We start from the raw sequence: 112,908 nt of genomic DNA, 5'->3' as shown, positions 1-112,908 counted from the left end.
CCGCCCGCCGCGCTCACACGTCACCCCCGGTCTCGCCGCGCAGCCGCTCGGCCAGCGCCATCACGACGGCGGTGATCGTGGCGAGCAGCACCGACGCGGCCAGCGCCGTGCCCAGGTTGTCGGCACCCGGCCGGCCGATCAGCCGGTAGATCAGCACGGGCAGGGTCGGGCTCTCGGGTCGGACCAGGAACGTCGTCGCCCCGAACTCGCCGAGGCTGACCGCGAACGCCAGCCCCACCGCGAGCCCGAGCGAGCGGGCCGCGACCGGCCAGTCGACGTGCCGCAGCACGCGGCCGGGCGAGGCCCCGAGCACGGCGGCGGCCTCGTGCAGCCGGGTGTCGATCGCGCGCAGCACGGGCAGCACGGTACGCACCACGAGCGGCACCGCGACCACGGCCTGCGCGATCGGTAGCAGCAGCGGCCAGGTCCGCAGGTCGACGTCGAGGCCGAACGGCCGGTCCAGGGTGACGAGCATGCCGAAGCCCACCGTCACCGCGGAGACCCCGAGCGGGAGCATGATCACCGCGTCGAGCGCACCGACCGCACGTCGCCGACCCCGCGACCTGGGTCGCCGGGACGCGACGAGGGCCACCAGCCCGGCGACCACGACCGCGATCAGCGTCGCGTCGACGGCGACCCGGACGGACATCGCTGCGGCCTCCCAGCCGCTCGCGCCGAGCCCGAACCCCTCGTGGCCGAGCGCGACGTAGTTCCCCGGCCCCCAGCCGTCCCTGGTGTGCAGCGACCGGAGCACGAGGGTCACCATCGGCAGCCCGAGCAGCACCACGCCGACCACCGCGGTCACCGCGACCGCCCACCGGTCCGAGGTCCGTGCGTCGGCGCCGCGCAGCGCGAGCGGGCGACCGCCGTCCGGCACCCGGGTGAGCGCCTGCTCGCGCCGCCGCCTGGCCCGGCCCGCGACCGCGAGCGCGAGGGTGACCACGACGAGCTGTACGACGGACAGCACCGCGGCCGCCCGCAGGTCGAGGAACTGCGTGGTCTGGATCCAGATCTCGGTCTCGACCGTCCCGTAGCCGACCCCGCCGAGCACCAGGACCACGCCGAACGCGGTCGCGCAGAACAGGAACACGATCGAGGCCGCCGACGCGATGCCCGGTGCGAGCGCGGGCAGGGTCACCGACCAGAACGCCCGCACCGGCGAGGCACCCAACGCCCGGGCGGCCTGCTCGGCGCGCGGGTCCAGCCCGGACCAGAACGCCCCGACGGTGCGCACCACGACGGTGTAGTTGAAGAACACCAGCGCCATGACGACGCCCGCGAACGTGCCGTCCCAGCCCAGGAACCCCAGCGGCCCGGAGTCGGCCAGCACCGACCGGAAGGCGACGCCGACCACCACGGTCGGCAGCACGAACGGCACCGCGACGAGCGCGCGCACCAGGCCGCGCCCGCGGAACCGGGTCCGGTACAGCAGGTGCGCGCCGGGCACGCCGAGCAGCACCGCCACGGTGGTGCCGACCACGCCCTGCGCGACCGTCAGGCCGATGATCCGCCAGGTCCGGGGCCGGGTCATCACGTCCGCGAACGCGGACAGGTCGAGGGCACCGTCCGTGACGAACCCTCGTGCCACGAGCCCCGCGACGGGCAGGGCGAAGAACAGCGTGAGGAACGCCAGCGGCACGGCCGCGGCCAGCAGCCACAGCGCCACCCGGCCGGGACGCACCCGTCCGGGCAGGCGTGCGGCGAGGCCGGGCCATGCGGCGGCGCTCATCGCGATGTCCTCCTCGAACCCGGCGTCGGGTCAGCCGACCACGAGGGCGGTCCAGTCCTGGATCCAGGTGTCCCGCATCTCGGCGACCCGGGCCGGGTCGACGGTGAAGGGCGCGGTCGCCAGCGGCGCGAACTGCGCCCACGAGTCGGGCAGTGCGACGCCGGAGTCCACGGGGTAGACGTACATGCTCTCCGGGATCGCGGCCTGCACCTCGGGCGAGAGCAGCCAGTCGACGACCTCCTGCGCGCCCTCGGGGTTGGCCGCACCGGCGATCACGCCGGCGTACTCGACCTGGCGGAAGCAGGTGTCCAGCAGCGCTGCGGTCGGCGCGGTGTCGGAGCCCTCGGGCACCTCGTACGGCGGGGAGGACGCGTAGGAGACGACGAGCGGGCGCTCGCCCTCGGACGACGGGCCGGAGAAGTCCACGTAGTACGCGTCCGACCAGGACGCAGCGACGCTCACGCCGTTGTCCACGAGGGACTGCCAGTACGCCTGCCAGCCGTCCTCACCCTTGGCGCCGATCGTCGCGAGCAGCCACGCGAGGCCGGGCGACGACGACGCCGGGTTCTCCACGGTGAGCAGGTCGGCGTACGCCGGGTCGGCCAGGTCGTCGAGGGTCTGCGGCACTGCCAGGCCGTGGTCGTCGAACCAGGTGAGGTCGGCGTTGACGCACACGTCGCCGACGTCGATCGGGGTCAGCGACCCCTGGTCGTCCACCAGGTACTGGTCGGCCCCGGCCGGCAGCTCCGGGCTGTACGGCGTGAGCACGCCCGCGTCGATCGCGCGGCTCGCGAAGGTGTTGTCGATGCCGAACACGACGTCGCCGATCGGGTCGTCCTTGGTCAGCACGAGCTGGTTGACCAGGGTCCCGGCGTCGCCGGGGGCGCGCTGCTCGAGCGTGAGCCCGGTGTCGGCCTCGAACTGTGCGATCAGGTCGTCGGGCAGGGCGAACGAGTCGTGGGTGACGAGCACCACGGTGCCCGAGGCGCTCCCGCTCGCGGCGCCGTCGGCGCCGGTGTCACCCGCGGTGAGCGAGCAGCCGGCGAGCGCGACGGCTGCCGCGGCTGCGACGGCGAGCGCACCGGCGCGGCGCACCCGGCGGCGCACCGCGGGGCGTGCAGTGGATCGTTCGATGGACATGCGTGTCTCCTCCTCGTCTGCGAAGAGGGGGGCGTCGTGGCACCGCGCCCGCGCGCGACGTCACGACGCCTGAGATTCCCGACTCCCTACGCCGGTATCACCCGGATCAGGTTCGAGGGTCTGCGGTCACCCGCACTCTCAGCGTCTTGGTGCCCGGCTCGCCGGACGACGCTCCCCTGTCGTTCGCCGTCAGCCTACTAGCCTCGGAGATGCCGCAGCTGCGTCGCTGCGCTGACAGATCGGGGAGCATCAGATGGCACGGCGGGCTCAGCTGTTCGTCGCAACCCACGCCGGGGCGCTGGCCAGGGCCGACGCCCTCGACGAGAACCAGCCCCCGCAGTCGGACACACCGCACGTCGAGCTGCCGGACATCGATGCCCTGGACCTCGAGCTGCTCGGCGAGGAGGCGGCCCGCGCGGTGCGCTGGGGCCGTGGTGACCTCGAGCCGCACGAGGTCGACCTCGATCACGAGCTGCTGTTCCAGCTCCCCCCGTTCCTGGTGGAGGTCCTGGGCGAGCTGGGCCGGGTCGACGACCCCGACCTGCCGGGCGAGGTCGCGTCCCGCTGGGCCACCTCGTCCGAGCGCGACCCCCGGGCGGACGACCCGCTGCCGATGGTGCTGAAGATCGTGGGCGTGGTCACCGCGGCGGAGCAGGTCGGCCGGGGCGTGTGGCTGTGGGTCTCGCCCGAGTGAGCGGGCACTGATCAACCCTGCTGCGGGACCCGCGCGGCTTGGCTAGCGTGGAGCCGCACGGACGGACCGACCGAGGAGGACCCGTGGCGGACGAGCAGACCGAGTCGAAGATCGCCAAGATCGTCGGGCTGGTGGCTGCGGCCGCCGCGGCGTGGCTGGCCGGCAAGCTCATCGACCAGCTGTGGACCAAGGCCCTCGGCCACACGCCGCCCAAGGCGGACGCCGATGACGACGACATCCGGTTCGCCGAGATCGCTGCCGCGGCCGCCATCTCCGGCGCGCTGGTCGGCCTGTTCCGCGCGTCGGCGACGCGCGGTGCCAAGCGCCTGATGCGCTGATCGCCGCCACCGTCACTCCTCGCGGCGCCGAGTCTCACTGCTCGCCGCGCCCCCCTCGCGGCGACGCTCCGCCTGCTCGATCGTCCCGGTCGAGCGTTCTGCCTCGCGCGCCTCTGACCCCCGCGCCGCGTCCGGCAGCGACTCGTGCTCGTCGGCCGCGGCCGCGAGGTCGTCGGTGAGCTCGTCCACGACGAGGCTGCCCGGCTCGACCTTGCCGGTGCGGTAGCCGGCCCGGGTCACCATGTGCGCGGCGACCGGCGCGGTGACCATCTGGAACAGCGCGACCAGCACGAGCATCCAGCCCGCCGGCCCGTCGCGCAGGCGCAGCCCGAGCCCGAGCAGCATCAGCAGCAGGCCGAGCACCTGCGGCTTCGTGGCCGCGTGCGACCGGGCCAGGAGGTCGGGGAACCGCAGCAGCCCGAGCCCGGCGGCGAACGCCAGCACCGATCCCGCGATCAGGCAGATCGCGGCGAGCACGTCGAGCACCGTCGTCATCGCCCGGCCTCCTCGTCGTCGCCGAGGTCGACCCGTCGGATCTCCGCCTCGTCACCGCCGCCGTGGTGCTCGTCGTCGACCGCGCGCAGCTCCTGCTCCTCGTCGGCGAGGCGCTCGGTCTCGAGCTCGGCGACCTCCTCGGGGCTCAGCACCCGGCCCTCGCCCTCGGGCTCGACGGCGGCGAACCGCGCGATCGCCACCGACCCGACGAACCCGACCAGCGACAGCGCGACGAGCACCGGCACCGTGTCGGTCCGGCCGGTCCACGCGGCGTGCACGGCGACCGCGCCGACCACGACCGCGGTCAGCGTGTCCAGCCCAATCGTGCGGTCCAGCATCGACGGCCCGCGCTCGATCCGGACCAGCGTCATCACCGCCGCCGCGGTGAGCAGCAGCCCGCAGAGCACCACGACGGCGGTCATCGGCGTCCCTCCCGGTCGAGCCCGGCCTCGGCCAGCTCCTCGTCCGACGCGAGCGCCCGCAGCACGCGCTCCTCGATGCCCAGCACGTCGGCGTGCGCGACGGCCAGGTCGGCGTCGGCCACGTCGAGCAGGTGCACGTAGAGCACGCCGTCGGTGCGCAGCGCCTCGACCACCACGGAGCCGGGGATCAGCGAGCAGAGCTGCGCGGTGAGCGTGAGGTACAGGTCGGAGTGCGAGCGCAGCCGGACCCGGATCACGGCCGACCGCGGCCGGCGGCCGGACAGGGCGATCCAGGCGACCTGCAGGCTCGCGACCACGAGGTCCACGACGAAGTGCCGCACGAGTCGCAGCAGGCCGATCGGGCGCACCCGTCCGTGGAAGTCGATCGAGGGCATCGGCAGCACCCGGACGACCAGCACGCCGATCACGACCCCGGCGAGCACGTTGGCCACCGACAGGCCGCCCCAGAGCGCGACCCACACCCCCGCGAGCCAGGCGACCGCGAGGATGTGCGCGCCGACACCGCGTCGGCGGGGGTGCAGGCTCACGGCTCACCTCCCGGGGTCCCGGTGGCGGCCTCGCGGTCGATCTGGTCCTGCTGGACGTCCTGCTCGACGAGCCGGTCGACCTCCTGGTCGGTCTGGGCCTGCTCGGCGGCGTCCGCGTCGTCCGAGAAGTCGGCCGACTCGCCCTCGCCGCGCTGCCCGTCCGGCAGCACCGCGAGGACGTAGACGCCGCGGTCGTGCAGCAGAGCGGCAGCGCGCTCGGTGTACCCGTACAGCGGTCCGGCGAACACCGTGATCGCCAGTCCGAACGCGACGAGGAAGCCCGCCGAGCCGACCATCCGGCGCGGCAGCCGGACCGGGCGGACGGTCTCCGGCACGGGCTGCCAGAAGGCCTTGTTCCACGCCTTGACCAGCGCGTACAGGGTGAGCAGCGAGGTCAGCACACCGCCGACCACGAGCACGAGCGCGAGCGGCCGGCCGTCCCGCACCCCGGCCTCGAGCAGCCCGACCTTGCCGAGGAACCCGGAGAACGGCGGGATGCCCGCGAGGTTCATCGCCGGGATGAAGAACAGCGCGGCGAGGAGCGGGGCGACCTTCGCCAGGCCGCCGAGGTCGTCCAGCGACGTGCTGCCACCGCGGCGCTCGACCAGGCCCACCACGAGGAACAGCGCGGTCTGCACGGTGATGTGGTGGGTGACGTAGAAGATCGCCGCGCCGAGGCCGGCCTCGCTGGACAGCGAGATCCCGAACAGCATGAAGCCGATGTGGCTGACCAGCGTGAAGGACACCAGACGCTTGATGTCGTTCTGCGCGACCGCGCCGAGGATCCCGACGACCATCGTGGCCAGGGCGGCGACCATGAGCAGGTCGTCCAGCCGCCCGCCCGGGAACAGCAGGGTCTGGGTCCGGATGATCGCGTAGATGCCGACCTTGGTGAGCAGGCCGGCGAACACGGCGGTGACCGGGGCGGGCGCGGTCGGGTACGAGTCCGGCAGCCATGCGGACAGCGGGAAGATCGCGGCCTTGATCGAGAACGCGAGCAGCAGCATCACCTGGAGCACGAGCTGCACCCCGGAGCTCAGCTCGGGGATCCGCAACGCGAGCTGGGCGAGGTTGAGCGTTCCGGTCGCGGCGTAGACGATCGCGATCGCGGTGAGGAACAGCAGCGAGGAGAGCAGCGAGACGACCACGTAGATCGTGCCCGCACGGATCCGCTCGCGGGTCCCGCCGAGCGTGATGAGCACGTAGGACGCGGCGAGCAGCACCTCGAACGCGACGAAGATGTTGAACAGGTCGCCGGACAGGAACGCGTCGGCCACCCCCGCGGTCAGCACCAGGTAGGTGGGGTGGAAGATCGCGACCGGGGTCTCGGCGTCGTCGTCCTCGACGCCCTGTGCGAGGGAGTACACCAGCACCGCGAGGGTCACGGCGAAGGAGACCGTGAGCATCAGGGTCGAGACGCGGTCCGCGACCAGGTTGATGCCGACCGGTGCGCCCCAGCTGCCGATGTCCACGACCAGCGGCCCGGAGTCGGCGGCGAACAGCAGCGTGAGTGACGCGATCAGGGACAAGGACAGCGCGACGACGCTGATCACGCCCTGCGCCCTGCCGTGCCGCCACAGCGCGAGCGCGAGCCCCGCGGCGGACAGCGGCAGCACCACGGGCAGCGGGATCAGCCAGGCGAGCGACTCGGTCACGGCGCACCCCGCTCGCCGGTCGGGTCGGGGCCCGTCGGGTCGGGGCCCGTCGGGTCGGGGCCCGTCGGGTCGGGGCCCGTCGGGTCGGCGCCCTTCGGTTCGGCGCTCGTCTGGTCGGCGCTCGTCTGGTCGCTGCCCGTCTGGTCGCTGCCCGGTGCGTCACCGACGTCGGCGGTCTCGTCGCGCACCTCGGCGGCGGCCTCGTCGAGCGAGACCGGACCGGCGTCGACGTCCGCGTAGGCCGCGCGGTCGAGCGCGGCGCGGCGGGCGACCCGGCGGTCCTCGAGGTCGTCCTGCACCTCGTCGTGCGCGTTGAGCTGCCAGGACCGGTAGGCCATGGCGAGCAGGAACGCGCTCATGCCGAGCGAGATGACGATCGCGGTCAGCACGAGCGCCTGGGGCAGCGGGTCGGCCATCTCGCTCTCGGGGGTCATCCCGACGATCGGCGGCCCGCCGGCCGCGCCGCCGGCCGACAGCAGCAGCAGGTTCACGCCGTTGCCCGCGATGATCAGACCGATCAGCACGCGGGTCAGGCTGCGCTCGAGCATCAGGTACACGCCGACCGCGATGAGCGCGGCGACCACGATCACCAGGGTGAGGCTCGGGGCGTTGGTCATCGCCGCACCGCCTCGTCGGGTCGTGCGGCGCTTGCGGACCCGCCGGCGTCCGGGTGCGCGGCACGGTCGTCCGCCTGCTCGGCGCCCTGGTCATCGTCCGGGCCCGTGCCGTCGGGCCCGTCGTCGTCCGGGTCGGGGCCGTCGGGCTCGTCGTCGAGCTGCCCCTCGGCGTGCCGGTCGATCTGCGCACCGAGACTGCGCAGCACGTCGAGCACGAGCCCGACGACCACGCCGAAGACCCCGATGTCGAAGAACAGCGACGTGACGAGCTTGATGTGGCCGAGCACCGGCACGTCGACCTCGTAGATGGTCGACTCGAGCACCGACTGCCCGAACAGCAGCGCCACCAGCCCGACGCCGGCCGAGAGGAACAGCCCGGCGCCGAGCAGCAGGCCGGGGTGCACCGGTGCGGCGTCGCCGAGCTCGTACCGGCCCCCGGCGAGGTAACGGACCGCGAGCGCGATGCCCACCACGAGGCCGGCGACGAACCCGCCGCCAGGTGAGTTGTGGCCCGAGAACAGCAGGTAGATCGCGACCACGACCATCGTGTGGAAGAGCAGGCGGGTCGCGATCTCCATGATCACGCTGCGGCGCTGCGGGTGCAGCGTGCGGCTGCCCGCCAGCCACTCGCTGTGCTGCCGGGCCGGACCGCCCGCCGCCGCGGACGCCTCCCAGCGAGCCTTCGCGCGGGCTCGCAGCGGCGCCATCGCGTCGCTGTCGACCTGCCAGACGGTGCGTTCGAGCGGCTCGCCCGGGCGGTGCGTGCCGGGCCGCTCGAGGTCGCCCGAGCGTCGCCGCAGGAAGATCAGCGACGCGACGCCGGTGGCCGCGACCAGCAGCACCGCGATCTCGCCCATGGTGTCCCAGGCCCGGATGTCGACCAGGGTCACGTTGACGACGTTCTTGCCGCCGCCGAACTCGTAGGCCTCGGTCGGGAAGTCGACCGACACCGGGTCGAAGCTGCGCGCTGCGGGCATGACCAGCGCGAGCACCGCGACCGTGAGGCCGACCGCGACGCCGATCGCCATCCGCACCCAGCGGCTGCCGGCCAACGGCCGGACCGAGAAGTACGGCGGCAGCCGCCGCAGCACCAGCACGAACACCACCAGCGTCACGGTCTCGACGAGCACCTGGGTCAGGCCCAGGTCGGGTGCACCGTGCAGCAGGAAGAGCATCGCGACGCCGAACCCGCTCGCACCGGCGAGCACCACCGCCTTGAGCCGGCGCCTCGACCGCGCGGCGAGCACGGCGGCGACCACGGCGAGCCCGCCGGCCACCACCTGCACCGGGGAGTCCCAGAGGCGGATCTGCGACACCCCCGGCAGCGAGGTGCCGAGCGTCAGCGTGGTGTCCGCGAGCGCCACCATCACCAGCAGGATCGTGCCGAGGTACAGGGGCAGGGAGCCTCGCTGGGTGGCCGCGGTGACGTCCGCGGCGAGCTCGTCGAGCCGTCGCATCGACCGGCGGTAGAAGCGGTCCATGTCGACCGGCGCGACGAACCGCGCCTGCCACCGTTCGACGCCCGCGCGCCACCTGAACAGCAGGGCGCCCACGCCGAGCACGACCAGCGTGATGAGCGCTCCGGCAAGGCCGCCCCAGAGCACCAGGTGGCCGGGCTCACCGGACAGCGTCGCCGCGTACGGGCCGAGCAGGCGCTCGCCCGAGGCCGGCAGCACCCCGGCGACCAGACCGAGCACCGCGAGCGTCGCCGCCGGCGCGACCAGCAGGACCGAGGGGCGGCGCTGCACGGTCGCGGCCGGCTCGTCCGCGGGAAGCGCGGGCCCCGCGCCGGCGGGCGCGACCTGGCCGGGCATGACGCGCTTGGTCCCGAACGCTCCCCACCAGAACCGCAGCCCGTAGGCCACCGTGAGCACCGAACCGAGCACGACCGCGACGAGCGCCACGCGCGCCGCGGTGGTCGAGTCGTGCCGCAGTGCCTCGATCGCGGCCTCCTTGGCGACGTAGCCGGCGAACGGCGGCACACCGCACATCGAGGCGACCGCGAGCGCCGCCGCACCGGCGGTGACCGGGAGCTGGCGCGCGATGCCGCTCAGCCGGCGCAGGTCGCGGGTCCCGGTCGCGGCGTCGACCACGCCCACGGTCAGGAACAGCGCGGACTTGAACATCGCGTGCGCGCCGAGCAGCGCGATCCCGGCGAGTGCCACGGCCTGCGTGCCGAACCCCACCAGGATCACGAGCAGGCCGAGCTGGCTGACGGTGCCGAACGCGAGGACGAGCTTGAGGTCGTACTGGCGCAGCGCGCGGTAGCCGCCGACCAGCAGCGTCGTGCTGCCCAGTCCCAGGACGGTCACCTGCCACACCGGCAGGTCGGCGAACGCGGGCGCGAACCTCGCCACGAGGTAGACACCGGCCTTCACCATCGCGGCGGCGTGCAGGTAGGCCGACACCGGGGTCGGCGCGGCCATCGCGGCCGGCAGCCAGAAGTGGAACGGCACGAGCGCGGACTTGGTCACCGCGCCGACCAGCAGCAACGCGACCGCGACGGTGATCACGGTGCCGGTGGGCGGGTCGGCCAGGATCGCGGAGATCGAGTAGGTGCCGGTCACGTTGCCGATCAGCAGGATGCCGATCAGCATCGCCAGGCCACCGGTGGTCGTGATGATGATCGCCTGCATCGCCGCGCGGCGCGACGACTTACGGTCCGCGTAGTGCCCGATGAGCAGGTACGACGTGACGGTGGTCAGCTCCCAGAACACGTACAGCAGGAGCAGGTTGTCGGAGGTGACCAGGCCGAGCATCGAACCGGCGAACGCGACCAGCAGCCCGGCGAACCTTCCCAGTCCCGAGGCGTCGGCCGCGAAGTAGCGCGAGGAGTACACGAGCACCGCGACGCCGACCCCGCTGATCAGCACGACCATCAGCCAGGACAGCGTGTCGACCCGGGTCTCGATGTCCAGACCGAGGTGGGGCACCCAGGCAAGCTGCTCGGCGGGCGCCGCGCCGGACGCGATGCCACCGGCGTTGGCCACGGCCCAGGCCAGTGCGGCAGCAGGCGCGGCCGCCAGGACCAGGAACGCGTTGCGTCCCATCCGGCGCACCGCCAAGGGCGCCGCGAGGGCGGCGACCAGGTGGAGGCCGAGCAGGAACAGCATGTCCGCTCCGTCCGTCGAGGCTGGACCCGGCGTGGGCGAGGGCGGTGAGCATCAGCCTATCCGGGGCCGGCGCGGCGGGCGCGGGAACGGGCGCGCGACCGTGCGGGCCCCGCCCCGCGCGCCGAGTTCGCTGGATGTCGCCGAGTTCGCTGCGTGTGACCAGCGAACTCGCGCGCGGCCAGCGAACTCGCGGAGCCGGAGAGCGGTGCGGGCTCCTGGCGCCGCGGGGCCGACCCGCTAGCGTGGCGCCGTGTCCGGACTCCAGCTGGTGGCGCTCGTGCTCGCACTCGCCGCGACCGTGCTCGGCGTCGTGGCCTTCACCCGCGGTGCCGTCGCGATCACGCGAACGGTGCGGCGCGGCGGCCCGGCGCCCGACCGGCACACCGAGCGTGGCCGCCGGACCTGGCTGACCGTCCGCCTGCTGCTCGGCCATGGCCGATTCCGGCTGCGGCCCGGGATCCGTGCGGCGCACTGGGTCGTGATGGTGTCCTTCCCGGTCCTGTTCCTGACGCTGGTCTCCGGGTACGGGCAGATCGTGGACCCGCGCTTCGTGCTGCCGTGGATCGGCACCTGGCCGCCGTACGAGTGGGCGGTCGAGGTGTTCGCATGGGCGGGCCTGCTCGGCATCGTCACGCTGATCGTGCAGCGCCAGCGGCACAAGCCGCGGTGGGGCGAGGACGCCGTGTCCCCCGAGTCGGCCGCGCGGCGTGGGCCCGAGGGCGAGCTGATCGGGCCGGAGGGCAGCCGCGCGTCGCGGTTCTTCGGGTCCAACGCGGGGCAGGCGTACCTGGTCGAGGGTGTGATCCTCGCGGTGGTCGTGGCGGTGCTCGGGCTGCGGGCGCTGGAGTTCGCGCTGGCGTCGGAGGCCGGGTCGAGCACGGCACCGCTCACCTTGGACGCCGCGCCGGGCTCCCTGCCGACGCCGCTGCACTTCCCGCTGACCGGCTGGCTCGGCGGGCCGCTGCAGGGCGTCGACCCCGGGACCCTCGAGGCCGCGGTCGTCGTGCTCGCGACCGTGAAGATCGTGGTGTCGATGGCCTGGATGGTGGCCGTCGGCCGGCGGCCCGCGATGGGTGTTGCGTGGCACCGGTTCCTCGCCGTGGTGAACGTGTGGGCCCGGCGTCGCGCCGACGGTCGTCCGGCGCTGGGCGCTGCGGCCCCGCTGCGCGACCGGGCGGGCGAGCCGCTGGACCTCACGACCCTGGAGGACCTGCCCGAGGACCTCACGCTGGGGGTCGGGCGCGTCGAGGACTTCACCTGGAAGGGCCTGCTGGACCTGTCCACCTGCACCGAGTGCGGGCGGTGCACCGAGCAGTGCCCGGCGTGGAACACCGGCAAGCCGCTGTCCCCGAAGCTGGTGGTCACCGCGCTGCGCGACCACGCGTACGCGACGTCGCCGTGGCTGACCCCGGGCGCCAACGCGGCGACCGAGCCGACCGGCGCGACGACGGCGACCGGGCACGTGCCGCTGCTGCCGACCGGGAGCGCCGGTCACGCCGGCACCGACGTGCTGTCCCTGGTGGGCGACGTGGTGAACCCCGAGGCGCTGTGGGACTGCACCACGTGCGGGGCGTGCGTGCAGCAGTGCCCGGTCGACATCGAGCACGTGGACCACATCCTCGACCTGCGTCGCCACCAGGTGCTGCTGGCCTCGACGTTCCCGACCGAGCTGGGCCAGATGCTCACCAAGCTCGAGCGGCGCGGGAACCCGTGGGGCCTGCCGGCCCGCAAGCGCCTGGCATGGGCCGAGCCGCTGGACTTCCCGGTGCGCGTGGTCGGCCAGGACGTCGAGGACGTCTCGGGCCTCGACTGCCTGTTCTGGGTGGGCTGCGCGGGCGCGTACGACGACCACGCGCAGAAGACCGCTCGGGCGGTGGCCGAGCTGTTGCACGTCGCGGGCGTGAGCTTCGCGGTGCTCGGCGACGGCGAGACCTGCACCGGCGACCCCGCGCGGCGGGCCGGCAACGAGGCGTTGTTCCAGCAGCTCGCGCACGCCACCATCGAGACCCTCGACGCGGCCAAGGCCCGCCGGATCGTGGTGACCTGCGCGCACTGCTTCAACACGATCGCCAACGAGTACCCGCAGCTCGGTGCCCGCTACTCGGTGCTGCACCACACCGAGCTGCTGGCCTCGCTGGTCTCGGAGGGCCGCCTCACCCCGGTGACGCCCGACCAGCGCACGATCACGTACCACGACCCGTGCTACCTGGGCAGGCACAACGAGATCTACTCCCCGCCCCGCGCACTGCTCCAGGTCGCCGGAGCGACCGTCGCGGAGATGCCGCGCAGCGGTGAGCGGGCCTTCTGCTGCGGCGGTGGGGGCGCGCGGGTCTGGCTCGAGGAGACCACCGGCCGGCGGATCGCCGACGACCGGATGGCCGAGGCGACCGACACCGGCGCCGAGGTGGTCGCGACCGCGTGCCCCTACTGCACTGTGATGCTCGGCGGCGCCGCCGGCGGCGAGGGCGCCCCGGTGGTGCGCGACGTCGCCGAGATCCTCCTCGACTCCGTCCGCCGCCCCCCGACCCCCTAGCCCGCGAACCCGCGGCCCGAACCCGCAGCCCGAACCCGCGGCCCGAACCCGCAGCCCGAAGCCGCGAGTTCGCTGGGTGTCGCCGAGTTCGCTGGGCAGGGCCAGCGAACTCGAGCCTGACCAGCGAAGTCGGCGGAACGGGTCGCGGGGGCGTCGGGGCTAGAGGTCGGCGGGGTCGACGACGAAGCCCATCATGTCGGTGATCTCGCCGCCGACGGCGCCGTGCAGGGCACGGGCGAGCGCGGCCACGAGGGGGGCGGCGCGACCGCGGGCGACCCGGTGCTCGACCGGCGGGTGCTCCATGCCGAGCTCCTCGAGCGACTCCGGCTCCCAGCTGACGCGGTAGGCGATCGCCCCGCGCTTCGCCCAGGGGACATCGGCCAGCACGGTCGGCACCTCGGTCTCGCCGGACACCGTCACCGCGAGCATGCCGTCGTGGTCGAGGTCGGCGAGCATGCCGTACGCGTCGCGGGGCACACCGCTCTCGAGCACGGCCATGTCGTAGGCCTCGGCTGCGGTGTGCAGCACGGCCCGGTCGATCGGGTCCATGTCCTCCGCACCGTAGGCCGCGACGATGCCGGTGCCCTGGGGTGGACCCTCCCACGGCACCTCGGCGTCCAGCCGGGCGCGCGGCACCGCGGTCCGGGCCACGGACAAGCCCGCGTCGGGGTCGAGCCAGATGTCGCTCCACACGGTGAGGTCGACCGCGGCGGCCGGGTCCGGGACGAGCACCGCACCCGACCCGGCAACCCGCACGGCACCGCCGAGCCGCCGCGCGGCAGCGACCAGCCACACGATGACGCGTCCCTCGTCCCGCACGGGCAGCCCCGCCGGGAACGCGCGCGCGATGCCGTCGCGGTCCGCGGACCCCGGCCACGCCTCGTCGCCGCGCTCACGCGGCCCGCGCACCAGGTAGCCGACCACGCCGGCGGGCGGCAGGCCCAGAGCGGCCCGGACGTCGCGGTCGATCGCGTACGGACCTTCCAGCGACGACACCCGGGTCAGCCGCAGCGTCCCGGGCGGGCGCGGGCGGCCGCGCGACGTGCCCGGGTCGGCGTTGCTCTCCCAGCGGGCGGCGGGGAACCGGCTGAACGCGAGCACCTCGATGTCGTCGGTGAGCACGTCCGCGGCCAGCACGAGCAGGTGGTGGGCGGCGGCGTCATCGAGATCGAGCGGTGCTGGCACGAGGTGATGCTAGGTCCGTCGTGTTGCGTGCGCGCTAAGGACGCCCGACCCGCGGGTCGCGGGCCGGAGGGACCGACCGCGGGTCGAACCCGTAGGGCAGCTCGAGCCGGTGCGCCGACATCAGGTCGGCATCGGCCAGGAGGTCGGCCGTGGGACCGTCGGCGACCACGGCGCCGTCGTCCAGGACCACCGAGCGCGGGCAGAGCTGGAGGGCGAACGGCAGGTCGTGGGTGGCGATCACCAGGGCGGCACCGAGCGAGTCGAGGATCTCGCCGAGCTCGCGGCGCCCGGCAGGGTCGAGGTTCGAGGTGGGCTCGTCGAGCACGAGGACGTCGGGGCGCATCGCGAGCACCGTGGCGATGGCGACGCGGCGACGCTGGCCGAACGACAGGTGGTACGGCACCCGGTCGGCGTGCTCGGCCATGCCGACCGCGTCCAACGCCTCGAGGACGCGCTCGGCCAGCTCGGCGCCGCGGAGCCCGAGGTTGGCGGGGCCGAACGCGACGTCGTCGCGCACGGTCGGGGAGAACAGCTGGTCGTCGGGGTCCTGGAAGACGAGCTGTACGCGCCTGCGGACCTCGGCCAGGGTCGAGCGCTCGACCGTGAGCTCGCCGACCCGGACCTCGCCGTGGGCCGGCGTGAGGATCCCGTCGAGGTGCAGCGCGAGGGTCGTCTTGCCGGCACCGTTCGGGCCGAGCAGGGCCACGCGCTCGCCCGGCTCGACGCGCAGGCTCACGTCGCGCAGCGCGGTGCGCCCGTCGGGGTAGGCGAAGCCGAGGGCGCGGACGTCGAGGGCGGGCGGGGACCCCACGTCCGGTGCGCCACCCCGGTCCCCGGCCGCGCCGTTCGGGACCGCGGCCCCGGGCGAGCCACCCGGCAGGTCGCTCGGCACCCCGCTCACCTCGGCACCGTCATCGCCAGCCCGACGAGCAGGACCATCAGCGCGGCGGTCGGCAGCACCAGCGCGAGCGCCCACTGCGCGGTCGTCGCACCGCCGCGCCCGAGCGCGGGCATCCGGCCGGTGTAGCCGCGCGCGAGCATGGCCTGCTGCACACGTTCCCCGCGCTCGTAGGTGCGCACGAACCTGGTCCCGACACCGCCGGCGACCGCGGCGAGGCCGGCACGGTCGCCCTGACCGCCGCCCCGCGCCTCGCGCGCGACCCGGACCCGGTGCAGCTCGTCGGCGATCACCCCCACGTACCGCAGCATGAAGGAGAGGATCGCGACGAGCACGGCGGGCAGCCGAAGGCGCTCGAGCCCGGCGAGCAGCTCACGCGGCCCGGTCGTCGCGGCGAGGACCACGGCGGCGAGCACGCCGATGGTGGCCTTGACCAGCACCGTCCCACCGCCGATCAGACCCGCATGGGACAGGCTGAACGGCCCGACCTGCACGCGCGGGCCCTCGGCGACGAACGGCATCAGCACGGCGAACACCACGAACGGCGCCTCGACCAGCAGGCGTCGCAGCACGAGCCGCACGGGCAGTCGGGCAACGGTGGCCGTCAGGGCGACCAGCGCGCCCTGCGCCGCGAGCACCCACCACGCGCCGCGCGGGGTGAGCACCACCACGGCGACGACGGCCACGACCGCCACGACCTTGGTCTGGGCCGGCAGCCGGTGCACCGGGCTGTCGACGACGACGAGCAGGCCGTCCGTCGGGGCGTCGTGGCCCGGCACGGTCAGCCGACGCCGCTCGGCTCGGGCCGGACCCTGCGGCCACGCAGGCGAACCACGAGGGCTGCGGCGGCCAGGCCGAGCGCCACGGTGACGAGCACACCGATCACGCCGGCCGCGGACCCTGACAGCCACGGGTCGGCGACGCCGCTGAGGGCGTAGTCCGCCAGCGGGCTCGTCGCCGCCGCGGAGTCGCGAGCCGCGGTCCCGAAGCCCATCGCCTCGCCGACGTACTCCAGGCCGTCCGGGTCGGCGCTGGCGAACAGGCTCAGCCCGCCCGCGACCACGAGGGTGACGACGCTGCCGATCGCGAGCGGCCGGGCGCCGGTGCGGACCTTGACGGTCGGGCCGGGCGCTACCGCGGGCTCACCCGCGCGCGCCTCGGCCGGCAGGTGGCGTGCGAGGTAGATCAGGTCGGGCCGGGTGGCGACGACGGCGCTGAGCACCGCAGCGGTGATGGCCGCCTCGCCCACCCCGATCACGAGGTGCCAGCCGAGCATCGCGCCGGCGAGCCGGGGTAGCGGGATGTCGACCGCTCCACCGATCGCGTACAGGACGGTGAAGGACATGGCCGCCGCCGGGACGGACACGAACGCACCGATCGCGCCCGCGGGCACCACGCTCCGTGCGCGCCGCGGCAGCCACCGCAGCACGAGCCGCGCGACGAGGTAGCCGACCAGCACCCCCACCACGGCCATGTTCACCACGTTGGTGCCGAGCGCGGTGAGCCCGCCGTCGGCGAACAGCAGGCCTTGCACGAGAAGCACGGCGGTGAGCACGAGCATCCCGGTCCAGGGACCCACCAGGACCGCGGCGAGCGCACCGCCGAGCAGGTGCCCGCTGGTCCCGGCGCCGACCGGGAAGTTCACCATCTGCGCGGCGAACACGAAGGCCGCGGTGAGGCCGGGCAGCGCGGGTCCGGTCTCGGCGATCTCCCGCTCCGCGCGCCGCAGCGCGACGCCGACCGCTCCGACTGCGATGGCGCCGGTGGCGATCGAGGTGGGGACGTCGAGGAACCCGTCGGGGACGTGCACGATGTTGATCGTCTTCTAGTTGCACATGACTTGCAAGAGGGCGGAGGTCCCGGGTGCGCGGCCGGCGCCGCCCGGCGGCCCCGCAGGCGGCCCTGGCCGCAGTGTCGCCCTGGCCGGCACCCGCCTCATCCCAGCCCGGCCGCCGCACACTCCGCGCAGCGGCCCTCGACGGTCAGCTGCACGTGCTCCACCTCGAAGCCCTCGGGCACGCCCGCACGCCACGCGTCGTCGGTGGGCCCGGGCAGGTCGGTGATCGTGCCGCAGACCCGGCAGTACAGGTGCGCGTGCGGGGGATGGGTGCCCAGGTGGTAGCTCCGGCCGACGCCGGGGACCTGCGTGGCCCACACGAGCCCGGCCTGCTCGAGCGACTCGAGCGTGCGATACACCGTGGTCAGGGCGATCGAGTCACCGCCGTCGGCGTCGACCAGCCGGTGCAGCGCCTCGGCCGTGAGGTGGTCGCGGCCGCCCATCGCGGCGAGCAGGCGCAACCGGGGAGCCGTGGCGCGCAGGCCGTGCGAGCGCAGGGCGGCGACCGGTGAGCCGACCACGTCGTGCGTGTGCTCGTGGTGGTGCGCCTCCGGGCGCCCCGCCCCCGCCATCGGTCAGACCTTGGTGCGGTGGAAGTTCTGGAACGAGCGGGACGCGGTGGGCCCGCGCTGGCCCTGGTAGCGCGACCCGTAGGCGGCGGACCCGTACGGCTGCTCGGCGGGCGAGGAGAGCCGGAAGAAGCACAGCTGGCCGATCTTCATGCCGGGCCAGAGCTTGATCGGCAGCGTCGCGACGTTGGACAGCTCGAGCGTCACGTGCCCGGTGAAGCCAGGGTCGATGAAGCCGGCGGTGGAGTGCGTGAGCAGCCCGAGCCGGCCGAGCGAGGACTTGCCCTCGAGCCGGGCGGCGATGTCGTCGGGCAGGGTCACGGTCTCGTACGTGGAGCCGAGCACGAACTCCCCGGGGTGCAGCACGAACGGCTCGTCACCCTCGGGCTCGACCAGACGGGTCAGCTCGGGCTGGTCCTCGGCCGGGTCGATCACCGCGTACTTGTGGTTGTCGAACAGCCGGAAGAACCGGTCCAGGCGCACGTCGATGCTGGACGGCTGGATCATCACCGGCTCGTACGGGTCGAGCGCGATGCGTCCGGTGTCGAGCTCGGCCCTGATGTCTCGGTCGGAGAGCAGCACGGGGTCACGCTAGCGGCTGGACCCGTTGACCGCGCCAAGCGTTAGTGACTAACATCCACCTCGTGGACGAAACGTTAGTCACTAACATCAGTGCCTCCGCGAGCGGGAGCGCGAGCGCAGCCCCGAGCAGTGCCTCCTCCTCGAGCCGCGCCGAGCGCACCCGTGAGCGCCTGCGCGCCGCCGCGCTCGACCTGTTCGTGCGCCAGGGCTTCGACGCCACCACGGTCGAGCAGATCGCAGCCGCGGCCGGCGTGTCCCACATGACGTTCTTCCGGCACTTCCCGACCAAGGAGTCGGTGATCGTCGAGGACCCCTACGACCCCCTGCTCGCCGAGGCGGTCGCCGCGCAGCCGACGTCGCTGCCGGCCTACGAGCGCGTGCGCCGTGGCATGCACGCGGCCATGGCCGGCGCGCCGCTGTCGGTCGACCTGGAGACCCAGGCCCGGGTCGCCCTGGTCGCCCGGACCCCCGCGCTGCTCGCCAAGACCTGGCAGAACACGATCGAGAGCCAGCGCGTCATCATCGAGGCCCTGGTCGCGTCGGGTTCGCCGCGCGCCGACGCGGTCGCGGGCACCGGCGCCTGCCTCGGTGCGGTGATGGCGACCATGCTGGAGTGGGGCGCGGGCGACACCGCGACGTCGCTCACCGCCGCGGTGCTCGACACCCTCGAGCGGATCGCGCCGGAACGGCTCGGCGATGCCTCCGAGGAGACCCGGCCGTGACCGCGCCGCTCACCGCCCCGGTGCTCTCCATGACCGGCGTGCGCCGCGCGTTCGGACCCGAGCAGGCCCTGGACGGCGTGGACCTCACGCTCGAGCCCGGCGAGATCCACGCGTTGGTCGGCCTGAACGGTGCGGGCAAGACCACCCTCATGCGGATCGCGCTCGGCATGCTGCGGGCCGACGCGGGTTCGGTCCGGCTCGACGTCGGCGCCGGCCCGGTGAACCCGCTGGGTGCACCGCCGGCGACCTGGCGCCGGGTCGGTCACCTGATCGAGACCCCGTTCGCCTACCCCGAGCTGACGGTGCGCGAGACGGTCCGCTGCGCCGCGCTGCTGCACGGCCTGGCCCGGCCCGCCGCGGGTCCGGCCGCGGACCGCGTGCTGGCCGAGCTCGCGCTCGACCACTGGGCCGACCGCCGCACCCAGACCCTCTCGCTGGGCAACCGGCAGCGGGTCGGGCTGGCCTGCGCGGTGGTGCACGAACCGCGGCTCATGGTGCTCGACGAGCCCTCGAACGCGCTCGACCCCGCGGGCGTGGTCCGGGTGCGCCGCTGGCTGGCCGACGCGGTCGCGCGCGGCGCCGCGGCGCTGGTCTCGAGCCACCACCTCGACGAGATGGCACGCCTGGCGGACCGGATCACGGTGCTGCACCGCGGCCGGGTGGTCGGCACGCTCGACCCGCAGAGCGCGGACCTCGAGCGGCAGTTCTTCGCCATGGTCTACGCGGAGGAGGCGGCATGAGGCCCACACTCGAGGTCGAAGGGCTCAAGCTGGTCCGCTCCCCGGCGGCCCAGGTGTCCGGCGCGGTGCTCGCGCTGGTCATCCCGCTGGCCGCGGCCGGGATGATGTGGGCTGCCCGCTCCGGCGGCGACTCTCCGATGGCGCTCAAGGTGCGTCCGATGATCATCGGCACCGGCTGGGCGGCCTACCTCGGCATGCTCGGTGAGCTCATGTCGGTCGCCGCGCTGCTCGCGATCGGCGTGGTGCTGAGCTGGGTGGTCGGCCGCGAGTTCACCGACCGGACGGTCGGATCGCTGCTGGCGCTGCCGACCCCACCGTGGCAGACCGTGGTCGCCAAGGTCGCGGTCACCACCGTGTGGGCACTGGCGTGCGGGGCCCTCTCGATGCTGGTCGCGCTGCCGCTCGGGCTGGCGCTCGGGCTGGGTGTGCCCGGGATCGAGACGGTGGGCTCGGCCGCGAAGCTCGCGACGATCCTGCTGCTGATGACCTTCCTCGCCATGCCGCTGGCCTGGGTGTCGACCCGGCTGCGCGGCTATCTGTCCGGGATCTCGACCCTGATCGGCCTGATCGTGGTGACCCAGCTGGTCACGATCGCCGGCGCCGGCGCCTGGTTCCCGTACGCGGCACCGTCGATGTGGGCCGGCATGGGCGGGCCGGAGGCCGCGGCGGTCGTGACACCGCTGCAGCTCTCGCTCGCGATCCCGGTGGGACTGCTGGGCACGTGGGCCGCCGCGCGCCGCTGGCAGCGCTCCGAGCTCGTGTGACGCGGACCGCCGGGACCTGCGCGCTGGGCGTGGCTCGGTGTCCGGGCACCGAGCCGACCGGTGTCCGGGCGGCGAGCGCACCGGCGCGCGAACGCCACGCACCCTAGGGTCGTGCCCGTGAGCGACGACACCAGCGACGTCCGGGTCCGGTACGACGAGCCCGAGAGCGCCTATCTGATCACCGTGGACGGCGCCATGGCAGGCCACGCGTCGGTGACCCCGCTCGACGACCGCATGATCTTCACGCACACCGAGATCGACGAGGCGTTCGCCGGCCGAGGCCTGGCCAAGGTCCTGGTGCGCGAGGCGCTGGCGGACGTCGCGGCCCGCGGTCTCGCGGTCGAGCCGCGCTGCGGGTTCGTGCGGAGCTACCTGGCGAAGAACCCCGAAGCGGCGCGCGTCGCGGTCTGAGGCCGCGGTCTGAGCCCGGACGACATGGGGGCAACCGAGCCCGGACCGCTGGGCCCGGACGCCACGGAGGCGCCCGAGGCCGGACAGCACGAAGGCCCTCGGAGTAAGCGTCCGAGGGCCTCGCGCGATCGTCGGACGTCAGGCCCGTGAGCCCGACCGCCCCGCTCCGGCGATGCGCCGAACCGGGCCCGTGTTGCCACGGAACCAGGCCGGTGACGATCAGCCTTCCGGTCCGTATGAACTCAAGCGGCACCGTCCGCCGCTCACCCGGTCACCCGAGCGAGCCGTCCACCGTTCTCCGGTCGGCCCAGCATCGCCACCACCCGACGGTCCGGGTTGCCCCGTTGCACCGGCCGGCGGTGATGCCGATGGAGATTGTTCTAGTGCGCTGGAACCGGGCTCACAACCCCCTTGGCGGGTGTCCCTTTGGTCCGATTCCCCTCCACACCTCCATCCACAGACCCGTGGGCCTCGTGCGTATTTGCACACACAGGGCTGTGGACGAAATTTGTGGACGCCGCGTCCGGCCGGCGGACCGCCCCGTCGCGCGCGCGGCGTGACACACGGAACACCGCAGTTGAGCCGGAGGGCCTATGCCGGCTCGAGCGCAGCGGAGCCCGCGAAGCCGCACGCGGCCGGAGCGCGTCACCTGGACGGGACGCGTGTGCCGATCCGCAGGCGGTGGGTCCGGGGGAGGTCACACGGCGCCGCAGGTGACCGGTATGATCGACCGCGCACGACCGCCTCGGCGGGCGTCTGCGGGTGTAGTTCAATGGTAGAACATCAGCTTCCCAAGCTGATAGCGCGGGTTCGATTCCCGTCACCCGCTCCAGTATTTCCCCAGGTCAGAGCGATTTCGAGGCTCTGTCGGACCTCCCTGAGACCCTTAAGCGGGTCGGCCGTGCCATAACGTGCCATAAGGATGGGGTCCCGATCATGACCGCTTCGACCACCTCCCGCCGACACCGCCGCGCTTCCGGAGCCGTGCGCAAGCTGCCCTCGGGCCGGTGGCAAGCGAGGTACACCGGTCCCGACGGGGCGATGCGGACGCTGGGGACGTACCCGACGAAGGCCGAGGCCGACCAGGCCCTGGCCCACGAGGTCTCGCGGATGGCGCGTGGGGTGTGGCACGACCCGCGGTTGGGCGAGCAGCCGCTCGGGGAGTGGTTCCGCGGGTGGATCGCGACGAGGGGTGATCTCGCGCCGAGCACGCGGGCGCTGTACGCGCGGCTGCTGGAGCGGTGGATCGACGCCGGGGTGCCTGTGGTGGGCGGTGCGCGCCCGCGGGTGGTGCGGCTCGGGGAGCAGTCGTTGGCGTCGGTGACGCCGGCCGCAGTGCGCGAGTGGGACGCGGCGGTGCTGGCGGAGGCTGGGCGACGGGCTGGTGAGCGGTGGCAGCGGGCGGCGTCGACTCCGACACGGGTCAACGCGGCGATCCGCGCCTGGGCGGCGGAGGGCGGGCGAGCGGTCGCGGCGACCGGGCGCATTCCGGCCGAGCTACGCGAGGCGTGGCTCGAGGCGACGGGTGGCGTCGTGGCCGACGATCGCGCCGCTCGTCCCAACCTCGGCCACACCGAGGCTGCGCAGGCGTACCGCTTGCTGCACACCGGGATGGCCCAGGCGGTGTCCGACGGGCTCATCCCGGCGAACCCCTGCGCGATCAAGGGCGCGAGCCAACGCGACTCCCGCCACCGTGGCGAGCGCCGCGTCCTGACCCCCGACGAGCTGTGGGCCCTGGCCGACGCGATGCCCGAACGCTACCGCGCCGCGGTCGTCGTGTCGTTCCTCAGCGGCCTGCGCGCCGGCGAGCTCTTCGCCCTCCAGCGCAAGCACGTCGACCTCGGTGCCGGGACCGTGCGCGTCGAGCAGTCGCTGTCCCGGCCCGGCACGGGTGGCGGCCGGTTCTCCTCGACCAAGTCCCGGGCCGGCGTCCGGACCGTGGCTCTGCCGACCGCCGCCGTGGAGGCGCTCGCCGACCACATGGCCCGGTTCACTCCGGCCGGCCGCGACGCGCTCGTCTTCGGCACCAGCAACGGCCGCCCGCTCACCGGTGGCCACCGGACGACGATGTTCCACCGCGCGCGCCGCGCGGTCGGCCGCGACGACCTCACCTGGCACGACCTGCGCCACTCCGCGATGACCCTCGTCGCCCTGACCGGCGCCACCCTGCCCGAGCTCATGCAGCGCGCCGGCCACTCCACGCCTCGCGCCGCCCTGCACTACCAGCACGCCGCGGACGACGCCCAGCGCCGGATCGCTCGACTTCTCGATGACCAACTCCGAGGTCCGGACTGGCTTCCGGAGAGGTCGCGCCAGAAGAAGCCTCGGTTGCCTCAGTCGGGCACCTGACGAGTCCAGAAGGCTGGCAGCTTCTTCGTCAAGAGAGCGCGCTGGGGGGCGCCGAGCGATGCAATTCTTGTGTCGTTGGCGCCGCATGCGGCGCTCCTACCTTCTAGCTCCGCGACGAAATGCAGATCAAAGAACGAGGCCGCAACGTGGTAGGTCTCGAGGAACGATGTATAGCACTCACCGATTCCTGGCAGTTCTCCAAGATAGAGAACCTCATAGGGTGTCGGATCGTTCCTCCTGAGGAGTGCCTGCCGCTCAGAGCTCAGGTCAACAACTGTCCGGATGCGGCTGAACTGGAGGTACTCGATCCGCGGGCGCGTCCCGTCGCTCGAGGGTTTGTCGAGCATGCAGCCATGCGTCAACAGGATCGCAGGGCCAGACTCGTCTGCGAAGGCGTGCTGCACGGGTGTCCCGACAGAGCCCAGAACCGGCACCTCAAGGAACACGTCCCCCTGATCCAGGACCCGCCCGGGCGACTCCGTCAGTGAGAGCGGTGCATCACCACTCGTCATCAGACTCTACGACCGGAACCATGTGCACCACGGGGTAGCCGTGGTTGTCCGCGTCAACCAACTCGATCGCACCACGCATGCTCGCCGGCAGCGATGCTCCGCGGAAGGTCACAACCGTGCTCTGGTCCACGCCAACCCAGAACACCGCGCCCCGGACGCTGTGACGGAGGCTGCGGCGAACAGCGATTGACTCAGCCGAGATGGTGTCCTCTTCGAGGTAGTCGTGCATAGGTCCTGGCAGAACCTCAGCAAGTGCCATCGTCCATCAACCCCCTCGTTGCGTCAGTGATACAGGCTTCAAAGACATAGTTCTTGACGACACGCAGCCTGTCGAGGGACTCACGGAGAACTTCATCCCCGTGGCCGTGCAGCCGCTGCTGGACACCGATGTCGAGCAGCAACGCTTGCTTGCCTGGCTCACCCGAGTCGACCAGGCTCGAGACGATTCGAGAAGTCGTTCCATCCCCGAAAGGTATCTCAACCTGCAAAAAATGCGACGCAACCGATTGCGGCAAGTATGGTGGCACGTCAATCGAGATGCGAAGGTAGTCGCCGATTTCCACTTGAGGCTTGGGAACCCGAATGATATTGATATAGCGCACACCAGCAACGACGGGTGTCGGCTCGGCGACCTTGGCGTAACGCTCCCACACGGGCTCGAACTCACCTAGGAGCGCGTCCCAACTCTCGTAGGGCCGCAGCCAGTTGAAGACCAGACGATTCGGCTGGACCTGGATCGCCCGCTGGTCGTCAGAACGACGGAATCGGTAGCCGACGACGTTCTTGTGGAAATCAGACTCGACTCGATCTTCTTCCACGCCGACACCGCCCGACACCTCTACCTGTTCTTCGGCCTTCGGGAATCCGTCGCTTGCGCCAAAGAGCGCACCCAGACGACGCACGTCAAACTGCTCCGGCTGGGCGCAGTGAACCTCGACGAGCGCTTCCTCGATCGGAACGCTCGCGTAGCGGTGGCCATTGACGAAGCCCGGCAGCTGGGCGGTCCACTCCGGGCCTGAAGTGCGATCGATGATGCGTCCCTCCAACGCGCAGACGCGAACCCCACTCGGGAGCGTCCCCCGAAGTCTAGGCGTACGCCCTGTCATCGGCAGGGCAGGCGGGCCCGGTACGCGAAGTGCAGAGTGGGGCAGCACGAGGTGGGCCTCAAAGTGCAAGCGGCGACCCGCGCCCGGCGGGTGGCCACTCACCCGTCCTTGCGCGTAGCCAGATCCCGACGTGGGTGACGAGCTCAGGTTCGGCAGCGTCGACCCAGACCTCGGTGTCGTAGTCGCCGCCGGCGAGAGGGACCTCAAGGCTGGTGGCGCCGACGCTGAGGTAGGCGCCAGCGGAACCGATCCGAATCACAGTGGTGGCGACCCGGTGGAGGCGGCCCTCGGGGGCGGTGTGCTGCACCTCCACCCGCAGGGCAGTCCGGGGCGCGTCTCTGGAGTCGATAGTGCGGACCGCGACGCCCGGGTATGGCGGTGCGTCGGCGACCAGTGACGGCCCCCAGCAGGCTGTCCACGTGTCGCCGGGCCGCCACTCGACCCCGTCCTGCCAGGTGGCGTCGACCAGCTCGACCACCCCGGTCGACTCCCGCGACCACAGCGAGACCAGCCTGTGCACCGCTCGATGGTCGCACGACCGCCTGCCCATCGAGGGCCGATCACGAAGCGGCGCGTGCCTCATACAGCGATCGGGCTGGTTTCGGCGCGGTCGCTGGCTGTGCAGGCTGAGTTCCACGCCATCCTCGACGCCACGACGGGCCGTCCCGAGTCGAACATCCTCGTCGCGCTTCACCAGTCGTTCGGGGCTGACGGCGGCGTCGATCTCGACCTGCCGGAGCGCACCGACGCCTCGCATGAGGTGGACCTCGTGTGATCGTCGCCGACACCAACGTCGTCTCCGAGCTCATGAAGAACCAGCCCCACCCGGGCGTACTCACCTGGGCGGCCGCGCTCGACCAGAGCGAGGTGACTATCAGCGTCGTGACCGTCCAGGAGATCGCGCGAGGCCTGAGCCGCCTGCCGGCCGGACGCCGCCAGCGCACCCTCACCGACCGCTGGCACCAGCTGCTCGAGGCCTACGCCGACACGATCCTCGTCTACGACGTACCCGCCGCCCAGGCGGCCGCGACCGTCCTGGTCCACCGCGAGAAGGCCGGGCGGCCGATCAGCCTCGCCGACGCCGAGATCGCCGGGACCTGCGTGTCACAGGACGCCACCCTGGCCACCCGCAACACCGCCGACTTCACCGGCATCCCCGGCCTGACGCTCATCGACCCGTTCGCCTGACGCGCGGCCAGGTTCCGGGCCTTGCGCCCTTGAGCAGCACGATCCAGATCTGGACGCACGACGGAGAAGGCGAGGAAGCGGACATCCCACCTGGCTCCTGACCATGGGTGTGCCGAGACGCGCGGACCACTGCATGACCGCACGGCCACCGGCGCTCAGCGGACGGGCCACCGTCGACGGCGTCGCGCGCGACCTTGTTCCCGAGATGCCCGAGCCTCGGCGCGTCGGGTCGCGGGGTGCAGGTGGGCAGGCAATGAGTCCCTCACCTGATCGAACGTATGGATGAAGCGCCGCAGCTCCGTCTCGTACTGATCTCGATCGAAGACCAGCGGCCCGGCGAACACGAGGTCCTCCTCCTCGTCGTCGGTCTCGTAGTTCACGTCCCAGCCGAAGTTCCGCCAGGTCACCGTCGTCGGGGTCCACTCGACCTCCGCGGTCAGCGCACCACAGCCCAGGTCGCCGCACTCCGCGCACACGAAGATCGGGATCCGACCGTTTGCGAGCTCGGGCGGCTGCTCGCCGAGCAGGACGTAGACATCGTTCGGGATCCCGACCGGCCAGCTGTGCACGAAGACCGCGACATTGTCACCCACGACCCGGTCCGCCGACTCGTCTCCGGGCGCATCGGTGAGGACCGCACGCAACGGCCGCCCGTCGACCATCGGCTCCCAGAAGTGCAGTCCGTGACTCGCGGACTCCCCCGGAACGAGGCTCAGGCGGTTCACCACACGACGATCCTCCACCCGCGGCAGCCATGGCGACGAGGGCGCGCGCGCTGCGGCATGAGCGGATGCTCACCTCGCGGTCGCCGTCATGGCCAGGACGGGTTGCTCAAAGTCCGCAATGCCTGTGGCAAAGTCGTCGTGTGCCGAGCGGATGAGTGCCAGGTGCACTGCTCCTGTGGCGAAGTCGGTCTCGGGGTCGAGCGCGTCGGGGGCGGATTGGAGGCTGATGACGATCTGCACGGGCAGCTGCGTGAGGGTGGTGGCCTGCGGTAGTAGACGTCTGGCGACGGTCAGCCCATGGCGCAGCAGCTCGATGCGCCAGGACGGGTCGGACGCGGGTGTCCGGGTGTCAAGGTGGACCTTGTTCATCCATAGCTCGGACTCGAAGGCATCAAGATGGCCCGGCGGGGGCGTCTTGTGCTCCGGGCGCGCGAGGTAGAGGCGCCCACCGGAGCAGACGAGCCCGGCCCGAACCAGTTCCTCCAGGTCAGGGGGCAGGCCCGGTTCAAAGGTGTCCGCGTCCGCCACCCGGAAGATCGGCTCCATCGCCGCATTCATTGCCATCTCCACGGCGTCCAGCATGGCGGTACGACCGAGGTGGCGCGGAGTGTTGGCGGCCTGCGGCCATGACCGTTCGCTCCGGCGTACCCGTCTACAGCCCAGCCTCGGTCACGCGCCGGGCGATCATGCGCTCCGCTATGCCCTGCCAGTCAATCGGCTGTCCGCGGTCCTCCGCTTGCTCGACGAGTTCCGCGAGGTGTTGGAAGAGCGCTTCAGCCGTCAGCCCGCGCCAGCGATCGGGGTGGTCATACGCGTCATCTCGAAGGTCCCAAAAGCTGTCAGCGAGCCGCCGCTCGATAGCCGCCACGAGAAGAGCCTAGGTGGCGTGTCCAGCCCCAGGGCGGCCAGCGACCGGTCATGGCGAACGCGCGCACATCGGCTTCCTGTCGTCGTCGGGTCGTTTTGCGCGGCCGGGTCGCGACGTTGTGCCGGCTCCGAGCGCTCGTTTCGTGACGCACGGCACCGCATCCTGTTCGTCAGCGAGATCGCCGTCATCGCCCATGTTGGTCGTCGCGGGGCACACGTATGGGTAGGTGCTGGCCGTTCTCCCGGGCACGTTGCTGGCGGGTCCGGTTCGATTCCCGTCACCCGCTCCAGAACTTCCCGGGGGCGCTCCGCGCCGAGACGCTCGACAGTCGGGTCAACGACGTCCCTCCACGCTCCTAGCGCCCGACGCCGCTGCCGAGTCGCGGCACGATGGCGGGGACCCGTGCGGCGTAGGCGTCGTACGCCGTGCCGAACGCGCGGCGCAGGTCCCGCTCTTCGAACCAGGTGCCGATCCAGATGTAGAGCGACGCGCCGGACGCGTAGAGCAGGTGCGAGGCGCCCATCGAGGGGGTGGCCCACACGGTGACGAGGAGGCCGGTCATCAGGGGGTGCCGCACGAGCGCGTGGAGGCCACCGACGTGCAACGCGTCGACGGACGACGCTCCGGACCGCGTGAACCATCCGGCCTGGCGGAGCCCCATGAGCTCGTAGTGGTCGACCGCGAAGGTGGCGGCGATCGCCAGGACGCAACCGGCCGCGTAGAGCAGCCAGAGGCCGGCCGCCGGCGGCCCCTCGACGTGCCAGATCCTGCCGCCGAACGGTTGCCAGCACACCAGCAGCACGGCGAGGACGACGTCAGTGGCGAGGACGTACGCCGAGCGCTCCAGGGCGGGCGGGATGCGCAGCCGGGCCTTGAACCCGCGTCTGGCCATCACCGTGTGCTGCACTGCGAAGAGGAGCAGCAGGCCGAGGTCCGTCGCGACGGCTGCTGTGGTGCCCACCCGGTGGGGTCCATCGACGGTGCGAGGCAGCCCGCGACCGGTCAAGAAGACCATCGTCCACACGGTGACGAAGGCGAATCCCACCCAGCCGAGGGCGGGAACGACGCGCAGGAGGAGTCGGGGCACGCGGACAGCCTGCGCGCCGGGCGCGGGCCCTGGCAGGCGTGGAAACGCCCCAGTTCGCGCCCGTCACGGTGAGTGCTGGGCGGTGTACCACGCGGCCAGCTGGGCGCGGGAGCGGAGTCCCAGGCGGTCGCGGATCCGCTCCAGGTGCGACTCCGCGGAGCGCTCGCTGATCTGCAGCCGCTCGGCGATCTCGCGGTTGGTCAGACCCTGCGCCACCAGGGACGCGACCTCGGCCTGCCGAGCGGTGAGTCCGATCGGCGCCGCCGCTCGCAGCGGACGCAGCCGCAGGAAGCGCCGCACCTGGTCGACCACGGCACGGGAGTCGCCCATCGACGGCAGGTGTGAGCGACCGGTGAGCTCGACGTGCCGGGCGCCGGGGATCTGCGCGGCGAGGAGCCTGCCCTGTTCCGGTGGAGCGGCGCGGTCCCGGTCCCGGTGGAGCACCAGCGTCGGCGCCTGGACGTGCGGCACGGACTCGGACACGTCGAGCCGGTAGGCCAGCCCCAGCAGGGCGACCGCCGTCTCGGCCGAGGAGGACGCTCGCTGGTACTCGGCGAGCACGCGGCGAGTGCCCGGGTCCGCGTCGGGAGCGAACAGCTCGGTCAGCACATCCGAGCCGAGACCCCAGTGCGTGGCGAGCAGGCCGAGCACGTGCTCCCGGCTCGCGTCGTCGCCGATCGCTGCGCCGGAGGCCCAGCCGCCGTACAGCACCAGGCGGGAGACACTCTCGGGGTGGGCGGCCGCCCACGCTGCGGCCACGGGGGCGCCGAGCGACCACCCGAACAGGTCGAACCGCTCGACCTGCAGCGCCGCGACCACGGCGGCGAGCGTGTCCAGCTCGTGCTGGACGCTTCGCGGCCCGTCGTACGGGTCGGACAGGCCACAGCCCGGCCGGTCGTAGCGCACCAGGCTGCGCCCGGACGACAGCGACTCGTAGAAGAGCCGTTGGGCGGGGATGGACCAGTCCAGCTCCAGGTTGCTCAACCACCCGGGCGCCACCAGGAGCGGCGGACCGCTGCCGCTCACCGCGAAGGCCACCCGTGTCCCGCCAGCCATCGGCGCTCGCCCCACGTGCTGGTCGCGCGACGCCACGCCGCCCAGTAAACAGCCACCCCGGCAACTGGGGTAGATCCACGGTTCATCCCACCGGCGCCCGTCGCCAGCATGGGGACATGACTCACGACACCGCCACCTCTCACCTCACGGACACACGCCCAACCCCGGGCGGAGCGCCCGAGCGGGCGATCTGGCACGGCCGGCCTGACCTGGACGCCGCGCGCCGAGCGGGCGCCGGCTGCGTGATCGACCACCTCGGCATCGAGCTCACCGAGCTGGGGACCGATCACCTGACCGGACGGATGCCGGTCGACAACCGCACCCGGCAGCCGTTCGGACTGCTCCACGGCGGCGCCTCGGTGCTCCTCGCGGAGACCCTGGTCAGCTTCGCGGCGACCTTCGTCGTCGGACCTGGCAGGGCGTGCGTCGGTGTCGAGATCAATGCCAACCATGTGCGGCCGGTCACGACCGGCTGGGTCGTCGGCACCGCCCGGCCGATCTCGCTGGGCCGTCGTCTCCACGTCTGGGAGGCCCGCATCTGCGACGACGAGAACAGGTTGGTATGCCTCTCGCGCTGCACCCTGGCCGTGGTCGACGCGTGAGAGCGCGGGCCACGTCCCACGTCGTGCGAGCGGCCCGAGGGCGGCCCGGCCCCGGGGTTCGTCGGCTCGGGCCGCGGGCCCGCCCCTCAGTGGGATGATGCGGGCCGGGGGCGTCGCCGGCCGGTCGCCTCGGCTGCTTCCCGGAGGCTTCGTGAAGAAGGTCAACGTCTGGTTCGGCTCCACCGTCCTCGCCGCCGGGACGGTTGCCCTCCTCGTCTTCGATCCCGGGTTCGGGCTGTTCCTCGTCGCGGTCCTCGGCGCCGTGCTCGCCGGCCAGCTGTGGAGCCGTGCCGCTGCGCGACGTCGAGTCGACGACGGCGTGTGGCGCGCCCGGATCTGGGAGTGGCGCCAGGAGCTGCTCGGTCCGGCTCGGCGCGGCCTGGGCTGGCTGTCCCTCTACGCGACGGTGGACGTCGTGGCGCGGCCGGACGGCCTCGTGCTGACACCGTCCCCTTGGGCGCGCCGTCTCGGCCACCGAGCCCGGACGGTCGCCTGGACGGACGTCGTGTCCGCCGCCGAGGGAACGCCGAGCCGCAGCACTCCCGACGGGAGGCTGTCCTTCACCACCCAGACCCCGATCGAGATCGTCTTCACGGGCCAGATCGTCCCGCTGCTCCTGGGACCCGACGGGGAGGAGCCCGGCGAGAGCCGGCTGGAGGCGTTCGTCGAACGCCGCCTGAGTGGCTTCGTGGAGCGCCACCAGGAGGCGATCGAGCGCCACCTCGACGCCCTCGAGGCCAAGTTCGGGCCCGGCCCGGAGCCAGGTACGCTCCCCGTCACCCTCACCTCGGACACCCCGAGCGGCCTCACAGCGGCCATCAACGCGCGCGCTCGCGGCGTTCCACTGTGACCGCGAGCATCCCCGGGGCCCGGGTTCGCCCCACCACGCCGGCCGACCTCGACGACCTCGCGTCGCTGTGGAACGACGGTGCCGTGATGACCTACGTCGGCTTCCCCGACGGCCTCGGCGTCGACAAGGACGCCATGGCGGCGTGGTGGCGCGCGCTGACATCCAACCCGGATCGGCAGCACCGGGTGATCGAGCACGACGAGCTCGGCTTCTGCGGAGAGGCCTACTACGCGACGGGTGACGGCCCGGTCGCCGTGGTCGACATCAAGCTCGCCCCCGGCGCTCGTGGCCGTGGCCTTGGCACGCTCGGCCTCAGCTCGGTGCTCGACGAGCTCGCCGACGGGGGACGTGCCGAACGAGCCAAGGTCGACCCGCACCGCGACAACCGCGCCGCTCTCCGGCTGTACCGACGGCTCGGCTTCCGGAGCGCACCCTGGCCTCCGGGCGAGGGCGACCCGGACCACGTCTACCTCGGGGTCGACCTCGCCACGCGCCCGTGGCACGCATCCCCACCCGCCTGCTGACCCTCGATCGCGCGCACCGCCGGGACCTCCCGCAGGACCTTCCGCCGTGCCTACCATCCCGGCATGGACTGCGTGGCCACGCCGGACGTGGGCCCGCCGCCGTGACCTCCGACCGCACTCGGTTGGTGCTCGGCACCCTCGGCCTGGGCCTCGGCTACTGGCTGCTCGCCATGGCGGGCGGCGCCCTCTACTACCCCGGAGGTGTCGAGGTCGCATGGCTGCCGGCCGGGTTCGCGGCCGCCGTCCTGTGCCTCGGGGACATGCGCTGGGCCGTCGGCGCGGCGATCGCCGACCTGCTGCTCGGCACGGGGGTGCTCCCGTTCAACGTCGACGCCCTGCTGCACGACCCGACGGTGGTCTACCAGACCCTCGGGAACACGCTCGAGTTCCTGCTCGCCGCCTACCTGCTGCAACGCAAGGACGACAGCGTGACGATCGTGTGCCAGCCGGGCGACTACGCCTACGGCGGCGGAGCCTGGGTCGAAGGCGGGAGCGCGGTCACCCCGATCTACGAGGACGCCCCCGGTGCGAACCTCCACGACTGGCACGTCTCGGTCTCGAACGGCGACGTGGTGAGCCACACGCTGCACGCCTACGTGATCTGCGGACCGGGCGCCCTCGCGTTCGACAACTGACGCACCACGTGTGGGGCACCGATCGGCCGGTGCCCCCACACGCTCGCCCTCCCGGCGCCGGGTGGCGCGACTCACCCCGTGACGCCACCCGCACAGCGACACGAGCCGGCGTCAGTCGCCCTTCACGTTCACGATCTGCCGCAGCTCGTGCCGGACCGTCACCAGGTCCGCGGCGTCGGCCATCACGACGTCGATGTCCTTGTACGCCGCCGGGATCTCGTCGACGAAGGCGTCGGTCCGCCGGTACTCGATGCCCTCCATGGCCTCCTCGAGCTGGGCGAACGTGAACGTCCGGCGCGCCCGCGACCGGCTGTACTCGCGCCCGGCACCGTGCGGCGCAGAGCACAGTGCGACCTTGTTGCCCTTGCCCGCGACCACGTACGAGCGGGTGCCCATCGAGCCGGGGATCAGGCCCATGACACCCTCGTGGGCGTCGATCGCGCCCTTGCGCGAGAGCCAGACCTGCTTGCCGAAGTGGGTCTCCTGCTCGGTGTAGTTGTGGTGGCACGAGATCGCCTCGCGGCGCTCGACGTCCTGGCCCATGAACGCGGCGGTGGCGTCGACGACCCGGTCCATCATCTCGGCCCGGTTCTGCCGGGCGAACTCCTGCGCCCAGCGCAGCGCACGGATGTACGCCCAGAACTCGGCGGTGCCCTCGACGAGGTAGGCCAGGTCCGGGTCCGCGAGCCGGATGAAGTACCGGTCCATGAGCTGCCGGGCGACCGCGATGTGGTGCTGCGCGATCTTGTTGCCCACACCCCGCGAACCGGAGTGCAGGAACAGCCAGACCCGGTCCTGCTCGTCCAGGCTCACCTCGATGAAGTGGTTCCCCGAGCCCAGCGAGCCCAGCTGCAGCGCCCAGTTGCCGACGACCGACGCGGGGTCGGGGATCTCCAGCGCAGACGCCTGCTCGGCGAGCGCGTCCACGCGCGCCGACGCAGTGCCGGTCAGCGCCCGGTTGTAGACGCCCGCCGACAGCGGGATGCGTGCCTCGATCGCCTCGCGCAGCGCGGACAGCGGAGCCCCCGCCGCAGCCACGTCGTCCTTGGTCCACTGGGTCAGGACGGCGTCCATGCCGCACCCGATGTCGACGCCGACCGCGGCCGGGATGATCGCGCCCCTGGTCGGGATGACCGACCCGACCGTCGCACCCTTGCCCAGGTGGGCGTCGGGCATCAGGGCGACGTGCGGGTAGACGAACGGCATCGCGCTCGTGCGAAGCGCCTGCTCACGGGTGTCGTCCTCCAGGATCGACGCCCACGAGATCAACGACTCGGACAGGTGCCGCGTCACGATGCCTTCTCCTCCCAGGTCGGCGGTGTGCGGCGATCATGATCGGGGCTGCGCGCTGCCAGGGACGAGCGATTTTCGACGCGATGGTGCGTCGCCCTACACCTGCCGCGGCACCCGCCCGAACAGCGTCAGCACCCGGCACATCATCCGGTGCCCACCGTCCGACGCGGCCCCGAACATCAGCGGGCAGCCGCCGTCGATGACCGTCGCACCGTGCTCGCGGCCGTACCGGGTCGCGGTGTCGGAGACGCTGCCCGCGTCGATCGAGCGGTGCATCCAGATCTTGGTGACGCCGAGCTCGCACGCCTCACGAACCGTCTCGTCGGCGTGCTTCGGTGCGGTGGCCACGACCACGGCGTCCACCCCGCCGGGGATCGAGGACAGGTCGGCGAAGGCCGGGTCGCCCTCGACCTGCTCGGCGTTCGGGTTGACCGCGAACACCTCGTAACCACGCTCGCGCAGGCGCTGGTAGACCACGTTGCCGCCGTGGCTGCCCGGGGTGCGCGAGACGCCGGTCACGGCGATCCGCTTCGAGGTCAGGAAGTCGTCGGCCGCGTCCTTGAGCTTCACATCGCACCTCCGCGTGGGCATACCGGCACGCCAGCGTTGCACCCGGTGGCTCGCACCCGCACGGGGCCAAGGTCCGGTCAGTCCACGCCTGCCCGCTCGCCCGGCACCGTGGGCTCGCCGAGGAACGCCCCCACGGCATCCCAGAACCGTTCCGGCTCCTCGATGAACGGGTAGTGACCGCTCGCGTCGAAGAGCTCGAGCCGAGCGCCCCGGATGCCGCCGGCGAGCTCGGCGGAGCACGCCGGCGGGAACTGCGGGTCCTGCGCGCCGCACAGCACGAGCGCCGGCAGGTCCAGCTCGCCGAGTCGCGGGCCGTAGTCCAGCTTCCGCGCGATCCGGTGCCAGTCCGCACGACCCCGGCGCGGCCTGAACCAGTCCCGCCACTCCACCGGCGCGGGTCGGCACAGTCCGCGGTCGACGAACGAGTGCCGTTCGATCAGGTTGTTCAGCACCCGCTCGCTGCCGAGCCGTCCGACCACCAGGTGCACGCTGCCCAGCGCGGCGACCGCCGGGAACGCCCGGTGCTTGCGGCTCCACAGCGACCCGGGCGCCGTCAGGTACGAACCACCACCCCGGCCGGTCCCGACCAGCACGAGCCTTCGGATCCGGTCGGGGTGGTCCAGCGCGAACGCGAGGAGGGTCAGCCCACCCATGCTGTGCCCGAGCGCGTCGACCGGGCCGGTCACCCCGGCCGCGTCGAGGGCCTCGAGGGCGCAGGCGTGCATCTCCGCCATGCCCAGGTGAGCCGGGCGCGTCGATCGCCCCGATCCCGGCGGGTCGAACGTCACCACCGAGCGCCCGAGCGCGACCAGACCGTCGATCAGCGCGTCCGCGCTGCGCAGGCCGGGGCGCTGGAAGCGGTGCGGCCCCGGCATGAACAGCACCGGCGGGCCCTGACCGAACACGTAGCGCGCGAGCCCCTCGCGGACGGCGAACGGCTCGGGTCCGCCACCTCGACCGCCGACTCGTGGCTCACCCGCACCAGGGCCCGCACCGGTCGCCCCGCCGGCGAGCGCCTCACCCCCGCCCGCACCGGTCACCCCGCCGGCACCCGCTCCCGGACCTCGTCCGGGTCCGGCATCCGCGTCACCAGCCCGGCGCTCACCACGAGCAGCCCGGCCGCGAGCAGCAGCGACGGCGTGAACGAACCGTCGGCGCTCCGCATCGCCTCCATGACGTAGACGAACACCACGGCGCCCTGCCCGAACAGCTGGATCAGACCGTTCGAGGTGGCCTCCGGGGTCGGGTACGTGACCTCGGCCGCGTACTGCATGCCGACCGGCAGCGCGCTGACCAGGAAGAAGCCGAGCACGAACGCGGACCCGTAGAGCAGCGCGGGCGAGGTGGCGAAGGTCAGCCCCAGCAGCCCCGGGATCGCGCCGACCACGGCGATCATCAGGTACCGCTGGCGCTTGTGCTGCCGGTCCGACAGCGCCGGGATCACGACCGCGCCGACCAGCCCACCGAGGATCATCACGGCACCCAGCGCCCCCGCGTCCGTCGGGGTGAACCCCCGGGGCCGGATGATGTTCTCGATCCAGGTGTTGATGCCGTTGAAGATCCCCAGGCCGATCAACGCGACGCCGAGCATCAGCAGGAACGGCTTCACCGTGAGCGCGTGCCGGAGCCCCTCGAGGGCGAGTGCGCGCACCTCCGACCCGCTCTCGCCGGGCGGTGTCGGCGGCCGCTCGCGGGCCAGCGCCAGGAACGCCACCGAGCTGGCCGCGGCCACCGCGCCGTAGATCAGCTGGACCGTCGGGATCGACATCGACTCGATCAGCACGGGCGTCAGCACCATGCCGAGCGCGGTGCCGACCAGGTTGGCGAGGGTCACCAGCCCGACCGCGGTGGCGCGCCCGCCGACCGGGAACCACTTGGCGGGGACCGTGGTCCAGGCGTTGAGCAGGAACGGCTGGGCGACCGCGACACCGATCGTCGCCCCGAGCACCAGCCCGTAGCTGTCGCCCGCGAACCCGCGGAGCAGGCCGAAGACGCCCATCAGCGCGACACCGATGCCCACCCCGACCCGGAAGCCGTACGTGTCGATCACCCAGGACGCAGGGATGGACAACGGGATGAAGGCGATCATGAACGTCATCGCCAGCAGACCGATCTGCAGGTCCGAGACGCCGTAGAACTCGGCGGCCGGACCGGTGATCGGCGCGTACGAGATCCACAGGATCTGGATCGTGACGTTGACCAGCATGAAGACGGCCAGCACCACCCAGCGGTACCCGTACAACCGGTACCCGTTCAACGGATGCTCCGAGCTCACGGCGTCTCCCTCTGGGCTGGTTGGCGTACGTGCTCGGCCGTCACCGCCGGCGGCGGTACAGGCCCTTGACCTTCCGGTAGAGGTCGGTGAACGTCCGGTAGCTGCGGTCGTGGACGGCGGCAGCCGCCGGGTCCGGCTCGTAGTGGTGGGTGATCCGGACCAGGCCCGGGACGTCGGGCCACGCCAGCGCCCCGATGCCGATCGCGGCGATGAATGCCGCCCCTCGCGCGTTGGCGAGCACCGGGTCCTCGGCCTGACGCACGGTGCAGCCGAGGACGTCGGCCAGGGTCTGGCACCAGAGGTCCGACTGGGCGCCGCCGCCGATGTAGGTGACGGCCGGGAAGCCGTCCGGCAGCTCGTCGTGCACGAGCCGCTCGACCGCCTCCTTCATCCAGCGGGCGTTCAGCGCGATGCCCTCGAACGCGGCCCGCACCAGGTCGGCCCGGGTCGTCTCGAGCGACACGCCCACCCAGCCGCCGCGCACGGTCGCGTCGTCGACGGGCGTGCGCTCGCCGTTGAGCCACGGCGCGAACACGACGCCGTTCGCGCCGGGCGGTGAGGTGATGGCCAGCGCGTTGAGCCGCTCGAGCGCGTCGGCGGGCGGCGGCGTGCCGTCGCCCATGACGTCGTCCGGGTAGACCACGTTCTCGATCAGCCAGTCGATCGCCTTGCCGGCGACGTCCTGCACGGTCGCCACCCAGTAGCGACCCGGCACCACGGCGGGCAGCGACGCGATGTTGCGCAGCAGGTCGGTGCGCTTGAACGGGACGTGGCAGGTGAGCCAGGCAGAGGTGCCGATGTAGAGGTGCGCGGCGTAGTCCTCCACCGCGCCGGAGCCGACGGCGGCGGCCGTGGTGTCGCCGGTGCCGGCCACCACCTGGACGTCCCGGGTCAGCCCGAGCTCGGCCGCGGCCTCCGGCGTGAGCGTCCCGACGACCGTGGCCGGTGGCACCAGCTCCGGCAGCTTGTCGACGTCGAAGCCGGCGCGCCGCACCAGGTCGGGGTCGTAGCGGACGTCGGCCGGGTCGCGGTTGTCGGTGCACCAGCGCAGCACGGCCGTGTCGAACCCGGCGACCGCGCGACCGGTGAGCCGCATCGTCAGGTACTCGGGCACGTCGAGCAGGTAGGTGGCCGCCGAGTACACGTCGGGGCGGTGGTGGCGCAGCCACTGCGCCTGACCCACGGGGTCCTTGCCGGAGCGGGACGGCACCCCACCGGTCTTGGCGATCCACTGGCGCAGGGCCCGCGCGTTGTACCCGGCGCCCGGCACGGTGATCCCGCCCGAGGTCAGCGCCCGCGAGTAGCTCTCCCCGCGGGCGTCCATCCAGATCAGGGCGTTGTGCAGGTGGTGACCGCTCGCGTCCACCGGGACCAGCCCGCCCCACTGGCCGCTCATGCAGATCGCGTCCACCGACCCCGCGTCGACCTCGAGCCGGTCGAGCAGCCGGCGGGTGCACGCGACGATCGCGTCCCACCACGCCTGGGGGTCCTGCTCCGCGCCGCCGCCGGGGTGCAGGATCAGGCCGACCCGCTCCTTCTCGTGGCCGACGAGGTTGCCCGCGACGTCGACGAGCGCGACCTTGGGGCCTCCGGTCCCGAGGTCGACGCCGAGGACGTAGCGGTCGTCGCTCATCCGCGCCCCGCGGCGCCGGGGTTCTGGCTGCGCGTCACTAGACGCCCTCCACGAGGGAGAAGACCTCGTCGAACCGGCTCAGGGCGTCGTCGATGACGGCGTCCGTGTCGGCCATCGACGTGTACAGCCGCGACCCGGCCAGCGTGATGATGCCGTGCGCCGCGTAGGCCGCGCCCATCTGCTCGATCAGCTCCTTGCGGGTGTTCTTCTCCTTGAGCAGCTTCACCGGGTTGTGCATGTCGAGCAGCATCACGCCGCTGGACTCCAGGTGCACGATCGAGCCCTGGTTGTACGCGACGTACGGCAGCCCGTGCTTGTCGATCAGCCGCTGCAGCCCCTTCGTGAGCCGGTCGCCGGCCCGCCCGGCGATCACCGGGGCGTTGGTCCTCGCCATCTCCTCGATGGCGAAGTACCCGGCGGCGCAGGACAGCGGGTTGGCGGACAGCGTCCCGCCCACCTGGACGTGGGCACCGGACTTGCCGTCGATGCCGGACCCGAACACGGCCATGACGTCGGCCCGGCCGCCGACCCCGCCGGCCATCGGGTACCCACCGGCCACGGCCTTGCCGAACACGGTGAGGTCCGGCGTGACGCCGAAGTACCCGGCGCAGCCGCCCATCCCGACCCGGAAGCCGGTGACGACCTCGTCGAAGACGAGCAGCGCACCGAACTCGTCGCACAGCTCGCGCACCTTGGCGTTGTAGTCGTAGGGCGCCGGCCGGGTCCCGGACTCGGGCCCGAGCGGTTCGACGATCACCGCGGCCGTCCCGCCGCGGGCGCGGTTCTCGACGAGCTTGCGCTTCAGCGCGCCGAGGTCGTGCGGGAAGACCTCCCGGGTGTGGCTGGTCGCGCCGAACGGGATCCCCTTGGCGTTCATCCGGAACGTGCCGGGCACGCGCAGCCCGTAGACCATCGAGTCGGACCAGCCGTGGTAGGCGCCGCCGACCTTCATCACCATCGAGTGCCCGGTGAAGGCGCGGGCCGCACGGACCGCGGCCATCACGCCCTCGGTCCCCGACCCGAGCGACCGGTACATCTCGATGTGCGGCATGTAGCGGTGGATCGACTCGGCGAGCTTGAGCTCGTACTCATGGAACAGCCCGGTGACCGGGCCCGACTGACCGACCACCTCGGCCACCCGCTCGTTCACCGGCCCGTAGTTGCTGCCCAGGATCGTGGGGGCGCCGGCCTGCAGGAAGTCGATGTAGGTGTTGCCGTCCCGGTCGGTCAGGTACGCGCCCTCGGCCTTGGTGATGGCGAGCGGGAACGGGTAGTTGAACGCCAGGTTGTGCTGCACGCCGCCGGGGATGCGCGACTTGGCGCGATCGGTGATCTCCCGGCTCGCGGTGCACTTGGACTCGAAGTAGTCGAGCACGTCGAGCAGGGCGTCGTGCCGCAGGCCGCGCACCGGTTGGGCCAGCAGCGCCTTGAGGCGCTGCATCGTGTCCTCGACGTCCGGGTACTCGCTGATCGCGTAGCCGAGCCGCGCGGACTCGCTGCCGGGGACCTCCATCAGGCGGGTCTCGGGCTGCGGCGACTCCTCGCCGAGGATCCGGGCCGCGGCCGCGTCGGCGCTGGGGAGTTCCTCGACGGCCGCGACCCGGACGGGGGACACCGACTCGGTGATCTGCGCAGCGATCCGCTTCTCGTCCTTGCGCAGCTTCGTGAAGGCGATCTCTCGCACCCAGTCGGGGATCGTGTAGACCTTGCCGGACTCGGTGAGCAGGCTCAGCAGGTAGGCGATCGACACCTTCTCGAGCAGCGCCATGTTGAACACGGCCCGGTCGGGGTCGGTGCCGAGGGCGACGATGCCGTGGTTGGCGATGATGAAGGCGTTGTCGCCGCTCGCGACCTTCTTCTCGACGTTCTTCGCCAGGAAGCCGGTCCCGGCGGGTGCGTAGTCGACGATGGCCACCCGCTTGCCGAGGAACCGGACCTGCTCGTCGGTCAGCGCCGGGATCTCGCGCCGGAGGAAGGCGAGCGCCGAGGCGTACGGCTGGTGGGTGTGCACGATCGCGTTCACGTCCGGGCGCACCCGGTAGATGTTGGCGTGCATCCCGGCCTCGATGGACGGCGCGAGCATCGGCTCCGACTCGTCGGTCACGTGCTTGCCGTCGAAGTCGACGATGCAGACGTCCTCGACCCGCATCTTCTCGTAGTCGTAGTTGCTCGGGGTGACGGCGTACAGACGCTTGCCCGGGATCCGCACGGACACGTTGCCCTCGGTCGCCTTCAGGTAGCCCCGTTCCAGCATCGTCCGGCACATGTCCACCACGTGCCGGCGTGACATGGCGTGCTCCATGAGATCTCCCTAGGACGACCGGGTCTCGGCGCTTCTATCATTTCGTGTTCAAACGGCGATTCCTTCGTTCCTCCGGGCCCATCCTTTCGGCGTCACGTTGTCACGCGTTGATAGAATCCGTCGATGGCCGGCCGCGTGGTGTCCCCGACGCCGTGGCAACGGCTGCCCACCGATCTCGTCCCGGCACTGCACGACCGCATGTCGGAGCTCGGGGATGCGGTCGCCGGTGAGATCACCGTGTCGATCGGGGTCGACGACCCCAAGGTCGCCCTGGACGTCCGACGCGGCGTGGACGCCGCCCTGGAGCGCTTCGCCGACCTGGTGGGGACCGACGCGCCGGCCCTGCCGGCCGGCGTGCGCGAGACCTTCGTGGACCTCGGTGCGGCCGAGGCGCGCGAGGACCGCCCGCCCGAGACCCTGGTGTCGGCCCTCCGGGCCTCGGCGCGCGTGATGTTCCGGGTCATCTCCCGGGCACTCGCCAAGGTTCGGGACCCGGGCACCGAGGACCTGGTCGACCTGTCGGACGCGGTCACCGCGTACGTCGACGAGCTGGTCGCCGCGACCACCGAGGGCTTCACGCTGCAGCTCCGCGAGCAGGCGGGCGAGCAGGACCGGCGGCGCCGCCTGCTGGCCGAGATGCTGGTCCGGGGGAGCGCGCCCGAGCGGGCGGTCCAGGCCGCGGCCGAGGGGATCGGCTGGCGGCGGATCGACGCCGTGGTCCCGATCCTGCTCCCCCTGGAGCAGACCCGGCAGGCGCAGTTCCGCTACCGCGACGACGCCGTGGTGCTGGAGCGCGAACGCGACTCCGTCCTGCTCCTCCGCCGGAGCAGGCCGGCCGCACGCGGTCAGCTCGAGCGGGCCATGCGAGGCCGGGGCGCCGTGATCGGCGTGACCGTCGACTGGGCGCGGGTGCCCCAGGCGGTCCGGCTGGCCGAGCTCACGGCTCAGCTGGCGTCCGACCGAGCCGACGCGGACGACCCGGTCTTCGCGGAGGACCATCTGGCGACGCTGGCGCTGCGGGGGGTGCAGTCCGCGTTCGCGCTCCTCAGCGAGCGCCGGCTCGCGCCGTTCGCCGCGCTGCGCGAGTCGACCAGGGAGCGTCACCTCGAGACGCTGCACAGCTGGCTGCGCCACTGGGGTTCGCGGGCTGCCGTCGCCGACGAGCTCCGCATCCACCCGCAGACCGTGAGCTACCGGGTCCGTCAGCTCCACGAGCTGCTCGGCGACGACCTCGACGACCCCGACGTGCGGTTCGAGCTCGCGGTCGTCCTCGCGGACCGCTCGCGTCGCTAGGGCCCGCGGGCGGGGCCCATCCGGTTCCCCTACCGGGAGGGAACGTGGCCGGTGCCACCGCCCGCCGTTCCGAAGCCCATCGGTCAGGAATCGAGAAGCCCGCCCCGGGGACCGCGACCTAGCGTCGATCCCATGACCACGACCACCGCTCCCGCCATCGACTCCGTCGTCCTCGAGGTCGACGACGTCGCCGCAGCCACCGACTTCTACGCCTCCCTGGGCGTCGCCGACCGGGTCCATGTCCGGCCCGCTGCGACCCCGACCGCGGGCTTCCGAGGCTTCGGGCTCTCGCTGGTGGTGTCCGGGCCCGGCGCCGTCGACGCCTTCGCCCGCGCTGCCCTCGACGGTGGGGCCACAGCCCTGAAGCCGGCCGCACGAAGCTTCTGGGGCTACGGCGCCGTCGTGCAGGCACCGGACGGAGCGCTCTGGAAGATCGCGACGTCGGCGAAGAAGGACTCCGGCCCCGCGGCGATGGCCTACGACGACCTCGTCCTGCTGCTCGGCGCCGGCGACGTGAAGGCCGCCCGGCGGTTCTACGAGGGCCACGGGCTCGAGGTGGGCAAGAGCTTCGGCAGCAAGTACGTGGAGTTCGCGTCCGCCGGGGACGGCATCAAGCTGGCGCTGTACCCGCGCCGCGCCGCGGCCAAGGACCTCGGCGTCGACCCGGCAGGCACCGGGTCGCGCCGGATCGTGCTGCGCGGACGGGCCGGCGACGTCACCGACCCGGACGGGTTCCGGTGGGAGGTGGCCGACTGAGCGAGAGCCCACGCCGCGCCACGACGCGTCGTCCGGCTCGGTTCGCGGACCCGGACGATGCGGCTCAGCCGCCTCCTGGCTCGCGTCGCAGCAGCACCCCCGCACCGCCGGTGAACTCGATCCCGGCGAACGTCGCCGCCCTGGCCACCTCGACGAACCCGTGCCGGGCGTGCAGGTCCAGCGACGCCCGGTTGCCGGCGTTGACCACGCTCCAGACCGGCTCACCGGTCAGCTCGGGGCTGCCCAGCTCGAGCGCGAGCAGACGGTCGGCCACCCGGCGGCGGCGCCACCACGGCACCACGGTGATCCCGGAGACGTACCAGCCGGCCGGCGCATCGGTGGGCTGCGGCCAGATCTTCACGGCCGACGTCCCGATCACCTCACCGACGTGCTCGGCGACGACGTGGATCGCGTCCTCCCGGGCGAGCTGGCCGGCCACCCGGTCCAGGTACGACGCGGGTCGTGGCTCACGCGTCGCGTCGACCGCCACGATCGCGGCCGCGTCCTGCGCGACGGCCCTGCGGACGACCACCGAACCGTCGTCGGTCCCGTGCGCGTCCGGCTGGTACTCGGCATAGCGCGACACGAGTGGCGACCCTACCGACCCCGGCCCCGTCGCTCCCCGCACCCGGTCAGCTGCAGTGCGCGCCCCCGCAGCCGCCCGCGCCGTCCTGGTGGTCGAGCTGCAACGTGGCGTGCTCGATGCCGTACGTCTCGGCGAGGAACCGGCGGACGTCCCTGCCGATGACGTGGCAGTCCTGACCGGGCGACACCAGGACGTGCGCGGAGGCCGCCGTCATCCCGGAGGTGATCTCCCAGACGTGCAGGTCGTGCACCTCGGCGACGCCGGCGCGCGCGAGCACCGCGTCGTCGATCTCCGCCAGGTCGAGCCCCTCCGGCGCCGCCTCGAGCAGCACCCGGCCGGACTGCCGGATCAGGCTGACGCCGGCCTTGAGCATGAGCACCACGACCACGAGCGACGCGATGGAGTCGGCGCGCGCGAACGGCGTCCAGGTCATCACGACGCCCGCGGCGACCGTGGCGATGAACGCGTACAGGTCGTTGAGGATGTGCTGGAAGGCTCCCTCGACGTTGAGGCTGGTCCGGTTGGCCCGGCTCAGCAGCCAGGTGGCCGCCAGGTTGACCCCGACGCCGACCAGCGCGGTCGCGAGCACCAGTGGCCCGGTCACGTCCGGGGGCTCGAGCAGCCGATGGATCGCCTCGTACGCCAACCAGGCGCCGAGCAGGACCAGGGTCAGGCCGTTGGCCTGGGCGGACAGGATCTCGGCCCGCCGCAGCCCGTAGGTGTACCCGCCCCTGGGCGGCCGCGCGGCGAGGCGCATCGCGACGAGCGCCAAGCCGATCGACCCCGCGTCGGTGAGCATGTGCGCCGCGTCGGACAGCAGCACGAGCGAGTCCGCGACCAGACCGACGACGACCTCGCCGACCATGAACGCGAGGATCAGCGCGAGCGCACCCAGCAGGTAGCGCCGATCGGCGGGCGGCGAGCCGGGCGCTGCTCCGTGCGGTGCGTGGACGGCGTGCGGGTGACCCACGGTGCTCAGCTCCGCTCCGGGTGGATCGCCTCGGTGTGCTCCGTGTGCGTGAACGCGAGGTCGAGCAGCATCCGCACGTGCCCGTCCTCGAGCCGGTAGTACGCCATCCGCCCGGCGCGCCGCACCGCCACCACCCGGTGCGCCCGGAGCAGCCGCAGCGCGTGGCTGACCGACGACTCGCTGAGCCCGGTCACCGCGGCGAGGTCGCTCACGCACAGCTCGCCGTCGAGCAGCGCGACGAGCAACCGCAGGCGGCCGGGGTCGGACAGCAGCCCGAAGACGTCCGCCGTGTCCTCGACGTCCGCGTCGGACGGCAGCTGCCGCAGGGCGGACTGGTCGGTCTCCCCGCGCCGGTCCGGCGCAGGATCCGTCACAACATCATCGACATCTGAAGACATGTTCATATGTTGCCACGGGACGCCCCGGCGGAGCCAGCCCGGCGGGCACCCGAACCGGCACGCCGGGCACCCGAACCGGCACGCCGGGCCCGACGTGGGTGCATGCTGGCTCCTGATCACCGCACCGCCAGGGGGAGTGAGCTCGATGGGCAATGACACGACGCGGCGCCGACCCGGCATCCGGACGGCTGCCCTTGTCGCCGCGGGCCTCGTGGCCGCAACCGTCGCGGTGGGTCTGTCGCCGTGGGGCTGGTGGCACGCCCAAGCCCTGCCGGGAGCCATCGAGCTGCGGCTCGTCACGTCGTCGACCGACGGCACCTGCACCGAGCCGCCGCTCACCTCCGGCGGCGCCGGCCGCGCCTGCGACATCGACGACGCCACCACCTACGAGCTCGGACCCACGCTGGGCGAGGCCACGGTGGCGACCGCGCACGAGGTCACCCCCGGATCCAGCCAGGTCAACATCACCCTCACCTCGGACGGCGCCGACGAGTTCGCCCGCATCACGAACGACCTCAGCGGCCAGCAGGTCGCGCTCCTCGTCGACGGACAAGTCATCGGCGCGCCCGTCGTGATGGCTCCGGTCACCCTCCGCGACATCGAGCTCGCGATGCGGTCCAGCCACGAGGCCGTCGTGGTCGTCGCCATGCTGCACGGCGAGGCCTCCTAGGCGCCTCGCGCGGCGGCGCCACCTCCGCACAGCGTCCTACGCGCGCCACCCGGTCAGGCCGCGACCCCCGAGCCCATGTCCTCGAGCGCACGCCCCTTCGTCTCGGCCACGTAGCGGAGCACGAACCACAGCGACACCGCGGAGAACGCCGCGAACAGCGAGTACGAGACGGCCAGCCCCAGGTTCTCGGCGAGCCACGGGAAGGTCTGCGTGACGGCGAAGTTCGCCAGCCACTGGACGGCGGCCGCGACCGCCAGGGCCGCGGCGCGCAACCGGTTCGGGAACATCTCGCCGAGCAGCACCCAGACCACGGGGCCCCAGGAGAACGCGAAGAAGAACACGAACGTGTTCGCCGAGAAGAACGCCACGAGCCCGTGCGTCGCGTCCAGCGCCGCGGCACCCGAGGCGTCCACGGTCGCGGTGGAGAACGCCCACGCCGTCACCGCGAGCGCGACGGTCATGCCCGCGGACCCGGCGAGCAGCAGCACCCGGCGGCCGACCCGGTCGATGATCGCGATCGCCAGCACGGTGCCACCGATGTTCACCGCGGCCGTGACGACCGAGATGAGCAGCGCCTGGCTGGTGTCGACCCCCACGGCCTCCCACAGCGCGGTCGAGTAGTAGAAGACCACGTTGATGCCGGTGAGCTGCTGCAGCATCGACAGGACGATGCCGACCCAGACGATCGCGGCCAGGCCGAGCACCGGCCCCCGCAGGTCGGCGAACCGCGGCTTCGCGTCGCCGGCGAGCGACTCCTCGATCCGGGTGAGCTCGGCGCCCGGGTCGTCGCTGAACAGGGCGAGCACGTCGCGGGCCTCCGCGTCCCGCCCCTCGGCGACCAGGTGGCGCGGCGACTCCGGGAGCCGCAACGCGAGCAACCCGTACGCGATAGCCGGGACGGCCTCGACGACGAGCATCCAGCGCCAGGCGCTGAGCCCCCACAGGTCGTTGCCCGCCGCGCCGCCGGCCAGGTTCACCAGGCCGAGGTTGACCAGCTGGGACGCGAAGATCCCGCTGACGATCGCGAGCTGCTGGAGCGAACCGAGACGCCCGCGGATGTCCGCCGGCGCGATCTCCGCGATGTACATCGGGGCGATGACGCTCGCCATGCCGACGGCGAACCCGCCGACCACCCGCCACACGATGAGGAAGCCGATGCTCTGCGACAACCCGGTGAGCACGGCGCTGGCGGTGAAGAGCGTCGCCGCCATGACCATGGTGCGCGGGCGGCCGAACCGCTCCGCGATGCTGCCCGTCGTCCAGGCACCGGCGGCCGCGCCCAGCAGCGCCGACGCCACGGTGAAGCCCAGGGCCGCCGACCCGAGCGAGAACTCCTCGCCGATGGCGCTGACGGCCCCGTTGATGACCGACGAGTCATACCCGAAGAGCAGGCCACCCAGCGCTGCAGTGGCGGCCAACCCGACGACCTTGGCGGTGCGCCCCCCGTTCACGGTTCGAGCATGGCACAGGGGGCATCCGAGCGGAACGAGAACCGGCGCGTGACCTGCACGGTCGCGGCCGTCGGCCGGCCCCGGGCGGTGCCGCTCCCGGGCAGCGGCCGGCCCGCCTGCGGTCAGGCGACGCGCTCAGGCGACGCGCTCAGGCGACGCGGTCGGGCGCGCCCGCGTCGAGGTGCGCCGCGAGCACCGGCAGCCAGACCTCGACCAGCCGCTCCACCGCCCCGCCGCCGATCCGCGCCGCGACCCCGCTCACGTCCTGCGCCGGGTCCACGGCGGCGACCCACGCACCCGCGGCCAGCCCCGCCCCGACCCCGGTCGGCGAGTCCTCGACCACGAGGCAGCGGCTCGGGTCCACACCGAGCATCGCGGCCGCGACCAGGTACGCCTGCGGGTCGGGCTTCGGCCGGGACACCTCGTCGCCCGCGACCACGACGTCGAACCGGTCCGCGGCCGCCCTGGTCAGCCGTCGATGGCTCATCGTCACCAGCCCGGTCGGCAGCCCGGCCGCCCGCGCGGCGGTGAGCAGCTCACGGGCGCCCTCACGCCACGGCACGACCCCGGACGCGGCGAGCCGCTCGGCCACCGCGTCGTGCAGCGCGTCGACCACCCGCGCCTCGCCCCACGGCACCCCGCGCTCGCGCAGCAGGGTCGCGACCGCGGGGACGCTCCAGCCGACGATCCGCAGGTCGTCCTCGTCAGACCACGTCGCGCCGAGACGGTCCGCGAGCGCGTGCGCGACCGCGGACCAGACCGGCTCCGTGTCGAGCAGCGTGCCGTCCAGGTCCACCAGGACCGCGTCGACCTCGGCCGTCCCGGCCGGCCAGCCGACGTCCAGCGCCAGGCTCCGCGTCGCGCTCACCCCCTCCCTACTCCAGCAGCCAGGTGGCCGACCGGAGGTAGCGCTCGGCGACCTCCGTGGTGCCCGAACCCTGTGCGTCCCACAGCTCGGGCGGCAGCGCGTCGGAACGGTGCGTCGTGGTCCAGCCGAACATCTGCAGGCGGCGGATCATCGACAGCGCGCACCCGGTCTCCAGGTCACCGCGGGTCAGCGGCCGGATCTCGGAGTAGCCCTCGACCCACTCGCTCGCCATCTCCGGTGCCTCCGGCACGTGCTCGATGAAGGACAACGCCGCCGCGAAGTCGTACAGGTACCAGCTGTACCCGCAGTCGTCGAAGTCGATCACAGTGAGCCCGCCGTCGTCGACCATGATGTTCGACGGGCGCAGGTCGGCGTGGATCAGGCCCCAGGCACCCGGGCCGCGCGGCGCGTCGGCGATCACCGCGAGCGCGGCCTCCTGCGCGCGGCGCAGCAGCCGGTCGTCCTGACCGGCACCCTCCCAGCGTCCCCACCGGGCCGCCGGGCCGATCATGTCGGCGATCTGCCAGGAGTGCCGGGTGAACCCGCGAGGCTCCTGCCAGCCCATCGTGTGCTCGTGCAGGCGCGCGGTCATCCGGCCGATCTCGCGGTAGTGCGGCACCGGTTCGGAGACGTCCTCGAGGATCTGTCCCGGGACGAACTTGTAGCTGACGCAGGTCCACGGGCCGGTCGTCGCGGTGTAGGTGCCGTTCAGGGTGGGCAGCGCCTGCGGCACGGGCACCACGCCGTCCGCCGAGAGCGCCGCGACCCAGGCGACCTCGGACTCGAAGGCGTCCGTGCCGGCCATGTAGCCGGGGCGTGCGACGCGCGTCACCGCGTACGGCTCGCCGTCCACGCGCACCAGGAACGTGGCGTTCTCGGACACCGTGATGAGCGTGACCTCGACCTCGTGGGCGGTGAAGCCCCAGGCCTGGACCACGAGGTCGGTGAGCCACGCCGGTGCGGCGTCGCCCTTGCTCAGCTGGTCGAAGACGTCGAGCGAGACGTCGGCGGTGCTGGTCATGAGCCCCTCGATGGCGGTGTGAGCGGGAGCGCGTCGGGGCGCTGCGCCGCGGGTCGGGGCGGTGAGGCGGGCGGCCGCGTGCAGGTTGCACCCGCGCGAACCCGCCCGGCAAGAGCCTGGGGTGAGCCGTCACGAGGTCGTAACTGAGGCCCGTTCGTGTGACCGGCCATTTACACAAGCGGCTGCTCGCGTAACGCGTTCCTTACGAAGCCTTCTCCCGTCCGGCGATCGTGATCGGCCATCGTTGACACGTCCACAGCGGAGGGCCGGGCGGCCCATCAGCAAGGACGAGATCCCGCAGCGACGCGCACCCCGAACGAGGCGTGCGCACCGCCTGACGGGAACCCCGACGGCCCAACGACGGGCGGCGACGAGCCGACTCGCGCTCTCCGCCGTCCGCCCGTCCGGCCAGGAGCAGGAGGTCACGTGGCAACCCGGTCGACGATCATGGACACCAACAGCTTCCGGGCTGACGGTGCCGCCCTGCCGCAGGCCACCGCGCAGCTCGTGCGCCGGCGCGGAGCCGTCCTCGGCCCGTCGTACCGGCTCTTCTACCGCAACCCCGTGCACCTGGTCGCCGGGCACGGCGCGCACCTGACCGACGCCGACGGGCACGACTACCTGGACGTCTACAACAACGTCGCGTCGGTGGGCCACGCACACCCGAGGGTGGTCGCCGCGATGGCCGAGCAGGCCGCGACGCTGAACACCCACACCCGGTACCTGCACGACGCGATCGTCGGCTACTCCGAGGACCTGCTGTCGCTGCTGCCGGACGAGATCGACCGCGTGATGTTCCTGTGCACCGGCTCCGAGGCCAACGACCTCGCGGTCCGGGTGGCCCAGGCACACACCGGTGGCACCGGCGTGGTGGTCAGCGCCGAGGCCTACCACGGCAACACCGCCCTGACCTCAGGGCTGTCGCCGGCGCTGGGCACCGCCCAGCCGCTCGGTGCCGACGTCCGGCTGGTGCCGGCCCCGGACGCCTACCGCCTCTCTCCGCCGTCAGGCCTGCCGGGCTGGGTGGACTCCGAGCCGGACGTCGGCACCTGGTTCGCCGATCAGGTCGCCCGCGCGATCGCGGACCTCGAACGGCACGGCACGCGGTTCGCCGCCCTGCTGGTCGACTCGATCTTCTCCTCCGACGGGGTCTACCCCGAGCCGGTCTCGCCCTCGTTCCTGGCTCCGGCGGTCGAGGTGGTGCATCGCGCCGGCGGCGTGCTGATCGCCGACGAGGTGCAGCCCGGGTTCGCCCGGACCGGCACCCACTTCTGGGGCTTCGCGCGACACGGCGTGGTCCCCGACCTGGTGACCATGGGCAAGCCCATGGGCAACGGCATCCCGGTGTCCGGCCTCGCGGCGCGCAGCGACGTGCTCGCGACGTTCGGCGAGTCGATCCCGTACTTCAACACGTTCGGCGGGAACCCGGTCTCGATCGCGGCCGCGCAGGCCGTGCTCGACGTGATGCGCGAGGAGGACCTGCAGGGCAACGCGCTGCGGGTCGGCGCGCAGATGCTCGACGGCCTGCGCGCTCTCGCCGCCGACCACCCCCGGATCGGCGACATCCGCGGCGCGGGCCTGTACGTGGGTGTGGACGTGGTCACCGACCGCGAGTCACGCGCCCCGGACGTCGCCGGCGCGCTGGACCTCGTCGAGGCGCTGCGCGAGCGCCGCGTGCTCACCTCGGTGTGCGGCCCGGGCAACGTGCTCAAGCTGCGCCCGCCGCTGGCCTTCGACGAGGCCGACCTGGACCGCCTGCTCACCGAGCTCGGCGCCGCACTGGCGGAGCTGGGGCCGGTCGCCGAGCCGGAACGGGAGGCCCGCGGGTGAACGACGCCGCCGCGATCGCCTACGTCCGCCTGCGGACCCTGCTGCGCTCCGAGGAGCTGCAGCCGGGCGAGCGGGTCGGTGACGAACGGTCGCTGGCGGCTGCCCTCGGGGTGCCACGCGCTGCGCTGCGGGCCGCCCTGACCCGTTTGGAGGACGAGGGCGCGGTGCGCCGCGTGATCGGCCGGGCCGGCGGCGTGCTGGTCGCCGACGGCCGGATCGAGCGGCACCTGAACACCACCGAGTCCCTGCCCGTGATCGCGCGCTACCAGGGCATCGAGGTCACGACCGTCGTGCTGCGCGCCGCGCTCGCCGTGGCCGGGCCGCGCGAGCGCCGGCTGCTCGGCCTGCCCGAGGGCGCCACGGTGCACCAGCTGCTCCGGCTGCGCAGCGCGGCCGGCCACCCCCTGTCCGTCGAGTCGTCGGTGCTCCCCGCCGACCTCTTCCCCGGGCTGGGCGACCAGGACCTCTCCTCGCTGTACTCCACGCTGCGCACCGTCTACGGCGTGTGGCCCTCCTACAGCGACGAGACGCTCGAGGTCGACGCCGCCGACCCCGAGAACGCCGAGCTGCTCGGCGTACCACCAGGCACCCCCGTGGTCCGCGTGCGCCGCGCGGCGACCGGGCAGCGGGGACGCCCGATCGAGATCGGCGAGGAGGTCTTCCTCGCCGACCGCATGCGGTTCCACCTGCGTCGCTACGGGCGCACCGTCACCCATCCCGAGCCCTCCCACGCCATGCCCACCACCGCACCGACCGCCGGCGAGCGGACGCCGGCCGCCACCGAAGGGAAGAGTCGATGAGCATCTCCACAGCGGGCGTCACGTACGCCCAAGCCGAGACCGGGTACTTCGAGAAGCGCGAGCTACGCCGGCACGCCAAGTTCTGGGGTCTGTGGGGCATCGGGATCGCAGCGGTGATCTCCGGTGACTTCTCCGGCTGGAACTTCGGCATCGGGACCGCCGGCTGGGGCGGCTTCCTGATCGCCACGATCCTGGTCACGATCATGTACTTCGGGATGCTGTTCAGCATCGGCGAGATGTCCGCGGCGATGCCGCACACCGGTGGCGCGTACTCGTTCGCCCGCAAGGCGATGGGACCCTGGGGCGGCTTCGTCACGGGTCTCGCCGAGACGGTGGAGTACGTGATGACCACCGCCGTCGTGGTCTTCTTCTCCGCGCAGTACGCCGATGCGATCGCGATGGACCTCGCCGGGGTCTCGTTGCCGCAGTGGGTGTGGTGGGTGATCCTCTACGGGGTCTTCCTCGCGCTGAACACCGCCGGCGCGGAGACCTCGTTCCGGTTCGCGATCGTCGTGTCGATCATCTCGCTGGCCGTCCTGGCGATCTTCAGCGTGGCGGCCCTGTTCTCCGCGCAGCTGGACTTCGGCAGCCTGTTCGACATCACCCCCGAGGGCGGCGGCTCGGCGTTCCTGCCGTTCGGGGTCGGCTCGGTCTTCTTCGCCCTCCCGTTCGCGATGTGGCTGTTCCTCGGCATCGAGGAGCTCCCGCTCGCGGCCGAGGAGGCCCACACCCCGTCGAAGGACATCCCGCGGGCCGGCATCTGGGGCATGATCACGCTGGTCGTCTCGGGCGGGCTGGTCATGGTGCTGAACCCGGCGGTGCTCGGCGCCGAGGCGATCGGCTCGTCCGGCGAGCCGCTGCTCGACGGGTTCCGGGCGATCTTCCCGAACTCCGACATCGCCGCCGTGCTGTCCGCGTTCGCCCTGGTCGGCCTGCTCGCCTCGACACAGGGGATCATGTTCGCCTACGGCCGCAACGTCTACTCGCTGTCCCGTGCGGGCTACTACCCCAAGGTGCTGTCGCTGACCGGGTCCCGGAAGACCCCGTGGGCGGCGCTGCTCGCCGGTGCGTTCGTCGGCATCGCGGCGCTGTTCCTGGTGCAGTTCGGCGGCGACGCCGCGGGCTCGATCGTGCTGAACATCGCGGTGTGGGGCGCGGTCATCGCGTACCTGCTGCAGATGGTGTCGTTCGTCCTGCTGCGCCGTCAGCACCCGGACGCCGAGCGGCCCTACCGCTCGCCGGTGGGCATCCCGGGGGCCGTCGTGGCCGGCGGGCTCGCCCTGATGATCTTCATCGGCATCATGGTCAACCCCGACTACCGCCTGGCCATCTACGCCATCGCGGCGGTGTTCATCATCGCCCTGATCGCCTTCGCCCTGGTCGGGCGGTCGAGGCTGGTGCTGTCGCCGGAGGAGGAGTACGCGATGAGCGGGGGTCTGGACACCGCGCCGGTCGACGCCGACGTGGCGGGCACCCCGGCGGTCGCCCCGGCCGGCTGAGACCGGTGCCCGCGGTCGCGAGACCGCGCGGGCCACGCACCATACGGCGGGGCCGTGCTCGTTCCGGCGAGCGCGGCCCCGCCGTGGCCGTCGATTCGCACAGGTCCGTGTCACAACCGTGACTCCTGGCGGACGCATGACGGACCCACCCCTGTGCCACAGTGGAAGGGCACTTGTCGGAAGGCTCTGTATGCGGCGCACCGCCCTCGTCGCCACGTTCGCGCTGGCGCTCGCGGTGAGCGGCTGCGCGAACGACGGGCCCGCGTCGGTCGACGGGATCGCGACGGACGGCGCGACCTCCACGACGAGCAGCGCCCCCGGGTCCTCGAGCGACAGCGGATCCTCGGACGGTGCCGGCTCGTCGACCGACGGCGGCTCGTCGACCGACGGCGGCTCGTCGAGCGGCGCGGCTGACGGCGACGGCACCGGGACCACGGACCCGGGCATGGCCCCCGCCCCGCTGGCGGGCTCGGCCGACGACGCACCGGTCGAGCTGAGCGCCGACGGCGTCGGCGACATCGCGTGGGACGCCCCGGACGCCACCGAGGCGATCACGGCACTGCTCGGCACGCCGGCCAGCGTCGACCCGTTCCCGGAGACCTGCGGCGTCGCGGACGTGGACCAGCTCAGCTACGGCGGCGTGGTCATCAACGTCCTGGCGGACGCGCTCTTCTCCTGGACGGTGACCCAGGCCGAGCCCGTGCCGTACCGGATCGGGCTCCCGCAGGACGTCACGATCGGTTCGCCGTGGTCGGATGTCACGGCCCTCCCCGGCGCCCAGCCCGCCGAGCTGCTGGACAACTACCAGGTGTTCCAGGTCGAGGTCACCGGTACCGGCGCGAGGTCCCTGTTCTACTGGGCCGAGGACGACTCGCCGGACAGCCCGGTGATCCTCGTGGCGGGCTCGTCGATCCTCGGCTGCGGCTGACCGCCGAGCGACGTCGCGCAACGTCCTGCCGACGGACCCGGTGTGACGTCCCGTCGAGGGACCCTGCCGGGTGACGTCCTGCCGACGGATCCCCGGATCGTGCGGCAGCCGCGACGCGCGCCGACCGACGGCGCCAGTGGTGGGATCTGTTCACTCGACCCCCGCGTGTCGGACACGGTCCGCTCACCGTCCGCCCGTACTCTGGGGGCACAGCAAAGGCCCCTCAGAGTAAGCGTCTGAGGGGCCTTGCTGTGTGCCGCGACCTCTGACGAGTCCGGTTTTACCCGATCACGTCGGCCCCGCTCTGACGATGCGGCGAACCCGTCGCTCCACGGCGAACCGCGAGCTGGTGGCCCAGCGACAACAAACCCGAAACGGTCCGTACGAACCCTGCGTCGTCATCCACAGCCCGGCGAGTTGCCTCACCAGATGCCCGGCAGGTTGCCCCACCAAGCAGGTTCGCCGGTCTCCGACCGGGCCGGTAGGTCCGGTCCGCCGTTCCCTCCGGGTTGCCCCGGCTGGAACCTCCCGGGTCTCCCCGTTCGGTCCGACGATCCGTCCTTGCCGATGACTTAGTTCTAGTCCCGCCTCGGAGGGGGCTGCAAGGCCTTCCGGAGACCAATTTCGCACCAAGAGTTAGTCACAACGTCGTCCACAGTTCGACCTGCGGAAACGGCCGAGATGCACACCCCTGTGCACGAAATTTGTGCACGACGGAGTCACCCGCCTGCTATGCGTCCACGTCACGGAGGTGGTGCACGAGGTCGTGCACGAAGTACTGGCCGAGCGTCTCGACGGTGAACTGCGAGCCGTTGCTGCGGAGCCCGACCCGGCCCCACGCGTCGTCGGGCACGGTCGCGAACGAGTGCGCGACCGTGCGGCCCGCCTCGACGAGCTCTCCGCTGACGACCACGGGGTCCTGCTCGCCGTAGCGCTCGCTGACCGCGGTGGCGTCCTGGTCCCAGTTGGCGAACGTGGGGGAGTCCTCGTCGAGCATGAGGTGCAGCCGCTCGTCGAAGATCCGGAACACGTCGCGCACGTGGCACGCGTACTCCAGCACCGACCAGACGTCCGGCCGCGGACGCTCACGGGCATCGGGCCGCGCGAGCGCCATGACCCAGCGCGGCAGCGACTCCGCGACGACGGCCGGCACCTCGTCGCCCGGCAGGTCGGCGGCGACGAACCCGCACTCGGGACAGGGCTGCTGCAGCACCCACGTCCAGTCCTTGGTGTCCGGCGTGATCTCGCTCATCGAGGGTCTCCATCGGTTGCGGCCGCGGCTGGGACCACGGCTGAGGCGGGGGCGGCGGCCTTGGGCCCGGGTGCACGATACGCACCCTTGAGCACGGTCACGGAGAGGCCCGCCACGTGCGGTACCGCCCCGAACCGTCTCGGCGACCGACTCCGCTCGTGCCGACCGATCAGGCCTTCTCGCACGACCCGCACCGGCACTATGCGGAGGTCCCAGGGCGGGAGTGGGAGAATGGTCGGGTGCCCAAGATCATCGGGGGCTCGCTCACCGAGCACCGCGAGCGCACGCGGATCAAGCTGTTCGCGGCGCTCGCGACGCTGATGCTCGAACGCGGCTTCGACGCGATCAGCCTGGCGGACATCGCCGCCAAGGCCGGCGTCGGACGTACCGCGGTGTACAACCACTTCCCGGACAAGGAAGCCCTCCTGCTCGCGTACATGACGTACGAGACCGAGGAGTACGTCGCGAACCTCGAGGACGCCTTGCACGGCATCGACGACCCGGTCGAGCAGATGCGGACCTACGTGCGCCGGCAGGCGCAGCTCAAGCGGGTCTACCGGCTCTCGCCCGGGCCCGACCTGCGCTCGGTGGTCTCGCCGGCCACCCAGCGCCAGCTCCGCTCGCACGCCGAGCTCGTGGCGACGGTGCTGCGCCGGATCCTCGAGGGCGGCATGGCGGACGGCTCGTTCGCCGAGCAGCCGCTGAACACCACGGTGTCGCTGGTGAACGCGTGCCTGTCGACGCGCGCGACCGCTGACGGCGACCCGGACGCGGTCGCGGCCACCGAGGAGTTCGTGCTCCGCGCGCTCGGCGCTCAGGTGTCCGTCACGGCTTGAGCCCGGGCGCTCGGGCGTCGGTCACGGTCTGAGCCTGGGCTCAGCTCTCCGTCCGCGGCTCGGACCGGGCGCTCACCCGAGCAGCGGGAGGCGCAACGTCCGCTCCGCTCCGTCGACGACCCGGACCGGCACACCCCAGTCCTGCTGGGCGAGGTGACAGGCGGGGAACTCGATGGCGGGGTCGTCGTCGCAGGACGCGGCCTGGGCCGTGACGTGCAGCACGCCCTCGCCGACGGCGGGGTCGAGCCGGAGCGTGCGGACGAGGTCCGTCCCGTCGCCGTGGCCCTCCAGCAGGAGACCGGGTGGTGAGGCCGAAACCTGGAGCCGCGTCGAGGGGCCGTAGCGGTCGTCGAGCTTCTGGCCGGGCGCGGGGGTGAACGCGACCTCGAGCCGGAGCTCGTCGGGGCCGACCTCGGTCACGGGGCGTGCGGTGCGGTGCGCACCGGCGTCGAGGATCTCGCCGGCGAGCTTCGCGGGGAGCCGGACGCGGGTGAGCCGGTGCGCCGCGGACTCGACGACGAGCAGGTCGAGCGTGCCGTCCTCGTGGGCGTCGACGACGATGCCCGACGGTTCGGCGAGGCCGGTGGCGAGCGTGGTCAGGGTGTCGCTGGGGGTGTCGTAGCGGCGGATCGCGCCGTTGTACGTGTCGGCGACGGCGACCGAGCCGTCGGGCAGCACGGCGACGCCGAGCGGGTGCTGCAGCATCGCCTGGTCCGCGGGGCCGTCCCGGTGGCCGAAGTCGAAGAGACCGTGCCCGACGGCGGTGTGGACGGTGACGGCACCGGTGAGGTCGCCGGGGGTTGCGGCGTCGGCCGGGACGGGGGTGCGGGTCGGGGAGAGCCAGCGCACCGAGGACGTCTCGGAGTCGGCCAGCCAGATCCGCCCGTCGGGGCCGACCGCGACACCGGACGTCTGCGCGAACCAGGCACCGTCGCCGAGGCCGTCGACCAGGCCCTCGTTCATGGTCCCGGCGATCCGGCGGATCTGGTGCTGCTCGTCGTCGAACGCCCAGATGCTGTGGGTGCCGGCCATCGCGACGACGAACGCCGCGAGCTCGGCGGACCACGCGACGTCCCACGGCGAGGAGAGCCGCACGTGGCGCGGGTCGGAGTCGTAGGTCATGCCGGTGCGGTCGTCGACCCACGGCGTGCCGTCGGGACCGGGTGCGACGTTCTCCTGTCCGCCGACCATGAACTGCTCGCCGGTACCCGCGACCGTCGTGACGTGGCCGTCGGCGAGCCGCACACCGCGGAGCGCGTGGTTGACGGTGTCGGCGACGAGCACGTCGTAGCCGAGCCGGCCGCGCAGCTCGTCGGGCACCAGGCAGAGACCGTTCGGTTCGGAGAACCTGGCGTGGTCCGGCGGACCGTCGAGAAGGCCGCGCTCGCCCGACCCGATCCGCCGGACCAGGGTCTCGGCGTCGGGTTCGAGCTCGGCGAGACTGTGGTGGCCTGCGTCGGCGACCAGCAGGTTGCCGCCGGGCAGGCGGATCGCCTTGGCCGGGAACCGGAGCGTGGAGGGCTGGACCGGCGGCGGCACGTAGGGGCCGTCACCGCGGTGCAGCGTCCCCTTCGCATCGTGCTCGGCGATGAGCTCGGTGACGAGCGCCTCGATCGCGTGCCCGTGCCCCTCGCCTGCGATGTGGGCGACGACGTAGCCCTCGGGGTCGACCACGACGAGGGTCGGCCAGGCACGGGCGGTGTAGGCGGACCAGGTGACGAGCTCGGGGTCGTCGAGGACGGGATGGTGCACCTCGTACCGCTCGACGGCCGCGGCGAGAGCGACCGGGTCCGCCTCGTGCACGAACTTCGGGCTGTGCACCCCGATCACGACGAGCACGTCCCGGTGCCTCGCCTCGATCTCACGCAGCTCGTCGAGGACGTGCAGGCAGTTGATGCAGCAGAAGGTCCAGAAGTCCAGGACCACGACCTTGCCGCGGAGCTCGGCGAGGGAGATCGCCTCACCCCCGGTGTTGAGCCAGCCTCGTCCGACGAGCTCCGAGGCGCGGACGCGGGGAAGGCGGGCTGGCGCGTCGGTCACGGCCGCAAGGCTACGTCCCGGTCCGGGCCTGCCCCGAGTCGATGACCCACATCAGCCGGTACGTGGGACCGGCTGATGGTGTCTCCGAGACGCGAATCAGCCGACACACGGTCCGTGGCTGACCCGAGATGCGCATCGACGAGTACGCCAAGGGGGCGGTGCATCTCCGCGAGAACCGCATCACCTGATGCTCCCGAGACTCGGTCGGCAGCCATGCGCACCACCTCAGCCGAGACTCCCGAGACTCGGGTCGACTGCAACGTGCACCAGATCACCTGAGACTCCCGAGACTCGGGTCGACTGCAACGTGCACCAGATCACCTGAGACTCCCGAGACTCGGGTCGGCAGCCATGCGCACCACCTCAGGCGAGACTCCCGAGACTCGGTCGGCAGCCATGGGCACCACCTCAGCTGAGACGTCCGCTGGGCAGACCCACGTCCCGGCGAGACGGACCGGATGGTCAGCTCACGCCGGGGCGTGGCCACTTCTGCGTCAGCGGATGCACGAATCAGCGAACAACACCGTGACCCCAGCGTTTCCGCAGATGCGGGCACGCCCGCGCCAAGTCCGGCCGGGGCACACCCACGCCAGCTCTGGTGGGGCCGCTCCCGCGCCGGCTCCGGTGGGACACGGCACGGGCGGGGACGCCCGCGGTGTCAGCTGCGGGCGCGCAGGCGGTCGACGACGGCGACGAGGTCGGTGAGCGCGACGGCGTCCGGCGCGCGGACGGGGGACCAGGAGACGCCGCCGATGTAGTCCTCGACCGCCTCCTCACCGAGCAGGGCGTCGAGGACGAGGAACGCGACCTGGCCGCGGGCGTCGTCCGGCATCTGCGAGAAGCGGGGGTGCGACACCACGACGTGGACCTTGCCGGCCTCCTCGGTCAGGGCGACGGCCGCCTCGCCGAGCGCCACCGGCCACTCGCCGAGCTCGATCACGAGGTGCTCGGCGTCCGGGACCGGCTGGCGTCCGGTCGCGTATTCGAACGCGTCGTCCGGTGCGGGGGCGGCAGCGAGCCAACGGGCCGCGACGTCGCGGAGGTCGGGATCGCCGGCCGCGGTGACGACCAGCATGTGGCGCGCCACGCGACCCTGGCCGGTCTCGAACGCGAGGTCCGCGATCGCGGTGACCCGCGCCGTGAGGTCGTCCGCGAGCGCGTTCAGCTCGTCCGGGTCGCCGTCGCCGTCGAACAGGCGCGCCGCCCACACCCGACCCGTGGAGGTCCACCACGCCCAGAAGTCGGCGATCGCGGCGTCCTCACGGGCTCGCTGCTCGGGCGACGCAGGCTGAGGGCTGCCAGGGTCGGAGGAAGTCATGGCGCGACGCTAGCGGGGCGAGGCGACGGATCGGTGGGACCGGCGGAGCGGCACGACGGATCGACCGGGACCGGCAGGGTCACGACACACGGGCACGCGGCGCGTGCCGGGCCCAGGGTGCGCGGGGCAGACGCTCGTCGACTCACGCCCCCGCGCGGATCGACCCGACCACGCGGACCTCGACCTCGACGCCCGCGACCTCACGCGGCACACCCGCGCGGTCGGACTCCTCGGTCACGTTGACCCGGACAGCCCATCCGTCGCGCTGCGGGACGACACCGACGCCGCACACCCCGCTGGCACCGTGCAGGTGCTCGCGCAGCCGTGACTTCGCGAGGCGGGCTCGCTGCAGGTCGGCCATCGGGGCACCTCGTCTCCACCCGGTCGCGACCGCCGGCGGCGACCCGTTCCGGCCGGGCTCAGGAACCGACGAACGCCGCGCCGAACGACTCGAGAACCCGGTCGATCGGGTTGAGGTAGGTCAGTCCTTTCCCATTCTCGCCCCCGGACTCCGACCCGGCAAAGAGCAGCCCCACGGCCGGGTGACCCGGCTCGGCACCGTCGGACGCCTCGTCCGGGTCGCCGGGCGCGCTGCCCGCGCCTGCGTCCGTGCCGTCGGACGGGGCCCCGGACCCGTCGTCGGCGGCGTCCGTGCCACCCACGCGGTACACCAGCGACCCGCTGTCGCCGCCGCGCGAGAACGGGTCCGAACCGATGCCCTCGACCTCGATCTGGTCGTCGAACGCGAGCTCGCCGAGGCCCTCGCCGTAACCGACCACGACGTCGTCCAGCTCGATCGCGGTGATCCGACCGCGCGTCACGCCGGTGGTCCGTCCGATCTTCTCCACCAGCCACGCGCCCGCCGGCACGGCCGTCGACGTCACCGCACCCACCGGGTAGGTCGCGTCGACCTCCTGGTCGTCGAGCCGAGCGACCGCGCCGTCGACGACGAACCGACCGTCCGCCGCCAGCGGGACGAACGCCGCGAGCTCGCCCACCTTGTCCTGCGGCAACCGGCCGCCGTCGTACGGCCCGGGCTGCAGGATCGGGTCGCCCACCGAGGCCGCCGGCGACCCCACCAGGACGTGATAGTTCGACAGCACGTGGACCACCCCGTCCACCACGACGAAGGCGCCGAGCGTGCCCGCCGTCACGTCGCGGTGCGCGATCGAGACGCCCGGACGCAGGGGACGCACCCGTCCCGTCTCGCCCGCTGCCTGCGCCGTGATCACCGGCGGCCGCGGCACGACCCCCGGGATCGCCGAGATCCGGCCGGTGCGGCGCACGTCCACCGGGTCGCCGACCTGCTCGACCACGCGCCGCGCCACCATCCGTGCGGTCGGCACGCCGAGCCGGTACCGGACCGCCACACCGAAGCTGCCGTCCGGCTGCGGCGCCAGACCGAGCGCGACACCCGCCCTGGTGCGCGCCGCAGAGGCCTCCACGCGCCGCTCGAGCAGCTCCCGTACGTACCCGCTCAGCTCCGCCTTCAGCGCCCGCGCCTCGCCGTGGTCCAGCCCGCTCATCCCGGTCCCCCAATCCCGGCCGGGACCCGCGCCCGACCGGACCAGTCTGCCCCGGACCTCCGACGTGAGGTCGGCGAAACGAGCCATGATCACCGGCGCCGCACCGCGCAGAACAAACTCCCACGCGGCTGCATCCACGGCGGGGGTCGGCGCCGTAGAGGGGGTGTCAACAGCTCCCTGCCCCGGTCCGAGGGGCACGAGACAGGAGGACACCATGCGTACCCGACTCCTCGCCGGCGGCGCCGCCGGCATCGCCCTGGCCCTCAGCGGCGCGCTGCCCGCAGCGGCCGTCGACTCCGACACCGCCGAGCTCTCCGTGCTGCACGGCGTCCCCGGCCTGACCGTCGACGTCTGGGTCAACGGCGAGCGCACGCTGGACGACTTCGCGCCCGGCGACCTCGCCGGCCCGCTCGAGCTCGCCCCGGGCACCTACACGGTGGCGATCACCGCCGCCGACGCGGCCGACGACAGCTCGCCGGCGATCGGCCCGGTCGACCTCCCGCTGGAGGGTGGGACGTCCTACACCGCCGTCGCGCACCTGAACGCCGACGGCGACCCGACGGCCACGCTCTTCACCAACGACATCTCCGCCACCGACGCCGGACAGGGACGGCTCACGGTGCGTCATGTCGCCGCTGCCCCCGCGGTCGACATCCTCGCCGGCGGTGACGCGGTGATCGAAGACCTGGCGAACCCGGACGAGTCCGTGCTCGACCTGCCGGCCGGAACGGTCTCCGCCGCGGTCGCCGCAGCGGGCACCACCGAGCCGGTCCTCGGACCGGCGGACGTCACGATCTCCGACGGCGTCAACACGATCGTCTACGCGTGGGGCTCGCTGTCCGACGAGAACCTCGCGCTCGCGGTGCAGACCGTCGACACGCACGCCTCGTCGCCGTCCGGCGTCCCCTCCGGCGAGCTCGGCCTGGCCGACGACTCCGGCATGGCCTACGGCTGGCTGATCGCGATCGCGGCCGCACTCGGGCTCGCCGGCGCCGCACTGGTGCTGCAGCGCCGGACGACCGCGAAGGACCAGGCCGGCAGCCGACGCTGACCGGCTCTTGACCCCGGCGGGCCGCACCCTCCCTCACTCGCGGCGTGCGGCCCGCCGGCCGGCCGGTCTCCCGTCGCCATCCGGCCCACCGACCCGCCGACCCCTCGACCCGCCGACCCCTTGACCGACCGACCCCTTGACCCACCGACCCGCCGACCCGGAGGTCATCGTGCCCACGCCGAGCCGCCTGCCTCGCGCCGCACTCCTTGCGGGCGGCGGCGCCGTGCTCGCGGTGGCGCTGGCCGGGGGGCTGAGCCTGCTGCGCGCGGACCCCGACCCCGGTCCCGCACTCGCCGCGACGGCATCGACCGCGCCCTTCACCGGGACCGACCTCGACGCGCAGGACGAGAGCCCCGTGCCCGACGTGGACGCCGCGCCGGGCACCGACAGCGGCGCAGGCACCGGGTCGGCCACCGACGTGCCGGTCCAGGACGCCTCGCTCGATGCCCTTCCCGCTCAGGCCCCGTCCGCACCGGTGCACCTCACGCTCCCGACCCTGGGCGTCGACCTGCCGGTGGACCCGGTCGGCGTCGCGGACGACGGCCAGATGGAGATCCCCCCGCACGCCGAACGGGCGGGCTGGTACCGCTTCGGCCCGGCGCCGGGCGCCCCGGAGGGCACCGCCATCATCGCCGCCCACGTGGACTCGATCGTCTCGGCCGGTCTCGGTCCGTTCGCCCGGCTGCGTGACCTGGCCTCCGGCGACCAGGTCGCGGTGGACCTCGCGGACGGCTCGACCCTCGCCTACCGGGTCGACGACGTGACGGCCGTGCCGAAGACCGACGTGGTGTGGCCCGACGTGTTCGTGCGCGACGGCCCGGCGCGTCTGGTGCTCGTCACGTGCGGCGGCCGGTGGCAGCCCGACGTGCGCCACTACGCGGACAACGTCATCGTGTACCTGACCCCGGTGGCCACCGATGGCACTGCCTGACCGGCTGCCGGCACCTCGGCCGAGGAGGACCGTGAGCGACGTGACGCGGCTGCGCCCGCCGTCGTCGTGGGACGACGAGGCCCTGGCACGCGCCTTCGTCACGGGCGACGACGAGGCGCTGGCCGAGGCCTATCACCGCTGGTCGGCGCTGGTGCACACGCTCGCGCTGCGGGCACTGGGTCAGCACGCCGACGCCGAGGACGTCACCCAGCAGGTGTTCGTCAACGCCTGGCGCGGCCGCACCGGGTTCGACCCCGCACGGGGCTCGCTTCCGGGGTGGCTCGTCGGGATCACCCGCAACGCGATCGCCGACGTCGCGGCCCGGCGGGCCCGGGAACGCCGCGACGCCGAGGCCGCGAGCGCTACCGTCGAACCGGTCGCCCCGGCCGAGACCGCGGGGCTCGCCGACCGCCTCGTGGTGGCCGACGAGCTGGCCCGCCTGGGCGAGCCGCAACGCACCATCCTGGCCCTGGCGTTCTGGGAGGACCTGACCCATCCGGAGATCTCCGAGCGGCTCGGACTGCCGCTCGGCACCGTGAAGAGCCACATCAGACGCAGCCTGCTGCGACTGCGCAGTCGATTGGAGGTGGACCGTGCCGCATCTGGAGCCTGAGGCGCTCGCGCTCGCCGCGCTGGGCGAGCCGCTGGACGACGACGCACGACGCCACCTCGACACGTGCGCGGTGTGCGGCGCCGAGTACCGCTCGCTCGCCGAGACCGTCAGCGCGGGTCGGGCCGGCGGCCCCGAACCCCTGATCGCGCCGCCGCCGCAGGTGTGGGACGCGGTCGCGGCCGAGCTCGGTCTGCCGGCCCACGTGCAGCCGGGTGGCGCCCGCCACGACGCGGGGCGAGCGCCCGACTCGCCGACGGCCCTCGACTCGCCCACCGCTCCCGACTCACCCGCTGCGCCCGACTCACCCGCTGTGCCCGACTCACCCGCTGCGCCCGACTCACCCGCTGCGCCCGACTCACCCGCTGCGCCCCACTCACCCGCTGCGCCCCACTCACCCGCTGCGCCCCACTCACCGAGCAGCACGCCGGCGACCACTCCCGTCCCGCGCGACGACCTCGCCTCGCGACGCACCGCACGCGGCCGTCCGCGAGCCGGATGGCTCGCCGTGGCCGCCGCCGCGGGGATCGTGGTCGGCGGGCTCGGCGTCGGCTGGTGGACCGGCCGCTCGGCCGCACCCACCGTGGTCGAGGCCGCCGACCTCGCCGCACTGCCCGACTGGCCCGGGGCCTCGGGCCGCGCCGTGGTCGAGGAGTCGGCCGGTGGTGAGCGGACGCTCGTGATCACGCTCGCCGGGGCCGGTGTCGGGGACGGCTACCACGAGGTCTGGCTGATCGACACCGACGTGACCAAGCTGGTCAGCCTCGGCGTGCTGTACGGCGACGAGGGCTCCTTCGTGCTGCCGAACGGTCTCGACCTCGCCGAGTACCCGGTGGTGGACGTCTCGGAGGAGCCGTTCGACGGCAACCCCGGTCACTCCGGCGACAGCATCGTCCGCGGCGTCCTCGGCACCTGAGCACCCGCGGCACCCACCGCCTCGGGCGGGCGCCCATCGGTGCCGGCCATACCGCCGGGGAAGCGGCCGACCTCACGCGCGCGGAGGGCCGGCCTCACCGGGCGCGGGGCGGTACTCGCGGTCGGTGCGCTCGACGACCTCGCGATGGGTGGTGTTGGACCGCTGTGCACTGACGATCAGCGAGATGACGATCGCGAGCACGCCGGCACCCATCATGATCCAGCCGATGAGGTCAAGGTTGACGACGTCGCTGCTGACGTCGAGCGCGAACGTCAGGATCGCGCCGACGACGATCAGGAAGATGCCTCCGCCGATGGCCATGTGCCCTCCACATTCCCGGCCGCGGGCGCGGCCTCTGGTGCCTCAGGCTCGCCCGACAACCGGGTCCACGCACCTTCAGAGCCTGTGACCTGCGACGATGTCAGTCGGCGGCACGAGCTGCCTCCACCGGGCCCACTCCGGCTGCTGCTCCACCTGAGCGCCGCTCAGCGCGACGGCCCCGGGTCCTCGCGGTCCCGCTCGGCCATCGCGGCGAGCATCGCGTTGTACGCCTCGAGCTCGGCGTCGCCGTCGCGCTCGGCGGCCCGGTCACGGCGCTTGGCCGCGCGCTCGTCGGCCCGGGTCCAGGACACCGCGAGGATGATCGCCACGGCGAGCATCGGCAGCTCGGAGATGCCCCAGACGATCGCGCCGGCGGTGCGCTGGTCGTCCAGCGCCGACGGACCCCAGGTCCGCCCGAGCAGGCCGTACCACTCGGGCACCAGCAGGGCGGTGTCCATGGTGAGCGCGACGCCGAAGAAGGCGTGCGCGGCCATCGTGGCGAACAGCAGCACCAGGCGCATCGGGTGCGGCAGGCGCTTCGGCCCGGGGTCGATGCCGATCATCCCGTTGAGGAACATGTACCCGGCGAGGCTGAAGTGCGCGACCATCGCGAGGTGCCCGATGTACGTCTCGAGCGAGTACCGGAACAGCTCGGAGAAGTAGAAGACGTACATCGACCCGGCGAAGTTCGCGGCTGCGACCAGCGGGTTCGCGAAGAACGTCGCCCAGCGCGAGTGCACGATCGCCAGCAGCCACTCCCGCGGGCCCCGTGAGCCGTCGGTGCGCACCGGCAGGGCCCGCACCGCGAGGGTCACCGGCCCGGAGATCACCAGGAAGATCGGCACCACGAGCATCAGCACCATGTGCTCGATCATGTGAGCGCTGAGCAGCACGTGGCCGTACACCGCGGGACCGCCCGAGGTGGCCCAGAAGAACGTCAGCATGCCGACGACCCAGCTGATCGTCCGGCCCACCGACCAGTGGTCGCCGCGTGCCCGGAGCCGCAGCACCCAGCGCAGGTAGACCACGATCCCGGAGACCGCCGCGAGTGCCATGATCAGGTCCCAGCGGAACGCCGTGACCCACTGGTCCGCGGTGGGCGGGGCCGGCAGCGGGTGGCCGGTGACGATCTCGGCCGGGGTCAGCTCGCCGGTCGGGGTCTGCGGGACCGGCGGCTCGGCCGAGGAGAGCGCGACCGCGACCCCCGAGACCGCTCCCATGATCACGAGCTCGACCGCGACCAGCCGCCAGAACAGCCACGGGGCCCGCAGCCGGCCACCCGGCTCGCGGGGGTCGCGGTCCCGCCACTGCGCGGCGAGCCGGTCCACGACACGGCGCCGGTGCACCCAGCCGATCACGCCGAGCGCCGCCATCAGGAGCACCTTGACCGAGACGAGCCGGCCGTACTCGGTGGTCACCAGGTCCGCGGGGCCGCCGAGCCGGATCGCGGCATTGACCACGCCGGAGGCGCCGACCCCGACGAACGCCCACAGCGCCAACGTGGAGTAGCGGGAGACCGACGGCGCGAGGTCCCGCCCCAGTCGGTGCGCGACCAGAGCCAGGGCCGCGAGCCCGCCGATCCAGACCACGACACCCAGCAGGTGCAGGAACATCGCCGAGATCGCGAGCTCGTGGTTGGTGTCGCCCGAGGCGTGGCCGGTCTGGGCCTGCAGCACGAGCGCGACCGTCGCGAGCAGTGCCGTCCACAGCGCCCCGGTCGGGGTGCGCACCACGATCGCCACGACGCTGGTCAGCGCCGCGACCACCACCACACCCAGGCCGATCTTGCCGAGCGAGATCGACGTGACGTAGACGCCGAGCTCCGGGCCGAAGGTCGGCGAGTCCAGCGGACGCCCCGCGACCACGCCGTAGCCGAGCACCAGGTCGGCGAGCGCGAGGACCGTCCAGGCCCCGGCGGCGAAGGCGGCCACCCGGATCGCGGCCGGCCATGCGGCACCGTCGGACACGGTCCGCCCACCGGTGCGTGGCAGCACGAACGCAGCGAGCACGAGCGCGCCGATCGTCACCGCCGTGGCCAGCTCGCTGAGGGTCGTGGCGATCGGCGCTCCCCAACGCACCAGGGCGCCCGGGTCCAGCAGGTCGACGGTGCCCTGGCTCGCCACCACGGTGCCGAGCACGACGGCCAGCACCCCGGCGACCACCCCGCCGATCAGACCCGGCCGGAGCGGACGGAGGGACGGGGCACCTGGACCGCCGGCCGAAGGTCCGGCAGGCCGCCGCGCACCCCCGCGCGGCGGCGATCCGGGCCGGGTCGCGGTGCTCACCGGACCAGGGTAGGCCGGGCGCACCGAACCGCTATGCCGAGAGCGGAACGGGACTTCAGTCCCTGGACGAGTGGGACCAATGTCACAGGTGGGACGTACCGTTGCCCAGTGACAAAGACCAACCCCACGGGTGCGGCGGCTCCCACGTCCGCGACCCCGGCGGCCGCCCCGGCCGAGCCCGCGACCGCGGCAGCCCCCGGCGGCTACGTCCCGCCGAGCCGGCGCGAGATCCTCGCGATCCTCGGCGGCCTGATGATGGGGATGTTCCTGGCCGCGCTGGACCAGACCATCGTCGCGACCGCGATCCGCACCATCGGCGACGACCTCAACGGCCTCTCGCTGCAGGCCTGGGTGACCACCGCGTACCTGATCACCTCGACGATCGCCACGCCGCTGTACGGCAAGCTCTCCGACATCTACGGCCGCAAGCCGCTGTACCTCACCTCGATCGGCCTGTTCCTGGTCGGCTCGCTGCTGTGCGGCACCGCGACGTCGATGTACCAGCTCGCCGGCTACCGGGCGCTGCAGGGCCTCGGCGGCGGTGGCCTGATGGCCCTCGCGATCACGATCCTCGGCGACCTGCTCAGCCCGCGCGAGCGCGCCCGCTACCAGGCGATCTTCCTGGCCGTGTTCGGCGTCTCCTCGGTGGTCGGCCCGATCATCGGCGGGTTCTTCGCCGGTTCGAGCTCGGTGCTCGGGATCACCGGCTGGCGCTGGATCTTCCTGGTCAACGTTCCGCTCGGGATCGCCGGCATGATCGTCATCTCGCGCGTGCTGCGACTGCCCAAGCACCACGTCGACCACCGGATCGACTGGCAGGGCGCGGTCGCCCTGGCCGGCGGGCTGGTGCCGTTGCTGATCATCGCCGAGCAGGGCCGCGAGTGGGGCTGGTCCTCGCCGGTCGCGCTGCTCTGCTACGGCCTTGGCGCGCTCGGCATCGCGATGTTCGTCTGGGCCGAGCACGCCGCCAAGGACGAGGCGCTGCTCCCGCTCCGGCTGTTCCGGAACTCCACGTTCTCGGTCACCGCAGGGATCAACGTGGTGCTCGGCATGGGGATGTTCGGCGGCATCGCGACGCTGCCGCTGTGGCTGCAGATCGTCAAGGGCATGAGCCCCACCGAGGCCGGCCTCGCGCTCCTGCCGTTCACCGGCGGGATCATGGTCGCCTCGGTGATCGCCGGGCAGACCGTCGGCCACACCGGCCGGTACAAGGCGTTCCCGGTGGCCGGCACGGCGTTCCTCGTCGCCGGGGCCGTGCTGATGTCGCAGCTGGAGGCCACCTCGCCGTACTCGACGGTCGCGTGGCGGACCGCGGTGTTCGGCTTCGGTCTCGGCTTCTGCTTCCAGCCGCTCGTGCTCGCGGTGCAGAACGCGGTGCCGCCGCGAGACATGGGTACCGCCACGTCGTCCTCGCTGTTCTTCCGGCAGATGGGCGGCACGCTCGGCACCGCCGTCTTCCTCTCGATCCTGTTCTCCACGGTCGGCCAGAAGATCGGCACCGCGTTCCAGGACGCGCTCGCGACCTCCGACCTGCAGGCCGCGCTCAAGGACCCGACGACGCTCACCGGCGACCCCGCGGCCAACCAGCAGGTGCTCCAGGCGTTGCAGGGCGGGTCGGGCAGTGGCGGGCTCTCCCTGGACGACTCGTCGTTCATCGCGCACCTCGACCCGAGGCTGGCCGAGCCCATCCTGGTCGGCTTCTCGTCGAGCGTCTCGCTCGTCCTCGAGGTCGCGGCCGCGGTGCTGGTGATCGGCTTCGTCCTGTCCTGGTTCGTGCCCGAGCTTCCGCTGCGGATGGTCTCCGGCATCCAGTCCCGGATGGAGGAGGACGCCGCGGCGCAAGGTGCGGACTCCGGCGACGGGGTGCACGGCGCGGTGCCGGACGGCGCGGTGCCCGGCGACGTGGTGCACGCCGCGGTGCCGGACGGCGCGGTGCAGGACGGCGAGATCCCCGCAGGTGAACCCGCCGAGGCGCACGCCGACCGGGCTGCGACACCCGACGACCCGGACGCGCTGCCCGCCGTTCAGCGCGACGGGGGCTCGAGCCGCTCGTAGGCCGCGCCGAGCGGTGGCCGGCGGTCGGCCTCGCCCGCCCGGGGCCACAGCGCCATCGCGCGCTCGGCCTGCGCGGTGATGGTCAGCGACGGGTTCACGCCGAGGTTCGCCGACACCGCCGACCCGTCGACCACGTGCAGCCCGGGGTGCCCGAACACCCGGTGGTAGCCGTCGACGACCCCGGTCGCCGCGGAGTCGCCGATCGTGCACCCGCCGATCAGGTGCGCGGTCATCGGCACGTCGACGATCTCGCTCACGCTGCTGCTCACGAACCCGCGCACCAGCCGGGCGGCGCGGGACATCGCGTCGTAGCCGGACGGGATCCAGGTGGGGTTGGGTGCGCCGTGGCCCTGGCGCGAGGTGACCCGGACGCGTCCGAGCAGCCCACGCCGTGGGTAGAGCGTGAGCGACGTGTCGGTGGACTGCATGACCAGGCCGATGATCGTGCGCTCGGACCAGTGCCCGATGCCGAGCAGCCCCGACGCGACCCGGGCCGGGTGCCGCACGACCTCGGCGAGCCAGCGCACGGGCCGGGGAACCCGGCCACCGCCGGGCGTCCCGATCGTCGACAGCAGCGCCATCGCGTTGGAGCCCGCGGCGTAACGCACCGGCTCGACGTGGGTGTGCGGCTCGGGGAAGAACGACGAGGTGATCGCCACGCCGCGCGAGTAGTCGGCGGCTCCGCGGTGCCGCATGTCGGCGGTCGCCCCGGTGAGCGCCTCGCTGTTGGTGCGGGTCAGCGCGCCGAGCCGGCCCGACAACCGTGGCAGCGAGCCGCCGGCCTTGAGCCGGTGCAGCAGCTGCTGGGTGCCCCACGCCCCGGCCGCGAGGACCACCTGGTCCGCCGTGATCGTGCGCCGGGTGCGGCGCGGCCACCATGCGCCGGTGCGCTCCACCTCCACCCGCCAGCGACCGTCGTGGGGCGTCAGGCCCACCACGGTGGACAGCGGTTCGACCTGCGCACCGGCGGCCTCGGCGAGGTGCAGGTAGTTCTTCACCAGCGTGTTCTTCGCGCCCACCCGGCACCCGGTCATGCACGCGCCGCACTCCGTGCAGCCGGTGCGCGCCGGGCCGGCACCGCCGAAGAACGGGTCGGGCACCGTCACCCCGGGTTCGGTGCCGCCGTCCCGGCCGAAGAACACGCCGACCGGCGCGGTGCGGAACGTGTGCCCGACGCCCATCTCCTCGGCGACCTGGCGCATCACCCGGTCCGACGCGGTGGTCGTCGGGTTGGGCGTGACGCCGAGCATCCGCTCGGCGGTGTCGAAGTGCGGCGCGAGCTCGGCCTGCCAGTCCGTGAGGCCGGCCCACTGGGGGTCGGCGTAGAACTCGGCCGGCGGGCGGTACAACGTGTTCGCGTAGACCAGCGAGCCGCCGCCGACGCCCGCGCCCGCGAGCACCAGGACGTTGCGCAGCAGGTGGATCCGCTGGATGCCGAACCAGCCGAGCCGCGGCACCCACAGGAACCGGCGCAGGTCCCAGCTGGACCGCGGCAGCTCGTCGTCGGCGAACCGCCGCCCGGACTCCAGCACCCGGACCCGGTACCCCTTCTCCGCGAGACGCAGCGCCGCGACCGACCCGCCGAACCCGCTGCCGACCACGACGACGTCGACGTGCTCGGTCGCCCGCGCCCTCACCGTGCGGGCACCCGCCGCCACAGCCGGATCGCCGCGGTCATCACCCGCGCGTAGCGTTCGGCGGTCAGGCCCGGCAGGTAGGTGGACGGCAGGAACCGCTGCACGGCCACGGTCTGCGGCTCGGTCCACGTCAGCAGGCTCTCCCGGCCGTGCCGCCGGCCCATCCCGCTGTCCCGCGTGCCACCCATCGGGGCGGCGTGGCTCGCCCAGGTCGCGGCGTACCCGTCGTTGACGTTCACGGTGCCCACGTGCAGCCGTGCCGCGAGCCGCCGGGCCAGGCCGACCGGGCCCCAGATGCTCGCGTTCAGCCCGTACGGGGTGTCGTGCGCGGCGTCGAGCGCCTCGTCGTGGTGGCCGAACCGGTGCACGGAGACGACCGGCCCGAACGTCTCCTCACGAGCGACCCGCATCGACGACGTCACCCCCACCAGGACGGTGGGCTCGTGCGCGTGCGGCCCGAGATCCGGCCGGGCCCGCCCGCCGGTCAGCACGGTGGCGCCCTGCTCCACCGCGTCCCGCACGTGGCCGGTGACCCGCTCGAGCTGCTTGGCGCTGGCCAGCGGCCCCATGTCGGCGTCCCACCCCGTGCCCACCCGGATGGCGGAGACCCGCGCGACGAACGCCTCGACGAAGGCGTCGTGCACCGCGTCGGCCACGAAGATCCGCTCGATCCCGACGCACACCTGGCCCGAGGACGAGAAGCACGCCCGCACCGCGCCCTCCGCGGTGCGCTCCGGGTCGGCGCCGGGAAGGACGAGCATGGCGTTCTTCCCGCCGAGCTCCGCGGAGAACGTGATCAGCCGTCGACCGCACTGCTGGGCCAGCACCCGGCCGGTCTCGGTGGAGCCGGTGAACATCAAGCCGTCCACCTCGTCCACGATCGCCGGGCCGAGCTCGGTGCCCGGCCCCGTGACGACCCGCACGAGATCGCGCGGCACGCCGGCCCGGTACAGCAGCTCGACCAGGGCGAGCGCGCAGAACGGCGTCTGCGAGTCCGGCTTGAGCACCACGCCGTTGCCGGCCAGCAGTGCGGGCATCAGGTCGGAGACGGCGAGCGTCAGCGGGTAGTTCCACGGGCTGATCACGCCGATCACGCCCTTGGGCCGTCGCCGCACCGTGGTGTGCGTCGCGACCGGCATGTACCCGGCGACCCGCCGCGGGCGGAGCACGCGGTGCGCGACGTGCCCGAACCAGCGCGCCGCGAGCGCGATGTCCCCGACCTCCTCGAACGCGTCCTTGCGGGCCTTGCCGGCCTCGGCCGTCGCGAGGTCCATCAGCCTGTCCTGGTCCTCGAGCACGAGCACGCCGAACCGACGGATCACGGCGGCCCGCGCACGGACCGAGGTGTCGGCCCAGGCCCGCTGGGCCTCGCGGGCCCGGGCCACCGCCGCGGCGACGTCCTCGGCGGTGCACACCGGCACCTCGCCGACCACGCCGCCGTCCACCGGGCTGATCACCGGCCGGGTCGCGGGCCGGTCGCTCGCCACGAGGGCCGCGAGGCGGGTGGTGTCGATCCGGGCGGCTTCGTCCGCGGGCACGACACCCTCGGCACGTTGAGCGACGTCGCTCACGATCCCTCCAGAAGTACGGCTCCCAGGATCATGCACCCGGATCAGCCCAGCAGCGCGACAACCTCGGCTCGGTCGGTCTCCGTGAGGGCCCACCCGGCGGCCGCGACGTTCGCGGCGACCTGCTCCGGACGCGTCGCACCGGCGATCACCGACGCGACGAGCGGGTTCGAGGTGTGCCAGCTCATCGCGAGGTCGAGCAGGGTGTGCCCGTGCTCGGCGGCCCAGGCGATCAGGCGCTCGACGACGGCCAGCCGCTCGTCGTTGATGAACCGCCCCGCGCGCTCGGCAGGGATCCCGGCGAGCCGTGACCCTTCGGGCATCGGGCTGCCCAGGCGGTACTTGCCGGTGAGCAGGCCCGACTCGAGCGGGAAGTACGGCACGAACCCGACGCCGAGCTCGGCGCACGCGTCGTAGACACCGTCGGTCTCGGGGTCGCGGGTCAGGAGGCTCGAGTAGTTCTGCAGCGACGCCCAGGCCGGCAGGCTCCGCTCGCCCGCGACGGCGTGCGCGTGGCGCAGCTGGTCGGCGGTGAGGTGGGTCGCGCCGATCTCGACGACCTTGCCCTCGGCCTGCAGCTCGGCCAGCGCGCCGAGGGTCTCCTCGACCGGGGTCCAGGGGTCCGGGCGGTGCATCTGGTAGTGGTCGACCCGGTCGGTGCCGAGCCGCTGCAGGCTCGCCTCGAGCCGGCGCCGCACGACCGCGGGGTCGCCGCCGCGCTCACCCTCGGCGAGGTCGCTGTCGTGGCCCCACTTGGTCGCGACGATCACGTCGTCACGCCGGCCCTTGAGGGCGGCGCCGAGCAGCTCCTCGGAGCGGCCGTCGTTGTAGACCTCGGCGGTGTCGAAGTACGTGATGCCCGCGTCGATCGCGGCGTCGACCACCGCGCGCGTGCCGTCAGCGTCCGTCCGCCCGCCGAAGTTGTTGCACCCGAGTCCCACCACGGAGACGTCGAGCCGTCCGATGCGTCGTAGTTCCATGACTGCGACGCTACGACGGATCCGACGTGCTCACCCAACCGGTCCGTCCCGGGGGCGATGCAGGTCTGCACCTCCCCCGGGACGTCAGGCGTCAGACGCGGCTCGCCGCGCCGCTCCGGTCGCACGACCCGTCGTGCTGCGCGTGCTCGCGCCCCTCGACCACCGAGCCGTCGGTGTCGAGCAGCACCCGGGTCGCGCGCCGCTTGCGCAGGTCGAGCATGCCCAGCAGCGACCCGTAGGCCCCGGTGCGGGCGTCGGCCGCGCTGTCACCGATCTGGCCGGTCGACCAGTTGTCCTCGATGAACCGGAGCACGCCGGCCTGCTCGGTCTGGGTGTGGTCCACGTAGTCGGTCTTCGCGAACGGCGAGATGACCAGCAGCGGCTGGCGCGTGCCGGGGCCGCAGCGGTCCTGGTAGCCACCGGCGATCCCGACCGTCGCGGCCGCGTCGGTGCAGATCGACGCGTCGTTCGCCTGGTCGGTCGAGCCGTTCAGGATCTGGGCCGACACGTGGTCGTACCAGCCGTCCGAGTCGTCGTAGAGCACGACGATCGCCGTCGAGGACCAGTACTCCGAGGTCTGGATGGCGTTGATCTCCTTGATCAGGAAGTCCTGCTCGTCCAGCGGGTCCGAGTACGCCGCATGACCGTCCTGGTAGGCCGGCGCCTTGAGGAAGCTCACGGCCGGCAGGTTCCCGGCTGCGAGCGCCTGGTCGAAGTCGGTCATGTCGTACTGGTGGTTCGCCTGGTCGGAGCGCCCGACCGTCGCCGTCGAGGTCGGCGGCAGGTGGTGCGGGTTGGCGGTCGACTCGTAGTACTGGAACGGCTCATGGTGCGCGCTGTAGTCGAGCGACGAGACCCCTGCCCCGTTGGTGCTGGTCGCGCCGCACACCGCCTTCGTGCCGGTGGCGTCGTCGTACCCGGTCGTCGGCCGGAAGCCGCCCTGGAACCAGCCCCAGGTCACGCCCTTGGCGTTGAGCAGGTCACCGATGTTCTGCCCGTGCATGACCGCGAGGTTGTGGCTCGTCGCGCCGTTCTTGTTCGAGCAGTCGTCGAAGTACGGGTCCGGGTCGTTGATCACGGTCCCCACGCCGTCCGCGTCCGGGGAGACGACGGTGTACGCGTCGGCCGTCGGGACGCCGTCCGGGGTCATGGCGGTGACGCCGTGGGTCTGGCCCGAGATGAGGTTGAGCGCACCGGGCGTCGACGGGCCGAAGGTCGTCGAGTACGAGTTGTCGGACATGGCGTAGTGCTGGGCGTAGTTCCACAGCGCCGTGACGGTGTTGCCGTCGTAGTAGTCCATGACCAGGCCCGGCGCGGAGTACATCGCCGGGTCGCAGGTCTCCCGGTCGGTGTTCTCGACGAAGAGGTCCATCGCGCCGTCGTCGTAGGCGCGCTGCTCGGCGGCGTAGCCGTGGTCCTGGTCGCAGGTGACCGCCTGGTCGGGGCCGAGGCGCTGCGGGTCGGCCGCGTTGGGGTTCCCGGTCAGCAGGCCGGCGCTCGCGAGGTTGTCGACCTGCGGCGTGCGGGAGGACGCGGTGAAGGTGGTGCCGTCGGTGTTCGCGGCGTTCGGGTAGGTGGCGAAGTAGTGGTCGAACGAGACGTTCTCCTGGAACACCACCACGAGGTGCTTGATCGGCGTCGTGGTCGCCGCCTCGCGGCGTGAGCGCTGGTGCGCCTGGGCATGGGCCGAGGCGGCCGCCGGCGCCGCGACGAGCGAGGCGACACCGAGGCCGAGGGCCAGGACTGCCAACCGCGAGCGTTGTGCTGCTTGCACGAGTGTGCTCCTCTCCGGACCTGAGCGGGGCGATCGCCCCACCGCAGGCTCGACCCATCGAGGCCATTTGTCTCGGAACGAGACGGTGAAAAGCAGGTGAACGGAGACACTACTCGCGTGTCCCGCACAGGGGGCGTCCAGCCGCTGTCCAGGCACGCCGGCCGGACCGGGGAGCGGTGCCCGCCGAGGCGCCGCCCGGTCGCTGCCGAGCCGCAGCTGAGCCCCTGATCAGCCCCAGACGAGCCCGCGGGCCGGGTCCTCCAGCACGGCCGCCACATCGGCGAGCAGCCGCGAGCCCAGCCCACCGTCCACCAGGCGGTGGTCGAAGGACAGCGCGAGCTGCGTGACGTGCCGCACCTTGACCTTGCCCTTGTGCACCCACGGCTGCTCGCGGATCGCGCCGAACGCGAGGATCGCGGACTCACCGGGGTTGAGGATCGGCGTGCCGGTGTCGATCCCGAACACCCCGACGTTGGTGATCGTGATGGTGCCGTCGGCCATGTCCGCGGGCGTCGTCCGCCCTGCCCGGGCCGTCGCGGTCAGGTCGGCGAGCGCGACGGCGAGGTCGTGCAGGCCCAGGCGGTGCGCGTCCTTGATGTTCGGCACCACCAGGCCGCGCGGGGTCTGCGCCGCGATGCCGAGGTTCACGTAGTGCTTGTAGACGATCTCCTGGCTCTCGTCCCGCCAGGACGCGTTGACCTCGGGGTGCCGCCGCACCGCGATGAGCAGCGCCTTCGCGGCGATGAGCAGCGGCGTCACACGCACGTCGGCGAACTCGCGGTCCTCCCGCAGCTCGGCGACCAGACGCATCGTCCTGGTCACGTCGACGGTGTGGAACACCGAGACGTGCGGCGCGGAGAACGCCGAGGTGACCATCGCCTCCGCCGTGCGCTTGCGCACCGACTTCACCGGGACCCGCGTGGTGCGCCCGTCCGGCGAGACCGTGCCGGAGGCCAGCCACGGCTCGTCGTCGTTCGGGTAGGTCGCGAGGGTCTGCGGCTTCACGGCCGTGGCCTGGGCGATGACGTCCTCGCGGGTCACGATGCCGCCCGGGCCCGTCGGGCTGACCGACGCGAGGTCGACGCCGAGGTCCTTCGCGAGCTTGCGCACCGGCGGCTTGGCGAGCACCGGACGGCCCGCGTGGTCGGCCGACACGGGCGTGGTGAGGGTCGGGTCGTCGTCCTCGGCGGGGCTCCCGGCCACGGCGGGCTGCTCGGCCGGAGACCGAGACGCGTCAGCGGCGCTCGCCGACCGTGCGGACGCTGCAGGAGCGGCCGCGGGGGCCGTGGGGTCGGCGGGTGCTGCGGTCGCACCGGACGCGACCGCACCGCCGGACGACGTAGAGCCCGCGGACGACGCAGAGCTCGCGGACGGCACAGGACCCCCGGCCGCCTCCGCCCCACGCCGGCGCCGCCGACCCTGCGCCTCGCCACTCACGCCGTAGCCCACCAGGACCGCGCCGGACGCACTGCCGCCCGACGTCTCGCCCGCACCGCCGTCGGCCGCCTCGTTCGACCGTGCGCCACCCGCGGCCGGGTCGTCGCCCGCCGCAGCGCCTCCCGGCGCCTCGGCGACGGGCTCGCCGTCGGGGTCGGTGTCGACCGTGATGATCGGCGTCCCGACGTCGACCGTCTCGCCCTCGGGGACCAGCAGCGCACTCACCACGCCCGCGAACGGGCAGGGCAGCTCGACCAGCGACTTCGCGGTCTCGATCTCGACGATGACCTGGTTGACGGTCACGCGGTCACCGACGGCGACCCGCCACTCGACGATCTCGGCCTCGGTCAGGCCCTCCCCGGCGTCGGGGAGGAGGAACTGCTCGTACCTGGGCACCAGGGAAACTCCTCGGCAGTGGGGGGGGGACGGGCTCAGACGGCCATCGCGCGGTCGACGGCGTCCAGCAGCCGGTCGACGGACGGCAGGTAGTGGTGCTCCAGCCGCGACGGCGGGTAGGGGGTGTGGTAGCCGCCGACCCGCAGCACCGGCGCCTCGAGCTCGAAGAAGCACTCCTCCGTGACGCGGGCCGCGACCTCGGCGCCGACGCCGTGCGAGACGGCCGCCTCGTGCACGACGACGCAGCGTCCGGTGCCGCGCACCGACTCCACGACGGTGTCGTGGTCGAGCGGCGAGATCGTCCGCAGGTCGATCACCTCGAGGCTGGTGCCCTCCTCGGCGGCGACCTCGGCCGCACGCAGGGCGGTGTGCACCGTCGGGCCGTACGCGACCACCGTCAGGTCGGCGCCGGGTCGCACCACGCGGGCCTTGTCGAGGCCCGCCCCGGGCGTGCCGTACGGGGTGAGCGCGACCTCGGCCTTGTCCCAGTACCGGCCCTTCGGCTCGAGGAAGATCACCGGGTCCGGCGAGGCGATGGCCTCCTGGATCATCGTGTAGGCGTCCGCCGGCGTGGCCGGGCTGACCACGCGCAGGCCCGCGGTGTGCGCGAACAGCACCTCGGGCGACTCGCTGTGGTGCTCGACCGCGCCGATGCCGCCGCCGTAGGGGATCCGGATCACGACGGGCACGGTGATCCGGCCGAGCGATCGGGCGTGCAGCTTGGCCAGCATCGTGGTGATCTGGTCGAACGCCGGGAAGACGAAGCCGTCGAACTGGATCTCGCACACCGGCCGGTAGCCGCGCATCGCGAGACCGATGGCGGTCCCGACGATGCCGGACTCGGCGAGCGGGGTGTCGACCACGCGGTCCGGGCCGAACTCGGCCTGCAGCCCGTCGGTGACCCGGAACACACCACCGAGCCGGCCGATGTCCTCGCCCATCAGCAGGACGCTCGGGTCGTGCCGGAGTGCGGTGCGCATGCCCAGGGTCAGGGCCCGGGCCAGGGTGAGCTTCTCGGTGGGCACGGTGGTGGTCGCGTCGGTGCGGTCGGCCATGGTGGTCATCGGACGCTCCCGTCCTCGAGGGCGGACTCGTAGTCGCGGAACCAGGCGCGCTCGGCGTCGACCAGGCTGTGCGGCGTCGCGTAGACGTGGTCGAACATCGACTCCGCGGGCGGCGGGGTCATCGCGTGCACGGTGTCCCGCACGTGGACGGCGAGCTCCTCGGCCCGGGCGTCGAGGTCGTCGAGGAACTGCTGGGGCAGCTCGCCGGCATCCGCGAGATACCGCCGGAGCCGGTCGATCGGGTCCTTGGCGCGCCATGCGGCGACCTCGGCGGCGTCGCGGTAGCGCAGCGGGTCGTCGGACGTGGTGTGCGCGCCCATCCGGTACGTGACGGCCTCGATGAAGGTCGGCCCGCCGCCGTTGCGTGCCCGGTCGAGCGCCTCGGCGGTGACCGCGTAGCAGGCCAGCGGGTCGTTGCCGTCCACCTGGACGCTCGGGATGCCGAACCCCACGCCGCGCTGCACGAGCGGCACCCGGGTCTGGCCCGAGGTCGGCACGGAGATCGCCCACTGGTTGTTCTGCACGAAGAAGACCACCGGCGCCTGGTTCACCGCGGCGAACGTGAGGGCCTCGCTGACGTCGCCCTGGGAGGTCGCGCCGTCGCCGAAGTAGGCGATCACGGCGGTGTCTCGGTTCGGGTCGCCGGTCGCGACGTCGCCGTCGCGCTGCACGCCCATCGCGTAGCCGACCGCATGCAGCGGGTGCGCGCCGACCACGAGGGTGAACAGGTGGACGCGGTGCTCGGCCGGGTCCCAGCCGCCGTGGTCGACGCCGCGGAACTGCTTGAGCACGTCCGTCAGGTCCAGGCCCCGCACGTGCAGCACGCCGTGCTCGCGATAGGCCGGGAAGACGTAGTCCTGCGGTGCGAGCGCGTGCGCCGAGCCGACCTGCGCGCCCTCCTGGCCCAGGCTCGGCGTGAACAGCCCGAGCTCGCCCTGGCGCTGCAGCGCGGTCGCCTCGGTGTCGAACCGGCGGGTCAGGACCATGTCCGCGTAGAGCTCGCGGAGCGCTGCGGGGTCGAGGTGCGCGACGCGGGGGTCGTAGCGATGGTCGGCGACGCGGGTGCCTTCCGGGGTGAGGAGCTGCACGGTGTCGAGGACGTCAGGCTGGGTCACGCGGAGGTCCTTCCGGTGGGCCGAGTCAGGTGCCGCGGGTACTGCGGTCGTGGCGCCCGACGGGCTCTGCCGGGCTGGTTACGCCAGCGTAGGCTACGCAACCGTAGGTTCCGATTGCAGCAACCTCACAAACCGCCTCCGGCGCGGTTGTGCGGACTCCCCAAAGGGTGCCGGGGCCGCCTCGGGTGTGCCTCGGTTGGGGTCCGGCAGGCTCCTCAGGCGTCCAGCGGGACCACCCGGGCAGGCTCCTCAGGCGTCCAGCGGGACCACCCGGGCAGGCTCCTCAGGCGTCCGGCGGGACCACCCGGGCAGGCTCCTCAGGCGTCCAGCGCGTCGAGCTTCGCGGCCACGTCGGCCGAGAAGCCGCCGGTCGCGATCGGACCCCAGCGGGTCGGTGTGACCCGGATCAGGCTCTTGCCCTGCACGAGCATCGCGGCGCGGTACTCGTCCCAGTCGGGGTGCTCACCGGCGATGCAGCGGTAGTAGTCGACCAGCGCGTCCACGGCCGCGGGGACGTGCAGCACCTCTGCGGTGCCGTCGACCTGGACCCACGCCCCGCTCCAGTCGTCGGAGAGCACCACGACACTGACCCGCGGGTCACGCTCGGCGTTGCGGGTCTTCGCGCGCTCGGGATAGGTCGAGATGAGGATCCGGCCGTCGTGCACGCCACCGGTGACCGGGGAGATCTGCGGCCCGCCGTCCGCGCGGCGGGTGGCGAGCAGCAGCCGGTGGCGAGGCCGGACGAAGTCGAGCAGGGCGTCGAGGTCGGCCTGGGTGTTCGTCGCGATGGTCCGTGCCATGCGACGAGCCTACGAGGGCAGACCTGCCCGCAGTCGATCGGCGCCCGCTCGATCGGCGCCTACCCTGCCGTCAGTCGATCGGTGCCCACTCCGCCGTGAGCGCGAGGACCGCGTCGTTCGCCTCGGGCGAGCCGATCGAGACCCGCACGCCCTCACCGGCGAACGGCCGGACGAGCAGGCCGCGGGCCGCCGCCCGGGAGGCCAGGTCGGTGGTGTGTTCGGCCGTGGCGAGCCAGACGAAGTTGCCCTGCGCGTCCGGCACATCCCAGCCCTGGCGGCGCAGCGCGGCGACGACCCGCTCGCGCTCGGCCACCACGTCCCGCACACGGTCCATCAGCGCCTCGGCGGCGTCGAGGGAGGCGAGCGCCGCGGTCTGCGCGAGCTCGTTGACCCCGAACGGCGTGGCCGCGGTGCGTACCGCGGCGGCGACCTCGCGGTGCGCGACCGCGTAGCCGACCCGCAGTCCGGCGAGCCCGTAGGCCTTCGAGAAGGTGCGCAGCAGCACCACGTTGGCGTGGTCGGCGAGCAGCCGGCCGCCCTGTGCGGCGTCGGGGTCGGTGACGAACTCGACGTACGCCTCGTCGATCACGACGAGCACGTCGCGAGGCACCGTGGCGAGCAGCTCGACCATCTCGTCGTGGTGCACCACGGGTCCGGTCGGGTTGTTCGGCGTGCAGACCATGAGGACCTTCGTGCGCTCGGTCACGGCGGCGGCCATCGCGGCGAGGTCGTGCCGGGCGTCGGAGGTCAGCGGCACCTGGACGTGCTCGGCACCGGTGAGCCGCACCAGGATCGGGTAGGCCTCGAACGACCGCCATGCGGTGACCACCTGGTCGCCGGGCTCGCAGAACGCCTGGAGCACATGGCCGAGCACGGCGACCGAACCGGTCGAGGCGACGACGTTCTCGGCCGCGACGCCGTGCCGCTGCGCGATCGCCGCGACCAGGGTGTCGGCGAACATCTCCGGGTACCGGTTGACCCGCCCCGCCGCCTCGGCGATGACGTCCTGCACGGGGCCGAGCGGCGGGTACGGGTTCTCGTTCGACGAGAGCTTGTGCGCACGGTCGTCGCTGGGACGCGCGCCGGGCACGTAGGCGGGCAGCGCGGCGACCACCGGGCGGGGCAGCGGACGCGGCAGGCGGCCGGCGTCGGCCGGCCCGGAGGCGGCGCTGTCGGCAGGCTCGACGGCCGAGGCGGGGTCGACGTCGGCGGCCGGGGCGGGGTCGACGTCGGGGTCTACGTCGGGGTCTACGTCGGGGGCGGGGGCGGGGTCGAGGTGCTCGGTGGGCTCGGTCACCGGGCCAGCATGCCAGCGTCCGGACCGCAGCGGAGCGGACCAGGGGCCGTCGGATCCGATGAAAGGATGGACGCCATGCGCATGCTCCTCCAAGTGGCCGTCCAGGCCGTCGCGATCTGGGTGGCCACACTGCTGCTGTCCGGCATCGAGGTGATCGGCGGTGACAGCACCGGGACCCGGGTCCTCACCTTCGTCGCGGTCGCCGTCGTGTTCGGTCTGGTCAACGGGATCGTCAAGCCGATCGTCAAAGTCATCTCGTTCCCGCTCTACCTGCTGACCCTCGGCCTGTTCAGCCTCGTGGTGAACGCGCTGATGCTGATGCTGGTCGGCTGGATCTCGGAGTGGACGGAGTACGGGCTGCGCGTGGCGAGCTTCGGCAACGCCGTCGTCGGCGGCTTCATCATCGCGATCGTCACCGTGGTGCTGAGCGTCTTCCTCCCACGAGACCGGAAGTGAGCCCGCTGCCGGGCAGCTGAGTCTCCGGCACGCCATCGCTGCGAAGGCCGCGCACGGACCGGCCCGCCGGGTCGGCATCGAGCGGCACGCGCTCCCCGGCGAAGGTCCACGTGGTCGCACCGACCACGTCGTCCCCGAGCACCGGGCCCGTCGCGTCGCGGAACGCGCCGACCGAGACGTCGTCCCCGGGCAGCAGCTCGGCGGTGCGTCGGTAGGCGGACAACGCATGCGCAGCCGACACGCCACCCGCCGACCCGCCGACGACCGGCACACCGCCCGCTGACCCCTGACCCGCGCCGGGGTCCGGGACGCCGAGGTCCCGCACCACCGTGGTCCGGTTCACCTCGTCCGGGTTCGGCAGGCCGCGCAGACCGGGCACAGGGTCCTGGGCGTGCTCGAGATGCAGTGCCGCGGTTCCACCCGGCACCGGGATCCCCGAGACCGGCGAACCCGCCGTGAGCAACGCCACCACGCGGTAGTCGGACGTCGCGGCGATCCGAGCGGCGACGATCCCCCCGAGGCTGTGGCCCGCAAGCAGGACGGGCTCGTCGGTCCCGATGCCGGCGAGCGCCATGGCGCGCAGCACGGTCCGGGTCACGTCGTCGACCGCCGACGCCACCAGCTCGAGATCGGAGAGCCCGTCCAGCGGGTTGGCCCCGCCGAACGTCCACTCCTCGGTGCCGGGGATCGCGACCACCCACGACCGCGAACCGTCCGCGTGATCGAGCCGCTGCACCGCGACCTGGCCGGCCACCGCGCCGTCACCCACGTACTGCTCGTCGACCAGCGCGAGCACGTCGGCCTCGTCGCGCGGCGGCTCGGCGCGTTCGACGCCGACGGGGGTCACCCGGAGCATCGTCGCGGGAAGGAACGGCGAGGCGAGGAGCAGCGCGTCCCACGAGCCGAGCGGCACCGGGTCCGCGAGCGCCGGTGCCCGGCCGGGCAGCGCACCGGTGAGGAAAGCGGCGAGCGAGGCGACTCCGATCTCGGCTGCCAGACGATCCGGGTTCGGCAGCTCCGGCAGCACGCCGGGCCCGGCCAGCAAGCGCCCCACGGCGCCCCAGGCGTCGGTGCGGCCGGCGACGGCCGGGCTGCCGAGCCACCGCATCGCCGCGCCGAACGGCGTCGGGGTCCACCGCGACATGCGCGCCAGGGCGAGGAACCACACCCCCGAGACGGCGGCGCGTGCGGCGAGCACCCACCCGAACGGTCCGGACTCGCCCAAAGTACGTGCCGCCTCGACGGTCACCGCCCGCATCGCCTGCGTCGCGTCCGCATCCGCGTCGCCGTACGCGCGGACGGTGCGCTGCACGGCTGCGGCCAGCGACCCGGCCTCGTCCGCCACCGGGGCGAGCCCGCGCCGACCGCCGAGCCGCTCCAGGGCCGCCGACGCCGCACCGCTGCCCACCCGACGGATCACCTCCGCGGTGAGCCGGCGGTGCGCCCGCTCCGCGTCGCCGAGGCACCACGCGGCGTCACGCAGGGCGCGGACGATCGCCTCGAGCTCGTCGAGCCGGGCTCGGGTTCCGCCCGCGCCGCCGGTGACCGTGATGCCAGTGCCGTCGCCGGACGCACTACCGCTCGCGCCGCCGGCCGACCCGTCACCGGCCGGCCCGGCGCTCACGGCTCCACCGACACGCGGAACGGGCTGCGCAACAGCCCGACCGCGGGCTCGGCGGCGAGCGCCTCGGCCACCGGGCCGCGCGCCTCGTCCGCTGCGGCCACGAGCACACCCACGTCGTGCCGCAGCTGCGCGAGCCGCGCGCGGTAGAGCCTGGCCGCCGGCGAGGACCAGAGCTCCGGGTCGGCCGCCGCCACCAGCCGCGCCGTGCGGTCCAGATCGGCCACGAGCCCGCCCAGGTCGCCCCGCGCGTCGATGCACCCGTCCATCGCCACCCCCTTCGCCCGGCCGACGCTAGGCGCGGGGCCGGACGCGTCCCGGCAGGGTCCGGCCGCGCTGTGGACGAGCCTCAGCGTCGGCGGGAACGATCGGTCGGGAAGGCGAGCAGCGCGAGGCCCACCATGGCCGCGACGCCCACGAGCCGCCACCACGGCTCGGCCGGGCCTCCGGCCAGCGCCCACGCCAGCAGGACGAGCAGCTGCGCCACGAGCTGGGCGGGCAGCAGGTCGCGCAGCGCCGCGCCGATCGCGGCGGGGTCGACGGTCGACCGCCAGGACACGTGGCGGGCCAGGACCTGACCGGCCAGGACCAGGTGAACGCCGAGCACCTGCCAGGCAACCGGGGCGGCGCCGTGCGCGAACGCCGGACCGCCCCGGACGAGCGCGGCGGCCGCGAGCAGCACGGCAAGGCCCGCCGCGACGGCGGCCCGCGGGCGGATCGCGGCGAGCACCGCGAGCACCGACCCGACGGCCGTTCCGATCGGCGAGCGATCGGCCGACACGATCACCACCAGCACCAGGACCGACGGGACCAGCCGGACGACCCAACCGGGCACCGCGCCCGGCAGGTCGACCTCGAGTCGCCGCGCGCGGGCCCGCGAGCGGTCGTCGCGCGGCCAGGCCGTCCGGGACGACCCCCGGCGAGGCGCATCGGCGCGGCGCACGCCCGGGCGGGGCGGCCCGAGCCGCAACCCGCTCATCGCCGCCACCTGCGCGTGGTCAGCCGGCGCAGGTCGGCGTCCGCCCGGCCCGCACCCCAGCCGACCAGCTCGACGCCCGCCGCGGCGAGACCGGCCAGCCGGTCGGATCGCTCGACGTCGACCAGGCGCAGCGCGAGGCGTTCGCGCGCGCTCAGGTGGACCCGGCGCAGCGGCGGGAGCACGTCGACCGCGACCACTCGGTGGCCGGCCCGCGACCAGAGTGCGGCGAGGTCGGCCGCCTCGCCGTCCAGGAAGGTGGACACCACCACCACGAGCGCCCCGGCGGGCACCCGTGGCGGGCGGACCAGCGCCCGCGGCGCACCGTAGGGCCGCACCGTGGACAGCCACCGCCCGACGCGTTCGACGTGCCGTCGGCCGGCCGCGGGTCGCATCGGGTGGCGCAGCGAGGCGAGGTCCTCGACCCCCACCCGGTCCCCGGCTGCGACGTACGCCCGGGTCAGGCTGAGCGCGGCAGCGCGGGCCAGGTCGAGCGACGTCTGGTCGTCCGGACGAACCTGGCCCGATCCGCTCCAGGTCGTCGGGTCGGGGCCGACGTCGTCGCGCGAGTCGACCAGGATCACGACGTGCGCCTCGGCGAGCGCGAACGTGCGCCGCACCCACAGCGCGTCGACGTCGGGTGACAGGCGTGCGGTGACCTTCCAGTCCACCCGACGCAGCGTGTCGCCGGGCATGAACGGGTGCAGGTCCCGGAAGTCACCGCCGTCACCCGGGCGCCGGGAGGCGTGCTGGCCGGTGTGGCCGCGCAGCGTCGGCGGCACCGGAACGGCATCCACCCGCCGCGTGCGGGGGCGGACCACGACCATCGCCGCCGGGACCCGCACCGCCTCGCTGCCGGTCAGGCCGCCGAGCCCGATGGCCTGCACGTCGACGCCGAGGAGCTCCTGCGGGCCGGTGCGCACCGAGTGCGTCGTGACGTCGAAGGCGGGGCGGGCGGCGAGCAGCAGCTCGCGGTCGTCGTGCCCGGCGCGGCTCAGCCGGACCCGGAGCCAACCGGCCCGCTCCGGCAGCGAGAGCTCCACGGTCGCGGCCGCACGCCCCGGCTCGGCCACGCCGGCGGGCCGCACCTGCACCTGCGGCAGGTCGGCGTCCGGGTCGTGCCGCAGCACGCCACGGGCCCCGACGAGCACGAGCGGCGCGGCGACCAGCGCGACCTCGGGACGCCCGGCCAGCACACCCACCAGCACCAGCAGCGCGCCGGCGCCGAGCGTGAGCACGACGTCGTCGGCGAGCCACCAGTGTTGCGGCGCGCGGGGCTCGCTCATCGCTGCGGGACGATCATCGCTGCGGCACGGTGACCGGACCCGGCGTCTCGAGGAGCACCCGCCGGATCACGTCGGCGGCCTCCACGCCGGCCGCCCAGGCCTGGGCGCCGAGGGTCAACCGGTGCGCCAGCGCGGGGACCGCGACCTCCTTGACGTCCTCCGGCAGCACGAACCCACGCCCCGCGAGCACCGCGATCGCGCGAGCGACCAGCAGCAACGACTGGGCACCGCGCGGGGACACACCCACCTCGACGTCGGGGTGGCGGCGGGTCGCGGCGGCCAGGTCGACGCAGTAGCCCATCACGTCCGAGTCCACCTCGACCGCCTCCACACCGGCCTGCATCGCGAGCACGGTCGCGGCGTCGACCACGGTGCGCACCGGTGCCGCCTCCTGCCGACGCGCGACCCGTCTGGCCAGCACGTCGACCTCCTCGTCGCGTGCCGGGTAGCCGACCGCGATCCGCACCATGAAGCGGTCGAGCTGGGCCTCGGGCAGCGGGTAGGTGCCCTCGTACTCGACCGGGTTCGAGGTCGCGACGACGTGGAACGGCAGCGGCACCCGGTGGGTGGTGCCGTCCACGGTGACCTGGCGCTCGGCCATCGCCTCGAGGAGGGCGGACTGGGTCTTCGGAGCGGTGCGGTTGATCTCGTCGGCGAGCAGCAGGCCGGTGAACACGGGGCCGGGCCGGAACGCGAAGCTCCGGCTCGCCGGGTCGTACACCGCGCTGCCGGTGATGTCCGCCGGGAGCAGGTCGGGCGTGCACTGCAGGCGACGGAAGTCGAGCCCGAGGGCGCCGGCGAGGCTCCGGGCCGCGAGGGTCTTGCCCAGGCCCGGCACGTCCTCGAACAGCACGTGGCCACCGGCGAGGATCGCGGCGAGCGCGACCCGCAGCGGTGTGCTCGCACCGACCACCGCGGTGGCGACCTCGTCGAGCACGGCCCGCGCGTGGCGCGCGACCTCCTCGACGGGCATCGGCTCGTCGACCTTCGGCTCGCTCATCGGCTCTCCTCTCGGGTGGGCAGCACGTCCTCCAGGGCACGGACGCAGGCGGCGACGTCGGCGGCGGGTGGCAGCCGACCGCCGGGCATGGTGAGGGCATCCCAGGCGCGGTCGCCGAGCGCGGCTCGGGCCGCTGCCCGTTCGGCCGCACCACGGGCATCGGCCGGTCCGACGAACCCGGCGGACAGCGGCAGCCCGGCGCGGGCCAGTCGACGCTCGGCGACCGTGCGCAGGCGGCGGACCGCCGGTTCGGAGACCCGGCCGTCGCGGCCGGCCAGCGACCAGGTGAGCGCGGCGACCTCGGCGCGTGCCCCGTGGCGCTCGTGCGGGCGAGGTCGCGGCCAGCCCGGGTCGGTGTCGACGTCGAGCCGCGGCACGACGAGACCGACCGCGAGCGCTGCGAGCCCGATCACGAGCACGTCGATCGCGGCGAGGCCGACCAGGGTGGCCAGCCCGGCCGCCCCCACCGCCGCACCCCACAGCCGCCAGTCCGCGAGGCGCGCGACACCACGCCGCGGGGTGGGGCGCGACGTCGAGCCGGTGGCGGCACCGTCCGACCCGGCCGTTCCCGGACCGGGCGGGTTCGGGCGGGGCTCGGGCCGGGTCGCGCCACCGGGGCTCGACGGCGTCACGGGCCGGGTTCCTCGTGCCGGCCGGACTGCTCCGGGACCGCCTGGCCGCGCAGGGTCGCGGCGAGCGCCCGCAGGTCCGCGGCGGCACCGTCGACGTCCTCGAGGCTCACCGGCCGGCCGGAGAACCGGGCACGCTCGTAGCGGCCGAGCAGCGAGCGCGCGGCGCGCCGGTCGGCCGGGGTCCGGTCGAGCACCTCGAGAACGAACTCGGTCGGCGTGGCGGCCGGGTCGCGGTGCACCCCGCTACGACCTGCCGCGGCCTCGAGCGCGACCCATGCCGCGATCACCGCGTCGGCCGGCTCGCCCTCGCGGCGCAGGTGCTCGGCGGCCTCGGCGAGCCCGTCGCGCAGCGCGGAGATCGACGGTTCGTCGGGTTCGACGTCGAAGCCGCCCACGGCCTCGTCGACGTCAGGCTCGTCGCCTCGTCGGTCGAGGATCGTCCGGGCGACCCACGCCGCGAGTCCGATCGCGGCCACCAGGAGCAGCCAGACGACCGGACGGAGGTCCAGGTGCGCGAGCCGGGAGGCCTCGACACCGGTCTCGGCCGCGGACTCGGTCGGGCTCGCCGTGGGCGTGGGCGACGCAGGCGCGGGCGACAGGCCCGCCGAGCCGCCGGAGATCCCCGGCTCGAGCGACCAGGGGCCGGCGAGCGCCGACGCCGTCACCGCGAGCAGCAGGAGTCCCAGCACGACCGCCGCGCGGGCCGTGATCGGCCGGCGGTGCCCCTCGCTGCTCACCCGGCCATCCTGCCTCGCGCCGCGCCGCGGGTCAGCGCAGCGCCTCGGCGAGGAAGTCTGCGGCCTCACCCAGCAGTGGCCGCACGTCCTGCCCGATGAAGCAGTGATCGGCGTCGGGCACGACGCGCAGGGTCGCCTCGACGCCCCGCCCGACGAGCGCCGCGTGCAGTGACCGGCTCTCCTCGACCGGGACCATGCCGTCCTGCAGCCCGTGCATCAGCAGGGTCGGCGGCGCCCCGGCGTGCACCTGGTGGAGCGGCGAGACGAGCTCCGCGGCGGCCGGGTCGGTGAAGAGGTCCGGGCGTTCGCGTCCGAGCCGGACGAGGTCGCTCGGGCCGTACCAGTCGACGGCCGCTCGCACCGACATGTCACCCGTGGGGACCGCCGAGTCGTCCCGCAGCGACTCCGGGAGGTCGTCGCGGGAGCCGAACAGGGCCACGAGGGTCGCGAGGGTGCCCCCGGCCGACTCGCCCCACACCCCGATCCGTCGGGGGTCGATCTCCAGGTCGGCGGCGAAGTGCCGCACGTAGCGGAGCGCCGCCCGGCAGTCCCGCAGGCAGGCCGGCAGCGGCGCCTCACGGAGGTGGCGGTAGTCGACGGTGACGACTGCGAGGCCGCGGTCCAGCAGGGTCTGGAAGAGCGCGGTCTGCGGCCACTGGAGCGGCACGTAGCGCCGGTCGCCGGTGGCCCACCCGCCGCCGTGGATCCACATGACGGCCGGCCACGGCTGCCCCGTGCCCGGTGGCAGGTGCACGTCGAGCAGCAGCGGGCGGTAACCCTCCAGGGCCGCGTACGTGCAGCCCGACCAGGAGCGACCGGTCACCAGGCCGGGTCCGTCGAGCGGGGGAAGGAACTCCGGCGGGCTCCAGGGCCCGGACGCGGACGGTGGACGGAGCTCGCCGATGTCCATGTCGCTCAAGATACGAGCGCCGCGGTGCCGGCGGAGGCGACTTCGCAGCGCTGCCCGCCGGCCCCGGGGCTCGTCCGTGGACCGCCGGGGCCCGTCCGATCGGCCGTCAGGACCCCGACATCAGCCGCTCCCGGAGGAACGCGACCACGGCGTCGTTGGCGAGCTGGGTGGGGTGTCCGGGGACCTCGGCGGACGGATCGGTGAGCACCGAGTGCGAGCGCGGGTCGATGCCGTGGGGGTTCCCGGGCTCGGAGTCGATCTCGAACGCACGCCAGCCGCGGCCGAGCAGACGCTCCATCGCGGCGAACCGCTCCGCCGGGACGCCTCGGTCGGCGGTGAACCGCAGGCCGAGCGCGCACAGCCCGTCCGAGCGGGCCCGGTCCGCGACGATCCCGGCCTCGTTCGGCGACAGCCCGGTGGCGGCGCGACCCGCACCGATCGGCGCCGGCATGGCCGGCTGCGAGAGCACCGGGGCGAGCACCGCGGGCTCGGCGGCCGCGGCGAGCGCGAAGCCCCCGGAGAAGCACATCCCGATCACGCCGACCCCCGGCCCGCCGCACTCCTCGTGCAGCGCACGGGCCAGGTCCCGCAGGAACGCGGCGACCGGGCGGTCCGCCCGGCGCGAGAACGCCGCGAACTCGCGCGAGACGCACAGCCGCCCGATCGCACCGGCCAGCGCCACGCCGGTCGGCGGCCGTCCGGGGACACCGATCACGGACGGCACGGCGACCCGGAACCCGGCCGCCACCAGGCGGTTCGCGAGCGCCATGACCGCCGGGGTGGCCCCCGGGATCTCCGGCACGAGAACGACCCCCGGTCCGCTGCCCCGGTAGAGCACCTCGTGCGTGATCCCCGCGCCGGTGAACGGGGCGCGCGTCCAGCCGGCCAGCACGTCGTCGGAAGCTGTCACCGGCCCAGCCCACCACGTGCCCGGCGGACTGGCCAGGCCAACCGAGGTGTCGTGCCCGGGGCAGGCGCTCCACGGGCACGCCCGACCGGCCCGCCCACTGCCCGGGCGGCGCCGACACCGGCGGCACGGGGTCTGGGAGGATTCCGCCATGACCACCGACGACTCCACCGAGGCCGCGCCCGCTCGGCGCAGCCTGGCCGACGTCACGCCACCGATCGCGCTCGGACCGCTGGACGGTCGCTACCGGGCGGTGGTCGCCCCGCTGGTCGACCACCTGTCCGAGGCGGCGCTGAACCGCGAGCGCGTGCACGTCGAGGTCGAGTGGCTGATCCACCTCACCAGCCACCACGTGGTGCCCGGGGCGCCGATGCTGTCCGGCGAGGAGCGCGAGCACCTGCGCCGGATCGTGCTCGAGTTCGACGAGCACACCGTGGCCGAGCTGGCCGCGACCGAGCGGATCACGGTGCACGACGTCAAGGCCGTCGAGTACCTGATCAAGGAACGCCTCGCCGCCGCTCCCGCGACGCTCGGTTCGGACACCGTGCTTCCGCAGGTCAGCGAGCTCGTGCACTTCGCGTGCACGAGCGAGGACATCAACAACCTCGCGTACGCGCTCATGGTGCAGGGCGCGGTGCGCAAGGTCTGGCTGCCGTCCGCGAAGGCCCTGGTCGACCAGGTCGCCGCGATGGCGCACGAGCACGCCGAGGTGCCGATGCTGGCCCGCACGCACGGCCAGCCCGCGACGCCGACGACGCTCGGCAAGGAGCTCGCGGTGCTCGCCCACCGGCTGCGCCGGCAGCTGCGCCGGATCGACGGGGCGGAGTACCTCGGCAAGATCAACGGCGCGACCGGCACCTACGGCGCACACCTCGCCGCGGTGCCGGGCGCCGACTGGATCGCGATCTCACGGGGGTTCGTCGAGCACCTCGGCCTGACCTGGAACCCGTTGACCACGCAGATCGAGTCGCACGACTGGCAGGCCGAGCTGTACGCGGACATGGCTCGCTTCAACCGTGTGCTGCACAACCTCGCGACCGACGTGTGGACCTACATCTCGCTCGGCTACTTCGCGCAGGTCCGCGGCCAGGGCACGGTCGGGTCCTCGACGATGCCGCACAAGGTGAACCCGATCCGGTTCGAGAACGCCGAGGCGAACCTGGAGATCTCCTCGGCGCTGCTGGACACGCTCGGTGCGACGCTGGTGACCTCGCGGCTGCAACGCGACCTGACGGACTCGACGACGCAGCGCAACATCGGCCCGGCGGTCGGCCACTCGCTGCTCGCCCTGGACAACGTGCGACGCGGCCTGGCCGGGCTGGACGCCGACCCGGCCGCGATGGCGCGCGACCTGGACGCGAACTGGGAGGTGCTGGGCGAGGCCGTGCAGTCCGCGATGCGCGCCGCGGGCGTCGCCGGCGTGCGCGGCATGGAGAACCCGTACGAGCGGCTCAAGGAGCTCACCCGCGGCCACCGGATCACGGGCGACGACATGCGCGAGTTCGTGCTCGGCCTGGGTCTGCCGGAGCATGTCGCCCAGCGCCTCGCCGCGATGACCCCGGCCACCTACACCGGCGCGGCCGCGGAGCTGGTGCACTACCTCGACTCGCCGTCGGTCTCCGACTGAGCACCGCCGGAACCTGACCGACGCAGGCCCGCCGGGCTCCGCGGTCAGCCCTGGCCGACTCCCTGGCCGCGGCTCTGCTCGTGGGCCTGGTCGGGGCTCTGGTCGGGGCTCTGCTCGGGGCCCTGGTCGGGGCTCTGGTCGTGGGCCTGCTCGTGACTCAGGCCACCGGCGGGGTCGCGAACCGCGTCGCCGTGCCCCTCGGCGGGCGTGAGCCCGAGCACGGTCGCCAGCGCCTGCTCGAAGTCCGTGGTCCGCCCGAGCCGCGCATAGGAGCGCGCCCGGTGGACCGGCTGGTGCAGCAGTGCCGCCGCGAACTGCCGCAGCGCCCGCTGCACCTGCGGTTCGTCCTGGTAGCGCGCGGCGACCCCGATCAGCGTCTCCTCGACGTGCGCGCGGACGGCCCGGACGGCGGGCCCGGCGTCGCGTTCGGCGAGCACCGCGAGCAGGCGCGCGGCCTCGGCGTCGACGATCACCCGCCCTTCGGCGACCGCGGTCCCCAGGGTCGCGGGTCCGTGCTCGGCGACCGCGACGAGGTCGACCAGGGTCACGTCCGGCACGCTCGCGACCGCGGGATCCAGGTCGCGGCGCAGCGCGAGGTCGACCAGCACCGACGGCCCGCGACCGGTCGCCCGGGCCGCACGCACCGCGTTCGCATCGACCACCCAGCCCGAGCTGCCCGAGCAGGCCACCACGACATCGGCCTCGGCCAGCTCGACCGCGAGGTCCTCGGGGCGTGCGGCGCGCAGGCCCCGGTCGGCCGCGAAGGTCGCCGCCCGCCCGGACGGCGAGTGCACCGCGATCTCCGCCACACCGCGCTCACGCAGCGCGGCGACGCTCGCCCCGGCGTAGGAGCCCGTGCCGATCAGCAGCACGCGCGCGCCCGAGAGGCGGCGGCGCTGCTCGGCCAGGTCCAGGGCCACCGCGACCACCGAACGGCCGGCGTCGGCCAGCCCGGTGCGACGCGCCACCGCACGCGACACCCGCGACGCCCCCTGGAACAGCGCCTCGAGGTCGGAGGAGACGGCTCCGGCCACGCGGGCGTCGTCCAGCGCGCGGCGGACCTGACCGGCGATCTCGCGCTCGCCGACGACCATCGAGTCCAGCCCGGCGGCGACGGTGAAGAGCCTCGTCACCACCTCGTCGCCGACCGCGACCTCGAGCCGGTCCCGGACGTCGGCCTCGGCGACGCCGGTGGCGGCGGCCACGGCGTGCGCGACGCCGGTGGCGGCGGCCTCGACGTCGTCCACGTCGAGGTACACCTCGAAGCGGTTGCAGGTGCTGAGGACCACGGCACCGCGAACCGCGGGGTCGGCTGAGATCGCCGGGGTCACGGATTGCGCTCCGACGCTGATCTGCTCGAGCAGATCCAGGTCCAGGTTGCGGTGGCTCGCCGCGAGATTCATCAGCACCACAAGAATCCTGATTGAAGCATTTCGCGGCGGGTTGGGCACAATCAACGCATGCCTGCCCCCGAGCCCGCCCTCGTCACTGCCCTGCGAGGAAGCCGTCCGGGACGCACCCCGGTCTGGTTCATGCGGCAGGCCGGTCGCTCGCTCCCGGAGTACCGCACGGCGCGCGCCGGGGTCGCGATGCTCGACGCGTGCCTCGACCCCGCGCTGGCAGCCGAGCTGACCCTGCAGCCGGTGCGTCGGCACGGCGTCGACGCGGCGGTCTTCTTCTCGGACATCGTGGTGCCCGTCCGGCAGGCCGGCGTCGCGGTGGAGATCCGGGCCGGCGTGGGGCCCGTGCTCGAGAACCCGGTGCGCTCGGCGGCCGACGTCGCCGCGTTGCCCGCTCCCGATCCCGACCTGGCCGCTGTCGCGGAGGGCGTGCGGGCCACCGTCGCGCAGCTCGGTGACACACCGCTGCTGGGCTTCGCCGGCGCGCCGTTCACGCTGGCCTGCTACCTGGTCGAGGGCGGTCCGTCGAAGGACCACCTGCGCACCCGCACCTTGATGCACGCGGCCCCCGAGGTGTGGTCGGCCCTGATGGCATGGGCGGCCGACGTGTCGGGTGCGTTCCTGCGGACCCAGGTCGACGCGGGCGCCTCGGCGGTGCAGCTGTTCGACTCGTGGGCCGGGGTGCTCTCGGCCGCCGACTACCGCAGGTTCGTGGCCCCGTGGTCGGCGCGGGCGCTGGCCGGGCTCGAGGTGCCGGTGGTGCACTTCGCGGCGCAGGGCGGCGAGCTGCTCGCCGAGCTCCGCGACGCGGCCGCCGGCGCGGTGGGCGAGACGGGTGCGGTCGCGGTCGGCGTGGACCACCGCGTGCCGCTGGACGAGGCGTCGCGCCGGCTCGGCGGGCGGACGCCGGTGCAGGGCAACATCGACCCGGCGATGCTCGCCGCGCCGTGGCCGTTGCTCGCCGAGCACGTGCGCGACGTGCTGCGGCGCGGGACGGCCGCCCCGGGTCACGTGGTGAACCTGGGGCACGGCGTGCCGCCGGACACCGACCCGGACGTGCTGACCCGGATCGTCGCGCTGGTGCACGACCTGGCCGACGACGTGGCGGGTGACGTGGCCGTGGACGGGGCCGTGGACGTGGCGGGTGACGTGGCCGTTGACCGGGCCGCTGACGTGGCCGCTGACGTGGCTCCCGACGACGCCGGCGACCTGCCCGTCGACCCGGCCCGCGACGGGGACGCATGACCCGGCGGGTCGTCGTGGTGGGCGCAGGGGTCGCGGGTTTGACCGTGGCCCACGACCTCGCACGCCGGGGGCTCGAGGTCACCGTGCTGGAGGCCGGCCCGGCCGTCGGTGGCTGCGTGGCACCGGTCGCGGTGACCGGGCTGCCGGCCGACGTGGCCCTGGACGGCGGCGCGGAGTCGTTCGCGACCAGGACGACCGCGGTCGCGGACCTGATCGCCGACGTCGGCCTGGCCGAGGACGTCGTGCTGCCGCGCAGGCTGGGCTCGTGGGTGCAGCACGCGCGACGCGCCGACCTGCTGCCGTCCGCCGGGCTGCTGGGCATCCCGGTCGACCCGTGGGCCGAGGACGTGCGGCGCTCGATCGGGCTGCTGGGCGCAGCCCGGGCGTCGCTGGACCGGTACCTCCCGGCGTCGGTGGGCACGTCGGACGACGTGACGGTCGCCGAGCTGGTGCAGGCCCGGATGGGTCGGCGCGTGCTCCGGCGCCTGGTCGGCCCGGTGGTCACCGGGGTGCACTCGAGCCCGCCGGTCGCGCTGGACGCCGACACCGCGATGCCGGGCGTGCGCGTGGGGGTCCGGGAGACGGGTTCGCTGGCCGCCGCTGTGGCGCGGGTGCGCGAGCGGGCGCCGGCCGGTGCTGCCGCTGCCGGCCTGCGGGGCGGGCTGCACCGGCTGCCGACCGCCCTCCAGGAGGCTGTGTCCGCTCGCGGCGGGACCGTGCTCACCGGAACGGCCGTGCAGACGATCGAGCACGACGGCACCTGGCGGGTGCAGGCCGACGGCGCCACGGCGAGCGCGGACGACGTCGTCCTCGCGGTGCCGGGCCCGGTCGCGGCGGCGTTGCTGGCACCGTGGGCGCGGGTCGAGCCGCCCCCGACGGTTCCGGTGAGCATCGTGACCCTCGTCCTCGCGGTCCGGGACCTGGATCGTGCGCCGCGGGGCACCGGGGTCCTGGTGTCCCCGGACTCCCCGGTGGTGGCCAAGGGCCTCACCCACTCGACCGCGAAGTGGGCCTGGCTCGAGCACGCCGCGGACGGACGGCACGTGGTCCGGCTCTCCTACGGGCGGGGCGGGGGGATGCCGGCCACGAGCCTGGAGACCGCGCTGTCGGATGCCGCGGCGCTGCTGGGCACGCCGCTGCCGCGCGACCGGGTGCTGGGCTGGGCGAGGACCGACTGGCCGCAGGGTCTCGGCGCGCCGCCGGCGGGCCACCGCGGCCGCGTCGCCGCGCTGCGCGAGAGCCTGCCCGAGGGGCTGTGGGTCACCGGCGCATGGGTGGCCGGGACGGGGCTGGCGGCGGTGGTCGCGGACGCACGGAGCACCGCGAGGGGCGTCGAGCGCCGCGCGGGGTGACCGCCGTCGGGGCCGGCGCGGATGCGCGGGGCGACCGGCGTCGGGGCCGGCGCGGATGCGCGGGGTGACCGACGTCGGGGTCGGCGCGGATGCGCGGGCCCCGTGCTCGGCGGGGGCGCCGAACACCCCCCGCTCGACACATGCGTGGAGTTCACACCGGCTGCGCGCACGCATTTCTGACACGGTGTCAGAACAATTCCCAGGAATCGTCCAGGTAGTCCGCGACCAGAGCCCCAGGAATCGCCGCAGAATTGGTGATATCTGACCGATCCTCCAGACTGCCCCCATGACCGAGACTCCCTGGACCCTCTGGACCGTGCTGCAGCGCACGGACGCGCCGACGACGACGTCGCACCCCTCGCTCGCCGAGGCCGTGGCCGGGCTGGGTGACGCGACCGCAGGCGAGGTCCGGCTGCGCGGTCTGTACGACGTCTCCGCGATGCGTGCGGACGCCGACCTGATGATCTGGCTCAACGGCTCGACGCCGGACGGGCTGCAGGCCGCCCAGCGGACCCTGCGCCGCACCGCCGAGCTCGCGCCGACCACCGCACGGTGGGCCGTGATGGGCGTGCACCGCCCGGCCGAGTTCAGCGCGAACCACATGCCGGCCTTCATGCGGGACGTCGAGCCGCGCACCTGGCTCACGGTCTACCCGTTCGTGCGCAGCTACGACTGGTACGTGCTCCCGGAGGAGGAGCGCCGCGCGATGCTCGCCGAGCACGGCGGCAAGGGCCGGGCCTACCCGCAGGTGCTGTCGAACACCGTCGCCGCGTTCGCGCTCGGCGACTACGAGTGGATCCTCGCGCTCGAGGCCGACGAGCTCACCGACCTCGTGGACCTCATGCGTCACCTCCGCGCCACCGAGGCCCGGCGCCACGTGCGCGAGGAGGTGCCGTTCTTCACCGGGCGGCGGATCGAGGTCGGCGAGGTCCCGGAGGTCCTGCGATGACCGGCTCGGCGACGCTGCCCTCCGCCGACCCCCAGCCGCGCACCCGGTACGACGCCGTGCTGCTGGTCTCGTTCGGCGGGCCCGAGGGCCAGGACGACGTGCTGCCGTTCCTGCGCAACGTCACTCGCGGCCGCGGTATCCCGGACGAGCGCCTGGAGGAGGTCGCGCACCACTACCGGCACTTCGGTGGGGTCAGCCCGATCAACGACCAGAACCGGGCGCTGCAGGCGGCGCTCACCGCGGAGCTCGACCGGCGCGGGCTCGGCCTGCCGGTGCTGTGGGGCAACCGCAACTGGGACCCGTACCTGACCGACGCGCTGCGCGAGGCGCACGCCGCCGGTCACCGTCGGCTGCTCGCGGTCGTGACCAGCGCGTACTCGTCGTACTCGTCGTGCCGCCAGTACCGCGAGGACCTCGCGGCGGCGCTCGAGGCGACCGGGCTGGCCGACGAGCTCGAGGTGGACAAGGTCCGCCAGTACTTCGACCACCCGGGGTTCGTCAGCCCGTTCGTCAGCGGGACGCGGGAGGCGTTGCGCCGCGTGCTCGACGAGCTCGGACCCGACGCGACACCCGCCGACGTGCACGTGCTGTTCGCGACCCACTCGATCCCCACCTCGACCGCCCTGGCCTCGGGTCCGCCCGGGGCGGACCTCGGGCCCGACGGCGCGTACGGGGCACAGCACCGCGCGGTCGCCGAGGTCGTCATGGCGTCGCTCGGCAGCGGGGACGACGGCTTCGAGTCGCCGTGGTCGCTGGTGTTCCAGTCGCGTAGCGGCGACCCGCGGACGCCGTGGCTCGAGCCGGACATCAACGACGCGATCACCGAGCTCGCCGGGCAGGGGACCAAGGGCGTCGTGATCGTGCCGCTCGGCTTCGTGTCCGACCACATGGAGGTCCTGTGGGACCTCGACGAGGAGGCCACCGAGACCGCCCGCGAGGCCGGCCTCGCGGTCGCCCGGGTCCCCACGCCAGGGGTCGACCCGGCGTTCGTCGCGGGCCTGGTGGACCTGGTCTCCGAGCGCCACACGTCGGACGGCGACGCCGCCGTGCCCCGCCCGGCGCTGACCTCGCTCGGGCCCTGGTACGACGTGTGCCGCGCAGGCTGCTGCGCGAACCCGCGCGGCGAACGGCCCGCGGTCGCAGGGCTCGGATGAGTCGCAGGGCTCCGATGACGGGTCGCGGGGCTCGGATGCGGATCGGGACGCGCGGCAGCGCGCTCGCGGTCACGCAGAGCGGCATGGTCGCCGAGTGGCTGACGGAAGCGCTCGCGCGCCAGGACGAGGACGCGGATGGTGACCTGACGTCGGGCGGGCCCGATGCCGGGGCCGAGCCGGACCCGGACGCACAGTCGGGCACCGGGACAGCGCCGGACGCAGGCGCGCAACCGGACGACCGGGCGCTCCCGGACGCCGAGGAACCGCCCGCCACCGACACACCGCCGCCGGTCGAGCTGGTCCGGATCCGCACCGAGGGCGACCATCTGCCCGGCTCGCTCGCGTCGCTCGGCGGCACCGGGGTGTTCGTCACGGCGCTGCGCGACGCGCTGCTGGCCGGGACGTGCGACCTCGCCGTGCACTCGATGAAGGATCTGCCCACCGCACCGCAGGAGGGCCTGCGGCTGGTGGCCGTGCCGGAGCGGGTGGACCCGCGGGACGCCTTGTGCGCGCGGGACGGCCTGACCCTCGCGACTCTCCCCACCGGTGCGCGGGTGGGAACCGGGTCCCCGCGTCGGGCCGCCCAGATCCTCGCTGCACGCGCAGACCTCGAGATCGTCGATCTGCGTGGGAACGTGCCGACTCGGCTGGGCCGGGTGGCCGGCAGCACGGACCCGGGACCGGGCGACCTCGACGCCGTGGTCCTCGCGATGGCTGGCCTGGCGCGGCTGGGCCGACTGGACGCCGTCACCGAGGTGCTCGACGAGACCGTCGTGGTGCCGGCGCCGGCGCAGGGCGCCCTCGCCGTCGAGGCCGCCGGGCCGATGGACGCCACCGCCGAGGCGGCGGTCGCGAGCCTGGACCACCGACCGAGCCGACTGGCCGTACTCGCCGAACGCAGCCTGCTCGCCACGCTGGAGGCGGGCTGCGCGGCACCCGTCGGCGCACTCGCGCGACTCGACGGCGACGTGCTGCACCTGCGCGCCGTGGCGTGCGCGACGGACGGGAGCGTGCGGCTGGTCGAGACGGGGTCGGCCGTGGCGCCGGGGTCGGCCGTGGCGCCGGGGTCGGCCGTGGCGCCGGGGCCGCAGGGTGCGGGCGAACCCGATCCCGCCGGGCGCGACCCCGGCTCGTCCGATCCGGGCGAGCGTGCTGCACGCGAGCTCGGCGCCGACGTGGCCCGTGCCCTGCTCGACCGCGGCGCAGGCGATCTCGTGACGGCGGCGCACGGCGCGCTCGCCGGTTGGCGGGTGCTGGTGCCCCGCGCCGGGGAGTGGGCCGACAAGGTCGGAGCCCTGCTTGCTGCGCACGGAGCACGCGCAGTCGCCGTCCCCCTCATCGAGTTCTCGCCACCGGACGACCTCCGCCCGCTCGACGCCGCCTTGGACCGGCTCGCCGAGGGTCGCTACGACTGGCTCGCGGTGACGAGTGCCACGACGGCGGCTGCGCTCGCGGCCCGGGTCGCTGCGCGTGCCCGCGCGGCCGACGGGTCGAGCCCCGAGCGCGCCCAGGCCCTGCGAGACCAGGCCGTCCGAGACCTGGCCGTCCGAGACCTGGCCGGCGCGGTCGGCCAGACGCGGGTCGCCGCCGTCGGCCCCGCGACGGCGGCCGCGCTGGAGGGGTTCGGCGTCACGGTCTCGCTGGTTCCGACCATCCACTCGGCGGCGGGACTCGTCGCCAAGGCTCCGGGCGCGCCGGCTCGCTACCTCGTCCCGCACTCCGACCTCGCCGACGCCACGCTCGCCGACGGGCTGCGGGCGCGCGGCGTCGAGGTCGACGAGGTCGTCGCCTATCGCACCGTCGCAGGTCCACCGGTGGCACCGCAGATCCGGGCCGACCTCGAAGCCGGCCGGATCAACGCGGTCCTGCTCAGCTCGCCGAGCACCGTCACGCAGCTGATCGAACGCGTGGGTCTGCCGCCCGCGGGCACGGTGGTCGCGTGCATCGGTCCGCGAACCGCGCGGGCCGCGCAGGAGGCCGGTCTCACGGTGCACGTCCAGCCGGCGTCGTCGTCGACCGAGGCGCTGGTCCACGCTCTCGTCCAGCATGTCCGGGAGGCCTCATGAGCCACGACCCGTCCCTTCACCGTCCGGACCCGTCGGGTCAGCATCACGACCCGTCCCTTCACCGTCCGGACCCGTCGGGTCAGCACCACGACCCGGCCGTTCCCGCCCGACCTCCACACGCACCTGCGCCGCTCGGTCCGGTCGTCCGGCCGCGGCGGCTGCGCACCACGCGGGCGATGCGGCGCCTGGTCGCCCAGACCCGGGTCCACCCGGCCCAGCTCGTGCTCCCGCTGTTCGCCCGGGAAGGTGCCACCGAGCCGGTGCCGATCTCGTCGATGCCCGGTCAGGTGCAGCACACGCGGGACTCGCTCCGGGCAGCGGCGGCCGCGGCGGCCGAGGCCGGGATCGGCGGGGTGATGCTGTTCGGCGTGCCCGCGACCCGCGACGCCACCGGATCCTGCGCGACCGACCCCGACGGCGTGCTGGCCACGGCCGTGCGCGACGTGGTCGACGAGATCGGCGACGCGCTCGTGGTCCAGGCAGACCTGTGCCTGGACGAGTTCACCGACCACGGCCACTGCGGTGTGCTCGCGGCGGACGGCAGCGTGGACAACGACGCGACGCTCGTCCGGTACGGCGACATGGCCGTGGTGCTGGCCGAGGCGGGCGCCGACCTGCTCGGCCTGTCCGGGATGATGGACGGCCAGGTCGCGGCCTGCCGGGCCGCACTGGACTCGGCCGGGCGCACGGACACTGCACTGCTCGCGTACGCCGCGAAGTACGCGTCGGCGTTCTACGGACCGTTCCGCGAGGCGGTCGAGTCCACCCTGGTCGGCGACCGGCGCAGCTACCAGCTCGACCCGGCCAACCGTCGCGAGGGAGCTCGCGAGGCCACCCTCGACGTGGCCGAGGGGGCCGACATCGTCATGGTGAAGCCCGCGGGGTCGTACCTGGACGTGCTGTCCGACGTCGCGGCGACCTCGCCGGTGCCGGTGTGGGCGTACCAGGTGTCCGGGGAGTACGCGATGGTGGAGGCGGCGGCGGCGCACGGCTGGATCGACCGGCGGGGTGTCGTGACCGAGCAGGTCACCGGGATCGTCCGGGCCGGGGCGGACGCAGTGCTGACGTACTGGGCGGTCGAGCTCGCCGGCTGGCTGCGGGAGGCGTGAGGTGACGACCGCAGGACCGGTCTCGGCGACGCGCGACACCACGACCGACCGCCGCACGACCCGCCGCGCGGATACGTCGCGGCCGACGGCAGGAGATCCGGCGTGACCACCAACCACGAAGCGTTCGTCCGGGCCGCAGCCGTCATGCCCGGCGGGGTGAGCTCGCCGGTGCGGGCGTACGGCTCGGTCGGCGGCGACCCGAGGTTCCTGGCGAGCGCGCACGGACCGTACGTGGTCGACGTGGCGGGCCGCGAGTACGTCGACCTGGTGGCGTCGTGGGGACCGGCGATCCTCGGGCACGCACACCCCGAGGTCGTCGCGGCGGTGCAGGCGGCGGCCGCGCGAGGACTGTCCTTCGGCGCCCCGACCTTGGGCGAGGTCGAGCTGGCCGAGGAGATCGCGCGGCGGGTGCCGTTCGTGGAGCGCCTCCGGCTGGTGTCGACCGGCACCGAGGCGACGATGACCGCGATCCGGCTGGCGCGTGGGGTCACCGGGCGCCCGCTCGTCGTGAAGTTCGCCGGCTGCTACCACGGGCACTCGGACGGCCTGCTCGCGGCGGCGGGTTCCGGCGTCGCGACCGCGGGGCTGCCCGGCTCGGCCGGCGTCACCGAGGCCACCGCGGCCGAGACGCTCGTGCTGCCGTACAACGACCTCGACGCCCTCCGCGCAGCGTTCACGACGCACGGCGATCGGATCGCCGCCGTGATCACCGAGGCCCAACCGGCGAACATGGGCGTGGTGCCGTCGCTGCCGGACTTCGACCCCGAGCTCCGCCGGATCACCGCGGAGCACGGCGTGCTGCTGATCTGGGACGAGGTGCTGACCGGCTTCCGGGTCGGCCCGGCCGGATGGTGGGGGATCGAGGCGTTCGCGCAGCCCGAAGCGGCCTCGATGCGCCACCTGGAGACCGCGGGCGAGGCGGCCGCGACTGCGGCCGCGCACCGCGTCGCCGCGGCCGACCCGGCGTGGGCCCCTGACCTCGTGACCTTCGGGAAGGTCGTCGGCGGCGGGCTTCCGGTGGCGGCGATCGGCGGGGCAGCCCGGTTGATGGACCACCTGGCTCCGCTGGGGCCCGTGTACCAGGCGGGAACGCTCTCCGGGAACCCGGTCGCGGTCGCCGCGGGGCTGGCCACGCTGCGCCTGGCGGACGACGCGGTCTACACGCGCCTGGATGCCGTCGCCGAGACGCTCAGGACCGAGGTGCACACGGCACTCGACCGCGCCGGGGTGCCCCACCGGGTGCAGCACGCCGGCAACCTGTTCTCGGTCTTCTTCGGCGAGGGCGCGGCGGAACGCGGCGTGCGCGACTACGCGGACGCCACGGGCCAGGACACCGCCGCGTACACCCGCTTCTTCCACACGATGCTCGATGCCGGCATCGCGCTGCCGCCCTCGGCGTTCGAGGCCTGGTTCGTCACAGCCGCGCACGACGACGCCGCGGTGGCACGCATCGTCGAGGCCCTCCCGGGCGCGGCCGGCGCCGCGGCGGGCGCCCAGTAGGGGGCAGCCCTCTCGAGATCCGGAGCGGGGTGCGGGTGCGGCCGGCGGACACGCGCGGGCGGACGACGCGGACAGACCCGGCAACGAGAGAGCGCAGCGAATGACGCTCGAACCGCGCGCTCGAACGGCGCGCGAACGGCGCCAGCGGATCAGGGCGGGTCGGGCGGCTGCACGGGCACCGTCGGCTCGGGACTGACGATCCGCACCCGCCCCACCGGCGAGCGCCAGAACGTCGCGCCACTGACCGGGTCCCGACTCGCGTACCAGCCGTGATGCGTCTTGAGCCGGTGATGGTGCCGGCAGAGGGCTTGGAGGTTCTGACCGACGGTCTGCCACCGTGCCGAACGCTCCGGGTCGAAGGGGGTGATGTGGTCGATGTCGCACCGCTCCGCGGCCACCCGGCAGCCGGGGAAGCGGCAGGTCCGGTCCCGCTCGACGACCTCGCGTGCCAGGGCCGCGGACGGCCGGTAGCCGTCCGTGCCGGGGGCGTCCGGGTTCGGGATCGGCAGCCCCTCCGCGTCGACGTCGACCAGGCGGGCCACGGAGCCGCCGAGCAGATGCGCGACTGCCGTAAGCGGCAACGGGCCGTACCCCGCGAGGTGCGCGACGGCGCCGAGGTCCGCATGACCCTCGACCGGGGCAGCGGCCGTCCGGTCGGCGGAGGGTCGAGCAGCATCTCCCGGGCCAGCCTGAGGCGGAGCCGCATCCCTCGGGCCGCCTGAGCCCGCACCGTCGGCCGTCACGCCGTCGGCGCTCCGACCCGCGACGGTGATCACCAGGTGCGGGTGGCGGTGCTGGCGGACCGGCAGCGGCGCGCCGTCCGGGCCCGTCCCCGAGTCCAGCACCCGGCGGGCCATCGCGGTGAGCGCGTCGGCGCGGCGCTCGTCGGCGCTCCGCTCGTCACCCGGTTCCGTCCGCGCGGCGGTGCCATCGAGCGCGGTCATGACGGTCACGGCATCGGAGGCCGGGAGCAAAGCATGGATCCACGCCATCGCGTCCGGTACGGGGGCCATGCGAACGCAGCGGTCGCGGCGGGCCGCAGCGTGCCGCTCCGCCGCAGCCTCCGCGTCGATCGCGAGCTCGGCGGCCCGCACGTCGCTGCGCAGCTGGGGGACGGTCCGCTCGTCGGCCTCGGGAAGGACGCGGTCCAGCACCGCATCGGCGAGGAGCCGGGGCAGGTGCTCGGTGTCCCTGAGCAGCACCTCGACCTTGCGCACCGAGACGTCGCCGCCCCGCAGTGCAGCGGCGAGCTGCGGGTGCCGTCGCAGCCCCATGGCGAGCTCGACCTTGCCGTCACCGACGCGTCGTGTCTGACCGAGCCGCGAGGCGATCTCGTCGGGCACACGCTCGACCGTGGAACCGGGCGCCCGGTCGACGAGCGTCGCCACCCAAGGGGCCTGGTGCCACGCGGCCCATGCAGCGACGCGATCCCACGCCGCGATGCCCTCGAGCACTGCTTCGTCATCGAGCGCCGTCGGGTCCAGCCCGACCAGCTTCGCGACGAGCGCCGCAGACGGTGGCGCCCCGTCGAGGCCGGCCGCAAGCGGATGGCGTTCGGCCCACGACCAGGGCACGCGCGACTCCGCTTCCCGCATCGCGAGCTCGGTCACCTCGGCGCCCCCTTCGAACACGTGTACGATATCGACAGGGTCTGACATGCACCGCCGGGTCAGGGAACGGGCGCGCGCGGCTGACGCATCGCGCCTCCGTCCCGACTCGTTCCCGGGCGACCACAGCACCACGCTGTGCAGCACCACGCTGTGCAGCGCCACGCCGCGCAGCACAACAACCTGCAGCTCCACGCCGCGCAGCACAACAACCTGCAGCTCCACGCCGCGCAGCACGACGGCACACAGCTGCACGCCGCGCAGCGCCACGACCCCACAACACGCAGCACCACGACCGCTCGCCCCACGAGGCTCCGGCGAACGACGCTCCGCCGAACGACTCAGCCGCCGACCGGCGCCCCCGGCACGAGCACCAGCATGGGCGAGCCCGCGACCCAGTCGTCGACGGAGTACGGCTGCTCGGCGTACCAGGGCTGCAGCCGCCAGGCGACCTCCGCGACGTGGCGTCGCTCAGCGGCGTCGGTGACCTCGACAGCCGTCACACGGACATCCCGCACCGGCCGTCGTAGGTGGAGCACGGCCTCGGGACGCGCACGCACGTTGGCCAGCCAGTCGCGCGCGCCGGGCGTCCCGGTGAGCACGATGCGGTCGTCGACGGTGACGTACCAGACCTCCACGCGCCGCTCCGCGCCGCTGCGGCGCCCGATGGTAGTGAGGTCGCAGGTGCCGGTCGGCGGGAAGTCCTCAGCACCCATGCCCGACAGGCTAGGCGTGGCCCTCGCTCGGCGGACCGGCTTCCGGGCTCGAATCAGCCGCACCCGCCAGGATCCGGTGCAGCACCGCCAACCGCTCGTGCATCTCGTCGGCGTCCGGTCCGAGCCGCCGAGTGACCTCGTCAAGCAGCGGGAGGAACCCGCGCCCGGCATCGAGGTGAGCGGCGCGACCCGCCTCGGTGAGCTGGACCAGGTACGAGCGGCCGTCCTCGGGGTTCGGCACCCTGCGGACGTGGCCGCGGCGCGTGAACCGACCGATGTAGCTCGACACCGTGGTGGCCGGCGCGGACATCCACCGGGCGAGGTCGCTCGGTGCCATCCCGTCCGTCGCGGCGAGCACCGAGTACACGGCGAACTCGTCGGCGTTGAGACCGGACGCCCGCACCGCGTCGTCCACCAGCGCCGTCGTCGCGCGCGCGGCGAGCCACACGTCGAACAGCACGTTCCCGAGGCTCGGGCTCAGGTCGGAGCCGCTCTCCGTGCCCATCAGGCCGGCCTCCCGGCAGCGATCACACGCTCTCGGCGCCGGGCTCGCGCCGCCGAGAACGACCCGCGCGCCGCGGACAGCCCGAGCAGCGCCAGCACCACGATCAGCACCAGGCCACCCGCCCACGACGTCACGGTCTTGGCCGCCGACGCCAGGCCGAGCAGGGCATCGGTCGCAGCGGGCTCCGGGTATGCGGCGAGCGCCAGCCACGCGCAGAGGTTCTCGAGGTAGTCGAAGGCGCTGCCGAGCAGCGGCAGGGCGGCGAGCGCCGGCAGCAGCCGTCGCCGCGGCGCCGACCAGGTCAGCGCGAGCGCGATCGACGAGGCCATGAACAGCGCGAACACCGCCGGGTAGAGGAGGTCGGCCAGCTGCATCGCTCGGTACGCCTCCCGCCCGGCCGGCCCGCACGCCTCCAGGAAGGCGTGGACGCCGGCGGCGCTCGTGTAGGCGTTGACGTCCGGCGCCGGCCGTCCGCAGGCCGCCCCGACCTGGGCGACCGCGAACGGCGCCGAGCTCGCGAAGAAGACCGTGGCGAACGCCGCGTAGACGATCGCGCTCGGGACCCAGACCTGCCACGACCCGAGGCGTTCCATCGCGCGCGCGGTCCGCGCCAGGACGCCGGCCGGGCGCACCTCGGGTCCGGCCCCCGTGCCACTCGCCGCGCCGGCCGACACTCCTGCGCTCGTTGCCATGGCGCCTCCTCGAACGTCGCGCGCACTGGATAGTGCGAGATCGCAGCATCACGATAGTGCGAGATCGCAGTATCGTCCAGGGCCTCACCCCCGCCGCGACTCACCCCGGCGGCTTCACGTCGCACCACCCGGGGCCGGACCACGCTGCACCCGAGACCCCAGCACCCCGTCGCCTCTAGCCGGTCGCGACCCAGTACCGCCGCTTCGGCGCCCCGCCCGGCGACGCCACCACGTCCTCGAGCACCCCGCCGCACCGCTCGATCACGGTCGCCGACCCGATGTTGGTGTCGTCGCACGTCACGAGCGCTCGCTCGATGCCCAACCGCGCCGCGACCCCCAGACCCGCCCGCAGGAACGCGGTCGCATACCCGCGGCGACGGTGGGCCGGCCGCACGCCGTACCCGATGTGACCGCCCTCACGCGCCAACGCGGGAGTCAGCCGGTGACGCACCGAGACCCGGCCCACCAGCACGCCCTCCACGACGCCGTACAGGTCCGTCCACGGCACGTACCCCGGCGGGAGCCCCACCCCGCGACTCATCGGCAGCACCCTCGCCACGTAGGCCGGCCAGGCCTCGCCCGCCGCGTGGAACGGCAGGAACGCGAAGCCGTCCGGCGCGAGCTCGGACTGCGCCGCGAGCGCCTGGTCCGGGTCGACCTCGGCAAGACCCACGAGCTCCCACGTCATCGCCCCACTGTGGGCCCCCGCCACCTGCCGGGCCAGCGGATTCGGCACACGGAACCTACGGTCGTGCGCATGAGGTACGCGATCGACGCCCCGACCCTGCTGCACCTCGTGCGCGACGGGCTGTCCGTCGACCCCGCGCACCGGCTCGTCGCGCCCAACGCCGTCCGGTCCGCGGCGCTGCAGCTCCTGCTCGCCGAGGTCCGGGCCGGCGAGCTCACCGAGCGGGACGTCCTCGAGCTCCACGAGCGCATCACCGAGGTGAAGATCCGCCTGCTCGGGGACCGGGTCTCACGGCGCACCGCCTGGCGGCTCGCCCGCGAGCTCGATCTCGAGACCATCGCCGAGGCCGAGTACCTCGCCGTCGCCACGCTCCAGGCCGACGCGCTGGTCACCGTCGACCCGCGGACGGCGGCGATCGCGGCAAGGGTCGTCGCCGTCGTGCCGCCGACGGCGCTGGCCTCCCCCTGAGCGCCGTCGGCGCCGACCGGGCGACGGACCGCCGCTTCGGCGCCCCGGCTCGGGCCAGATCCGCCGCCGCCAGCGGTCACCCCTGCACCGCCCGAGCGCGGCACGGTCAGGTTGGCGTCACGGCTCCGACGTGTCCGGCACCGTCCCCAGCTCGTCCAGCCAGGCCCGCGCGCTCGCGTCGGACGGCGCACGCCAGTCGCCGCGCGGTGACAGCGAGCCGCCGTTCGACACCTTGGGCCCGTTCGGCATCGCGGACCGCTTGAACTGCGAGAACGCGAAGAACCGCTGCGCGAAGACCCCGAGCCACCGCTTGATCGTCGGCAGGTCGAACTCCCGCCGCCGCTCGGTCGGGAAGTGCTCCGGCCACGGCCCGGCGGCCGCGTCGTGCCAGGCATGCCACGCGAGGAACGCGATGGTCGACGGTCGCCGGCCGTGCCGCAGCGTGTGGAACAGCGAGAAGTCCTGCAGCGCGTACAGGCCGATCCGCTCCTCGGTGGACTGCGGCCCCTCACCCTCCCCGGCGGGCACCAGCTCGGGGCTGATCTCGGTGTCCAGGATCGCCTGCAGCACCTCGCCGACGTCGTCGCCGAACTGCTCGGACGCGATCACCCACCGGATCAGGTGCTGGATCAGCGTCTTGGGCACCCCGGAGTTCACGTTGTAGTGCGACATCTGGTCGCCGACCCCGTACGTGGACCAGCCGAGCGCGATCTCCGACAGGTCGCCCGTGCCGAGCACGATCCCGCCACGCTGGTTCGCCGCCCGGAACAGGTAGTCGGTGCGCAGCCCGGCCTGGACGTTCTCGAACGTCACGTCGTACACCGGCTCGCCGCCCGCGAACGGGTGGCCGAGGTCCTCGAGCATCCGCCGCGCCGCGGGCCGGATGTCGATCTCCTCGAACGTCACGCCGAGCGCCCGCGCGAGCGCCGTCGCGTTGCCCTTGGTGTGGTCGCTGGTCGCGAAGCCCGGCAGGGTGAACGCGAGGATGTCCGAACGCGGCCGGCCCTCCCGATCCATCGCACGGGCCGCGACGATCAGCGCGTGGGTCGAGTCCAGACCGCCCGAGACCCCGATCACGACCTTCGACCCGCCGATCGCACGCAGCCGCTGCTCGAGCCCGGCCACCTGGATGTTGTAGGCCTCGTAGCAGTCCTGGGCGAGCCGCGCCGGGTCGGCCGGCACGAACGGGAACCGCTCGACCACCCGGCGCAGGCCGACGTCGGCGGCCGGCGGGTCGAGCCGGAACCCGACCGTGCGGAGCTCGAGCCCGCCCCGCTCGGCATGGTGGCGACGGTTGTCGTCGAACGTGCCGGTGCGCAGCCGCTCGGCCGCGATCGCGCCGAGGTCCACGTCCGCCACGACCACGTGGTCACCGTGCGCGAACCGGTCGCCCTGCGCGAGCGTCGCCCCGAGCTCGGCGACGATCGTCTGGCCGTCCCACGCGAGGTCCGTGGTCGACTCGCCCTCGCCGGCCGCGGCGTACACGTACGCCCCGAGGCAGCGCAGGGACGCCGCCCGGGTGAGCAGCGCACGGGACTCGGCCCGGCCGATCGTGATCGGGCTGCCGGACAGGTTCGCCAGCACGGTCGCTCCGGCGAGCGCGGCCTCGGCGCTCGGCGGGACCGGCACCCACATGTCCTCGCAGATCTCGACGTGCACCACGAGCCCCGGCACGTCCTCGGCCGCGAACAGCAGGTCGGGCCCGAACGGGACGTCCGCGCCCAGCAACGTCATGGTCGACCCGGCGAGGTCGTCGCCGACCGCCGCCTGGCGACGCTCGTAGAACTCCCGGTACGTCGGCAGGTACGACTTCGGCGCGACCCCGAGCACCCGCCCGCGGTGCACCACGACCGCGCAGTTGTACAGCCGGTGCCGGAACCGCAGCGGCGCCCCGACCACGACGACCGGCATCAGGTCCGCGGTCGCCGCGACCACGTCGGCGAGCGCGTCCTCGACGGCGTCCAGCAGGGTGTCCTGCAGCAGCAGGTCGTCCACGGCGTACCCGGTGAGGGTCAGCTCCGGGAGCACCACGAGCGCGACCGCGTCCTCGTGGCAGGCGCGGGCCAGGCGGATCGCGGTCGCCGCGTTCGCGTGCGGGTCGGCGACCGCCGTGCGCATCGCGCACGACGCGACCCGCGCGAAACCGTGGCGGTAGGCGGAGGCGAACGGCAGACCCATGACGCTCCTCGTGTCGACCTTGCTCCTGAGGATGATCCTGGCAGACCGGGACGGTGCGGGCGTCCCGCCCCGGCCCGCCGCGGACGATCCCGCCCCGTTCCTCAAACATGGGATATCTCCGCCGATCACCGGGCGTGACCGCAGCCAACCCTGCCCTGAACCCGGACGACGCCCCGAGCGGACTGCTCCGGTTCATCCCCCGCGGAGCCCGCCTGGACCCCGCCGAGTTCGAGTCCCGGCACCGCGCCCTGACCTGGGTGCTCGTCGCCCACATCCCGGTGCTCGCGGTGCTCGCCGTGGTCTGGTCGCCGCACGCCGTGACCGCGGCGGACGGCACCACGCACGCCCCGATGGCGATGTGGATGGCCTGGACCGGCATGGCCACGATGGCGGTCGCTGCCCTGATCGGAGGGGTCGCCCGCGGCCAGGTGGTGCGCTCGGCCGCGGTCGGCATCGGCCTCGCCACGTCGAGCGCCACGCTGGTGCACCTGTCCGGCGGCATGACGGACATGCACCTGCACTTCTTCGTCACCGCGGCGGCCGTCGCGCTGTACCAGCTGTGGACGCCGTTCGTGCTGTCCGTCGTGGTGGTCGCGGCGCACCACATCGGGATGAGCCTGATGGACCCCGCGATGGTGTTCTCCGACCCGCGCGCTCAGGCGAACCCGATCGCGTTCTCCCTGCTGCACGCCGGGTTGCTGCTGCTGGAGTGCGTCGCGCTCGCCACGAGCTGGCGGTACACCGAGCGCGCCGACCAGGAGCGCCGGGCGGAGGCGGCGCGGGCCGAGGCCACCGTCGCCGAGCAGCTCGCGTCGCAGCAGGCACTGGTCGACGAGCAGCGCCGCAACGCCGAGCTGGTCGAGGCCGAGCTCACCCGCAGCCGCGAGCGCCAGCAGCTGCTCGAGGCCAAGGTCGCGGCGCTCTCCCGTGCCGGAGAGACCCTGCGCCACGACGCCACCGAGGCCGACGGGGTGATCGACGGGCTGGTCGAGGCGTCGTCGATGATCGGCGGCGCAGCGCGCAGCGCCTCGCAGTGGGCCGAGCAGGCTGCCGGGGCGGTCGGCACCTCCGCCCAGACGATGCAGCGCCTCGAGTCGTCCACGCTGCAGATCACCGAGATCGCCCGGGCGATCACGCAGATCGCCGAGCAGACCAACCTGCTGGCGCTCAACGCGACGATCGAGGCCGCCCGTGCCGGCGAGGCCGGCAAGGGCTTCGCCGTGGTCGCCGGCGAGGTCAAGGAGCTCGCCCAGGAGACCGCCAAGGCCACCGACCGGATCGAGGAGGTCGTCTCCGACGTCCGCGACGGCACCCAGCAGGCGCTGACCGGCACGCAGAGCATCGAGGAGGCCATCTCCCAGGTCGTCGCCGCACAGCGCACGATCGCCGAGGCGGTCGAGCAGCAGGGTTCGGCGACCGGCCAGGCCCGGACGTCGATCACCGGCATGACGGCAGCCGTCGACGAGGTCACCCACGAGGTCGCAGGCCTGGCCGACGCGCTGCGCTGAGTCACTGCGCCCGGGCATCGTGCTCGGGCACGTGGCGCGACCCGCACCACCTGTCCGCCGCGCCCGACCCGCGTCGTTCGCGGCGTCGCGCCTACCAGGGCAGGTAGTAGCTGAGCACGTCGGCGGTCAGCGGCGGGAACAGCGCCTCGCCGAGCTCCGGGTCGCCGTAGACGTCCGGCCGAAGCCGACGCAGCCCGGCGAAGCCGCGAGACCCCAGCAGCAGGGCGCCGAGCTGGTCGGGGGCCACGCCGAACCCGCCGACCACGCCGGGGCCCTGCATGGGTCCGCCGGTCTGCACCGGGCCCAGCGCGCCGTCGACGAACGGCATCGAGTGGTGGGCACCGAACGTGGAGAGCACCAGGGCGTCGCGCGCACGCCGGGCGGTGCTGAGCCCGGCGAGACCGGTGCGCCGGCCGAGCTCCGCGATCCGCTGATCCAGCACGGGCCGCAGCGCGTCGAGCAGGCCGGCGGCATCCGGCACCCGCACGTAGTACTGCTCGGCGGCCTCGTCGGCCACGCCGAGCACCGGGTCCCAGGCCGTCCCGGTCACCGTGCCCGCCCGATGCACCGCGGCGATCGTGCGGCCGGCAGACAGCTCGACGAGCCTGGACAGGAGCGCGAACGCCGCGCCCCGGTCGGTCGCCGCCGGCTCGGCGACCAGCAGACCGTCCTCGTCGTCGCGGACCCGGGCGGACGCAACCACCACCCCGTCCCGCTCGAGCACCCACGTGCGGGACGCGCTGTGCGCGAGCAGGGCACGCCACCGAGCCGGCGGGTGCGGCACCGCGACGTCGAACGCCGACTGTGCGATGTCCTGCAGGGCCGCGAGCACCGACAGGTCCGCCTCGGTCGCCGCGCGCAGCCTCCCGCCGCCCGCACCGGCGATCGCGACCTCTCCGGTCAGCTCGCGCGCCGGCGCGATGTCGATCGCGTACTCGTAGCCGAACAGCCGGTAGAAGTACGGGATCCCGATCATGACCTGGAGCAGGTGCCCGCGCTGCGCCGACCGTTCGTGCGCCCAGTCCATCAACGCCCGCGCGAGGCCCCGGTGCTCGTGGCTCTCGGCGACCGCGACGAGCTCGACCTGACCCGCGGGCAGCACGACCTGGCCGACCCGGACCTGCTCGTCGAGCAGCGACGCGGTCGCGACCACCCGGTCGCCGTCGACCACGACGGCGCACGCCGACCAGCCGAGATCCGGGTCCTCGACGACGAGCCGGTGGTCCACCGCGTCGTCGGCCTCCCCACGATCGGTGAGCAGCGCGCCGATCTGGTCGAGCTCGCCCGGCCGGGCGGCGCGCAGCACGAGGCCGTCGCCCACCAGCGTGCCCGCCTTGTCACCGCTCGCCGGGTCGTCGCTGCCCGTCAGGTCGTCGGCGGTGGTCGGGTCGTCGCTGGTCGTCACACCGTCCACCCTGGCGAGGTCCCGCCCGGCCGGTCCAGCGGATTCGCCGCCCCGCGCCCACCGCGACGGCGCCCGCGCGGGTGCTCCACCCGTCCGGACCACCACCCGGGACCAACGCCCCGCTTGACGGCATACCCTACGGGGGTATGGTGTTGAAGAAGGCGGAAGGGGCGACCATGCCGGGCTACACCGGGACCAAGGACGACTATCTCAAGCGGCTGCGCCGGATCGAGGGGCAGGTCCGCGGCATCGCACGGATGGTCGACGAGGACGTGTACTGCATCGACGTGCTCACCCAGGTCGCCGCGGTGACCAAGGCCCTGCAGGCGGTGAGCCTGGGCCTGATGGAGGACCACCTCGGCCACTGCGTCGTGGACGCCGCCCGTGAGTCGCACGAGGCGGGCGCTGAGAAGGTCCGTGAGGCCTCCGAGGCGATCGCCCGGCTCGTCCGCAGCTGAACCGCCCGGCACACCCGGGCACCACCCGAGAAGGAGACACCATGAGCACCCAGACCGTCGGCGTGGCAGGCATGACCTGCCACCACTGCGTGATGTCCGTGACCGAGGAGATCAGCGAGATCCCCGGTGTCACCGACGTCGCGGTCGAGCTCGTCGCGGGCGGCACCTCGCAGGTGACCGTCACCGCCGACCAGGTGGTCGAGGACGCCGCGATCGCCGCCGCCGTCGCCGAGGCCGGCTACGCGGTGGTCCCGAAGAACTCGCTGCTCTGACCCACCCCGCTCTCCCCGAGGAGGCCGATCCCCGATGACCACGCAGTCCCCGTTGCAGCAGGCGGCCGACGCCGGCCAGGCGCCCGTCGCGGTGCTCGATCTCGCCGTGCAGGGGATGACCTGCGCGTCGTGCGTCGCGCGGGTCGAGCGGAAGATCGGGAAGGTCGCCGGGGCGAGCGCGCAGGTCAACCTCGCGACCGAGTCGGCACGCGTCGAGCTCACCGCGGACCTCGACCCTGCGGAGATCCTCCGCGCGGTCGAGGCCGCGGGGTACTCGGCGACCGTGATGCGGGACTCGCGCGCGACCCAGGCCGACGACGAGGCTGAGGTCGCAGAGGAGCACGACACGTCGGCGCCCGGCGAGGCCCGCGGTGCCGACCTGCGCCGCAGGCTGATCGGCGCCTCGGTGCTCACCGTTCCCGTCGTCGCGCTGTCGATGATCCCGGTGCTGCAGTTCCGCGGCTGGCAGTGGGTCGTCGCCGTGCTCGCGCTGCCCGTGGCCACCTGGGCGGCGTGGCCGTTCCACCGGGCCGCGGCGCGGGCCGCCCGGCACGGCTCGTCCACCATGGACACGCTGGTCTCGCTCGGCGTGATCGCCGCGACCGGCTGGTCGCTGTGGGCACTGCTCTTCGGCGGCG

108 protein-coding genes, 1 tRNA gene, 2 pseudogenes and 1 riboswitch (1 of these 112 only partly in view) are annotated in these 112,908 nt (G+C 73.6%); of the genes and pseudogenes, 43 read left to right on the top strand and 68 right to left on the bottom strand.

The window, feature by feature from the left end; all coding sequences use genetic code 11:
* Positions 1 to 13: 13 nt before the first annotated feature.
* The gene (locus OEB99_RS01630; RefSeq protein WP_263507896.1) at positions 14 to 1,729 is read right to left on the bottom strand and encodes an ABC transporter permease; all 1,716 of its coding nucleotides are present in this window, start codon (positions 1,727 to 1,729) and stop codon (positions 14 to 16) included.
* Positions 1,730 to 1,759: 30 nt separating this feature from the next.
* Positions 1,760 to 2,869 (bottom strand): thiamine ABC transporter substrate-binding protein, encoded by a 1,110-nt coding sequence (locus OEB99_RS01625; protein WP_263507895.1) that lies wholly within the window; start codon positions 2,867 to 2,869, stop codon positions 1,760 to 1,762.
* Positions 2,870 to 2,935: 66 nt separating this feature from the next.
* Positions 2,936 to 3,057, bottom strand: a riboswitch (TPP riboswitch).
* A gap of 65 nt (positions 3,058 to 3,122) precedes the next feature.
* On the opposite strand from OEB99_RS01625, the gene OEB99_RS01620 reads away from it, so the two are divergent.
* Together OEB99_RS01620 and OEB99_RS01615 are read left to right on the top strand one after the other, a co-directional pair.
* A complete protein-coding gene (locus OEB99_RS01620; protein ID WP_263507894.1) occupies positions 3,123 to 3,563 on the top strand; it encodes a hypothetical protein in 441 nt (146 codons plus the stop codon).
* A gap of 83 nt (positions 3,564 to 3,646) precedes the next feature.
* Entirely contained in the window at positions 3,647 to 3,901 is a 255-nt protein-coding gene (locus OEB99_RS01615) for a DUF4235 domain-containing protein (protein ID WP_263507893.1), read from the top strand.
* A 12-nt stretch (positions 3,902 to 3,913) separates the two neighbouring features.
* Here OEB99_RS01615 and mnhG read toward each other — a convergent pair whose 3' ends face one another.
* The 6 genes from mnhG to OEB99_RS01585 are packed head-to-tail and all read right to left on the bottom strand — an operon-like array spanning position 3,914 to position 10,751.
* The gene (gene mnhG / locus OEB99_RS01610; RefSeq protein ID WP_263507891.1) at positions 3,914 to 4,396 is read right to left on the bottom strand and encodes a monovalent cation/H(+) antiporter subunit G; all 483 of its coding nucleotides are present in this window, start codon (positions 4,394 to 4,396) and stop codon (positions 3,914 to 3,916) included.
* Entirely contained in the window at positions 4,393 to 4,818 is a 426-nt protein-coding gene (locus tag OEB99_RS01605; RefSeq protein WP_263507889.1) for an MrpF/PhaF family protein, read from the bottom strand. Before OEB99_RS01605 ends, mnhG begins: the two co-directional genes overlap by 4 nt.
* Positions 4,815 to 5,366 (bottom strand): Na+/H+ antiporter subunit E, encoded by a 552-nt coding sequence (locus tag OEB99_RS01600; RefSeq protein WP_263507888.1) that lies wholly within the window; start codon positions 5,364 to 5,366, stop codon positions 4,815 to 4,817. Before OEB99_RS01600 ends, OEB99_RS01605 begins: the two co-directional genes overlap by 4 nt.
* Positions 5,363 to 7,021, bottom strand: coding sequence for a Na+/H+ antiporter subunit D (locus OEB99_RS01595; protein WP_263507886.1), 1,659 nt, complete (start codon positions 7,019 to 7,021; stop codon positions 5,363 to 5,365). Before OEB99_RS01595 ends, OEB99_RS01600 begins: the two co-directional genes overlap by 4 nt.
* Positions 7,018 to 7,638 carry a Na(+)/H(+) antiporter subunit C gene (locus tag OEB99_RS01590; RefSeq protein WP_263507885.1) on the bottom strand — a complete coding sequence of 207 codons (621 nt, stop codon included), beginning with the start codon at positions 7,636 to 7,638 and terminating at the stop codon, positions 7,018 to 7,020. The genes OEB99_RS01595 and OEB99_RS01590 overlap by 4 nt, the downstream gene beginning before the upstream one ends.
* Positions 7,635 to 10,751: a Na+/H+ antiporter subunit A gene (locus OEB99_RS01585; RefSeq protein ID WP_263507884.1), complete on the bottom strand. Its 3,117-nt coding sequence runs from the start codon at positions 10,749 to 10,751 to the stop codon at positions 7,635 to 7,637. The genes OEB99_RS01590 and OEB99_RS01585 overlap by 4 nt, the downstream gene beginning before the upstream one ends.
* A 250-nt stretch (positions 10,752 to 11,001) precedes the next feature.
* Here OEB99_RS01585 and OEB99_RS01580 point away from each other — a divergent pair, with 250 nt between their 5' ends.
* Positions 11,002 to 13,284: a (Fe-S)-binding protein gene (locus OEB99_RS01580; RefSeq protein ID WP_263507883.1), complete on the top strand. Its 2,283-nt coding sequence runs from the start codon at positions 11,002 to 11,004 to the stop codon at positions 13,282 to 13,284.
* Between the two features lie 159 nt (positions 13,285 to 13,443).
* On the opposite strand, the gene OEB99_RS01575 is transcribed toward OEB99_RS01580, so the two are convergent.
* From OEB99_RS01575 to dcd, 6 genes are all read right to left on the bottom strand, one after another.
* Complete coding sequence (locus OEB99_RS01575) at positions 13,444 to 14,469, bottom strand: hypothetical protein (RefSeq protein ID WP_263507881.1); 1,026 nt, start codon at positions 14,467 to 14,469, stop codon at positions 13,444 to 13,446.
* Between the two features lie 34 nt (positions 14,470 to 14,503).
* Positions 14,504 to 15,370: an energy-coupling factor ABC transporter ATP-binding protein gene (locus tag OEB99_RS01570; RefSeq protein WP_263507880.1), complete on the bottom strand. Its 867-nt coding sequence runs from the start codon at positions 15,368 to 15,370 to the stop codon at positions 14,504 to 14,506.
* Positions 15,367 to 16,146: a cobalt ECF transporter T component CbiQ gene (cbiQ, locus tag OEB99_RS01565; protein WP_263507879.1), complete on the bottom strand. Its 780-nt coding sequence runs from the start codon at positions 16,144 to 16,146 to the stop codon at positions 15,367 to 15,369. Before cbiQ ends, OEB99_RS01570 begins: the two co-directional genes overlap by 4 nt.
* A 2-nt stretch (positions 16,147 to 16,148) precedes the next feature.
* On the bottom strand, positions 16,149 to 17,177 hold the full coding sequence (locus tag OEB99_RS01560) for an energy-coupling factor ABC transporter permease (protein WP_263507878.1): 1,029 nt from the start codon (positions 17,175 to 17,177) through the stop codon (positions 16,149 to 16,151).
* 125 nt (positions 17,178 to 17,302) lie between these two features.
* Positions 17,303 to 17,776 carry a Fur family transcriptional regulator gene (locus OEB99_RS01555; protein WP_263507877.1) on the bottom strand — a complete coding sequence of 158 codons (474 nt, stop codon included), beginning with the start codon at positions 17,774 to 17,776 and terminating at the stop codon, positions 17,303 to 17,305.
* 3 nt (positions 17,777 to 17,779) lie between these two features.
* Positions 17,780 to 18,355 carry a dCTP deaminase gene (dcd, locus tag OEB99_RS01550; protein WP_263507876.1) on the bottom strand — a complete coding sequence of 192 codons (576 nt, stop codon included), beginning with the start codon at positions 18,353 to 18,355 and terminating at the stop codon, positions 17,780 to 17,782.
* A gap of 62 nt (positions 18,356 to 18,417) precedes the next feature.
* Between dcd and OEB99_RS01545 the strand changes: the two genes are divergently transcribed.
* From OEB99_RS01545 to OEB99_RS01520, 6 genes are all read left to right on the top strand, one after another.
* Positions 18,418 to 19,077, top strand: a complete 660-nt coding sequence (locus tag OEB99_RS01545; protein ID WP_263507874.1) for a TetR/AcrR family transcriptional regulator — start codon at positions 18,418 to 18,420, stop codon at positions 19,075 to 19,077.
* On the top strand, positions 19,074 to 19,817 hold the full coding sequence (locus OEB99_RS01540; RefSeq protein ID WP_263507872.1) for an ABC transporter ATP-binding protein: 744 nt from the start codon (positions 19,074 to 19,076) through the stop codon (positions 19,815 to 19,817). Before OEB99_RS01545 ends, OEB99_RS01540 begins: the two co-directional genes overlap by 4 nt.
* Complete coding sequence (locus tag OEB99_RS01535; protein WP_263507871.1) at positions 19,814 to 20,581, top strand: ABC transporter permease; 768 nt, start codon at positions 19,814 to 19,816, stop codon at positions 20,579 to 20,581. The genes OEB99_RS01540 and OEB99_RS01535 overlap by 4 nt, the downstream gene beginning before the upstream one ends.
* 117 nt (positions 20,582 to 20,698) lie before the next feature.
* Complete coding sequence (locus tag OEB99_RS01530; RefSeq protein WP_263507870.1) at positions 20,699 to 20,992, top strand: GNAT family N-acetyltransferase; 294 nt, start codon at positions 20,699 to 20,701, stop codon at positions 20,990 to 20,992.
* Positions 20,993 to 21,750: 758 nt separating this feature from the next.
* Positions 21,751 to 21,824, top strand: a tRNA-Gly gene (locus tag OEB99_RS01525).
* A 104-nt stretch (positions 21,825 to 21,928) separates the two neighbouring features.
* Positions 21,929 to 23,341, top strand: a complete 1,413-nt coding sequence (locus OEB99_RS01520; RefSeq protein ID WP_489667136.1) for a tyrosine-type recombinase/integrase — start codon at positions 21,929 to 21,931, stop codon at positions 23,339 to 23,341.
* Here the strand turns inward: OEB99_RS01520 and OEB99_RS01515 are convergent.
* From OEB99_RS01515 to OEB99_RS01500, 4 genes are all read right to left on the bottom strand, one after another.
* Positions 23,326 to 23,853 (bottom strand): hypothetical protein, encoded by a 528-nt coding sequence (locus tag OEB99_RS01515; RefSeq protein ID WP_263507868.1) that lies wholly within the window; start codon positions 23,851 to 23,853, stop codon positions 23,326 to 23,328. The genes OEB99_RS01520 and OEB99_RS01515 overlap by 16 nt on opposite strands.
* Positions 23,840 to 24,082, bottom strand: coding sequence for a hypothetical protein (locus OEB99_RS01510; RefSeq protein ID WP_263507867.1), 243 nt, complete (start codon positions 24,080 to 24,082; stop codon positions 23,840 to 23,842). Before OEB99_RS01510 ends, OEB99_RS01515 begins: the two co-directional genes overlap by 14 nt.
* Before the next feature lie 16 nt (positions 24,083 to 24,098).
* Positions 24,099 to 24,899: a TIGR04255 family protein gene (locus OEB99_RS01505; RefSeq protein ID WP_263507866.1), complete on the bottom strand. Its 801-nt coding sequence runs from the start codon at positions 24,897 to 24,899 to the stop codon at positions 24,099 to 24,101.
* A 118-nt stretch (positions 24,900 to 25,017) separates the two neighbouring features.
* Positions 25,018 to 25,479 (bottom strand): hypothetical protein, encoded by a 462-nt coding sequence (locus OEB99_RS01500; protein ID WP_263507865.1) that lies wholly within the window; start codon positions 25,477 to 25,479, stop codon positions 25,018 to 25,020.
* Between the two features lie 6 nt (positions 25,480 to 25,485).
* On the opposite strand from OEB99_RS01500, the gene OEB99_RS01495 reads away from it, so the two are divergent.
* Positions 25,486 to 25,734 (top strand): hypothetical protein, encoded by a 249-nt coding sequence (locus OEB99_RS01495; protein WP_263507864.1) that lies wholly within the window; start codon positions 25,486 to 25,488, stop codon positions 25,732 to 25,734.
* Positions 25,731 to 26,147, top strand: coding sequence for a type II toxin-antitoxin system VapC family toxin (locus tag OEB99_RS01490; protein ID WP_263507863.1), 417 nt, complete (start codon positions 25,731 to 25,733; stop codon positions 26,145 to 26,147). The genes OEB99_RS01495 and OEB99_RS01490 overlap by 4 nt, the downstream gene beginning before the upstream one ends.
* 155 nt (positions 26,148 to 26,302) lie before the next feature.
* Here the strand turns inward: OEB99_RS01490 and OEB99_RS01485 are convergent, their stop codons facing one another.
* The 5 genes from OEB99_RS01485 to OEB99_RS01465 all read right to left on the bottom strand — a co-directional run bounded on the left by OEB99_RS01485 (position 26,303) and on the right by OEB99_RS01465 (position 29,883).
* Positions 26,303 to 26,872 carry a hypothetical protein gene (locus OEB99_RS01485; RefSeq protein WP_263507861.1) on the bottom strand — a complete coding sequence of 190 codons (570 nt, stop codon included), beginning with the start codon at positions 26,870 to 26,872 and terminating at the stop codon, positions 26,303 to 26,305.
* A gap of 69 nt (positions 26,873 to 26,941) precedes the next feature.
* Positions 26,942 to 27,454 carry a hypothetical protein gene (locus OEB99_RS01480; RefSeq protein ID WP_263507860.1) on the bottom strand — a complete coding sequence of 171 codons (513 nt, stop codon included), beginning with the start codon at positions 27,452 to 27,454 and terminating at the stop codon, positions 26,942 to 26,944.
* Between the two features lie 70 nt (positions 27,455 to 27,524).
* Positions 27,525 to 27,740, bottom strand: a complete 216-nt coding sequence (locus OEB99_RS01475) for a hypothetical protein (protein WP_263507859.1) — start codon at positions 27,738 to 27,740, stop codon at positions 27,525 to 27,527.
* A 355-nt stretch (positions 27,741 to 28,095) separates the two neighbouring features.
* The gene (locus OEB99_RS01470) at positions 28,096 to 28,827 is read right to left on the bottom strand and encodes a methyltransferase family protein (protein WP_263507858.1); all 732 of its coding nucleotides are present in this window, start codon (positions 28,825 to 28,827) and stop codon (positions 28,096 to 28,098) included.
* Between the two features lie 63 nt (positions 28,828 to 28,890).
* Positions 28,891 to 29,883 (bottom strand): alpha/beta fold hydrolase, encoded by a 993-nt coding sequence (locus tag OEB99_RS01465; RefSeq protein WP_263507855.1) that lies wholly within the window; start codon positions 29,881 to 29,883, stop codon positions 28,891 to 28,893.
* Positions 29,884 to 29,999: 116 nt separating this feature from the next.
* On the opposite strand from OEB99_RS01465, the gene OEB99_RS01460 reads away from it, so the two are divergent.
* The 4 genes from OEB99_RS01460 to OEB99_RS01445 all read left to right on the top strand — a co-directional run bounded on the left by OEB99_RS01460 (position 30,000) and on the right by OEB99_RS01445 (position 32,494).
* The gene (locus OEB99_RS01460) at positions 30,000 to 30,485 is read left to right on the top strand and encodes a PaaI family thioesterase (protein ID WP_263507853.1); all 486 of its coding nucleotides are present in this window, start codon (positions 30,000 to 30,002) and stop codon (positions 30,483 to 30,485) included.
* 151 nt (positions 30,486 to 30,636) lie between these two features.
* Positions 30,637 to 31,335: a hypothetical protein gene (locus tag OEB99_RS01455; RefSeq protein ID WP_263507852.1), complete on the top strand. Its 699-nt coding sequence runs from the start codon at positions 30,637 to 30,639 to the stop codon at positions 31,333 to 31,335.
* On the top strand, positions 31,332 to 31,859 hold the full coding sequence (locus OEB99_RS01450; protein WP_263507851.1) for a GNAT family N-acetyltransferase: 528 nt from the start codon (positions 31,332 to 31,334) through the stop codon (positions 31,857 to 31,859). Before OEB99_RS01455 ends, OEB99_RS01450 begins: the two co-directional genes overlap by 4 nt.
* A gap of 101 nt (positions 31,860 to 31,960) precedes the next feature.
* On the top strand, positions 31,961 to 32,494 hold the full coding sequence (locus tag OEB99_RS01445) for a hypothetical protein (protein ID WP_263507850.1): 534 nt from the start codon (positions 31,961 to 31,963) through the stop codon (positions 32,492 to 32,494).
* Between the two features lie 111 nt (positions 32,495 to 32,605).
* On the opposite strand, the gene OEB99_RS01440 is transcribed toward OEB99_RS01445, so the two are convergent.
* From OEB99_RS01440 to OEB99_RS01415, 6 genes are all read right to left on the bottom strand, one after another.
* A complete protein-coding gene (locus tag OEB99_RS01440; RefSeq protein ID WP_263508273.1) occupies positions 32,606 to 33,790 on the bottom strand; it encodes an RtcB family protein in 1,185 nt (394 codons plus the stop codon).
* Between the two features lie 93 nt (positions 33,791 to 33,883).
* Complete coding sequence (locus tag OEB99_RS01435) at positions 33,884 to 34,357, bottom strand: CoA-binding protein (RefSeq protein WP_263507848.1); 474 nt, start codon at positions 34,355 to 34,357, stop codon at positions 33,884 to 33,886.
* Positions 34,358 to 34,434: 77 nt separating this feature from the next.
* Positions 34,435 to 35,397, bottom strand: coding sequence for an alpha/beta fold hydrolase (locus OEB99_RS01430; RefSeq protein WP_263507846.1), 963 nt, complete (start codon positions 35,395 to 35,397; stop codon positions 34,435 to 34,437).
* A complete protein-coding gene (locus tag OEB99_RS01425) occupies positions 35,394 to 36,632 on the bottom strand; it encodes an MFS transporter (protein ID WP_263507845.1) in 1,239 nt (412 codons plus the stop codon). The genes OEB99_RS01430 and OEB99_RS01425 overlap by 4 nt, the downstream gene beginning before the upstream one ends.
* A 40-nt stretch (positions 36,633 to 36,672) precedes the next feature.
* Positions 36,673 to 38,265, bottom strand: a complete 1,593-nt coding sequence (locus tag OEB99_RS01420; protein ID WP_263507844.1) for a xylulokinase — start codon at positions 38,263 to 38,265, stop codon at positions 36,673 to 36,675.
* Between the two features lie 37 nt (positions 38,266 to 38,302).
* The gene (locus OEB99_RS01415) at positions 38,303 to 40,567 is read right to left on the bottom strand and encodes an aminotransferase class III-fold pyridoxal phosphate-dependent enzyme (protein ID WP_263507843.1); all 2,265 of its coding nucleotides are present in this window, start codon (positions 40,565 to 40,567) and stop codon (positions 38,303 to 38,305) included.
* Positions 40,568 to 40,690: 123 nt separating this feature from the next.
* Here OEB99_RS01415 and OEB99_RS01410 point away from each other — a divergent pair, with 123 nt between their 5' ends.
* A complete protein-coding gene (locus OEB99_RS01410) occupies positions 40,691 to 41,860 on the top strand; it encodes an RsbRD N-terminal domain-containing protein (protein ID WP_263507842.1) in 1,170 nt (389 codons plus the stop codon).
* Between the two features lie 132 nt (positions 41,861 to 41,992).
* The gene (locus OEB99_RS01405; protein WP_263507840.1) at positions 41,993 to 42,616 is read left to right on the top strand and encodes a VOC family protein; all 624 of its coding nucleotides are present in this window, start codon (positions 41,993 to 41,995) and stop codon (positions 42,614 to 42,616) included.
* A 64-nt stretch (positions 42,617 to 42,680) separates the two neighbouring features.
* Here the strand turns inward: OEB99_RS01405 and OEB99_RS01400 are convergent, their stop codons facing one another.
* From OEB99_RS01400 to OEB99_RS01390, 3 genes are read right to left on the bottom strand one after another with little or no spacing between them, the layout of a single operon-like run.
* Positions 42,681 to 43,202 (bottom strand): GNAT family N-acetyltransferase, encoded by a 522-nt coding sequence (locus OEB99_RS01400; protein ID WP_263507839.1) that lies wholly within the window; start codon positions 43,200 to 43,202, stop codon positions 42,681 to 42,683.
* 46 nt (positions 43,203 to 43,248) lie between these two features.
* Complete coding sequence (locus OEB99_RS01395; RefSeq protein ID WP_263507838.1) at positions 43,249 to 44,172, bottom strand: cation diffusion facilitator family transporter; 924 nt, start codon at positions 44,170 to 44,172, stop codon at positions 43,249 to 43,251.
* 5 nt (positions 44,173 to 44,177) lie between these two features.
* Positions 44,178 to 44,498 carry an ArsR/SmtB family transcription factor gene (locus OEB99_RS01390; protein ID WP_411910648.1) on the bottom strand — a complete coding sequence of 107 codons (321 nt, stop codon included), beginning with the start codon at positions 44,496 to 44,498 and terminating at the stop codon, positions 44,178 to 44,180.
* Between the two features lie 217 nt (positions 44,499 to 44,715).
* On the opposite strand from OEB99_RS01390, the gene OEB99_RS01385 reads away from it, so the two are divergent.
* Positions 44,716 to 45,240 (top strand): SecDF P1 head subdomain-containing protein, encoded by a 525-nt coding sequence (locus tag OEB99_RS01385; RefSeq protein ID WP_263507836.1) that lies wholly within the window; start codon positions 44,716 to 44,718, stop codon positions 45,238 to 45,240.
* A gap of 53 nt (positions 45,241 to 45,293) precedes the next feature.
* Here the strand turns inward: OEB99_RS01385 and OEB99_RS01380 are convergent, their stop codons facing one another.
* The 3 genes from OEB99_RS01380 to OEB99_RS01370 all read right to left on the bottom strand — a co-directional run bounded on the left by OEB99_RS01380 (position 45,294) and on the right by OEB99_RS01370 (position 48,580).
* Positions 45,294 to 46,691, bottom strand: coding sequence for a sugar porter family MFS transporter (locus tag OEB99_RS01380; protein WP_263507834.1), 1,398 nt, complete (start codon positions 46,689 to 46,691; stop codon positions 45,294 to 45,296).
* Positions 46,692 to 46,839: 148 nt separating this feature from the next.
* Positions 46,840 to 47,559: an HAD family hydrolase gene (locus OEB99_RS01375; protein ID WP_263507833.1), complete on the bottom strand. Its 720-nt coding sequence runs from the start codon at positions 47,557 to 47,559 to the stop codon at positions 46,840 to 46,842.
* 7 nt (positions 47,560 to 47,566) lie between these two features.
* Positions 47,567 to 48,580, bottom strand: coding sequence for a phosphotransferase enzyme family protein (locus OEB99_RS01370; RefSeq protein WP_263507832.1), 1,014 nt, complete (start codon positions 48,578 to 48,580; stop codon positions 47,567 to 47,569).
* 426 nt (positions 48,581 to 49,006) lie between these two features.
* Here OEB99_RS01370 and OEB99_RS01365 point away from each other — a divergent pair, with 426 nt between their 5' ends.
* The 4 genes from OEB99_RS01365 (at position 49,007) to OEB99_RS01350 (ending at position 53,637) form a co-directional block, all read left to right on the top strand.
* Positions 49,007 to 50,410, top strand: coding sequence for an aspartate aminotransferase family protein (locus OEB99_RS01365; protein ID WP_263507831.1), 1,404 nt, complete (start codon positions 49,007 to 49,009; stop codon positions 50,408 to 50,410).
* Positions 50,407 to 51,210 (top strand): GntR family transcriptional regulator, encoded by an 804-nt coding sequence (locus OEB99_RS01360; protein ID WP_263507830.1) that lies wholly within the window; start codon positions 50,407 to 50,409, stop codon positions 51,208 to 51,210. The genes OEB99_RS01365 and OEB99_RS01360 overlap by 4 nt, the downstream gene beginning before the upstream one ends.
* Positions 51,207 to 52,709 carry an amino acid permease gene (locus OEB99_RS01355; protein WP_263507829.1) on the top strand — a complete coding sequence of 501 codons (1,503 nt, stop codon included), beginning with the start codon at positions 51,207 to 51,209 and terminating at the stop codon, positions 52,707 to 52,709. Before OEB99_RS01360 ends, OEB99_RS01355 begins: the two co-directional genes overlap by 4 nt.
* A 190-nt stretch (positions 52,710 to 52,899) precedes the next feature.
* The gene (locus tag OEB99_RS01350) at positions 52,900 to 53,637 is read left to right on the top strand and encodes a hypothetical protein (RefSeq protein WP_263507828.1); all 738 of its coding nucleotides are present in this window, start codon (positions 52,900 to 52,902) and stop codon (positions 53,635 to 53,637) included.
* Positions 53,638 to 54,367: 730 nt separating this feature from the next.
* On the opposite strand, the gene OEB99_RS01345 is transcribed toward OEB99_RS01350, so the two are convergent.
* Positions 54,368 to 54,889, bottom strand: coding sequence for a DinB family protein (locus tag OEB99_RS01345; protein WP_263507827.1), 522 nt, complete (start codon positions 54,887 to 54,889; stop codon positions 54,368 to 54,370).
* 239 nt (positions 54,890 to 55,128) lie between these two features.
* Here OEB99_RS01345 and OEB99_RS01340 point away from each other — a divergent pair, with 239 nt between their 5' ends.
* The gene (locus tag OEB99_RS01340) at positions 55,129 to 55,725 is read left to right on the top strand and encodes a TetR/AcrR family transcriptional regulator (protein WP_263507826.1); all 597 of its coding nucleotides are present in this window, start codon (positions 55,129 to 55,131) and stop codon (positions 55,723 to 55,725) included.
* Between the two features lie 72 nt (positions 55,726 to 55,797).
* Here the strand turns inward: OEB99_RS01340 and OEB99_RS01335 are convergent, their stop codons facing one another.
* From OEB99_RS01335 to OEB99_RS01320, 4 genes are all read right to left on the bottom strand, one after another.
* Positions 55,798 to 57,765, bottom strand: coding sequence for an NHL domain-containing thioredoxin family protein (locus tag OEB99_RS01335; protein ID WP_263507825.1), 1,968 nt, complete (start codon positions 57,763 to 57,765; stop codon positions 55,798 to 55,800).
* A gap of 658 nt (positions 57,766 to 58,423) precedes the next feature.
* Positions 58,424 to 59,083 carry a hypothetical protein gene (locus OEB99_RS01330; RefSeq protein ID WP_263507823.1) on the bottom strand — a complete coding sequence of 220 codons (660 nt, stop codon included), beginning with the start codon at positions 59,081 to 59,083 and terminating at the stop codon, positions 58,424 to 58,426.
* A 142-nt stretch (positions 59,084 to 59,225) separates the two neighbouring features.
* On the bottom strand, positions 59,226 to 59,444 hold the full coding sequence (locus tag OEB99_RS01325; RefSeq protein ID WP_263507822.1) for a hypothetical protein: 219 nt from the start codon (positions 59,442 to 59,444) through the stop codon (positions 59,226 to 59,228).
* 58 nt (positions 59,445 to 59,502) lie between these two features.
* Complete coding sequence (locus tag OEB99_RS01320) at positions 59,503 to 60,609, bottom strand: S1 family peptidase (protein WP_263507821.1); 1,107 nt, start codon at positions 60,607 to 60,609, stop codon at positions 59,503 to 59,505.
* Between the two features lie 214 nt (positions 60,610 to 60,823).
* On the opposite strand from OEB99_RS01320, the gene OEB99_RS01315 reads away from it, so the two are divergent.
* The 4 genes from OEB99_RS01315 to OEB99_RS01300 all read left to right on the top strand — a co-directional run bounded on the left by OEB99_RS01315 (position 60,824) and on the right by OEB99_RS01300 (position 64,117).
* A complete protein-coding gene (locus OEB99_RS01315; RefSeq protein ID WP_263507819.1) occupies positions 60,824 to 61,660 on the top strand; it encodes a DUF4397 domain-containing protein in 837 nt (278 codons plus the stop codon).
* A gap of 169 nt (positions 61,661 to 61,829) precedes the next feature.
* Positions 61,830 to 62,591, top strand: coding sequence for a class F sortase (locus tag OEB99_RS01310; protein WP_263507818.1), 762 nt, complete (start codon positions 61,830 to 61,832; stop codon positions 62,589 to 62,591).
* A 31-nt stretch (positions 62,592 to 62,622) separates the two neighbouring features.
* Positions 62,623 to 63,204 (top strand): sigma-70 family RNA polymerase sigma factor, encoded by a 582-nt coding sequence (locus OEB99_RS01305; RefSeq protein ID WP_263507816.1) that lies wholly within the window; start codon positions 62,623 to 62,625, stop codon positions 63,202 to 63,204.
* Positions 63,185 to 64,117: an anti-sigma factor gene (locus OEB99_RS01300; RefSeq protein ID WP_263507815.1), complete on the top strand. Its 933-nt coding sequence runs from the start codon at positions 63,185 to 63,187 to the stop codon at positions 64,115 to 64,117. The genes OEB99_RS01305 and OEB99_RS01300 overlap by 20 nt, the downstream gene beginning before the upstream one ends.
* A gap of 72 nt (positions 64,118 to 64,189) precedes the next feature.
* Here OEB99_RS01300 and OEB99_RS01295 read toward each other — a convergent pair whose 3' ends face one another.
* Complete coding sequence (locus tag OEB99_RS01295) at positions 64,190 to 64,438, bottom strand: DUF6458 family protein (protein WP_263507814.1); 249 nt, start codon at positions 64,436 to 64,438, stop codon at positions 64,190 to 64,192.
* A gap of 164 nt (positions 64,439 to 64,602) precedes the next feature.
* Positions 64,603 to 66,600 (bottom strand): bifunctional copper resistance protein CopD/cytochrome c oxidase assembly protein, encoded by a 1,998-nt coding sequence (locus OEB99_RS01290; RefSeq protein ID WP_263507811.1) that lies wholly within the window; start codon positions 66,598 to 66,600, stop codon positions 64,603 to 64,605.
* 231 nt (positions 66,601 to 66,831) lie between these two features.
* On the opposite strand from OEB99_RS01290, the gene OEB99_RS01285 reads away from it, so the two are divergent.
* Positions 66,832 to 68,778, top strand: a complete 1,947-nt coding sequence (locus OEB99_RS01285; RefSeq protein WP_263507810.1) for an MDR family MFS transporter — start codon at positions 66,832 to 66,834, stop codon at positions 68,776 to 68,778.
* Here OEB99_RS01285 and OEB99_RS01280 read toward each other — a convergent pair.
* The 9 genes from OEB99_RS01280 to hisC form a co-directional block, all read right to left on the bottom strand.
* Complete coding sequence (locus OEB99_RS01280) at positions 68,748 to 70,415, bottom strand: GMC family oxidoreductase N-terminal domain-containing protein (RefSeq protein ID WP_263507809.1); 1,668 nt, start codon at positions 70,413 to 70,415, stop codon at positions 68,748 to 68,750. The two genes, OEB99_RS01285 and OEB99_RS01280, sit on opposite strands and share 31 nt — an antisense overlap.
* A complete protein-coding gene (locus OEB99_RS01275; RefSeq protein ID WP_263507808.1) occupies positions 70,412 to 71,986 on the bottom strand; it encodes a succinic semialdehyde dehydrogenase in 1,575 nt (524 codons plus the stop codon). Before OEB99_RS01275 ends, OEB99_RS01280 begins: the two co-directional genes overlap by 4 nt.
* Positions 71,987 to 72,027: 41 nt before the next feature.
* The gene (locus tag OEB99_RS01270) at positions 72,028 to 72,963 is read right to left on the bottom strand and encodes an aldo/keto reductase (RefSeq protein ID WP_263507807.1); all 936 of its coding nucleotides are present in this window, start codon (positions 72,961 to 72,963) and stop codon (positions 72,028 to 72,030) included.
* 91 nt (positions 72,964 to 73,054) lie between these two features.
* Entirely contained in the window at positions 73,055 to 74,737 is a 1,683-nt protein-coding gene (locus OEB99_RS01265; protein ID WP_263507806.1) for a phospholipase C, read from the bottom strand.
* Between the two features lie 228 nt (positions 74,738 to 74,965).
* Complete coding sequence (locus OEB99_RS01260) at positions 74,966 to 76,570, bottom strand: dihydrolipoamide acetyltransferase family protein (protein ID WP_263507805.1); 1,605 nt, start codon at positions 76,568 to 76,570, stop codon at positions 74,966 to 74,968.
* Between the two features lie 35 nt (positions 76,571 to 76,605).
* Positions 76,606 to 77,634 (bottom strand): alpha-ketoacid dehydrogenase subunit beta, encoded by a 1,029-nt coding sequence (locus OEB99_RS01255; protein ID WP_263507803.1) that lies wholly within the window; start codon positions 77,632 to 77,634, stop codon positions 76,606 to 76,608.
* Entirely contained in the window at positions 77,631 to 78,749 is a 1,119-nt protein-coding gene (gene pdhA / locus OEB99_RS01250; protein WP_263507802.1) for a pyruvate dehydrogenase (acetyl-transferring) E1 component subunit alpha, read from the bottom strand. The genes OEB99_RS01255 and pdhA overlap by 4 nt, the downstream gene beginning before the upstream one ends.
* Positions 78,750 to 79,066: 317 nt before the next feature.
* The gene (locus OEB99_RS01245) at positions 79,067 to 79,549 is read right to left on the bottom strand and encodes a PPOX class F420-dependent oxidoreductase (protein ID WP_263507800.1); all 483 of its coding nucleotides are present in this window, start codon (positions 79,547 to 79,549) and stop codon (positions 79,067 to 79,069) included.
* A 70-nt stretch (positions 79,550 to 79,619) separates the two neighbouring features.
* A complete protein-coding gene (gene hisC / locus OEB99_RS01240) occupies positions 79,620 to 80,687 on the bottom strand; it encodes a histidinol-phosphate transaminase (protein WP_263508272.1) in 1,068 nt (355 codons plus the stop codon).
* A 234-nt stretch (positions 80,688 to 80,921) separates the two neighbouring features.
* On the opposite strand from hisC, the gene OEB99_RS01235 reads away from it, so the two are divergent.
* Positions 80,922 to 81,302, top strand: a complete 381-nt coding sequence (locus OEB99_RS01235) for a phage holin family protein (protein ID WP_263507799.1) — start codon at positions 80,922 to 80,924, stop codon at positions 81,300 to 81,302.
* Here OEB99_RS01235 and OEB99_RS01230 read toward each other — a convergent pair.
* From OEB99_RS01230 to OEB99_RS01190, 9 genes are all read right to left on the bottom strand, one after another.
* Positions 81,259 to 82,926, bottom strand: a complete 1,668-nt coding sequence (locus OEB99_RS01230) for an alpha/beta hydrolase (protein WP_263507798.1) — start codon at positions 82,924 to 82,926, stop codon at positions 81,259 to 81,261. The genes OEB99_RS01235 and OEB99_RS01230 overlap by 44 nt on opposite strands.
* Positions 82,923 to 83,192 (bottom strand): hypothetical protein, encoded by a 270-nt coding sequence (locus OEB99_RS01225; protein ID WP_263507797.1) that lies wholly within the window; start codon positions 83,190 to 83,192, stop codon positions 82,923 to 82,925. Before OEB99_RS01225 ends, OEB99_RS01230 begins: the two co-directional genes overlap by 4 nt.
* A gap of 80 nt (positions 83,193 to 83,272) precedes the next feature.
* Complete coding sequence (locus OEB99_RS01220) at positions 83,273 to 83,902, bottom strand: hypothetical protein (protein ID WP_263507795.1); 630 nt, start codon at positions 83,900 to 83,902, stop codon at positions 83,273 to 83,275.
* On the bottom strand, positions 83,899 to 85,185 hold the full coding sequence (locus OEB99_RS01215; protein WP_263507794.1) for a DUF58 domain-containing protein: 1,287 nt from the start codon (positions 85,183 to 85,185) through the stop codon (positions 83,899 to 83,901). Before OEB99_RS01215 ends, OEB99_RS01220 begins: the two co-directional genes overlap by 4 nt.
* 13 nt (positions 85,186 to 85,198) lie before the next feature.
* Positions 85,199 to 86,185, bottom strand: a complete 987-nt coding sequence (locus OEB99_RS01210; RefSeq protein ID WP_263507793.1) for an AAA family ATPase — start codon at positions 86,183 to 86,185, stop codon at positions 85,199 to 85,201.
* Positions 86,182 to 86,817 (bottom strand): hypothetical protein, encoded by a 636-nt coding sequence (locus OEB99_RS01205; RefSeq protein ID WP_263507792.1) that lies wholly within the window; start codon positions 86,815 to 86,817, stop codon positions 86,182 to 86,184. Before OEB99_RS01205 ends, OEB99_RS01210 begins: the two co-directional genes overlap by 4 nt.
* Entirely contained in the window at positions 86,814 to 87,554 is a 741-nt protein-coding gene (locus OEB99_RS01200; RefSeq protein ID WP_263507791.1) for a DUF4129 domain-containing protein, read from the bottom strand. Before OEB99_RS01200 ends, OEB99_RS01205 begins: the two co-directional genes overlap by 4 nt.
* 31 nt (positions 87,555 to 87,585) lie before the next feature.
* Entirely contained in the window at positions 87,586 to 88,464 is an 879-nt protein-coding gene (locus OEB99_RS01195) for an alpha/beta hydrolase (protein ID WP_263507789.1), read from the bottom strand.
* 106 nt (positions 88,465 to 88,570) lie between these two features.
* Positions 88,571 to 89,374, bottom strand: coding sequence for a dienelactone hydrolase family protein (locus OEB99_RS01190; RefSeq protein WP_263507788.1), 804 nt, complete (start codon positions 89,372 to 89,374; stop codon positions 88,571 to 88,573).
* 148 nt (positions 89,375 to 89,522) lie between these two features.
* Here OEB99_RS01190 and purB point away from each other — a divergent pair, with 148 nt between their 5' ends.
* Positions 89,523 to 90,998, top strand: coding sequence for an adenylosuccinate lyase (gene purB, locus OEB99_RS01185; protein WP_263507786.1), 1,476 nt, complete (start codon positions 89,523 to 89,525; stop codon positions 90,996 to 90,998).
* Positions 90,999 to 91,042: 44 nt separating this feature from the next.
* On the opposite strand, the gene OEB99_RS01180 is transcribed toward purB, so the two are convergent.
* Positions 91,043 to 92,401: a glutamyl-tRNA reductase gene (locus OEB99_RS01180; RefSeq protein WP_263508271.1), complete on the bottom strand. Its 1,359-nt coding sequence runs from the start codon at positions 92,399 to 92,401 to the stop codon at positions 91,043 to 91,045.
* Positions 92,402 to 92,458: 57 nt separating this feature from the next.
* On the opposite strand from OEB99_RS01180, the gene hemE reads away from it, so the two are divergent.
* The 8 genes and pseudogenes from hemE (at position 92,459) to hemL (ending at position 101,773) form a co-directional block, all read left to right on the top strand.
* The gene (gene hemE / locus OEB99_RS01175; RefSeq protein WP_263507784.1) at positions 92,459 to 93,643 is read left to right on the top strand and encodes a uroporphyrinogen decarboxylase; all 1,185 of its coding nucleotides are present in this window, start codon (positions 92,459 to 92,461) and stop codon (positions 93,641 to 93,643) included.
* On the top strand, positions 93,640 to 94,995 hold the full coding sequence (hemG, locus tag OEB99_RS01170) for a protoporphyrinogen oxidase (protein ID WP_263507783.1): 1,356 nt from the start codon (positions 93,640 to 93,642) through the stop codon (positions 94,993 to 94,995). Before hemE ends, hemG begins: the two co-directional genes overlap by 4 nt.
* A gap of 286 nt (positions 94,996 to 95,281) precedes the next feature.
* Positions 95,282 to 95,944 (top strand): hydrogen peroxide-dependent heme synthase, encoded by a 663-nt coding sequence (hemQ, locus tag OEB99_RS01165; protein WP_263507782.1) that lies wholly within the window; start codon positions 95,282 to 95,284, stop codon positions 95,942 to 95,944.
* The gene (locus OEB99_RS01160; protein ID WP_263507781.1) at positions 95,941 to 97,098 is read left to right on the top strand and encodes a ferrochelatase; all 1,158 of its coding nucleotides are present in this window, start codon (positions 95,941 to 95,943) and stop codon (positions 97,096 to 97,098) included. The genes hemQ and OEB99_RS01160 overlap by 4 nt, the downstream gene beginning before the upstream one ends.
* 14 nt (positions 97,099 to 97,112) lie before the next feature.
* Positions 97,113 to 98,177, top strand: a pseudogene (gene hemC, locus OEB99_RS01155) (hydroxymethylbilane synthase); the annotation flags it as partial.
* Entirely contained in the window at positions 98,154 to 99,164 is a 1,011-nt protein-coding gene (locus OEB99_RS01150) for a uroporphyrinogen-III synthase (RefSeq protein WP_411910647.1), read from the top strand. The pseudogene hemC and the gene OEB99_RS01150, both read left to right, overlap by 24 nt.
* Positions 99,165 to 99,307: 143 nt before the next feature.
* Positions 99,308 to 100,273, top strand: a pseudogene (gene hemB / locus OEB99_RS01145) (porphobilinogen synthase); the annotation flags it as partial.
* 144 nt (positions 100,274 to 100,417) lie between these two features.
* Entirely contained in the window at positions 100,418 to 101,773 is a 1,356-nt protein-coding gene (gene hemL / locus OEB99_RS01140) for a glutamate-1-semialdehyde 2,1-aminomutase (protein WP_411910646.1), read from the top strand.
* A 149-nt stretch (positions 101,774 to 101,922) separates the two neighbouring features.
* On the opposite strand, the gene OEB99_RS01135 is transcribed toward hemL, so the two are convergent.
* The 5 genes from OEB99_RS01135 to OEB99_RS01115 all read right to left on the bottom strand — a co-directional run bounded on the left by OEB99_RS01135 (position 101,923) and on the right by OEB99_RS01115 (position 105,981).
* Positions 101,923 to 103,404, bottom strand: coding sequence for an HNH endonuclease signature motif containing protein (locus OEB99_RS01135; RefSeq protein ID WP_263507779.1), 1,482 nt, complete (start codon positions 103,402 to 103,404; stop codon positions 101,923 to 101,925).
* A gap of 317 nt (positions 103,405 to 103,721) precedes the next feature.
* A complete protein-coding gene (locus OEB99_RS01130; RefSeq protein WP_263507778.1) occupies positions 103,722 to 104,096 on the bottom strand; it encodes a nitroreductase family deazaflavin-dependent oxidoreductase in 375 nt (124 codons plus the stop codon).
* A 10-nt stretch (positions 104,097 to 104,106) separates the two neighbouring features.
* The gene (locus OEB99_RS01125; protein ID WP_263507777.1) at positions 104,107 to 104,601 is read right to left on the bottom strand and encodes a MarR family winged helix-turn-helix transcriptional regulator; all 495 of its coding nucleotides are present in this window, start codon (positions 104,599 to 104,601) and stop codon (positions 104,107 to 104,109) included.
* Positions 104,601 to 105,293, bottom strand: coding sequence for a hypothetical protein (locus tag OEB99_RS01120; protein WP_263507775.1), 693 nt, complete (start codon positions 105,291 to 105,293; stop codon positions 104,601 to 104,603). Before OEB99_RS01120 ends, OEB99_RS01125 begins: the two co-directional genes overlap by 1 nt.
* A 175-nt stretch (positions 105,294 to 105,468) precedes the next feature.
* Complete coding sequence (locus tag OEB99_RS01115) at positions 105,469 to 105,981, bottom strand: GNAT family N-acetyltransferase (protein ID WP_263507774.1); 513 nt, start codon at positions 105,979 to 105,981, stop codon at positions 105,469 to 105,471.
* Positions 105,982 to 106,050: 69 nt separating this feature from the next.
* On the opposite strand from OEB99_RS01115, the gene OEB99_RS01110 reads away from it, so the two are divergent.
* The gene (locus OEB99_RS01110; RefSeq protein ID WP_263507772.1) at positions 106,051 to 106,449 is read left to right on the top strand and encodes a PIN domain-containing protein; all 399 of its coding nucleotides are present in this window, start codon (positions 106,051 to 106,053) and stop codon (positions 106,447 to 106,449) included.
* A 117-nt stretch (positions 106,450 to 106,566) separates the two neighbouring features.
* On the opposite strand, the gene OEB99_RS01105 is transcribed toward OEB99_RS01110, so the two are convergent.
* Positions 106,567 to 108,627 (bottom strand): NAD(+) synthase, encoded by a 2,061-nt coding sequence (locus OEB99_RS01105; RefSeq protein ID WP_263507771.1) that lies wholly within the window; start codon positions 108,625 to 108,627, stop codon positions 106,567 to 106,569.
* A 134-nt stretch (positions 108,628 to 108,761) separates the two neighbouring features.
* Between OEB99_RS01105 and OEB99_RS01100 the strand changes: the two genes are divergently transcribed.
* Positions 108,762 to 110,135 (top strand): methyl-accepting chemotaxis protein, encoded by a 1,374-nt coding sequence (locus OEB99_RS01100; RefSeq protein ID WP_263507770.1) that lies wholly within the window; start codon positions 108,762 to 108,764, stop codon positions 110,133 to 110,135.
* A 91-nt stretch (positions 110,136 to 110,226) separates the two neighbouring features.
* On the opposite strand, the gene OEB99_RS01095 is transcribed toward OEB99_RS01100, so the two are convergent.
* Positions 110,227 to 111,540, bottom strand: a complete 1,314-nt coding sequence (locus OEB99_RS01095) for a GNAT family N-acetyltransferase (RefSeq protein WP_263507769.1) — start codon at positions 111,538 to 111,540, stop codon at positions 110,227 to 110,229.
* A 176-nt stretch (positions 111,541 to 111,716) separates the two neighbouring features.
* On the opposite strand from OEB99_RS01095, the gene OEB99_RS01090 reads away from it, so the two are divergent.
* The 3 genes in view from OEB99_RS01090 to OEB99_RS01080 are tightly spaced (at most 41 nt apart) and all read left to right on the top strand, a layout consistent with a single transcriptional unit that may run on beyond the window.
* Positions 111,717 to 111,998, top strand: coding sequence for a metal-sensitive transcriptional regulator (locus tag OEB99_RS01090; protein WP_263508268.1), 282 nt, complete (start codon positions 111,717 to 111,719; stop codon positions 111,996 to 111,998).
* 41 nt (positions 111,999 to 112,039) lie between these two features.
* Positions 112,040 to 112,270 (top strand): heavy-metal-associated domain-containing protein, encoded by a 231-nt coding sequence (locus OEB99_RS01085; RefSeq protein ID WP_263507767.1) that lies wholly within the window; start codon positions 112,040 to 112,042, stop codon positions 112,268 to 112,270.
* A gap of 34 nt (positions 112,271 to 112,304) precedes the next feature.
* Positions 112,305 to 112,908, top strand: partial view of a heavy metal translocating P-type ATPase gene (locus tag OEB99_RS01080; RefSeq protein WP_263507766.1) — the beginning only. 1,823 nt of this gene lie beyond the right edge of the window; the window shows 604 of its 2,427 coding nt (coding positions 1-604); it begins with the start codon at positions 112,305 to 112,307; the stop codon falls past the right edge of the window.

It is taken from the genome of Actinotalea endophytica (assembly GCF_025717005.1).
GTDB lineage: Bacteria > Actinomycetota > Actinomycetes > Actinomycetales > Cellulomonadaceae > Actinotalea.
This window is presented reverse-complemented; position numbering and strand designations above follow the sequence as displayed.

What these genes read in the sequence shown, in the direction of transcription:
- OEB99_RS01630 (WP_263507896.1), bottom strand. Translation starts at nt 1,729, where the DNA reads ATGAGCGCCGCCGCATGGCCCGGCCTCGCCGCACGCCTGCCCGGACGG.
- OEB99_RS01625 (WP_263507895.1), bottom strand. Translation starts at nt 2,869, where the DNA reads ATGTCCATCGAACGATCCACTGCACGCCCCGCGGTGCGCCGCCGGGTG.
- OEB99_RS01620 (WP_263507894.1), top strand. Translation starts at nt 3,123, where the DNA reads ATGGCACGGCGGGCTCAGCTGTTCGTCGCAACCCACGCCGGGGCGCTG.
- mnhG (WP_263507891.1), bottom strand. Translation starts at nt 4,396, where the DNA reads ATGACGACGGTGCTCGACGTGCTCGCCGCGATCTGCCTGATCGCGGGA.
- OEB99_RS01605 (WP_263507889.1), bottom strand. Translation starts at nt 4,818, where the DNA reads ATGACCGCCGTCGTGGTGCTCTGCGGGCTGCTGCTCACCGCGGCGGCG.
- OEB99_RS01590 (WP_263507885.1), bottom strand. Translation starts at nt 7,638, where the DNA reads ATGACCAACGCCCCGAGCCTCACCCTGGTGATCGTGGTCGCCGCGCTC.
- OEB99_RS01585 (WP_263507884.1), bottom strand. Translation starts at nt 10,751, where the DNA reads ATGCTGTTCCTGCTCGGCCTCCACCTGGTCGCCGCCCTCGCGGCGCCC.
- OEB99_RS01555 (WP_263507877.1), bottom strand. Translation starts at nt 17,776, where the DNA reads ATGGCGGGGGCGGGGCGCCCGGAGGCGCACCACCACGAGCACACGCAC.
- OEB99_RS01535 (WP_263507871.1), top strand. Translation starts at nt 19,814, where the DNA reads ATGAGGCCCACACTCGAGGTCGAAGGGCTCAAGCTGGTCCGCTCCCCG.
- OEB99_RS01520 (WP_489667136.1), top strand. Translation starts at nt 21,929, where the DNA reads ATGACCGCTTCGACCACCTCCCGCCGACACCGCCGCGCTTCCGGAGCC.
- OEB99_RS01515 (WP_263507868.1), bottom strand. Translation starts at nt 23,853, where the DNA reads ATGACGAGTGGTGATGCACCGCTCTCACTGACGGAGTCGCCCGGGCGG.
- OEB99_RS01510 (WP_263507867.1), bottom strand. Translation starts at nt 24,082, where the DNA reads ATGCACGACTACCTCGAAGAGGACACCATCTCGGCTGAGTCAATCGCT.
- OEB99_RS01495 (WP_263507864.1), top strand. Translation starts at nt 25,486, where the DNA reads ATGGTCGCACGACCGCCTGCCCATCGAGGGCCGATCACGAAGCGGCGC.
- OEB99_RS01480 (WP_263507860.1), bottom strand. Translation starts at nt 27,454, where the DNA reads ATGCTGGACGCCGTGGAGATGGCAATGAATGCGGCGATGGAGCCGATC.
- OEB99_RS01465 (WP_263507855.1), bottom strand. Translation starts at nt 29,883, where the DNA reads ATGGCTGGCGGGACACGGGTGGCCTTCGCGGTGAGCGGCAGCGGTCCG.
- OEB99_RS01460 (WP_263507853.1), top strand. Translation starts at nt 30,000, where the DNA reads ATGACTCACGACACCGCCACCTCTCACCTCACGGACACACGCCCAACC.
- OEB99_RS01420 (WP_263507844.1), bottom strand. Translation starts at nt 38,265, where the DNA reads ATGAGCGACGACCGCTACGTCCTCGGCGTCGACCTCGGGACCGGAGGC.
- OEB99_RS01415 (WP_263507843.1), bottom strand. Translation starts at nt 40,567, where the DNA reads ATGGAGCACGCCATGTCACGCCGGCACGTGGTGGACATGTGCCGGACG.
- OEB99_RS01410 (WP_263507842.1), top strand. Translation starts at nt 40,691, where the DNA reads ATGGCCGGCCGCGTGGTGTCCCCGACGCCGTGGCAACGGCTGCCCACC.
- OEB99_RS01405 (WP_263507840.1), top strand. Translation starts at nt 41,993, where the DNA reads ATGACCACGACCACCGCTCCCGCCATCGACTCCGTCGTCCTCGAGGTC.
- OEB99_RS01385 (WP_263507836.1), top strand. Translation starts at nt 44,716, where the DNA reads ATGGGCAATGACACGACGCGGCGCCGACCCGGCATCCGGACGGCTGCC.
- OEB99_RS01370 (WP_263507832.1), bottom strand. Translation starts at nt 48,580, where the DNA reads ATGACCAGCACCGCCGACGTCTCGCTCGACGTCTTCGACCAGCTGAGC.
- OEB99_RS01355 (WP_263507829.1), top strand. Translation starts at nt 51,207, where the DNA reads ATGAGCATCTCCACAGCGGGCGTCACGTACGCCCAAGCCGAGACCGGG.
- OEB99_RS01350 (WP_263507828.1), top strand. Translation starts at nt 52,900, where the DNA reads ATGCGGCGCACCGCCCTCGTCGCCACGTTCGCGCTGGCGCTCGCGGTG.
- OEB99_RS01345 (WP_263507827.1), bottom strand. Translation starts at nt 54,889, where the DNA reads ATGAGCGAGATCACGCCGGACACCAAGGACTGGACGTGGGTGCTGCAG.
- OEB99_RS01330 (WP_263507823.1), bottom strand. Translation starts at nt 59,083, where the DNA reads ATGACTTCCTCCGACCCTGGCAGCCCTCAGCCTGCGTCGCCCGAGCAG.
- OEB99_RS01325 (WP_263507822.1), bottom strand. Translation starts at nt 59,444, where the DNA reads ATGGCCGACCTGCAGCGAGCCCGCCTCGCGAAGTCACGGCTGCGCGAG.
- OEB99_RS01320 (WP_263507821.1), bottom strand. Translation starts at nt 60,609, where the DNA reads ATGAGCGGGCTGGACCACGGCGAGGCGCGGGCGCTGAAGGCGGAGCTG.
- OEB99_RS01315 (WP_263507819.1), top strand. Translation starts at nt 60,824, where the DNA reads ATGCGTACCCGACTCCTCGCCGGCGGCGCCGCCGGCATCGCCCTGGCC.
- OEB99_RS01295 (WP_263507814.1), bottom strand. Translation starts at nt 64,438, where the DNA reads ATGGCCATCGGCGGAGGCATCTTCCTGATCGTCGTCGGCGCGATCCTG.
- OEB99_RS01270 (WP_263507807.1), bottom strand. Translation starts at nt 72,963, where the DNA reads ATGGAACTACGACGCATCGGACGGCTCGACGTCTCCGTGGTGGGACTC.
- OEB99_RS01255 (WP_263507803.1), bottom strand. Translation starts at nt 77,634, where the DNA reads ATGACCACCATGGCCGACCGCACCGACGCGACCACCACCGTGCCCACC.
- OEB99_RS01245 (WP_263507800.1), bottom strand. Translation starts at nt 79,549, where the DNA reads ATGGCACGGACCATCGCGACGAACACCCAGGCCGACCTCGACGCCCTG.
- OEB99_RS01235 (WP_263507799.1), top strand. Translation starts at nt 80,922, where the DNA reads ATGCGCATGCTCCTCCAAGTGGCCGTCCAGGCCGTCGCGATCTGGGTG.
- OEB99_RS01225 (WP_263507797.1), bottom strand. Translation starts at nt 83,192, where the DNA reads ATGGACGGGTGCATCGACGCGCGGGGCGACCTGGGCGGGCTCGTGGCC.
- OEB99_RS01220 (WP_263507795.1), bottom strand. Translation starts at nt 83,902, where the DNA reads ATGAGCGGGTTGCGGCTCGGGCCGCCCCGCCCGGGCGTGCGCCGCGCC.
- OEB99_RS01215 (WP_263507794.1), bottom strand. Translation starts at nt 85,185, where the DNA reads ATGAGCGAGCCCCGCGCGCCGCAACACTGGTGGCTCGCCGACGACGTC.
- OEB99_RS01210 (WP_263507793.1), bottom strand. Translation starts at nt 86,185, where the DNA reads ATGAGCGAGCCGAAGGTCGACGAGCCGATGCCCGTCGAGGAGGTCGCG.
- OEB99_RS01195 (WP_263507789.1), bottom strand. Translation starts at nt 88,464, where the DNA reads ATGGACATCGGCGAGCTCCGTCCACCGTCCGCGTCCGGGCCCTGGAGC.
- purB (WP_263507786.1), top strand. Translation starts at nt 89,523, where the DNA reads ATGACCACCGACGACTCCACCGAGGCCGCGCCCGCTCGGCGCAGCCTG.
- OEB99_RS01180 (WP_263508271.1), bottom strand. Translation starts at nt 92,401, where the DNA reads ATGAATCTCGCGGCGAGCCACCGCAACCTGGACCTGGATCTGCTCGAG.
- hemE (WP_263507784.1), top strand. Translation starts at nt 92,459, where the DNA reads ATGCCTGCCCCCGAGCCCGCCCTCGTCACTGCCCTGCGAGGAAGCCGT.
- hemG (WP_263507783.1), top strand. Translation starts at nt 93,640, where the DNA reads ATGACCCGGCGGGTCGTCGTGGTGGGCGCAGGGGTCGCGGGTTTGACC.
- hemQ (WP_263507782.1), top strand. Translation starts at nt 95,282, where the DNA reads ATGACCGAGACTCCCTGGACCCTCTGGACCGTGCTGCAGCGCACGGAC.
- OEB99_RS01160 (WP_263507781.1), top strand. Translation starts at nt 95,941, where the DNA reads ATGACCGGCTCGGCGACGCTGCCCTCCGCCGACCCCCAGCCGCGCACC.
- hemL (WP_411910646.1), top strand. Translation starts at nt 100,418, where the DNA reads ATGCCCGGCGGGGTGAGCTCGCCGGTGCGGGCGTACGGCTCGGTCGGC.
- OEB99_RS01130 (WP_263507778.1), bottom strand. Translation starts at nt 104,096, where the DNA reads ATGGGTGCTGAGGACTTCCCGCCGACCGGCACCTGCGACCTCACTACC.
- OEB99_RS01125 (WP_263507777.1), bottom strand. Translation starts at nt 104,601, where the DNA reads ATGGGCACGGAGAGCGGCTCCGACCTGAGCCCGAGCCTCGGGAACGTG.
- OEB99_RS01120 (WP_263507775.1), bottom strand. Translation starts at nt 105,293, where the DNA reads ATGGCAACGAGCGCAGGAGTGTCGGCCGGCGCGGCGAGTGGCACGGGG.
- OEB99_RS01115 (WP_263507774.1), bottom strand. Translation starts at nt 105,981, where the DNA reads ATGACGTGGGAGCTCGTGGGTCTTGCCGAGGTCGACCCGGACCAGGCG.
- OEB99_RS01110 (WP_263507772.1), top strand. Translation starts at nt 106,051, where the DNA reads ATGAGGTACGCGATCGACGCCCCGACCCTGCTGCACCTCGTGCGCGAC.
- OEB99_RS01105 (WP_263507771.1), bottom strand. Translation starts at nt 108,627, where the DNA reads ATGGGTCTGCCGTTCGCCTCCGCCTACCGCCACGGTTTCGCGCGGGTC.
- OEB99_RS01090 (WP_263508268.1), top strand. Translation starts at nt 111,717, where the DNA reads ATGCCGGGCTACACCGGGACCAAGGACGACTATCTCAAGCGGCTGCGC.
- OEB99_RS01085 (WP_263507767.1), top strand. Translation starts at nt 112,040, where the DNA reads ATGAGCACCCAGACCGTCGGCGTGGCAGGCATGACCTGCCACCACTGC.